The following is a 115,343-nucleotide window of genomic DNA, read 5'->3' as shown; positions in this document are numbered from 1 at the left end:
TCAGGGTGCTGGTCGTCGGGCAGGACCCGTACCCGACGCCGGGCCACCCGATCGGTCTGTCGTTCGCGGTCGACCCCGCCGTCCGTCCGGTGCCGCGCAGCCTGGCGAACATCTACCGCGAGCTCGCCGACGACCTCGGGGTGACCCCGCCGCAGCACGGTGACCTGCGGGCCTGGTCCGACCAGGGCGTCCTGCTGCTCAACCGGGTGCTCACCGTGCAGGCGGGCGAGGCCGGCAGCCACCGCGGCAAGGGCTGGGAGGCGGTGACCGACCAGGCCGTCCGCGCGCTGGTCGCCCGTGGCACCCCGCTCGTCGCCGTGCTCTGGGGCGCACAGGCCGGGTCGGTGCGACCGCTCCTCGGTGACACCCCGGTCGTCGCCTCGGCCCACCCGAGCCCGCTCAGTGCGTCGCGCGGGTTCTTCGGCAGCCGCCCGTTCTCGCAGGTGAACGCGCTGCTCGAGTCGCAGGGCGCACCGCCCGTCGACTGGACGCTGCCCGCTCAGTAGGCTCGGCACGTGCTCGAGGAGGAATACCAGCGACGGCGGGTCCTGCCGCGACACCTGCGTGCCCCGGCGGCGACCGAGACCGCCTTCGAGTACCGCATCCGTGCGGCCGAGGTGGGGGACCTGCCCCACGTGCGCGAGATCCACACGCACTACGTCCGCAACTCGTCGGTGACGTTCGACCCGGCGGCGTTCACGTACGCCGCGTGGAAGAAGCGCTACGACGACATCCGGAAGCGCCGCCTGCCGTTCCTGGTGGCGGAGAACCCCGCCGGGCAGATCCTCGGGTACGCCCTGGTCGACGCGTGGAACCCCCGGGACCGCTCGAACCACGTCGTCGAGGACTCGATCTACCTCGGTGCCGCGTCCGGCGGCAAGGGGCTCGGCCGCGCGCTGATGGAGGCGCTGCTCGACGAGTGCCGGTCGGCCGGCGTGCGCGAGGTCGTCGCCGTCATCGCGGACCGCCAGGCCGAGGCGTCGATCCGGCTGCACGAACGGCTCGGCTTCGAGGAGGTCGGCCGGATGGGCAAGGTCGGCTACAAGTACGACCGCTGGCTCGGCACCGTCACGATGCGGCTCCGCCTGCGCGGCCCGCGGCTGTTCGCGCGACGACGCTGACGGAGCCGACGCGGTCGACGCGCGTCACGCAGGCGAACACGGGCAGGGCGGACGGGAGGCCCGTGGCGGCCCCGACGCGCGCCTCCAGCCCGTCGCCCGGTTGCGTCAGCCTGCCGGCGCCTCGGTGATGAACTCGTCGCGCGTCACGCGGAGCAGCGCGGTGGCCGCCGCCGCCGCGGCGTCCGCGTCACCGTCGACCGCTGCGCGCCCGACGGCCTGGTGCCGGAGCGCCGCCTCGCGCGTCCAGCGCGTGATGGGATCGCGCGACTCCGAGGTGCGGGTGCGGAGCAGGGCCTCGACCGTGCCGGCGAAGTGCGCGAACACGGCGTTCCCCGACCCGGTGAGCAGTGCACGGTGGAAGCGGACGTCGGCCTCCAGGTAGGCGCGGCTGTCCTCGCGCCCGCAGGCGTCGAGCATCTCCTCGGCGGCGGCGAGCACGGCGCCCGCGCCCTCGGAGCCGGCGGTCAGGGACGCCGCGACCGGTTCGACGCCGAGCCGGAGCTCGACGAGCTCCCGCTGCTGCACGAAGTACGCCGGTGAGGTACCGCGCCACCGGATCACGGTGGGGGCGAGCAGCTCCCACGCGGTGATGTCGCGGACGAGCGTGCCGACGCGCTGCCGGGGCTCGACCAGACCGAGGGACTGCAGGACGCGCAGGGCCTCGCGGACGACCGAGCGGGACACCCCGAACTCGTCGGCCACCAGTTCGGGTCGGACGACGGCACCTGTGGCCAGGTCGCCGTCGACGATCCGCTGGCCCAGGGTGTCGAGCACGTGGGCGTGCAGTCCGCGTGCGGTGGGCATCGTTTCCTCCGTGCAGTACGGGTCACGCGGTCGCCGTGACGCCGGTCCCATCGAAGCGGCAGACTCCGGAGACGGGCGGTTGGCGCGCGGGACGACGTCGTATAGTCTGATTAATCAGATTATTGAGGGTCGGCGTTCGTCGCGCCAGTCCACCCTCGACACGAAGGCGACGGAGCCGCGCAGCAGCGACTCCAGGAAGGGGCGCTGATGCCTCACCCTCTCCCGGACCACCTGCTCGCCGCGGGTGGCACCACCGAGACGGTCGACCCGTCCGGTTCGATCCCGCAGCTGATCATCGCGGCGCTCGTCGGCATCGTGGTGATCATCGCGCTCATCACCTGGCTCAAGGTGCACCCGTTCATCGCGCTCACGATCGGCGCGCTCGGCGTCGGCATCGGCGCGGGGCTCGCTCCCGACAAGGCAGTCACCAGCTTCGGTGACGGCTTCGGCGCGACCATGACGAGCGTCGGCATCCTCGTCGGGCTCGGGGCGATGTTCGGCAAGATGCTCGTCGACTCCGGCGCAGCGGACCGCGTCGTGGACACCCTGGTGCGGAAGTCGTCGAAGGCGGCGCTGCCGTGGACGATGGCCCTGATCGGGGCGCTCATCGGGCTGCCGATGTTCTTCGAGGTCGGGCTCGTCCTGCTCATCCCGATCATCGTGCTGGTCGCCAAGCGGAGCGAGGTGCCGATCATGAAGATCGCCGTCCCCGCCCTGGTCGGCCTGTCGACGATGCACGCGTTCGTCCCGCCGCACCCCGGCCCGCTCGTCGCGATCTCCACCGTCGGCGCGAACCTCGGCACCACGCTCGCCTTCGGCATCGTGCTGGCGATCCCGGTGATCATCCTGGCCGGGCCGCTCTTCGCGCGCTTCGCGGCCCGCTGGGTCGACATCCCCGTCCCCGACATGTTCGGGTCGCGCGGGGCGGTCGCCACCGCCGGCCCGGGTTCGGGGTCGGGATCCGGGTCCGCCGCCTTCGCCGACGACCCGGCACACCCCGGACGGGAGGCCCGGCGCGGCCCCGCCACGCAGGACACCGCGTCCCTGCCCAACGGCAAGAGCGACTTCACGCGCGTCATCAGCGAGCCGCGCAGCCCGTCGTTCACCGTCGCCCTGATCGGCATCCTGCTGCCGGTCGTGCTCATGCTCGCCCAGGCGATCCGAGAGGCCACCGCCCCCGACGCCGCCGGCTCGTGGGTGAGCCTGCTCGACTTCCTCGGTTCGCCGATGATCGCCATCGGCATCGCGGCCGTCTACGCGATGGTCTTCTTCGCGATCGGCGGTGGCATGGACCGATCGGCGGTGTCGAAGTCGCTCGAGAGCGCGCTGCCCCCGATCGCCGGGGTGCTGCTCATCGTCGGTGCCGGCGGTGGCTTCAAGCAGGTGCTCATCGACACCGGGATCGGCGGCGTGATCGCCGACGCCGTCAAGGACTCCGGCGTCTCGGTGCTGCTCGTCGCCTGGGTCGTTTCGGCACTGGTCCGCGTGGCGACCGGGTCGGCCACGGTCGCCACCGTGACCGCCGCCGGCATCATGGCGCCGATCGCTGCCGACCTGTCGACGCCGATGACGTCGCTGCTCGTGCTCGCGATCGGTGCCGGCTCGGTGTTCCTGTCGCACGTCAACGACGCCGGGTTCTGGCTGGTGAAGGGGTACCTCGGCACCACGGTGGGGCAGACCTTCAAGACGTGGACGGTGCTCGAGTGCCTCATCTCGGTGTTCGGTCTGCTCGGGGTCCTGCTGGCCGGGGTGTTCATCCGATGAGCGGCGCAGGAGGAGTTGCTGCTGCCGGTGCGTCCGACGCCGGGCTGGACGCCCGCGTCCTGGTGGTGATGGGGGTCTCCGGGTCTGGCAAGTCGACCGTCGCCGCCATGGTGGCGGAGCAGGTCGGGTGGGAGTTCGCCGAGGGTGACGCGATGCACCCGCCGGCGAACGTCGACAAGATGCACGCCGGCACCCCGCTCACCGACGAGGACCGCTGGCCGTGGCTCGACGTCGTCGCCGGCTGGATCCGCGGACACCTGGACGCCGGGACGAACGGCGTCGTGACCTGCTCGGCTCTGAAGCGCTCGTACCGCGACGTGCTGCGGGCTCCCGGGGTGGTGTTCGTGCACGTGGCCGGTGACGGTGCGCTCATCGAGGAGCGGATGTCGCAGCGCTCCGGGCACTTCATGCCGACGTCGCTGCTGCAGTCGCAGCTCGCCACGCTCGAGCCGCCGCAGTCCGACGAGGCCCACCTGACGATCGCCGCCGACCGCACCCCGGAAGAGGAGAGTGCCGAGGTCGTGGCGCGGCTCGGACTGGTCCGGATCCCGAGAGCCTGATCGGGCAGTGCTCGGCAGCATGGCCGCATGGCGATCGACGACTCCCTCTCGCTCCTGACCCGCGGCTACGGGTTCGGTGCCCACCTGTGGCGCCGGACCCGTCCGGGGGCGCGGGCCGTGGGCTTCCGACTGCTCGGACGTCCGGCGCTGCTCGTGCGTGGTGCCGAGGGCGTCGCGCTGTTCTACGACGGCGACCGCACGGCACGCCACGGCGCAATGCCGGCCATCGTGCAGCGGACGCTGTTCGGCGTCGGGTCGGTGCACAGCCTCGACGGGGCGGAGCACCACCACCGCAAGGCCACCTTCGTCGACGTGGCGTACGAGGACGAGCAGGTCCGGCGGCTCGCACCCCTGCTGACCCGGGCGTGGGCGACCGAACGCCACGCCTGGCTCGCCGGTGGCACGCGAACGGCGTACGACGCTGCCGTCGGTGCGATCGGCCGCGCGGTCATGCGGTGGGCCGGACTGCCGGGCACGCCGGCGGCGAAGACCCGGTGGGCGGCACGGCTCGCCCAGGTCGTCGACGGCTTCGGGGTGCCGTACTCACCGGAGTACCTGCAGGCCGTCCTGAACCGGCACTGGTCGGACCGGCACGCCCGGCGGCTGGTCGAGGCCGTGCGCGGTGGCCGGCTGACCCCCGAGCCGCACACCGCACTGCACGAGTGGGCGTGGCACCGGGACCACTCCGGGGCGCTGCTGCCGGCGCGGCTGGCCGGCATCGAACTGCAGAACAGCATCCGGCCGGCCATCGCGGTGGCCCGGTTCGTGGCGTTCGCGGCGAAGGAGCTGCACGACCGGCCGGACTGGCGGGCACGGATCGCCGCCGAGAGCGCGGCGGCCGACACCGCTGACGGGCCGAGCGTCGACGACCCGCTCGCCGTCGGTCCGCGCGTCGACGGCCCGCTCGCCGTCGCCTTCGCGCAGGAGATCCGCCGGACGGCGCCGTTCGTGCCGATGCTGCCCGCCTGGGCCACCACGGACGTCCAGCTGGACGGCCAGCACCTGCCCGCCGGCGGGCGCGTGGTGCTCGACATCACCGGGACCGACACCGACGAGCGCTCGTGGGACCGTGCGGGCGACTTCGACCCGTCGCGGTTCCTCGGCGTGGACGACTACGAATCGATCACGACGTTCGTCCCGCACGGCGGCGCCGACGTCGCCACGGGACACCGGTGCCCCGGCGAGAAGGTCGCCGTCGCCGCGCTCGCGGCCGCGGTCTCGGTGCTGAGCGACCCGCGGCTGACGATCCTCGACGACGGGCTGCAGGTGGACCGCCGCCGGCTGCCGACGAAGCCGGCCTCGGGTGGCGAGGTCCGGGGCCGCTGCCCCTTCCACTGACCCGGTCTCGGTCGACCCGGTCTCAGTCGAACCGGATCGGGGTGCCGACGGGCAGCGCTGCCAGGGTGCGGGTCATCTCCGCCGAGATGCGGACGCAGCCGTGCGAGCTGCCGGTCGGGTCCGGGTAGTAGTGCAACGCGGTCAGCGCAGCGTTGCCGCCGTACGACGGGATCCGGGACGAGTGCGCCCCGGTCAGGATGATCGGGTTGCCCTGCGTGTACGCGACGCGGGTGTCGACGTACGCCGCCTCGACGTAGGTGGCGGTGTCGGTCGGTGTGGGGTCCTCCGGCGTCCCGAGCCGGGCGGCCTCGGTCGCGGTGACCTTGCCCGACCGGGTGACGACGGACACCGTGCTGGCGGCGACGTCGACCCGGATCATCCGGTCGGTCCCCGTCACGGTGAAGTCGGCCGCCCGGGCCCAGGCGAACGTCGCGCTCGGCGCGTCCGGGTCACCGCCGTCACCGGGGGTGCGGTTGCGGGACGGCGTCGACACCAGGAGCATCCCGCCGTCCCGGCCGGGGGAGCGACCCCACACCGCGGTCGCCGCGGGCCGGTTGATCGTCGACACCAGGTGGGACAGGGTCGCCACCGGTCGGGCGCCGCCGGACGGGCTCGCGTACAGGGCGACGAGCGGCGTGCGCGGGGTCGCGATCTGCCAGGTGTCCTCGGGCTCCACGTCCCCGCCGTCGAGCAACTGCGGCACGACGGCGTCGTGGAACGCCAACGGCAGCGCGGCCAGGGTCGCGTCGGATGGTGCAGCGGGGACGGCCGCGAGCGTCGGTGTCGGCGTGGCGCTCGGGGTCGGAGTCGTCGTCGCCCGCGCCGCCCGGGTCGGCTCCGGTGCCGGCGACCCGACGGTCACCCCCACCACGACGGCGGCGACGGCGAGCACCACCACCCCCGCGGTCGTCGCGATCCAGGTGCTGCGTCGCATGGTGCGTCCCCCTCGGTCGATCCGTCAGCGTTCGGTGACGGTGCCGCCCTCGACCCGCCACTGCCGGTCGAGTCGGACGGTCTCCAGCATGCGCCGGTCGTGTGTGACGAGCAGCAGGGTCCCGTCGTAGGACTCCAGCGCCTGCTCGAGCTGCTCGATCGCGGTCAGGTCGAGGTGGTTGGTCGGCTCGTCGAGCACGAGCACGTTCACCCCGCGGGCCTGCAGCAGTGCGAGCCCGGCCCGGGTGCGCTCGCCGGGGGAGAGCGCCGAGGCCGGTCGGCCGACGTGGTCCGCCTTCAGCCCGAACTTCGCGAGCAGCGTCCGGACGTCGGCGGTGGTGTACTCGGGCACGATCGCCTCGAACGCCGCTGCCAGGGGCTGCTCGCCGGTGAACGCCGCACGCGCCTGGTCGACCTCGCCGACCGCCACGCTCGAGCCGAGTGAGGCCGTTCCCGTCGTCGGCGCCTGCTTGCCGAGCAGCGCCCGCAGCAGGGTCGACTTGCCGGCGCCGTTCGGACCGGTGATGCCGATCCGGTCACCGCCGTCGACCTGCAGCGAGACCGGGCCGAGGGTGAAGTCGCCCTGGGTGAACGTGGCGTCCGACAGCGTCGCGACGACGGCCGACGACCGGGGTGCACTGCCGATCGTGAACTCGAGCTGCCACTCCTTGCGCGGCTCCTCGACCTCGTCGAGCCGGGCGATGCGGGACTCCATCTGCCGGACCTTCTGCGCCTGCTTCTCACTCGACTCCGAGGCGGCACGGCGGCGGATCTTGTCGTTGTCCGGGCTCTTCTTCATGGCGTTCCGGACACCCTGGCTCGACCACTCGCGCTGCGTCCGTGCCCGCGAGACCAGGTCGGCCTTCGTCGACGCGAACTCGTCGTACGCGTCACGCTTGTGCTGCCGGGCGATCTCGCGCTCCTCGAGGAACGAGTCGTACCCGCCGCCGAACAGCCGGTTCGACGACTGCGCCAGGTCGAGCTCGAGCACCGAGGTCACCGAGCGCGCCAGGAACTCACGGTCGTGGCTGACGAGCACCACCCCGCCGCGCAGCCCGCGCACGAACGCCTCGAGCCGGTCGAGGCCGTCCAGGTCGAGGTCGTTGGTCGGTTCGTCGAGCAGGACGATGTCGAACCGCGAGAGCAGCAGCGCGGCGAGCCCGACGCGGGCGACCTGCCCACCCGACAGCGCGGTCATAAGGGAGTCCGGGCCGACGCCGTCCGCACCGGAGTCGCCGGTGCCGGGTTCGAGGCCGAGGTCGGCGAGCACCGCCGGGATCCGGTCCTCCAGGTCCGCGGCACCTGCGGCGAGCCAGCGGTCGAGCGCCGCCGAGTACCGGTCGGCCGCTGCGTCGCCGGCATCGGGGTCCCCGAGCGCCGCCGCCGCTGCGTCCATCGCCACGGTCGCTTCGGTGCAGCCGGTCCGCCGCCCGAGGTACGCCGCGACGGTCTCGCCAGCGATGCGCTCGTGCTCCTGGGGGAGCCACCCCACGAACGCATCCGTCGGCGCCAGGGACACCGTGCCGGCCAGCGGCTCGTCGACCCCGGCCAGCAGCCGGAGCAGCGTGGACTTGCCGGCACCGTTCACGCCGACGACCCCGATCACGTCGCCCGGCGCCACCGTCAGGTCGAGGGAGTCGAACAGCGTGCGAGCGGCGTACCCGCCGGACAGGCCCTTGGCGACGAGCGTGGCGGTCATGCGCCCATCGTCCCACGCGGAGCGCGCACCCCACGTGCAGCAGACTGGGTCGATGGACTCCTGCGTCTTCTGTGCCGTGATCGCCGGTGACGAACCCGCCGTGTGGGTCGAACGCGAGGAGCACGCCGTCGCCTTCGCACCCCTGCCCGACTCGGCGCTGGCTCCCGGCCACACCCTGGTCGTGCCGGTCGAGCACACCGCCGACCTGCTCACGGCCGGGCCCACGGCACTCGCCGCCACCACGGCCCTGGCGCAGCGCGTCGCCCGTGCGATGAAGGGGGCCCTCGGCGCGACCGGGACCGTCGTGCTGCAGGTATCGGGTGCAGACGCCGGCCAGAGCGTGCCGCATCTGCACCTCCACGTCGTGCCGTGCTGGCCGGACGACGCCACGACGCACTGGCCGGAGCGACGATCGGCGCACGTGGTCGACGGTGACCCGCACGCGCTCCTCGCCGAGATGTTCGAGTAGTCGCCCGAGCAGACCCGGCCCGGCGCGACCCTCAGCCCCGCGGCGTCAGCCGACCCGCACCCACCGGTAGCAGCCCGCCCCGGTAGTCCAGCGCCGTCGCGCCACCGACCGAAACCGAAGCCGCCCCGAACCGCCACGCTCGGTTGAACAGGTACACGCCGATCACCGTGTCGCCGTCGTCCGGCACCGCCCACGTGCCGGTGCCCCACTGGGCCGGGTGCCCCACCCCGTCGACGGTGACGGTCGGCCGGGCGAACCAGGCGAACAGGGGCCGGACGAGCCGGAGTTCGATCCGGCGCTTCGTCGTGCCGGAGGGGAGAGTGGTGTCCACCGTCGAAGGATACGGGCCACCGCCGCCTAGGCTCGGAGCCGTGTTCGAACTCCACCACCTCTCCGCACAGGAACTCTGGGACTGGATCCGCCGGGGCGAGGCGACCGCCATCGAGGTCACCGAGCACTACCTGTCCCGCGTGGAACGCCTGGACGCCGGACTCGGCGCCTTCGTGACGGTCACCGCGGACGCTGCCCGGGCCCGAGCCGATCGCCTCGGCCACCTGGTGCCGACGTCGAGACCGTTGTGGGGCCTCCCGTCCTCCGACAAGGACCTGTACGACCGCGCCGGCGTCCCCACGCGGAACGGCACCGCGAGCCTGCCGGAGCGTCCCGCGTCGGCCGACCACCCGCTCGTCGCCGCGCTCGACGCGGCCGGCACCGTCAGCCTCGGCAAGACCGCGTCACCGGAGTTCGGCATGTCCTCGTCGTCCGAGACCCGGCTCGGCGTGACGCGGAACCCCTACGACACCACGCGCGCGCCGGGCGGGTCGTCGAGCGGCGCGGCCGTCGCCGTCGCCGCCGGACTGTTGCCGGCCGCGGTCGGGTCGGACGGCGGCGGATCGGTGCGGATCCCCGCCGCGGCGACCGGACTCGTCGGGCTGAAGCCGAGCCGCGGCCGCGTGCCGTCGATGCCCGGCCGCTCCGGCGTCGGCGGCCTGTCCGTCGCCGGGCCGCTCACCCGGTCCGTCGCCGACGCGGGCATGCTCCTCGACGCGCTGGTCGCGCCGACCGGGCTGCCCGAGCCGTCGCCCTACGCGCTCGTCACCCCCGACGTCGGCGAGGGGCCGTTCACCGCGGCCGCCGTCCGCGGCGAGGGCCGGTTCGTCGTCGGGGTGCTCGAGGGTTCACCGTGGGACGACACCGTCGACGTGGTTGTCGACCCCGCGGCCCGGGCCGCCGTGGAGACCGCCGTGCGGGTGCTCGGCGAGGTCGGGCACGGCGTCGAGGACGTCCGGATGCCCCGTGTGCCGTACGCCGACGCGTTCCGGGTGGCGTGGGAGAGCTCGGCCGCCCGCCTGCCGCAGGTGCCCGGCATCGACCTGTCGTCGCTGACCCCGCTCGTGGCGTGGCTCGTGGCACGCGGACGGGCACTGTCCGGCACGCAGGTCCTCGACGCGATGACGACGCTCGACACCTTCTCGACGACGCTCATCGGCGCGTTCGACCGGTTCGACGCGGTGCTCACGCCGACCCTCGCGATGACGCCGCGCCCCCTCGGCTGGTACGGCGACGACCCGGACGAGGACTTCCGCCGCCAGTGCGCGTACTCACCGTGGACGTCGATGGCGAACGTGTCCGGGCTCCCCGCGATCACCCTGCCGGTCGGCGTGACCGACGATGACCACCCCGACGGTGGCGGGCTGCCGATGGGCGTGCAGCTGATCGGACGCCCCGGAGGTGAGCGCGTCCTGCTCGCGATCGGCGCGCAGCTCGAGCGCCGGTTGCCCTGGCAGCGGCGGCACCCGGCTGTCTGGACCGCCTGACGCGCGCTGCGTGCTCGTGCGTCGGGCGCGTCGAGGTGCGTCGGGCCGGTGCGACGAAGTCGTCGTCGTTCGACAGCGACCCTGTCGCACCAGCGCGTCCGCAACGGTTGCACGCGCGGGCGGGCGACGATGTCGGTGTCGTACGACGTCGACGGTGTCGTTCCACGTCTGCACCCGGCGCCGCACCCGTCCCCGCGCGACCCCCGCGCAGCCCGCCTACGGCAGCGTCGGCGCCGCCGCCACCAACGCCCGCGTCACCGGGTGCTGCGGCGCGTCGAGGAGCGACACCGGCCCGTGCTCGACGATCCGGCCGTCGGACATCACCGCGACCGTGTCGCACAGCCGCTGCACGACGCCGATGTCGTGCGACACCAGTACGAGCGTCAGCCCGAGGTCGTCGGCGAGCGACCGGAACAGGTCGATGACCCGAGCGCGGACCACCACGTCGAGGGCGCTCATCGGCTCGTCGCCGAACAGGATCCGCGGCGAGTGCACCACGGCCCGGGCGATCGCGATCCGCTGCCGCTGCCCGCCGGAGAACTCGTGCGGGTACCGGTCGACCGTGTCGGCGGGCAGGTCGACGCGCTCCAGCACGGCACGGACCAGGTCGTCGTGCGAGCCCGGGACCTGCAGGGCCCGCAGCGGCTCGGCGACGATCGCGCCGACGCGCATCCGCGGGTCGAGGGACGCGTACGGGTCCTGGAACACCACCCCGGTCTCGCGACGGAACCAGCGCAACGCACGCGCGGACCGGGACGCGACCACCGGACGACCGGAGGCGGCGACGGTGCCGGCGGAAGGGGCCTCCAGGCCGGCGAGCAACCGGACCAGCGTGGACTTGCCGGATCCCGATTCGCCGACGATGCCGAGCCGTGCGCCGGGGGCAACCGTCAGGTCGACACCGTCGACGGCGGTGCGGACCGGACCGGGCTCGAACGGGCCGCGGCGGGGGAGTCGGTAGGTGCGGTGGAGGCCGGTGGCCTCGAGGACGGGGAGGGTCACGGGGCGGTCCTCCTGGCGGTGGCACGTGCGGCGTCGACGAGCGCGGCGGTGGCGGGGTGCTGCGGTGCGGCGAGCAGGTCCGCGACGCGGCCCTGCTCGACCACTCGGCCGGCGTCGAGCACCACGGCGGTGTCGGCGATGCGCGCGAGCACGGCGAGGTCGTGGGTGACGAACACCATGCCCGCCGGCAGGTGCTCGAACAGGTCGAGGATGCGGGCCTCGGTGGTGACGTCGAGTGCCGTGGTCGGCTCGTCGGCCACCAGGTACGACGGCTCGCCCGCCATCGCCATCGCGATGCAGATCCGCTGCCGCTGCCCGCCGGACAGCTGGTGCGGGTACTGCCGCAGCAGCGACTCCGGGTCGGGCAGCCCCACGGACGCCGCCAGGTCGACGGCTGCCGCGCGGGCCGCACGCCGGTCGAGCCCGCGGTGCAGCCGGAGCGGCTCCGCGATCTGCGCGCCGACCCGGCGCAGCGGGTCGAGCGCCGTCCCCGGCTCCTGGAACACCATCGCGATGCCCGACCCACGGTGCCGCGCGCGCTCGCGGTCGGGCAGGCCGACGAGTTCGGTGCCGTCCAGGCGGACGCTGCCCGTCACGACGGCGCCGGTGGGCGCCAGGCCCATCAGGGCGAGCGAGGTCATCGACTTGCCGGATCCGCTCGCGCCGATCACGCCGACGCGCTGGCCGGGAGGCACGGTGAAGCTGACGTCGTCGAGGATCGTCCGCCCCGTGATGCGGACCGACAACCCGCGCACCTCGAGTCCGGAGGCTGCGGTGGCGTGGGCGGGGCCGGCGCCGGTACCGGTGCCGGTGCCGGTGGCGTCGGCGGGGCCGGCTGCGTGGTCGGTCATGCGGTCACCCCCGGCGTGGTCGTCGCCGGGTCGGCGCTCCGGTCGCTCGCGGTGACGTCGGCCGTCGTGGGGTCGCTCGTCGTCGTGCGGTCGCTCGTCGTCAGCCGCGGATCCGAGGCGTCACGCACCGCGTCGCCGAGCAACGACAGTGCCGCGACGACGAGGGCGATGGCGGCTCCCGGCCAGGTCGCACTCCAGGGGTGGACCCCGATGTAGGTCTGCAGGTCGGACAGCAGGCTGCCCCACGACGCGGTGTCCGACCCGGCGCCGTAGCCCAGGTAGGACAGCCCGGCCTCGGCGAGCACGGCCGTGGCCATCGCGAGCGACAGCTGCACGGTGAACAGCGGCGCCGCGTTCGGCACCAGGTGGCGGAAGAGCACCCCGGCACCGCCGACGCCGGACGCCCTCGCTGCGGTCACGTAGTCGCTGCGGGCGATCCGCCGGATCTCCCCGCGGGCCACGCGGGCGATCGTCACGCCGAAGGACAGCCCGACGCTGACGATCACCACGCCGAGCGACCCGCCGAACACCGCGGTCAGGAGCATCGCGGTGAGCAGGGTCGGGAACGCCACCAGGATGTCGAGCAGGACCGCGGTGCCCTCGCGCACCCAGCGGGCGGTGAGCGATCCGATCGCGGTGAGGACGATGCCGACGACGCTCGCGATCACCCCGGAGCCGACGGCGACGAGCACGGTGGTGCGGGTGCCGGCGAGCAGGTAGCTCGCGATGTCGCGGCCGGCGGCGTCGGTGCCGAACCAGTGCGCGGCGCTCGGCCCCACCCACTGGTGGAACGGGTCGGCGCGGAACGGGTTCTGCGGCGTCCAGACGAGCGACACGGCGGCGAGCACGAGCAGCAGGCCGAGCACGACGACGGCGAAGACACCGGTCGGTCGCGACACCAGGCGGCGGATCATCCCTGCACCTCGCGCTGTCGGGGGTCGAGGGTGCGGTGCACGACGTCGACGGCGAACCCGACGAGCAGCACGAGTCCGGTGAGCACGAGCAGTTCCGACTGCACCTTCGTGATGTCGCGGCGGCCGACGTCGGTCACGAGCATCCGGCCCACCCCGGGCAGGGAGAACAGCTGCTCGACGACGACGGCGCCGACGAGCAGCCCGGCGATCTGGACGCCGAGCACGGCGAGCACCGTGAGGGCGACGCTCGGCAGACCGTGGCGGAGCAGCGCCTGTGTGCGGGTGAGCCCGACGGCGGCGGCGGTGCGCAGGTGGTCGGCGTCGAGGACGGAGAGCGTGGCGGACCGGGTGAACCGGAGGATCACGGCGCCCTCGACGGCACCGATCGTCAGCGCGGGCAGCACGAGCGATGCGAGCGCCCGCCCGGGTTCCGACCAGCCGTCGAGCGGGAAGCCCTGCGTCGGCAGCCAGTGCAGCGTCACCGCGAACAGGGCGACGAGGAGCATGCCGGCCCACACGACGGGCACGGCGGCGACCGCCTGCGCCGCGAACCCGATCACCGCACCACCCGGGCGGCGACGGAGCACCGCGGCGATCACCCCGAGCGGGACGCCGATCACCAGTGCGGTCGCCAGCGACATCGCGGCGAGCGGCAGGGTGATCGCGAGCTTCTGCGCGATCTCCGGCGCGACGGCGCCGTTGGTCACCAGCGAGCGGCCGAGGTCGCCGCGGAACACCCCACCGATCCAGTCGAGGTACTGCACCACGACGGGTCGGTCGAGTCCGAGCTGCTGCCGGAGCTGTTCCACCTGTGCGGGGGTCGACTGCGTACCGGCGACGACCTGGGCGACGTCACCGGGCAGCACGCGGAGCGTGGCGAAGATGATGACGCTCGCCACGAGCAGGCCGACGACGAGCAGGAGCACCCGCCCGATGAGGAACCGGGTCACGACACCGATGCTACGGGGACGGACACCCCGCCGCGGCCGCTCCGGTTCACTTGACCGCGAGCTTCGCCAGGTCGAGGCGCGAGTTCCCGCCGTCGACCGGGAAGCCCGTCACGCCGGAGCGCACCGCGGTGATCTCGGTCGCCGTGTAGAGCCACTCGCCGGCCGCGTCCTCGCTGACGATGCGTGCCGCCTTGCGGAGTGCCTCGGTCTTCGTGGCCTCGTCGGTCGCCGCGATCGACTGGGCGTAGAGCGCCTGCACCTCCGCGTTGTCGTAGCCGAAGTAGTAGTCCGGGTTCGCCCAGTTGCCGAAGTCACGGGCCTCGACGTGGTCGACCATCGACAGGTCGAAGTCCCGCTCGCCGGACTTCGGTGCCTGGAACACCGAGGACAGCCAGGTGGCGAAGTCGACACGCTTGACCGTCAGGGTGATCCCGACGTCGGCGAGCTGCGACTTCAGCACGTCGCCGATCGTGGTCGGGTAGATGTTCGCGTAGGTGAGCGTCAGCTTCAGGTCCTGCTGGCCGGCGGCGGCCAGGAGCTTCTTGGCGTTCGCGGGGTCGTACGCGTCGATGTCGGTGAGGTCCTCGTAGCCGGGGTCGAGCTCCGGGATCGGGCCGCCCTGCTCCACGCCGGTGCCGCCGATCGCCTTGATGAGCGCCTTCGCGTCGATCGCCTGCCGGATGGCCCGGCGCACGCGCTCGTCCGTGAACGGTTCCTTGCGGTTGTTGAACGCCAGCGTGTACTTGTCGGTCGTCTTGCCGCTGTGCAGCGCGATGTCGGCGTTGCCCTGCAGCTGGCTCTTGAGCGTGCCGTCGACCGGGTTCAGGACGTCGAGGTCACCGTTCGCCATCGCGTTGACGGCGGTCGACGGGTCCGTGATGTACCGGAAGACGATCTTCGCGACCTTCGCCTTCGTGCCCCAGTAGTCCTCGTTGCGGTCGAAGGTGAGCGAGTCGCCCTGCTTCCAGTCGGCCACCTCGAACGGACCGGTGCCGTTCGCGCTGTCGGACAGGTCGTTGTCCGCGGCCTTCTCGAGCACCAGACCGGAGCGGCCGGTCAGGTTCCAGAGCAGGTCGGAGTCCGGCTTCGCGAGTTTCAGCACGACGGAGTCGGCCGACGGCGAGGTGATCGACGTGACCCCAGCGAGCTTGGCGGAGTCGACGTACGAGTCGTTCGACTTGACCTGCTCGAGCGACCACACGACGTCGGCCGCGGTGACCGGCTTGCCGTCCTGGAACGTCGTGCCGTCCCGCAGCGTGAACGTGTACGTCAGGCCGTCGTCCGAGACCTCGTGCGACGAGGCCAGCACGTCACGGATCTCGCCGTCGGCGGTCCGGCCGACGAGCCCCTGGTACACGTTGTCGATGAGCACCTGGTCGAGCGCCGCCCCGGACTGGGTGCGGATGTCGAGACTCGTCGGCTCGAGCACCAGCCCGACACGCACCGTGGCGTCCTTGCCCCCGGTTGAGTCGGACGAGCCGGAGCAGCCGGCCAGCGCCAGGGCGGAGACGACGGCGACCGCGGTGGCGGCGAGGGCAGCGCGCCCGATGCGCGAGGTGCGCGCGGTGCGACGGGGCAGGAGCGGACTCATGGGGTGGTGGGTTCCTTCCGGGCACGAGGGTCGGGATCGGGCCTCGCGCTCGCACGAGGGTACCGGCGGCTGGCGCCCTCCGGCGACGGTTCTTCGATCGGGTGCAACAATCCGTGCCGCTCGGCCCATGCCCGGATCGCCGAAGCCAGTTCGAGGGGCGCCTGGTTCTGCACCGCGTGCCGCGAGGTGACCGTCACGATCTCGGCGTCCGGCAGGCGTTCGGCGAACCCGGCGTGCAGCTTCGGGGAGACGTACCCGCGGTCACCCCGGACGAGCAGGATCGGCACGCGCAGTGCCTCGAGGTCCGGCCACGCATCGGCGAAGCGCCCCACCGACGACGTCCGCCCGGCGGGCAGGTGCGGGAAGTGGTGGCGGCGCACGAGCCGCCCGTCCGCACCGAGGGCCGTCGTGTGCCGGGCCTCGCGCAGCAGCACCTGCCGGTCGTCGCCGACCCGCGCCTCGATCGCCCGGTCGACGACCTGCTCCAGCGACTCGAACGGCTCCTCGGCCTCGAGCGCGCGGGCGATCCGGTCCACCGCACGCTGCGCGAAGTCCGGCGACATGTCGACGAGCACGAGCCCGGTCACCCGCTCCGGCGCGGTGGCCGCGAGTCGAGCGGACAGGATGGCGCCGAGCGAGTGGCCGACGACGATGCCCGGCGGCACCGCGAGCGCATCGAGCGCGGCGAGCACGCTCGGCGCCGTCGCGGTCGCCGCGTAGTCCGCGTCCTCCCGCCACGACGACCGGCCGTGGCCGGGCAGGTCGAGGGCGACCGCCGGCTCGCCCACGACGAGTGCCGTGGTGTCGAAGCTGTGGGCGTCGATGCCGAGCCCGTGCAGGTAGGTGATCCGGGCCTCCTGGCCGTCGTCGCCCCACCGGATCGCGGAGATCTCCTGTCCGTCCGCGGTGCGGACCACCTGCCTGGAGGCGCGGAGCGGCGCGTCCACGCCGCTCGCGCTGGCGAGGGCGGGCAGGTCGGCGAATTCGTCGTCGGGGGCTTCGGACACGGGGACGATCCTCGCACCGTTCCGGGGGCCTGGAGACGTTAGGTAAGGCATGCCATACTCGATTCCGTGGCAACCCGGTATCGCGTCTTCTCCGTCCGCGTGGCCGCCGTCACGTCGCTCACCCCGAACTTCGTCCGGGTGACACTGACGGGCGACGCGCTCGCTGACTTCTCCTCGGTCGGTCTCGACCAGCGGATCAAGATCGTGCTGCCCCTGCCCGGCATCGGCTTCTCCGAACTGCCGGAGGACGAGGACTGGTACGCCGCCTGGCGCGCGCTGCCGGACGAGACCCGCAACCCGCTCCGCACGTACACGGTCCGCTCGTTCCGGCCGGACGCCCGCGAACTCGACATCGACTTCGTCGCGCACGGCGACACCGGTCCGGCGTCGCGCTGGGTGTCGGCCTGCCGCGTCGGTGACGAGCTGCGCATCGTCGGGCCGCGGGTCCCCGAGTCGCCGGAGGACCTGCCGACCGGGGCCGCCGAGTTCGCTCCCGGGCACGCGAACCGGATCCTGCTCGCCGGGGACGAGACCGCCGCACCGGCCATCTGCGCCATCCTCGAAGCCCTCGACGTCTCGACCGTCGGCCACGTCTTCATCGAGGTGCCCACCGACGCCGACCGGTTGCCGGTCACCGCGCCCGCCGGGGTCGAGGTCCGCTGGATCGCCCGCAACGGCGCCACCCACGGGGTCCGGATGACCGACCAGGTGCACGCCTGGGCCTCCACCGTCGCGCCGTCGTCCGCCGCCGCGTGCGAGCCGGCCGCCGAGCTCACCGACGTCGACGTCGACGAGCAGGTGCTGTGGGACGTCCCCGCCCCGGTCGACGAGCGCCCCGTGTACGCCTGGATCGCTGGTGAGGCCGGCTGCGTCAAGGAACTCCGCCGCCACCTGGTGCGCGGCGTCGGCATCGACCGCAAGCAGGTCGCGTTCATGGGGTACTGGCGGCACGGCAAGGCCGAGCACTGATGTCGGCCGCGGGCACCGCGCTCGGTCCGGTCCCGACCACCGCGCTCGGGGCCCGCGGGCTGACCCTGGCCTACGACGACCGGGTCGTGGTGGACACGCTCGACGTCGACATCCCCGACGGCGAGCTGACGGTCATCGTCGGGCCGAACGCCTGCGGCAAGTCGACGCTGCTGAAGTCCTTCGCCCGCACCCTGAAGCCGCGAGCCGGCACGGTGTTCCTCGACGGGGCGCCGATCGACTCGTACCGTCCGAAGGCCGTCGCCCGGCGGGTCGGGATGCTCCCGCAGACCCCGATCGCCCCCGACGGCATCACCGTGCGTGACCTCGTGTCCCGAGGCCGGTTCCCGCACCAGGACCTGCTGCACCCATCGTCCGGATCCGACCGGCAGGCCGTCCAGGCCGCACTCGAGCAGACCGAGACGGTGGAACTGGCGGACCGGAGCGTCGACGAGCTCTCCGGCGGGCAGCGGCAGCGGGTGTGGATCGCGATGGTGCTCGCGCAGCAGACCGACATCGTGCTGCTCGACGAGCCGACGACGTTCCTCGACATCGCCCATCAGTACGACGTGCTCGAACTGGCCTCCACGCTGCACGCCGCCGGTCGCACGGTCGTCGCGGTGCTGCACGACCTGAACCAGGCTGCGCGCTACGCCACCCACGTCATCGCGATGCGCGACGGGGCGATCGTCTCGGCGGGGAAGCCGGCGTCGGTGCTCACCGCGGACCTCGTCGAGGACGTCTTCGGCCTGCCGTGCGTCGTCGTCCCCGACCCCGAGACCGGCACGCCCCTCGTGGTGCCGCGGCGGCGCGCGGCCTGAGGCGCTGGGCTGGGCTGGGCCCGCCGCCGTTTGGAGGGCCTGCCGCGAGTGGTCACGACACGTCGTGGGCAGGGCGTCGTGTGGTCACGAACTGTCGGTTGGCGGCGCCGCAGGCGACGGTCTGCGACCGCTCGCCGCGCTCCCGGCGGGGTGTTGTGACCGGCGGGGACCCTGTTCCGGCGCCGCCACGAGCCTCCAGGCCGTCGACTGGTCGCGTTTCGTCGCCTGGCGGGCCTGCCGCCGAGTAGTCACGACACGTCGTGGGCAGGGCGTGGTGTGGTCAGGAACTGTCGGTTGGCGGCGCCGCAGGCGACGGTCTGCGACCGCTCGCCGCGCTCCCGGCGGGGTGTTGTGACCGACGGGCGGGTGCAGTGGGGTGGGGCGTGGCGGCCGGGAGGCTCGGGGCGGGCCCGCCACGCGCCTCCAGTCCGTCGACTGGTCGCGTTTCGTCGCCTGGAGGGCCTGCCGCCGAGTGGTCACGACACGTCGTGCCCCGGGCGCGGGGTGGTCAGGAACTGTCGGCTGGCGGCGCCGCAGGCGACGGTCTGCGACCGCTCGCCGCGCGCCCGGCGGGGTGTTGTGACCGACCGAGCCGCCGGCCGACACGTCCGCCGAGGTCGCACCCGCACCCGCACCCGCACCCGCACCCGCACCCGCACCCGCCCCGCACCCGCCCCGCACCCGCACCCGTCAGCGGTAGCCGCCGTCCTCCAGGCCGGCCTCGACCTCGAACCGGTTCCGCAGGGGATCCCGCCCGGCGACGGCGTAGAGCAGCGGCATGAGCATCCCGTACCGGCGCCACTGCTCGACGTGCACCCGCTCGTGCCGGAGCACCCGCGGGCCGTCGTTGTCGCGGGTCAGGTACACCGAACCGACGCAGGTGCCGCCGCGCCGGAAGACCCAGCGCGGCAGCCCCGTGCAGACCACGAGCCCGTCCTCCACCCGGACCCGCCCGGTCGACAGGGGGACGCCCACGGCGAGCCCGACGGCGGTCGCGAACACCCACCCCGCACGGGACACGGGGGAGTCGAGCAGCGGGTTGCGCACGCTCAGGCCGGGCGGCCGTACGTCTCGAGCAGGCGGAGCCAGATCTCGTTCATCGTCGGGTAGGCCGGCACCGCGTGCCACAGGCGGTCGATCGGGACCTCGCCCACGACGGCGACGGTCGCGCCGTGCAGCATCTCGGCGACGTCCTGGCCGACGAACGTGACGCCCACGACGACCCCGCGGTCCTCGTCGACGACCATCTTCGCGCGGCCCGTGTAACCGTCGGCCTGCAGGGAGGACCCGGCGATCGCACCGAGGTCGTACTCGACCGCGCGGACGTTCAGCCCCTGCTCGCGGGCCTTCGCCTCGGTCAGGCCGACGCTCGCGACCTCGGGGTCGGTGAAGGTGACCTGCGGCGAGGCGGCGTGGTCGGCGGTGGCGACGTGTGCACCCCACGGCTCGGTGTGCAGCGGCGTGCCCTGGTACCGGGCGGCGATCGCCTCGCCGGCGGCGCGCGCCTGGTACTTGCCCTGGTGGGTGAGCAGGACACGGTGGTTGACGTCACCCACGGCGTACAGCCAGTCGGTGCCGTGCACGAGCATGGTGTCGTCGACGTCGAGCCAGTCGCCCGCGGTCAGGCCGACGGTCTCGAGCCCGAGGTCACGCGTGTGGGCGGCGCGGCCGGTGGCGGCGAGCACCTCACTCGTGATGACCGTGGTGCCGTCGTCGAGCTCCGTGGTGACGAGACCGTGCTCGTCGCGGTCGACCCGGACCGGGTTGACGCCGGTGCGGACGTCGACGCCGAGCTCGCGCAGGGAGTCGGCGACGAGTTCCCCGGCGAAGGGCTCCATGCCGCCGAGCAGACCGTGCCGGGCGACGAGGGTGACCTTCGCGCCGAGGGACGCCCACGCGGTCGCGAGTTCCGAGCCGGAGACGCCGCCGCCGATGACGAGCAGGCTCTCGGGGACCTGCTGGGCGCTGGTGCCCTCGCGGGTGCCCCACGGCTTCGCCTCGGCGAGACCGGGCACCGGGGGCAGCGTGTGCAGGGAACCGGTGACGACCGCGACGGCGGCGCGCGCGGTGTGCGTCTCGCCGTCGACGTCGATGGTCTTCGGGCCGGTGATGCGGGCGTGCCCGCGGATCAGGTCGATGCCGGCGGACTCGAGCCACGAGACCTGGCTGTCGTCCTTCCAGTCGGAGGTGAACGAGTTGCGGCGGGCGAGCACGTGGGCGGCGTCGAGCGTGCCGGTCACGGCCTGCTTCGCACCGTCGAGCCGCTTGGCGGCGGCGAGGGCGTGTCCGCTGCGCAGGAGCGCCTTCGAGGGCATGCACGCCCAGTAGGAGCACTCGCCGCCGACGAGCTCGGCCTCCACGATCGCGACCGACAGGTCGCGCTTCCTGGCGTAGTCCGCCACGTTCTCGCCGACAGCGCCGGCTCCGATCACGATGAGGTCGTAGTCCGTCATGCTGCCGAGCGTACGCGGGCCGGCAGGGGGTCCGCCGGTCGCGTCGTGCCCGTGCTCAGCCCACCCGGGAGGCGCTGGTCACCGCTCCGACGACGCGCAGGATCACGCCGAGGTCGTCCACCGCCCGGTCCGGGTCGACGGGCGCGAATCCGGTGAGCGCGGCGCCGACGAGGCGGCGGCCGCGCGTCGCGGCCTGGATGCGCTCGACGAGCGCTGCGCCGTCGAGGCCGAACGGGACGGGTTCGAGGAGTCCGTCGACCTCGGACGGGTCGAGGACGTCGAGGTCGACGTGCACGAAGACCGATGCGGCACCGGTCCGCTCGACCGCTGCGGCGAGGGCGTCGGGGGTGGCGGCGTCGACGTCGAGGTGCACGATCCCGGCCTTGTCGAGGGCGGCCCGTTCGGCGTCCTCGACCCCGCGGACCCCGGCGACGACGACCGAGGACGCCGGCACCACGGGCAGGCCGGGGAACAGGTCGTCGGGGCGGTCGACCAGCAGGCGCAGGGCGGCGGTCTCGGCGGCGACGGGCTGGGCTCTGTTGAGCGCGCGGTACCCGCTCGACCCGGAGATGCGGACGAACGCGGTGTCCGGTGCGAGGGCGGCGGTCGCGCCGAGGACACTGGCGCCGTCGCCGCCGACGACGAGCACCGGTTCGGTGGCGACGGCGGTTTCCTCGGCGACGCGTTCGGCGACGGCGAGCACCGAGGTGTAGCGGGCGACGGCGGTCTCGAGGCGGTCACCCGCTCCGGCCGGGACGTCGACCACGGTGGTGGACGCCCGGGGGAGGTCGGCCGCGATCGCCGACGCGCCGTCCCCGAGCCGCATCGCGCGCGACGACGCCGAACCCTGCCACTGACCGACCACGAGGAAGTGCATCGTCTCAGTCTGTCAGCTGGGGTCCGGCGTCGTCAGGGCGTTCGTCAGATGCTCGAGGATCCGCCGGACTTCAGCGCGGCGAGCCGTGCCTCGACCTCGGCGTCCTTGCCGACGTCCTCGAGGCTCTCGAACTGGGCGTCGAGGCTGGACGACTGCAGCTCCTGCTGGCCGAGCACCTTCGCCTCTTCGCGGCGGACCTTCTCCTCGAAGCGGCCGAGGTCGCTCGTCGGGTCGAGCACGTCGATGTTGCCGAGGGCGTCGTTGACGCGGGACTGCGCCTCGGCGGTCTTCGAGCGGGCGACGAGGTTGTCCCGCTTCGCGCGGAGCTGCTCGAGCTTCTGCTCCATGCCGGCGAGACCGGTCTTGAGCTTCTCGACGGCCTCGTTCTGCGACGCCAGGTTCGGCTCCGCGTCCTTGACCTCCTGCTCGGCGGCGATCTGCTTGCCGATCGCGATCTTGGCGAGGTTGTCGAACTTGTCCGCCTCGGCCGACTTGCCCTCGGAGCGGTACTTGTCGGCGGCGGCGGAGGCGTTGGCGGCCTTCTGGCCCCACTCGAGGGCGGCCTTCTTGTCCTCTTCGTGGTCCTGCTCGAGCAGGCGCACGTTGCCGATGGTCTGCGCGATCGCGGTCTTCGCGTCGGCGATGTTGTTCGTGTAGTCGCGGACGAGCTGGTCCAGCATCTTCTGCGGGTCCTCGGCGTCGTCGATGATCTGGTTGATGTTCGCGCGCACGAGGGTGGAGATGCGTCCGAAGATGGTCTGCTTGGCCATTGCTGTTCCCTTTCGTGGAAGTCCTGTGGACGGTGTTGTCGGGTCGGGTCGTGTCTGGTTCTGGGTGCCGGAGGCCGGGTCAGGTCCGGTCGGGTCCGGTCGTGTCGGGAGCGGGGGAGCGTGCCCGTCAGAAGCGGCCGCCGCCGGAGAAGCCGCCGCCGCCGCCCCCGCCGCCGCCTCCGCCGAAGCCGCCACCGCCGCCGAAGCCGCCACCGCCGCCGAAGCCGCCACCGCCGCCGAAGCCACCGCCGCCGCCGAAGCCACCGCCCCCGAAGGAGCCTCCGCCGTAACTGCCGCCGCGACCGCCGAGCAGGCCGCCGAGGACGAGTCCGGTGACCAGGCCACCGAGCTGGGCACCACCACCGCCACCGCCCTGGCCGCCACCCCAGCCGCCGAGGTCGTCGTTGGCGGCGTCCATCGCTGCGGCGGCGTACTGCTCGGCCGCGCGGGCGGCGTTGAGTGCCTGGCCGGGGTTGCTCGGGGCGAGCTCGACGGCGTCGTCGTAGGCGCGCTGGGCCTCGGACAGCCGGGTCCGGGCGGTCGGGCCGATGCCGCCGCGGTGCAGGGAGACGTAGTCGCGGGCCTGGCTGATCCGGTTCCGGGCGTCGCGCAGGGCCGCGTCGAGCGCCTGGGTGGCGCGCTGGTGCTGTTCCTCGGCACCCCGTGCCGCGGCGATGGCCTGGTCGATCTCGGTGTTCGCCCGGGTCAGCGCGTCGACGGCCGCCACGGGGTCCTTCGGGTCCAGCCCCTGGCGGAGCACGGCCTCGGCGCGGGTGACCGCGGCGGCGAGGTCCGGGCCGCCCGAGCGCAGGCTGCGGGCGGCGGCGACGTCGCCCTGGATGTCGATGCGCATCGCCTCGGCGCGGGCGGTGGCCTCGTCGAAGGACTGCTCGGCGGCGAGTGCGCCGTCGGTGAGCTGCTGCACCTGGGCGAGCGCGTGCTGGGCGTCGCGCACGGCGACGACCGCCTCGCCCTTGTCGCCGGCGGCGATGGAGGCGGTGGCGGCGTTCGAGCGTTCGGTGGCGAAGGCGAGCACCTGGTGGGCCTGGTCGACGTTGTTCGCCACGGTGGCGAGGGTGCGGCCGGTGTAGCGGGCGCGGACGCGGTCGAGTGCAGCGGCGGCGGCCCCGACCGATGCCGGTGCGGCGGCCACGGCCTGGGCGAGCGACGCGGCTGCGTCCTCGACGCCGTCCTCGAGCGACCGGAGCTGGTCGAACGCCTCGGTCTGCTCCTCGATCGCGGCGTGCGCCCGTTCGCAGATCACGATGATCTGGTTCGCCCACTCGGCGCGCTGCTGGGGGGTGTCGGGGATCTCGTCGTCGAGCTGCTGCCGGATCGTGAAGGCCTTGCGGACCTCGCGCTGGGCGGCCTGCACGGCGTCGGCGAACGGCTTGGCGGCGTCCGGGCCGAACTGCGCGCTCGCGAACCCGACCTCTTGCTCGGCGGTGCGGAGTTCGTCGTCGATGGTGACGAGGGCGCCGCCGGCGGTGCGTTCGAGGTCGGCGAGCGAGGCTTCCTGCGCCTCGGTCGCTGCGGCGGTGCGGCGCTTGTTCCGGGTCCGGATGACCAGGACCACGACGATGAGCCCGACGACCACGACGAGCAGCAGGATCCACAGCCAGGTGAGGTCCGCCGGGGCCTGCGACTGGGTCAGCCCGTCGGCGAAGGCCACGGCGGCGCCGGACCAGTCGCCCTGCTTGAGCTCGGGGAGCAGCGCGTCGTTGACGGCGTTCTCCACGTCGGACGAGGAGATCGCGGTCTCGTTCGTCTGCTGGACGTCGTAGTTGCGCTCGTCGACCGCGACCGAGAGCAGGATGCCGTCGGTGTCGATCTGGTTCTGCTCCATCACGGCCCGGCCCCACTCGGTGTGGTCCGTGGGGTCGGTGAAGGACGGCACGAACACGACGAACAGCTGCGTCTGGGTCTCGGAGTACAGGTCCTGCACGGCCTGCTCGACCTTCGACTGCTGGGATGCGGTGAGCGCGTCGGCCTCGTCGAGGACATACGCGCCGCCCAGGTCGACGGGCGCCGTGGCGTGTGCGGTCGCTGCCGGAGCCAGGACGATGAGCATCGCGACCAGGGCCGCCGTCACACGGCTCCACAGCCGCGTTGTCCCCCTTCGCCCGCTCGATCCGTCCGTGCCCGATCCGTGCTGGACCGCTCGCATCCGTCCTCCGTCCGTCGCCGGTCGGTACCCCGTGGCACCGCACCGGACCGCGCCACGAGGCGCTGTCGCCCGGAGTCTATCCAGGCCACGCAGGGGCACCGCCAGACTCTGGGGGAACGCTCCGGACCGTGCTTCCTGTGGACGTCTTGTCCCCCGTACCGGGGTATGCTGGCGCCACTGTTCGAGGATGAACGGAAGGGGAAGAACGATGGAACGCACCACGAGTACCGAGGTCGTCCCGCTCGAGGACGGCTACCACCGGGTGTCGACTCCGGCGACGGGTGTGATCGGTTTCGTGCGCGAGCACGACGGCCGCTACGAGGTCCTGCGCGGACGAGTTCGCCAGGCGACCCGCTCCGAGGGGCAGTACAGCACCATGAACGTCGCGCTCATCGCGCTGACGCACGCCTGATCCGCTCTGGGCGCGACCACACGACCGACGGGCGCTGCCCCGGCCGGTGGGTCGCGCCTCCAGACCGTCACGGTGACGCTCCGGACGCCGGCTGCTGACCGCGCGGACGACCGGGAGGCCCTGGTCGCCGCCGTCGCGTCGGCGACCGGCGTCGAGCCGGTTGCGGTGCGCGCGGGGCGCGTCTGCCCGCACTGCGCGGGGACCGACCACGGTCGTCCGTGGGCGACCGTCGCGGGCACCGCGGTGGGCGTGAGCCTGGCGCGCGCACCGGGGGTCGTCGCCCTCGCGGTCGGACCGTCGGCGCTCGGCGTCGATGTCGAACGGGTGTCGCGGGTCGCCGCCGCGCCGCTCGACGTCTTCACCCCGGACGAACTCCGTCGCGCCGACGGAGACCCGGCGCTCCTCGCCGCCGCGTGGGCGGCCAAGGAGGCCGTGCTGAAACGCGACGGTCGCGGGCTGCGGGTCGACCCGCTCGCGGTCGAGGTCGACGTGGCCGCCGGCACCGCCCGCTTCGAGGGTGTCGGACAACCGCTCACCCTGCTGTCCCCCGCGCCGGACGTGGTGCTCGTCGTCGCGGCGGGTGGCCTGTCCGTCGAGGTGGTCGGGACGGTCAGCGGGGGAGCGTGAGCACCTCGGCGCCGTCCTCGGTGATCGCGATGGTGTGCTCGGTGTGGGCGGTCCGCGCTCCGGTGGCACTCCGCAGCGTCCACCCGTCGGCGTCGGTGACCAGGACGTCGGTGTCCGCCATCACCCACGGTTCGAGTGCGAGCAGGAGTCCTGGTCGGAGCGTGTAACCGCGGCCGGGGCGCCCGGTGTTCGACACGTGCGGGTCCTGGTGCATGGTCGAGCCGATGCCGTGTCCGCCGAACTCCACGTTCACCGGGTAGCCCGCGGCTTCGAGGACGGTGCCGATCGCGTGGGACAGGTCACCGATTCGGGCGCCCGGTCCGGCGGCGGCGATGCCCGCGGCCAGCGCGCGTTCGGTGGCGTCGATGAGGGCGAGGTCCTCGGGGCGCGGGGTGCCGACGACGAAGCTGATCGCGGCGTCGGCGGCGATGCCGTCCAGGGACACCGCGAGGTCGAGGGTGAGCAGGTCCCCGTCGTGCAGCACCCGGTCGTGCGGCAGCCCGTGCAGCACGGCGTCGTTCACGGCCGTGCAGATGTGGTGGCCGAACGGACCACGGCCGAACGAGGGCGCGTAGTCGACGTAGCAGGAGTCGGCACCGGCGGCCTCGATCATCTGCTTCGCCCACCGGTCGATCTCGAGCAGGTTCGTGCCGACGCGGGTGCGTTCGCGCAGGGTCTGCAGGATCGTGCCGACGAGGGCTCCGGTGGCGCGGCCCTTGTCGACCTCGGCGGGGGTCAGGATCTCGATCACGCGGATGATCATACCGGTATTACTATGTGGTCATGGTCCGTCTCCCACTCCGCCCCGACGAGGTCGCGCGCGGTCGTCGCCTCGGTGCACTGCTCCGTCGTGCCCGTGGTCCGCGATCGATCGTGGACACCGCCCTGGCCGCGGGGATCTCGCCGGAGACGCTCCGGAAGATCGAGACCGGCCGCATCGCGACGCCGGCGTTCTCGACGATCGCGTCGGTCGCGGGCGTGGTCGGACTGTCGCTCGACGCGGTGTGGTCCGAGGTCAGCTGCGACCCGGCCGACGGCGAGCTGGCCGGCTAGTCGACGCGGCGGCGGAGCCCGCTAGCCAGCGGGCAGCGTCGGCACCGACGCCTCGTCGATCCAGGGTCCGGTCACCGCCCGGACGTCCGCGGCGGAGCGGCCGGTGGCGTCCGCGAACGCACGGAGCACGTCGGGCACGGTGACGGATCCGTGCCGGTGCCGCTCGGTGATGCTCCGCAGCCCGGTGAAGAAGGCGTCGTCGCCGATCGTGCGGCGGACGGCGTGCAGGGCGAGGGCGCCGCGCTTGTAGACGCGGTCGTCGAACATGTCCTTCGCGCCCGGGTCACCGACCACCAGGTCCTCCGGCTGCTCGAGCAGTCCCTGCCGGTACCGCTCGGCCAGCTGGTCGGCGGTGTCGTCGCCGCGGTCCTCGGACCACAGCCACTCGGCGTAGCAGGCGAACCCCTCGTGCAGCCAGATGTCCTGCCACCGGGTGACCGTGACGGAGTTGCCGAACCACTGGTGGGCGAGCTCGTGGGCGATGAGGCGGTCGGTGCCGTGTTCGCCGTCGACGTGGTTCCGGCCGAACACCGCCAGACCGTGGGCCTCGAGCGGGATCTCCAGGTCGTCGTCGGTCACCACGACGCCGTACGCCGCGAACGGGTACGGGCCGAACCGGTCACCGAACAGCGCGAGCATCTCCGGCACCTGGCCGAAGTCGGTCTTCGCGGCGGTGGCGAGGTCGGCGGGGTGGTGCAGCGTGACGGGGACCCCGCTCGTGCGCAGCTTCGCGGTGCGGTACCGGCCGATCTGGACGGTCGCCAGGTAGGTCGCCATCGGCTCGGTGGTGGCGTAGGTCCAGCGGGTACCGACGCGGTCGCGCTCCTTGGCGAGCAGCTCCCCGTTCGCCAGGACGTCGTACGCCGCCTCGGCCGCGATCTCGATCCGGTACGTGGCCTTGTCGTCGGGGCGGTCGTTGCACGGGAACCACGACGGCGCTCCCGTGGGCTGCGCGGCGACGATGACGCCGTCGGACAGTTCTTCCCAGCCGAGCTGTCCCCACGCGCTCCGGACGGGGTGCGGGGTGCCGCGGTACCGCAGGTGCACGCTGAACACGGTGTCGGCGGCGATGGGGTCGGCCGGGGTGACCGTCACCTTGTGCGTCGCGGTCGAGACCTTCTTCGCCCGGCGTCCGTCGACGTCGACCCGGTCGACCGTGAGCCCGTGCAGGTCGATCACGACCTTCTCGAGCGGCTCGAGGGCACGCGCGGTGATCGTGGCGGTGCCGTCCAGGCGGTTCGTGGCGACGCGGTAGTCGAGACGGAGCTCGTAGTGCTCGGCGCTCCACCGTCGGTCGCCGCTGTGCGGGGTGTACGGGTCTGCAGCGGGATCGGAGGGCACGGGGACAGTCAACCTCATGGCGCCGGTGGGGCGGTCACCGACGGTGCTGCCGATGTCCACGGAGCGATCGGGTTGCCGGACCAGCGGGAGCCCGTCGGTACCTGCTCGCCCCGCATCACGAGCGAGGACGGCCCGACGGTCGCCCCGGCACCGATGCCCGCCGCCGGCAGGACCACGCTGTGCGGCCCGAGCGTCGCACCCGCGTCGATCCGGACGGTGTCGAGCTGCATCACGCGGTCGTGGAACAGGTGCGTCTGCACGACCGTGCCCCGCGCCACCGACGCCCCGGAGCCGATGGTGACCAGGTCGGCCTCGGGCAGCCAGTACGTCTCGAGCCAGGTGCCGCGGCCGATCGTCGCACCGAGGCTCCGCAGCCAGACGGCCAGCGCGGGGGTGCCGGTGGCCTGCTCGGCGAACCAGGGGCGCGCGACGGTCTCGACGAAGGTGTCCTGCACCTCGTTGCGCCACACGAACGACGACCACAGCGGGTGCTCCCGGGCGGTGATCCGGCCGACGAACGCCCACTTCGCGATCGTCGACACCACGGCGGCGACGGCACCGGCGGCGATGAGCACCGGCCCGGCGAGCAGCACCGTCCACCCGATCCCGACGGCCGACCACAGCGCCAGCAGGGCTCCGGCCACGCCGAGGGCGATGGCGGCGGAGACCATCGGGGCCACCAGGCGCAGCAGTTCCCAGCAGCCTCGGGCGACCTTGAGCCGCCTGGACGGGCGGAACGTTCGCGCCTCGTCGAACTCCGTCGCCGCACGCCGCAGCCGCACCGGGGGCGACCCGAGCCACGACGACCCGCGCTTGGCCTTCTTCGGCACCGCGGACAGCACCGCCACCAGGGCCTCGCGCGGCACCGAGCGTCCGGCGCCCGTCATCCCGCTGTTGCCGAGGAACGCCCGACGGCCGACCTTCGAGCGACCGATCCGCACCCGACCGCCGCCGAGCTCGTACGTCGCCACCATGGTGTCGTCGGCCAGGAACGCCCCCGACGCGATCTGCGTCAACGCCGGGATGAGCAGCACCGTCGAGATCTCGGTGTCCCGACCGACCCGGGCACCGAGCAGCCGCAGCCACACCGGCGTCACGAGCGAGGCGTACAGCGGGAACAGCAGGGTGCGCGCCGCGTCGAGCACCCGCTCGGTCGACCACACCTGCCAGCCGATCCGGGAGCGCACCGGGTGCCGCCCCTCGTGCAGCCCGATGCCGAGCAGCCGAACCGCGACCACCACCAGCACCGCGTACACCGCACCGGCGACCACCGTCGCCAGGGGGACCGTCACCAGCGCACGGAGCAGCGCGTCGCCCAGGGTCGACGCCCGCCCGACCAGGGCGAGGGCGACCAGCAGTCCGACCGCGACACCGACCACCGGCAACCCGGCCACGGCCAGGGACCCGGCCCCGTACGCGAGCAGCCAGCGTCGACGGGTCGCGGGACGGGCCTCCCGGTCGTCACAAGCCGACCCGGTGCGCTCCGCCGGCGCCCCCGCCCAGCGTTCGCCCGCGGGCACCGGGCCGCCGACGGCGGAACCCGCCGTGATCTCGGCACCCGCACCGACGTGCGCCCCCGGCAGCAGCGTCGTCCGGCTGCGCACCACGGCGTCCTCGTCGACACGGACGTGCCCCAGGTGGAACACGTCGCCGTCGAGCCAGTGCCCGGCCAGGTCGACCTCGGGCTCGATCGACGCACGCTTGCCGATCGTGAGCATCCCCGTCACCGGCGGCAACGTGTGCAGGTCGACATCCCGGCCGATCCGCGCACCGAGCGCCCGGGCGTAGTAGCTGATCCACGGGGCACCCGCCGTCGACGGGCCGTCGACCGCCTCGGCGATGCGCTCGGCCAACCACACCCGCAGGTGCACGGAACCACCGCGGGGGAACGACCCCGGCCGGACCCCGGCGAGCAGCAGCCGCGCCAGCACCACCGTCAGCGCCATCTTGCCGATCGGCGTCACGAACACCAGGAGCGCCAGCACCAGCACCGGCCAGGGCAGCACCGGCAGGAACGGCAGCGTCGTCGCGTGCAGCACCGCAGCCACCAGGGCCGTCCACGTCAGCACCCGCAACCCCCGGAGCACCTGCACCGGCAGCCCGAGCAGCGTCATCAGCAACCCCGTCGCCGGAGGCACCGGCGTGACGTCACGCGACGACGCCTCGACCGGGCCGGACTCGTCCAGCGCCGCCGCCAACGCCCCGATCCGCGGGTGGTCGTACACGTCCGCCACCGTCGTCGTCGGGAACCGCTCGCGGATGGCCGACACCAGCTGCGCCGCCGTCAACGACCCACCGCCGTGCGCGAAGAAGTCGTCGTCGACGCTCGCCACCGGCACCCCCAGGATCGCCGACCACCGCTCGGCGATCCACGCCACCGTGTCCGGCAGCATCGCCGCGTCCGAGGCCCCCGGCAACGGCCACGGCAGCGCCGCACGGTCGACCTTGCCCGACGTCCGCGTCGGCAGCGACTCCACCACGGCCACCAACGGCACCAGCGCCGCCGGCAGCTCCTGCCGCAACCGGGCGTTCGCCGCGGCCACGTCCACCGTCGCCCCGGCCACCGGGGCCACGTACCCGACCAGCACCTGGTTGCCCGCCGGGGTCCGCTGCACCACCGCGGCACCACCCGCCACGTCGTCCAGGGCCTGCAGCGCCGCATCGATCTCCCCGAGCTCGATCCGCCGGCCACCGAGCTTCACCTGGTCGTCCGCACGCCCCTGGAACACCAGCCCCTCGGGCTCGTACCGCACCAGGTCCCCGCTCCGGTACGCCCGCTCCCACCCGAGCTCCGGGAACGGCGCGTACTTCTCCGCGTCCTTCGCCGGGTCGAGGTAGCGCCCCAGCCCGACCCCGCCGATCACGAGCTCACCGACGCCGCCCGGCTCCACCCGTCGTCCGGCGCCGTCCACCACGGCGAGGTCCCACCCGTCCAGCGGCAACCCGATCCGGATCGGCTGGCTCCCGTCGAGCAGGGACCCGCACGCCACCACCGTCGCCTCGGTCGGACCGTACGTGTTCCACACCTCACGGTCACGACTCGCGATGCGCGCCGCCAGCTCCGGCGGGCACGCCTCACCACCGAAGATCACCAGCCGCACCTGCTCCAGCGCATCGTCCGGCCACAACGCCGCCAGCGTCGGCACCGTCGACACCACCGTGATCGTGTGCGCGATGAGCCACGGCCCCAGGTCCACCCCCGTCCGCACCAACGACCGGGGCGTCGGCACCAACGCGGCACCGTGCCCCCATGCCAACCACATCTCCTCGCACGACGCGTCGAACGCCACGCTCAGCCCCGCCAGCACCCGGTCACCCGGACCGATCGGCGCCGCCTGCAGGAACATCCGCGCCTCGGCGTCCACGAACGCCGCAGCACTGCGGTGCGTGACCGCCACACCCTTCGGCACACCCGTCGAACCCGACGTGAAGATGATCCACGCGTCGTCGGTCTCGCGCGGGAGCTCGGCGCTCGCCGCAGGGTCCGTCACCGGCAGCTCCGTGCCGTCGCGGTCGCGCAGGACGCCGCCCGCGCCGATCACCCCGACGACACCGGCTTCGCCGAACACCAGGGTGGCGCGCTCCTCGGGGTCGTCGGCGTCGACCGGCACGTACGCGGCTCCGGCGGCGAGGACGGCGAGGATCGACAGGTACAGGTCGCGCCCGCCGGAGGGGATCCGCACCCCGACCCGGTCACCCCGTCGGACACCGCGGCGGGCCAGGTCGTCGGCCTGCGCGCGCACGAGGTCGAGCAGGGCGGCGTAGTCGACGCTGCCGGCGGGGTCCTCGAGGGCGGTCGCGTCCGGGTGGGTCGCCGCGGTCGCTGCCAGGACGTCGAACAGGGTCCGTGGGGCGGGTGCGTCGCCGCCGCGGGCGAGTTCGAGCTGCGCGTTCCCGGTGCCGATGGTCATCGAGGCCTCTTCCCGGTCGCTTGCGGGACGACCGGCCCGTGATCCTAGAGGGTCGAGGTGTCCTGCTCGGGAACGGACGGTGCCGCACCGGTCGGGCCGAGCGCCGCACGTGCCGCGTCGAGCGCCGCCGCGACCCCGATCGAGTCGTCCAGCGAGTGCACCGGGGACTCCGTCCGGCCATCAGCCACGTACTGCGCGAGCGCCGCCGCCTGCCACACGAGTCCCTGACGACCCCGCAGCCCCGTCGGCTCCTCCCAGTGGTCCTCCCCACCCGGGTGGTGCACCGCGAACGACGCGGGGAAGACGAAGTGGTCGGTGTACCGGACCGTGGCCCGGCTCCCGGCGATCACCGCCAGCCCCGGCGTCCACGCCGTCATCGACGTGGTCACCACCGACTGCGCGCCACCCTCCGCCGTCGACACCGTGACGGACTGGAGGTCCACCCCGCGATCCGAGACCGCCCCCGTCGTGCTGCTGGTCACCGGGGCGCCGGTGGCGAAGCGTGCGAACCAGTGCCCGTACACACCGGCGTCGAGGAGGGCACCCCCTCCGGCGGCGGGGTCGAACATCCGGTCGGCCGGGTCCGGGTCGTGCGGCCACCCGACGTCGACCGTCGCGAGCCGGACGTCACCGAGGACCCCGTCCGCGAGCAGACGGGCGACGACGGTGGTGCCCGGCAGGTACCGGGTCCACATCGCCTCCATCGCGAGGACACCCGCGGCCCGCGCGGCGTCGGCGAGGGTGCGGGTGTCCGCCGCCGAGGTCGTCATCGGCTTCTCGACGAGCACGTGCTTGCCGGCGGCGATCGCGAGCAGTGCGTGCCCGAGGTGCTGCGGGTGCGGCGAGGCGACGTAGACCACGTCGACGGCGGGGTCCGCCACGAGGGCCTCGTACGAGCCGTGCACCCCGGGGACGCCGTGGCGGGCGGCGAAGGCCGCGGCACGCTCGGGGGAGCGAGAGCCCACGGCGACGACGCGCTGGTCGGAGTTCGCGTGCAGCGTCGTCGTGAAGTCGTTCGCGATCTCCCCGGGACCGATCACACCCCACCGGAGCACGGGTCCGCCCCGCAGTGCGTGGACTCCGGGCGCCGGGAACGTCATCGTCATGCCCGAACGCTACCGGGCGGGCCCGTTGCTCGCCGCGCGGTCCGTCCTGCTGCTCACCCTCGAGGAGCACGGGGTCGGTCCTGCTGCTCACCCTCGAAGCACCCAGCCACGAGACCGGCGAAGAACCCGGAGGAGTCTCAACGGGGAAAGGTCGCCGCAGGCGACATCGGCCGGTGCCGACTCCGCGAAGCGGAGACGTCACCTTGGCCGGCGATTTCCAGTGCCCCCAGGAGGATTCGAACCTCCGCCCCTGCCTCCGGAGGGCAGTGCTCTATCCCCTGAGCTATGGGGGCCAAGGGGTGTCAACAACCGTAGCAGGTCCGGCGGGTGGTCCTGGACAGCGCGTGTCGCGCCGTGGACGTCACGACGGGCGGCCTGGAGGCGCGGTGCGGGCCCGCCACGGGCCTCCCGTCCGCACCGTGCGTCCGTCGCGTTCCCGTGCGAGGTTCCGTGTCCCGTGCAGCGTTGCGAGCCGCGCACCACGTGCGCAACCTCGCACCGGACGGCGGCCTCGCACCGTGCGCGGCCGCACCACGGGTCAGCCCGCGGGCGTGGCCGTGGCCGACGCGGACGGCTGCAGCGCTGCCCGCACCGCGTCGACGACGGGCTGCGCCCCGCCCGGTTCGGTGAACAGCGTCGACTGCGCGGTGATCCAGTACGGGTCAGCGAAGGCGTCCGCGCGGCCGACGTCGCCGCTCAGGGCGAAGTACCCCTCCACGCGGTAGGTGGGGACGGACCCGCCCCGCTCGTACAGGGCGTCCTTCAGGTTGGTGAGCGACTTCTCAGGCAGGTCGGCGACCGCGAGCGTGATCGCCGTGGCGTCCGCGTCGGTGCTGACGAACCGGCACACGCGACCCTGCTGCTTCGCGATGGTCGCAGCGGGGGAGCCCTTCGCCGGGGTGAAGGAGTCGTCGAGCTCGAAGGTCTGCCCGTACACGGACAGCGCGCTGGTCGGCAGGAGCTCCGCGCAGGTCTCGGACACCGGCTTGCCCGCCGGGGTCGCGGTGGCCGACGGGGTGCTGTCCCCGCCGCCCGAGCACCCGGCGAGCACGACGGCTGCGGCGGTGGTGAGGGTGGCGACGGTGAGCGCCCGGGCACGGCTGCGGGGGGTCATCCCGACATGATGCTGCATCGACCGGTGCGGACCTGGGCGTCCCGGTAGGATCGGTCCTCGTGACTCCTGCCGAACTCTCCGCCGCGTACCTGTCGATCCTGACCGGGATCGTCGAGCGCCGAGGCGCGTCCGAGACCGTGACGATCGAGGAGTCCCACGTGGTGCTCGAGCGTCCGAAGAACCGCGCCCACGGCGACTGGGCCTCGAACGCCGCCATGCAGCTCGCGAAGCGGCTCGGCACGAACCCGCGCGAGCTCGCGACCGAGATCGCCGGCGAGCTGACCGAGCTCGACGGCGTGGACTCGGTCGACGTCGCCGGTCCCGGCTTCATCAACATCACGCTCGAGGCCGCCGCCGCGGGTGAGATCGCGCGCACCATCGTGGACGGCGGCGAGTCCTTCGGTACCGGCGACCTGTACGACGGCGTCCGGATCAACCTGGAGTTCGTCTCCGCCAACCCCACCGGTCCGATCCACATGGGCGGCGTGCGGTGGGCCGCAGTCGGCGACAGCCTGGCCCGCGTGTTCCAGGCGCAGGGCGGGCTCGTCACCCGCGAGTACTACTTCAACGACCACGGCGCGCAGATCGACCGGTTCGCCCGCTCCCTCGTCGCCAGCGCACTCGGTGAGCCCACGCCCGAGGACGGCTACGGCGGCGCCTACATCGCCGAGATCGCCGCACGGGTCATCGCGACCCTCGAGCCGGGCATCGACGTCCGCGACCTGCCGCGCGACGAGGCGCAGGAGCTCTTCCGTCGCGAGGGCGTCGACTTCATGTTCGCGGACATCAAGTCGTCGCTGCACGACTTCGGCGTCGACTTCGACGTCTACTTCCACGAGAACGCCCTGCACGAGTCGAAGGCCGTCGAGCGTGCCATCGCCCGACTGCGGTCGTCCGGCGTGATGTACGAGGCCGAGGGTGCCGAGTGGCTGCGCACGACCGACTTCGGCGACGACCGCGACCGCGTCGTCATCAAGTCGGACGGCGAGCCCGCGTACATCGCCGGCGACCTGGCGTACTACCTCGACAAGCGCGAGCGCGGGTTCGAGCGGAACCTGATCATGCTCGGCGCCGACCACCACGGCTACGTCGGCCGGATGATGGCGATGTGCGCCGCGTTCGGGGACGAGCCCGGCAAGAACCTCGAGATCCTGATCGGGCAGATGGTCAACCTGCTCAAGGACGGCGAGCCGATGCGCATGTCGAAGCGCAACGGCACCATCGTCACGATGGAGGACCTCGTCGACGCCGTCGGTGTCGACGCCGGCCGGTACGCCCTGGTCCGGTTCGCCAGCGACACCGCGATCGACATCGACCTCGACCTGCTCACCAAGCGCACGAACGACAACCCCGTCTTCTACGTGCAGTACGCACACGCCCGCACGCAGTCGGTGGCCCGGAACGCCGCGGCGGCCGGGGTCGACCGGTCCGTGTTCGACGCGTCGCTGCTGACCCACGAGTCCGAGAGCGCGCTCCTCGGAGCCCTCGCCGAGTACCCGCGGGTGGTCCGGCACGCCGCCGAGCTGCGCGAGCCGCACCGCATCGCGCGGTACATCGAGCAGCTGGCCGGCCTGTACCACCGCTGGTACGACTCCTGCCGTGTCACGCCCCTCGGCGACGAGCCCGTGACCGACCTGCACCGCACGCGCCTGTGGCTGAACGACGCCACCGGGCAGGTGGTCCGGAACGGTCTCGGCCTGCTCGGCGTGTCTGCGCCGTCCCGCATGTAGCGGCGTGACGCCGGCAGCGGCGCCGCCGCTGTCCGCACAACCAAAGTGAGCCCGAACCACGCAGTCGCGCAGTTCGGGCTCACTTTGGTTGTGCACGGCGACCGCCCATCCGCCGGTCGTGCACGGCGACCGCCCATCCGCCGGAGCCGCTGCGCCGGACGCGCACCGGGCCTCCAGGCAGGCTGCCGGGACCGACTGGCAGGGTAGGACGCATGCCCGCAGCCACCGAACGCCCCACCACGCGCCGCCGCTGGCCCGTCGTCCTGCTCGTGGTCGTCGTCGTGCTCGCCGCCCTCGTCGTGATCGCCGAGTTCGTGCTGCGCGGCGTCGTCGACCGGATCATCGCCCAGCAGGTCGAGCAGTCGCTGCCGGACGGCACGACCGGCGAGGTCGACGCCCACGCCGAGGGCATCGTCATCCCGCAGCTCATCAGCGGCACCCTCGACCGCGTCGAGATCTCCTCGGCGAAGCTCACGGTCGACGGCATCCCGCTCGCCGCCGACGTCACCGCGCAGGACGTCCCGGTGGACGGCAAGGGCGACGTCCGCGACGTCGACGGCACGGTCACCCTGGCGTCGTCGAGCGTCAAGGACCTGGCGAAGTACAGCCCGCTGTTCGACCGGCTGAACCTGGTCGACGGCGGCGTCGAACTGACGGGGTCGTCGTCGGTGCTCGGCTACGACATCACCTACGCGGCGAAGGGCGCCGTCGTCGCGCAGGACGACGGCCGCGGCATCACCATCACCCCGGAGAGCGTCCGGATCACGAACTCCGACCTCGGCCTCAAGGTCGACTCGATCCCGGGCGTCACCGGTGTCCCGGTGCAGGTCTGCACCGCGCAGTTCCTGCCCGAGGCGCTGCGGGTGCGCTCGCTCGACGTGTCGAAGTCGGACGCGACGGTCCGGATCACCGCGGACGCGCTGCCGCTCAACGAGGACGGCCTGCGGACCGTCGGCAGCTGCGGCTGAGCCGACGGGTGCGTAACGCGGCCTGGAGGAACGGCTCGCGTCGGTAGGATCGGGTCCCGTGAGCGAGAACCCCCTTGCACCGCCGCGGCTGCGGTTCCCGACGGACGCCTCCGAACTGGTGGACCGCATCTGGCCCGCGTCCGCGACGCGGACCGACGACGGCACCCTGGCGATCGGCGGCATCAGCGCGACGGACCTGGTCGCGCAGTTCGGCACGCCCCTGTACGTCGTCGACGAGCGTGACGTCCAGTCCCGCGCAGTCCGCGTGCGGAACGCGTTCGCCGAGGCGTTCGAGCGCATCGGCAGCCACGCGCACGTCTACTACGCCGGCAAGGCCTTCCTGACGACGCAGGTCGTCGCGTGGATGGCCGAGGCCGACCTGCGCGTGGACGTCTGCACCGCAGGTGAGCTCGCGGTCGCCCTGGCCGGCGGCATCGACCCCGGCCGGCTCGGCTTCCACGGCAACGACAAGTCCGACGCCGAGATCACCCGCGCGGTCGAGGTCGGCATCGGCACGATCGTGCTCGACAGCCACGAAGAGGTGCAGCGAGTCGCCCGTGCCGCCGCCGACGCCGGGGTCGTGCAGCGCGTCCGCATCCGGATCAACACCGGCGTGCACGCGTCCACCCACGAGTACCTGGCGACCGCTCGCGAGGACCAGAAGTTCGGCATCCCGCTGTCCGAGGCCGTCGAGGCCGCGGCAGCCGTCCGCGCCGAGCCCTCGCTCGCCTTCGTCGGGCTGCACTCGCACATCGGTTCGCAGATCTTCGACGACGCCGGCTTCCGCGAGGCCGCACGCCGACTGATGGACGTGCACGCGACGCTCGTGGCCTCCGGTCCCGTGCCCGAGCTGAACCTCGGCGGCGGCTGGGGGATCGACTACACGGAGGCCGACTCGGCCTTCGCCCCCGAGGACGTCGCCGACGCACTGGCCACGATCATCGGCGAGGCCTGCGCCGAGCGCGGCATCCCGGTGCCGGACATCGCCGTCGAGCCGGGCCGCTACATCATCGGCCCGCCCGGGGTGACGCTCTACCGCGTCGGCACGATCAAGCCGGTCACGCTCGAGACCGACGACGGCGGCAGCGCGACCCGCACGTACGTCTCGGTCGACGGCGGGATGAGCGACAACATCCGTCCCGCCCTGTACGGCGCCGACTACACGGCCCGGCTCGCCCGCACCTCCGACGCCCCGGCGGTGCTGAGCCGCGTCGTCGGCAAGCACTGCGAGAGCGGCGACGTCGTGGTGGACGACGAGTACCTGCCCGGCGACGTGCAGCGCGGCGACCTGCTGGCAGTCGCGGCCACCGGTGCCTACTGCTGGGCGCTGTCGAGCAACTACAACCACGTGGGCCGCCCGCCGGTCGTCGCCGTCGCGGACGGCGCAGCCCGTATCCTCGTGCGGGGCGAGACGATCGACGACCTCCTCGCCCGTGACACCGGGGTCGCCGCCGCGCCCGCCGACGGCACCGGCCGCTGACCCCCGACCCGACCGGGTCCGCCCACCCCGCAGGGCGCACCCCCACCGACAGGAACCGCTACCAGATGATCGAATACCGCAACGTCCGTGTCGCGCTGCTCGGGGCCGGCTCGGTCGGTTCCCAGGTCGCGCGACTGCTCCTCGAGCACGGCGACGAGCTGGCCTCGCGCGCCGGTGCCGGGCTGGAGCTGGTCGGGATCGCCGTGCGCGACGTGGACGCGCAGCGCGACGTCGACCTGCCGGCGGAGCTCTTCACCACGGACGCTGCATCGCTCATCCTCGGCGCGGACATCGTCGTCGAGCTCATCGGCGGCATCGAGCCGGCGCGCACCCTCGTGCTCCAGGCCCTGCAGTCGGGCGCGGACGTCGTCACCGGCAACAAGGCGCTGCTCGCGACCCACGGCCCGGAGCTCTTCGCCGCGGCCGAGCAGGTCGGCGCGCAGCTCTACTACGAGGCCGCCGTGGCCGGGGCGATCCCGATCATCCGTCCGCTGCACGACTCGCTCGCCGGTGACCGCATCGTCCGGATCATGGGCATCGTCAACGGCACCACGAACTTCATCCTCGACCTGATGGACCGCAAGGGCTCCACGTTCGAGGACGCACTGGCCACCGCGACGGAACTCGGGTACGCCGAGGCCGACCCGACCGCCGACGTCGAAGGCTACGACGCCGCGCAGAAGGCCGCGATCCTGGCCTCGCTGGCGTTCCACACCTCGGTGCCGCTCGCCGCCGTGCACCGCGAGGGCATCACCCACGTCACGATCGACCAGGTCCGCGCCGCCCGCAAGGCCGGCTACGTCGTGAAGATCCTGGCGACCGCCGAGCGTCTGACCGACGAGGACGGCCGCGAGGGCGTCAGCGCCCGCGTCTACCCGGCCCTCGTGCCCGAGTCGCACCCGCTCGCGAGCGTGCACGGAGCGAAGAACGCCGTGTTCGTCGAGGCCGAGGCCGCCGGCGACCTGATGTTCTACGGCGCGGGTGCCGGTGGCGTCGAGACGGCCTCGGCGGTCCTCGGCGACCTGGTCTCCGCGGCCCGTCGGCACGTCATCGGCGGCCCGGGGGTCGCCGAGTCGACGCAGTCCGAGCTGCCGGTGTTCCCGATCGGGACCGTCCGCACGAGCTACCAGATCACCCTGCACGTCACGGACGCCCCCGGCGTGCTGTCGACGGTCGCCGGCGTGCTCGCGAAGCACGGCGTCAGCGTCGAGACGGTCGAGCAGACCACCACCGGCGCAGCCGAGGGGACCGCGACGCTCGTCATCGGCACCCACCTGGCGCGTGAGGCCGACCTGGCGGACACCGTCGTCGCCCTCCGCGGCGAGGACGTCGTCCTGGACGTCACCAGCGTCCTGCGCGTCGTCGGTCGCTGACGCGACCACGGGCCTCCCGGCCGACCAGCAGGCTCACCGAGCCGAACCACCACCAGATCCACCCCACCGGACAGAGAGAGAAGCCTGATGGCCCACCAGTGGCAGGGAGTCCTGCGCGAGTACGCCGACCGACTCGACGTGACCGAGGCGACGCCCATCGTCACGCTCGGAGAGGGCGGCACGCCGCTCATCCCGGCTCGTCGGCTCTCCGAGCGCACCGGCGCCGAGGTCTACGTGAAGTTCGAGGGCATGAACCCGACGGGTTCGTTCAAGGACCGCGGCATGACGATGGCGATCTCGAAGGCCGTCGAGCACGGCGCGAAGGCCGTCATCTGCGCCTCGACCGGCAACACCAGCGCCTCGGCCGCCGCGTACGCCACGCACGCCGGCATCACCGCTGCGGTGCTCGTGCCCGAGGGCAAGATCGCCATGGGCAAGCTCAGCCAGGCCGTCGCCCACGACGCCCAGCTGCTGCAGGTGCAGGGCAACTTCGACGACTGCCTCGACATCGCCCGCGACCTGGCGGCGAACTACCCGGTGCACCTCGTCAACTCCGTCAACAACGACCGCATCGAGGGGCAGAAGACCGCCGCGTTCGAGGTCGTCGACGTCCTCGGTGACGCACCGGACTTCCACTTCCTGCCCGTCGGCAACGCGGGCAACTACACCGCGTACTCGCGCGGCTACCGCGAGGACGTCGCCGCCGGCCGCAGCACGAAGCTGCCCCGCATGTTCGGGTTCCAGGCCGCCGGTTCCGCCCCGATCGTGCACGGCGAGGTCGTCCGGCACCCCGACACCATCGCGTCGGCGATCCGCATCGGCAACCCGGCCTCGTGGCAGTTCGCGCTCGAGGCGCAGCAGGAGACCGACGGCTACTTCGGTGCCATCACCGACGAGGCAATCCTCGCGGCGCACCGCATCCTGTCGGCCGAGGTCGGCGTGTTCGTCGAGCCCGCATCGGCCATCGGTGTCGCCGGGCTGCTCGAGCGTGCCGACGCCGGTGTCGTGCCGAAGGGCGCGAAGGTCGTCATCACGGTCACGGGCCACGGCCTGAAGGACCCGCAGTGGGCCCTCCGCACGCCGGACGGCGGCGAGGTCACCCCGACGAGCGTGCCGGTCGACACGAAGTCGATCGCCGACGTGCTCGGTCTGGTCAGCGAGCAGTGATCTCCGACCGCTCGTCCGGACCGGGTGAGGGCATGACCGCCCGCAGTGCTGTACCGGCCGGACGGGCGGTCCGTGCGCTGCCGACCGGATCGGCGGTGCGCGTCCGGGTGCCGGCCACGTCGGCGAACCTCGGCCCCGGCTTCGACTCGCTCGGCCTCGCGCTCTCGCTCTACGACGAGGTCGTGGTGCGCGTCCGCCGCGAACCCGGCGCGACCGTCACCGTCGAGGGCGTCGGTGCCGGCGAGGTCGCCACGGACGACACGAACCTCGTCGTCCGTGCGGTCCGCCGGGGCCTGGAGCACGCCGGTGTCGACCAGCCCGGACTCGAGCTGCACGCCACGAACGCGATCCCGCACGGCCGCGGTCTCGGTTCCTCCGCCGCGGCGATCGTCGCCGGGCTGATGGCTGCCCGTGGTCTGCTCGAGGGCATCGTCGACCTGGACGCCTCGACGCTCCTGACCCTGGCCACCGAGATGGAGGGCCACCCGGACAACGTCGCGCCGGCGCTCTTCGGCGGCCTGACGATCGCGTGGATGACCGCCGAGGGCCCGGCCTACAAGCGGCTCCTGGTGCACCGCGGTGTCGCCCCGGTGGTGTTCGTGCCGACCTCGACGCTCTCGACCAAGCTCGCGCGCTCCCTGCAGCCCGAGCAGGTCCCGCACGCCGACGCCGCGTTCAACGTCTCCCGCTCGGCGCTGCTCGTCGCCGCGCTCATCCAGAGCCCCGAGCTGCTGCTCGCCGCGACCGAGGACCGTCTGCACCAGGCGTACCGTGCCAGCGCCATGCCCGAGACCGACGCCCTGATCCGGTTGCTCCGGCAGCACGGCCTCGCCGCGGTGGTCTCCGGTGCCGGGCCGAGCCTGCTCGTCCTCGGCAGCGACCCGGCACAGCGCCTGACCGCCGCCGAACTGGTGCAGCGACACGCCGAATCCGACTGGCGGCCGCTCATGCTGGCCGTCGATCTCGGTGGTGCTACAGTGGCAGCGCACTCGGCGCTCGAAGCCGAACCCGCGTAACCGTACGGATCGCTCGTCCTCAGGACAGCTCCTGCGACGTCGCAGGGTCCGGTGCGCGAGTGTGCATCTCTTTCTGATCACCGAATCCCGATCCGTCGTCTGAACGGCGGTCGATGCTCACCCTGCATCCGGGACGGTGGAAACTCTCCGCGTTCTGCGGTTCGAAAGGAAACACCGACCTTGACCGACAACAACTCCGCCCAGGTGGAGATCCCCAGCGACCTGCGTGCCCTCCGTCTCCCGGAGCTCCAGCGCATCGCCTCCTCGCTCGGCATCACCGGGCTCTCCAAGCTCCGCAAGGGCGACCTGATCGCCTCCATCGAGGACAAGCGTCCCGTCGACGAGACGCCGGCTGCCCCGGCCACCGCCGTCGTCGCCGAGACCCCCGCCGAGCCGGCCGCCACCGAGCAGCCGACCCTGCCGGAGCCCGCCGAGACCCCCGCGCAGCCCGCTGCCGAGGCGCCCGTCGCCGACTCCGAGGCACCCGCCGAGTCGGCAGCCCCGAGCCGTGCCCGTCGTTCGCGCCGCGCGTCGTCCGGTGGCACCGTGAACGCTGCGCCGACCTCGGCCGCCGAGCACACCAACCACGGCCAGACCGGCACCGAGGACCTCCTCGCCGGGCTCGACCAGGTCCGCGCCGAGAAGGACGCCCAGGAAGCCGCGCAGTCCGGCTCGCAGCGCCGTGGCCGAGGCCAGCGGAACGCCGAGCAGCGTGGCACCGACCAGCGTGGCACCGAGCAGGGCCAGCAGGCGTCGACACCCGCCGAGGCCGAGCAGCCGAGCCAGGCGGCCCAGCAGGGCCAGCAGGGCCAGCAGGCCCCGACGTCCGCCGTCCAGGCCGACCAGGACCAGAACGAGCCCGGCGACCAGAACGACCAGGGCGACCAGAACTCCGAGCAGGGCGAGGGCGGCTCGCGTCGCGGTCGTCGCAGCCGTGGTCGCGGTCGTGGCCGTGGGCAGAACGCCGAGAACGGCGAGCAGCAGAACGGCGCCGACCAGCAGAACGGCGGCCAGAACGGCGGCCAGAACGGCGGCCAGCAGAAGCAGAACGGCGCCGACCAGCAGAACCAGCCGAAGCAGAACGGCGGCGAGCAGCAGAACGGCCAGCAGAACGGCGGCCAGAAGCAGAACGAGCAGCCGAAGCAGGCCGAGGCCAAGCAGGACGACAAGGCCGACCAGAAGCAGCAGCAGAACGCCGGTCAGCAGAAGCAGCAGACCAGCGGCCAGCAGAAGCAGCAGCAGCAACAGCACGCCGACGAGGCCGAGAGCGGCCGCAGCCGTCGCCAGCGCGACCGCAAGCGCGGCCGTGGCGGCCAGAACGACGACTTCGAGCCCGAGGTCACCGAGGACGACGTCCTGATCCCGATCGCGGGCATCCTCGACGTCCTCGACAACTACGCGTTCGTCCGCACCACCGGGTACCTGCCGGGCCCGAGCGACGTCTACGTCTCCCTCGGCCAGGTGAAGAAGTACCACCTGCGCAAGGGCGACGCCGTCGTCGGTTCGATCAAGCAGCCGCGTGACGGCGAGCAGCAGAGCCGCCAGAAGTACAACGCGCTCGTCGCCGTCGAGTCGATCAACGGCCAGTCCGCCGACGAGGCCGCGGCCCGCGTCGACTTCAACGACCTCACCCCGCTGTACCCGAACGAGCGCCTGCGCCTCGAGACGGAGCCGGGCAAGCTGTCGACCCGCATCATCGACCTCGTGTCGCCGATCGGCAAGGGCCAGCGCGGTCTCATCGTGTCCCCGCCGAAGGCCGGCAAGACCGTCGTGCTGCAGGCCATCGCGAACGCCGTCGCCAAGAACAACCCCGAGGCGCACCTGATGGTCGTCCTCGTCGACGAGCGGCCCGAAGAGGTCACCGACATGCAGCGCACGGTGAAGGGCGAGGTCATCGCCTCGACCTTCGACCGTCCCGCCGAGGACCACACCACCGTCGCCGAGCTCGCCATCGAGCGTGCGAAGCGCCTGGTGGAGCTGGGCCACGACGTCGTGCTCCTGCTCGACTCGATCACCCGCCTGGGCCGTGCGTACAACCTGTCGACCCCGCCGTCGGGCCGCGTGCTCTCCGGTGGCGTCGACTCGGCGGCGCTGTACCCGCCGAAGCGCTTCTTCGGTGCCGCGCGCAACATCGAGGACGGCGGCTCGCTGACCATCCTCGCGACCGCACTCGTCGAGACCGGCTCCAAGATGGACGAGGTCATCTTCGAGGAGTTCAAGGGCACCGGCAACATGGAGCTCCGCCTGAACCGCCACCTCGCCGACAAGCGGATCTTCCCCGCCGTCGACGTGAACGCCTCTGGTACCCGTCGCGAGGAGCAGCTGCTCTCCGCCGACGAGGTCAAGATCACCTGGCGTCTGCGCCGGGCCCTCGCCGGGCTCGACCCGCAGCAGGCCCTCGAGATCGTGCTGCGGAACCTCAAGGAGACGCAGTCGAACGTCGAGTTCCTGGTGCAGGTGCAGAAGTCGGTCCCCACGACCGGCGCCCACCACAACGGTCACCAGGAGTAACGCGTGTTCGAGTCGGTAGCGGGGCTGCTGGCGGAACACGAGGACCTGACGCAGCAGCTGTCGGACCCCGCGCTCCACGCCGATGCGGCCCGGGCGAAGAAGGTGAACCGGCGGTACGCCGAGCTCAACCAGATCAAGTCCGCGTACGAGGCCTGGCAGGCGGCGGGGGACGACCTCGCCGCCGCCCAGGAACTCGCGCGTGAAGACGCGGCGTTCGCGGACGAGGTCCCCGGGCTCGAGGAGCAGCTGTCGGAGCGCCAGGAGCGTCTCCGTCGGCTGCTCATCCCGCGCGACCCCGACGACGGCCGTGACGTCATCATGGAGATCAAGGGCGGCGAGGGCGGCGAGGAATCGGCGCTGTTCGCGGCCGATCTGCTGCGCATGTACTCGCACTACGCCGAGACCAAGGGCTGGAAGGTCGAGCTCCTCGAGCGCACCGAGTCCGACCTGGGTGGCTACAAGGACGTCCAGGTCGCGATCAAGTCGAACACGACCGATCCGTCCCAGGGCGTCTGGGCCCACCTGAAGTACGAGGGCGGTGTGCACCGCGTCCAGCGGGTGCCGCAGACCGAGTCGCAGGGGCGCATCCACACCTCGACCACCGGCGTGCTGGTGTTCCCCGAGGTGGACGAGCCCGAAGAGGTCCAGATCAACCAGAACGACCTCAAGATCGACGTCTACCGGTCCTCCGGCCCGGGCGGGCAGTCCGTCAACACGACGGACTCCGCGGTCCGCATCACCCACCTGCCCACGGGCATCACGGTGGCGATGCAGAACGAGAAGTCGCAGCTGCAGAACCGCGAGGCCGGCATGCGCGTGCTCCGCGCACGCATCCTCGCGCGCCAGCAGGAGGAGCTCGACGCGATCGCCTCGGACGCGCGCAAGTCGCAGATCCGCGGGATGGACCGTTCGGAGCGCATCCGCACGTACAACTTCCCGGAGAACCGGATCGCGGACCACCGCACCGGCTACAAGGCGTACGACCTCGACCGCGTGATGAACGGTGCCCTCGAGCCCGTCATCCAGTCCGCCATCCAGGCGGACGAAGAGGCACGTCTGGCCGCCATCGGCGACCAGGACGCGTAACCGCACACCCAGCCTGGAGGCCCGGATCACCGCCGACACGCCCCTCACGTACGCCGCGGATCGCCTGCTCGAGCAGGCGACCGCGGCGCTCGTCGCCGTCGGCGTCCCGACGCCCCGGGTCGACGCCGAGCTGCTGCTCGCGTGGGCGACCGACACCTCGCGCGGTGCCGTCCAGGCCCGTGCACTCATCGGTGGCGGCATCGCGCCGGAGCACGTCGACCGCTTCCGGCACGCCGTCGCGCGCCGAGCCACCCGTGAGCCGCTGCAGCACATCACCGGGCAGGCGTACTTCCGCGCGCTCACCCTGGCCGTCGGACCGGGCGTGTTCGTGCCCCGTCCGGAGACCGAGGGCGTCGTGCAGTTCGGCATCGACGCGCTGCGGGCGACCGCGGTCCCCGAGCCGATCGCCGTGGACCTGGGATCTGGCAGCGGTGCGATCGCGATCGCGATGGACACCGAGGTGCCGAACGCCGTGGTCTACGCCGTCGAGCGGTCGGCCGAGGCCCTGCCGTGGACCCGGCGGAACGTCGACGCCCACGGTGGAACCGTCCGGCTCGTCGAGGGCGATCTCGCCGACGCACTGCCGGAACTCGACGGCACCGTGTCCGTGGTCGTGTCGAACCCGCCGTACGTGCCGGACGACGCGATCCCGATCGACCCCGAGGTCCGCGACCACGACCCGGCGATGGCCCTCTACGGCGGTCCCGACGGCCTCGACGCCGTCCGGGCTCTCGCCGAGACGGCCTGGCGGTTGCTGGTGCCCGGGGGAGTCCTGGTCGTCGAGCACGCCGAGCCGCAGGGCGCCGGCGTGCGGCAGGTCCTGGCGCGCCGGGGGTTCCGCACGCCGGAGACGCACGTCGACCTGACGGGGCGCGACCGCACGACCACCGCGACGCGCTAGCCGGAGCCGAGCCGCGCCTCCCGTCGCTCGGACGTGCGTGCGTGTGCCGGGTGGATCCGGGCGTACCTGGTGGGATCGGGCGTACCGGGTCGGTCGGAATGACCAGGTGTGCCCGTTCCTGCTTTCCAGCGCGACCGCGATGGGAAGGAACGGGCGTGGCGGGCGCGGGGCGGGCCTCCCGTCCCTCACTCGTGCGTGCGTGCGTGTGGCGGATCCGGGCGTACCTGGTGGGATCGGGCGTACCGGGGCGTCCGGAATGACCAGGTGTGCCCGTTCCTGCTTTCCAGCGCGACCGCGATGGGAAGGAACGGGCGTGGCGGGCTACGCGACGGGGGAGGCCTCGCGCTGCTGTGCCGCGACGAAGGCGCGGACGTGCTCGCGCAGGTCGGTGTCGTGCTCGACCAGGACCGCGTGGATGCCGATGCTCCGCGCTCCCGCGACGTTCTCGGGCATGTCGTCGGCGAAGAACGTGCGCTCCGCGGAGACTCCGTGGTGCGCGACCGCGCGCCGGAAGACCTCGGGCTCGGGCTTCCGGGCACCGAAGTTGCTCGACGTGTCCAGGTGTTCGCCGAAGACCTCGGGCAGGGACGGCGCCCACTCGTGGATCCAGCGGCCGGCCAGCGGACCGTTGTTCGTGAGCAGTCCGACACGCCCGTGCTCGCTCGCGATCCGGACCGCCTCGATGCGTTCCGGCAGCTCGGTCATGGCGGATCCGCGGATCCGGGCCCAGTCGGCCTCGGGGACGTCGCACTCCATCGCGCGCTCGAACGCGGCCAGGTACTCGTCGCCGTCGGCGAACCCACCGGCCTCGGCACGCATCTCGTGTCCGCAGTCCCACCAGCGGCGACGGAGCTCCTGGAACTCGTGTCCGGTGAACTCGGAGAGTGCGGCCATGCGCACCTGCCAGTCGTACCGGACCAGGACGTCGTCCATGTCGAAGAGGAACAGGAGCGGGGGTGCGGGCGTCTCGTTCACGATGTCCACCATTGTGTCGCACTATCATCGTCGAGTCATGGCATCCCGATACGACTGCACCGACTCCGACGGGCTCCTGACCGGGATGCGGCTCGCACGTGCCGCCCTCGGACGCGGAGAGCTCGTCGTGGTCCCCACCGACACCGTCTACGGCCTCGCCGCGGACGCCTTCAGCGCGACGGCCGTGCAGCGGCTGCTCGACGCGAAGGGCCGAACGCGGCAGTCGCCGCCGCCCGTGCTCATCCCCGGTCCGCCCACGCTCGACGCCCTCGCCAGCGAGGTCCCGCAGCCGGTGCGCGACCTGGTGGCCGAGTTCTGGCCGGGCGGGCTGACCGTCATCCTGCACGCACAGCCGTCGCTCGACTGGGACCTCGGCGAGACGCGCGGCACGGTCGCGCTGCGGATGCCGGACTCGCGGATCGCCCTCGAGCTGCTGCAGGAGGTCGGGCCGCTCGCGGTCTCGTCCGCGAACTCCACGGGCGACCCGGCCGCGATGGACGTCGACGCCGCCGAGCGCATGCTCGGCGACAGCGTCGCGATCTACCTGGACGGCGGACCCGTCGAGGTGCACGACGGCTTCGAAGCCAGCACCGGCTCGACGATCGTCGATGCCACCGGGCTGTCGGACGGCGGGAAGCTCCGCATCGTCCGGCACGGGGTGATCCCCGACGAGGAGATCATCCGGGTCGTCGGAGCCGACCTCGTCACATGAAGTACTACCTGCTCGCCGGGGCCATCGCCGCGGTCGTGAGCTTCGTGATGAGCCTGATCGTCTGGAAGCTCGGGCTGAAGTACAAGTGGTACCCGCAGGTCCGCGAGCGGGACGTGCACCGCACCCCGACGCCGCGGCTCGGCGGCATCGCGATGTACATCGGCGTCATCGTCTCGTTGCTCGCGGCCTGGTTCCTGTTCCCGTCGATAGCGGGGACCGACTACTTCCGGCTCGTGTTCTCCGAACCGGGTCGCGTGCTCGCGGTGCTCGGGGGAGCGACCATCATCGTGGTCCTCGGTGTCGCGGACGACATCTGGGACCTCGACTGGATGACGAAGCTCGCCGGGCAGATCATCGCGGCGGGCATCCTCGCCTGGCAGGGCGTCGCGATCGTCTCGCTGCCCATCGGCAACACGCTGGGCGTCGGCTCGTCGTACATGAGCCTGATCTTCACCGTGCTGGCGGTGGTGCTCGTGATGAACGCGGTGAACTTCATCGACGGGCTCGACGGCCTGGTGGCCGGCGTCGCGATCATCGCCGGTGGGGTCTTCTTCCTCTACACGTTCTTCATCAACCGCGTGGTCGTGCAGACCGAGTTCTTCTTCAACCTGCCGTCGCTGCTCACCGCGGTGCTCGTCGGGGCCTGCTTCGGCTTCCTCATCCTGAACTGGCACCCCGCCAAGCTCTTCATGGGCGACGCCGGCGCGCTGCTCGTCGGGTTCCTGATGGCCACGAGCGCGGTGTCGGTCACGGGCAACATCGACCCGGCGGCGGTGCAGACACGCCAGGCGCTGCTGCCGGCGTTCATCCCGATCCTGCTGCCGTTCGCGATCCTGATCGTGCCGATCCTGGACTTCGGGCTCGCGGTCACCCGACGGCTCAGCGCGGGCAAGTCGCCGTTCTCGGCCGACCGGAAGCACCTGCACCACCGCCTGCTCGACATGGGGCACTCGCACTTCCACGCGGTGCTGATCTTCTACGCGTGGACCGCGACCGTCGCCTTCGGGTGCCTGCTGTTCCTCTTCGTGGACTGGTACTGGGTCGTCGTCTTCGTGTCCGTCGGATTCACCGTCTGCGCCGTCGCGACGTTCGCGCCGCTCGGCCGCAAACGCACCGAGATCGCCGCCCAGACCGCCAACCGTTCCGCCGCCGTGGTGGATGCCAGCCTCGACCCGCTCGACCGGGCCGCCAACGACCGCACGATCCCTGGAGACATCACGTGACCGCACCGAACGCGCTCGACCACGTCCGGCCGGTGTTCCGCCGCATCATCACCTGGGGCGCGGTCCTCGCCGTCGCCCTGGCGGTGGTCGGCGGGCTCATCGGGTTCCTCGTCGCGGACGGCCCGGGGCTGGTCGGGGGACTGCTCGGCGCCGTGCTGAGCGTCGTGTTCCTCGGGCTCACCGCCGTCAGTGTCCTCGTCGCGCTGCGCGTCTCCAAGGGGCAGATGATCTCCGGTGCCTTCTTCGGCATCGTGATGGGCACCTGGCTGCTCAAGTTCATCGTCTTCATCGTGCTGCTGGTCCTGCTCAAGGACCGCGACTGGGTCGACTTCCCGGTGCTGGCGATCGTGATCATCGCGGGGGTCGTCGGCTCCCTGGTGATCGACGTCGTCGCCGTCGCGAAGGCCCGCATCCCGATCGGCGTCCGGCTGCCGGGCGACGGCCTCGACGACTCCGCGGACGCTGGGAACCCGACCCCCCGCGTCTGAGAAGCCGGGAAGCCTCTCGCACCTGATAGGCTTCTCGAAGTCCGCTACCGGAGCCTTTCGCTCGGGGCGGACGAGCCTCCACAACGTCCACCATCGCGTGCCATGATGTGCGCGCGCCGACACAGGAGACAGCGCTGCTATCCCACGCTCTTCCCCTGTCCCTCTCCGCTGCGGTTGACACCGTCGCGGCGGGGAGCAGCAAGGCCGCCGAGTTCCATGGTCCGTCGATCAACGAGTTCTTCCCGGATGCGATCTTCTTCGCCGGGACGCCGTTCGAGATCGATCGGGTCGTCCTCATCCGCTTCTTCGCCGTCGCCGTTCTGCTGGTGTTCGCGTTCGTGGGTACCCGTGCACTGAAGCTCGTGCCGAACCGCGGTCAGGCGTTCATCGAGTACGCGTTCGACGTCGTCCGTCGCAACACCTTCGACAACCTCGGAGAGAAGGACGGCAAGCGCTTCCTGCCGCTCCTGGCGACGATCTTCTTCGGCGTGCTGTTCATGAACCTGACCGGTCTGATCCCGGGCATGAACCTCGCCGGCACCAGCCGCATCGCGATGCCGATGATCCTGGCGATCGTCGCGTACCTCGCCTTCATCTACGCCGGTCTCCGCAAGCACCCGGGCACGTTCCTCAAGAACTCGCTCTTCCCGCCCGGGGTGCCGTGGCCGCTGTACATCATCGTGACGCCGATCGAGCTCGTCTCCACCTTCGTGCTCCGTCCCGTCACCCTGACGCTGCGACTCCTGATGAACATGGTCGTGGGGCACCTGCTCCTCGTGCTGTTCTTCTCGGCCACGCAGTTCTTCTTCTTCGACGCTTCGCTCGGCTTCAAGGCCTTCGGCGTCGGGACCATCGCGTTCGGCATCGCGTTCAGCTTCTTCGAGGTCCTCGTCGCGCTGCTGCAGGCCTACGTCTTCATGCTCCTCACCGCCGTCTACATCCAGCTGGCGCTGGCCGACGAGCACTGATTCCTCACTGACCCCCTACGGGACCGGCGACCGTCGGACCCGCACCTCGAAAGGAAAACACGTGGACGCAACGACCGTTCTCGCGGAGATCAACGGCAACATCGCGACGGTTGGCTACGGCCTCGCAGCGATCGGCCCGGCCATCGGTGTCGGCATCGTCGTCGGTAAGACGATCGAGTCCGTCGCTCGCCAGCCCGAGCTCCAGGGCCGCCTGACGACCCTCATGTACATCGGTATCGCCTTCACCGAGGCCCTGGCCTTCATCGGTATCGCCACGTACTTCATCTTCACCAACTAAGGTTCCTCGATGCAGAACGCACTCATCATCGCGGCGGAGGAAGCGCACAATCCGCTGATCCCGCCGGTGTACGACATCGTGTGGTCGGCGCTCGCCTTCGTCATCATCTTCGTGGTGATGTGGCGTGTCGTCACACCGCGCATCACGAAGATGCTCGATGAGCGCACCGAGGCCATCGAGGGCGGCATCAAGAAGGCCGAGGCCGCTCAGGAGCAGGCCGCCGCTGCGCTCGACGAGTACAACAAGCAGCTCGCCGACGCACGTGCCGAGGCATCGCGCATCCGTGAGCAGGCCCGCGCCGACGCCACGGCGATCGGCAACGAGGTCCGCGAGCAGGCGGCCGCCGATGCAGCACGCATCACGGCCAACGCCCAGGCGCAGATCGAGGCCGAGCGCCAGAGCGCCGTCCAGGCACTCCGGTCCGAAGTGGGCACCCTCGCGCTGGACCTCGCGTCCGGTGTGATCGGTGAATCCCTCAAGGACGACGCCAAGTCGACCGCAGTGGTCGACCGCTTCCTCGCCGACCTCGAGGCCTCGCAGGCCACGAAGACGGGGGAGCACTGAGCATGCGCAGCGCTACCAGAGAAGCACTCGCGTCCACCAGGGCGGTGCTGTCGGACCTCGGTCCGAGCGCCGGCCTGGCCGCGGGTGCCGAGATCCTCGCCTCCGGGCGTGCGATCGCCGGTGCGCCGCAGCTGCTCGGACTGCTGTCCGACCCCACGGCCGACGCGGCCGGCAAGAAGGTCCTCATCGACCGTGTCTTCGCCGGGCAGTCGGACGCGACGCGTGCGGTCCTGACCGCGGTGGCCGGCTCGCGCTGGTCCTCGCAGCAGGACCTGCTCGCGGGCATCGAAGACGCGGGCATCCGCGCCGTCGCCGCCACCGCGGGGCCGGACTCGTCGATCGAGTCGGAGCTGTTCGCCTTCGAGACCGCCGTCCGCTCGGACGCCGGCCTCGAGCTGGCGCTCGGCACCAAGCTCGGCAGCCCGGAGCAGAAGGGCGCGCTCGTCGAGCGGCTCCTCGGTGCCAAGGCCTCGGAGCAGACGATCACGATCGTGTCAGCCCTGGTGCAGCAGCCCCGCGGCCGCCGCATCGGTGAGATCGTCCGCGACGCCTCGCGCATCGTGGCCGAGCAGGCCGGCAAGCTCGTCGCGACCGTCGTCACGGCGACGCCACTGACCCCCGCCCAGTCGGCCCGCGTCACGCGCGGTCTGTCCGAGCGGTACGGCAAGGACATCAGCATCAACCAGGTCGTCGACCCCACGGTCGTCGGCGGGGTCCGGGTGCAGATCGGCGGCGACGTCATCGACGGCACCGTGTCCACGCGACTCTCGGAGCTCCGGCTCCAGCTCGCCGGCTAGGCGTACGGTCGAAGCCGCTCCTCCCCAAGTCCACAACGGGAACTGCCGAGTCCGGCAGCGTCACCCTCTCGGAGCCGAAGGGCCCCGGAAAACCACAAGGAAAATCCCATGGCAGACATCACCATCAGCCCCGATGAGATCCGTGATGCCCTGAAGGACTTCGTCTCGAACTACGAGCCGACGAAGGCCTCCACGGCCGAGGTCGGGCACGTCACCGACGCCGGTGACGGCATCGCCCACGTCGAGGGTCTCCCCGGCGTCATGGCGAACGAGCTCATCCGCTTCGCGGACGGCACGCTCGGCCTGGCGCAGAACCTCGACGAAGACGAGATCGGCGCCATCGTGCTCGGCGAGTTCGGCGGCATCGAGGAGGGCATGGAGGTCACCCGCACGGGTGAGGTCCTCTCCGCCCCCGTCGGCGACGCCTTCCTCGGTCGCGTCGTCGACCCGCTCGGCGCCCCGATCGACGGTCTCGGCGAGATCGCCGCAGAGGGCCGTCGCGCCCTCGAGCTCCAGGCTCCCGGCGTCATGGCCCGCAAGTCGGTCCACCAGCCGCTGCAGACCGGCATCAAGGCCATCGACGCGATGATCCCCGTCGGCCGTGGTCAGCGTCAGCTGATCATCGGCGACCGCCAGACCGGCAAGACGGCCATCGCGATCGACACGATCATCAACCAGAAGGCCAACTGGGAGTCCGGCGACGAGGAGAAGCAGGTTCGCTGCATCTACGTCGCCATCGGTCAGAAGGGCTCCACGATCGCCTCCGTCAAGGGTGCGCTCGAGGACGCCGGTGCGATGGAGTACACCACCATCGTCGCCGCTCCGGCCTCCGACCCGGCCGGCTTCAAGTACCTCGCCCCGTACACCGGTTCGGCCATCGGCCAGCACTGGATGTACCAGGGCAAGCACGTCCTCATCATCTTCGATGACCTGTCGAAGCAGGCCGAGGCCTACCGTGCGGTGTCGCTCCTCCTGCGTCGTCCGCCGGGCCGCGAGGCATACCCGGGTGACGTCTTCTACCTGCACTCCCGTCTGCTGGAGCGTTGCGCGAAGCTGTCCGACGAGCTCGGCGCCGGTTCGATGACGGGTCTCCCGATCATCGAGACCAAGGCGAACGACGTCTCGGCGTACATCCCGACGAACGTCATCTCCATCACCGACGGCCAGATCTTCCTGCAGTCGGACCTCTTCAACGCGAACCAGCGTCCGGCCGTCGACGTGGGCATCTCGGTGTCCCGCGTCGGTGGTGACGCGCAGGTGAAGTCGATCAAGAAGGTCTCCGGCACGCTGAAGCTCGAGCTGGCGCAGTACCGCTCGCTCGAGGCGTTCGCGATGTTCGCGTCCGACCTCGACCAGGCGTCGCGTCGTCAGCTGGAGCGCGGTGCCCGTCTGACCGAGCTCCTCAAGCAGCCGCAGTACTCGCCGTACCCGGTCGAGGAGCAGGTCGTCTCGATCTGGGCCGGCACGAACGGCAAGCTCGACACCGTCCCGGTGCCGGACGTGCTCCGCTTCGAGTCCGAACTGCTCGACCACCTGCGTCGCAACTCCGACGTCCTCACGACCCTGCGCGAGACGAACCAGCTCAGCGACGAGACCGTCGCCGAGATGGACAAGCAGATCGACGAGTTCACGAAGAGCTTCCAGACGAGCGACGGCAAGACCCTCGGCTCCGAGCAGTTCGACGCGGCTGACGCCGAGGACGTCGACCAGGAGCAGATCGTCAAGGGTCGTCGCTAGATGGCAGCGCAGGTCCGGGTCTACCGCCAGCGGATCAAGTCGGCGAAGACCACGAAGAAGGTCACCCGCGCCATGGAGCTGATCTCGGCGTCGCGGATCCAGAAGGCGCAGGCCCGCATGGCTGCGTCCGGTCCGTACTCGCGGGCCGTCACGCGTGCGGTGTCGGCCGTGGCGACGTTCTCGAACGTCGATCACGTGCTGACCACCGAGCCGGAGTCGTCGACCCGTGCAGCCGTCGTTCTCTTCACCTCGGACCGCGGCCTGAACGGTGCGTTCAGCACGAACGTCCTCAAGCAGGGCGAGGAGCTCGCCTCCCTGCTCCGCAGCGAGGGCAAGGACGTCGTCTACTACCTGGTCGGCCGCAAGTCCGTCGGGTACTTCGCGTTCCGTGAGCGTCCGTCCGAGCAGCAGTGGGTCGGCAACACCGACCAGCCGGAGTTCTCGACGGCCAAGGAGATCGGCGACGCCGTCGTGGCGAAGTTCCTCCAGGACACCGCCGACGGCGGCGTGGACGAAATCCACATCGTGTTCAACCGGTTCATCAGCCTGGCGACCCAGGAGCCGCAGGTCGTTCGCCTGCTGCCCCTCGAGGTCGTCGAGGGCATCGACGAGCCCGAGGGCAACGAGCCCCTGCCGCTCTACGAGTTCGAGCCGGACGCCGATGCGGTGCTCGACTCGCTGCTCCCGGTCTACATCGAGAGCCGCATCTTCAACGCCATGCTGCAGTCGGCTGCTTCCGAGCACGCCGCGCGTCAGAAGGCGATGAAGGCGGCCAGCGACAACGCCGACTCGCTGATCCGTGACTTCACCCGACTCGCGAACAACGCGCGTCAGGCGGAGATCACCCAGCAGATCTCCGAGATCGTCGGCGGCGCCGACGCCCTCTCGTCGAAGAAGAAGTAGTCCGCGTCGTTCGCGGACAGATACCCACCCTCAGGAAGGCACCAGCCATGACCGACACCGCAACCACCGCGGTCGAGACGTCGTCGGCGCCCGGTGTCGGCCGGATCGCCCGTGTCACGGGCCCCGTCGTCGACATCGAGTTCCCCCACGACGCAATCCCGGAGATGTACAACCTCCTGTTCACGACCATCACCATCGGTGACTCGTCGCAGGAGATCGGCCTCGAGGTCGCGCAGCACCTCGGCGACGACCTCGTCCGTGCCATCTCCCTGAAGCCGACCGACGGCCTGGTCCGTGGCCAGGAGGTCCGTGACTCGGGCGCTCCGATCTCGGTCCCCGTCGGCGACGTCACCAAGGGCAAGGTCTTCGACGTCCTCGGCAACGTGCTCAACACGGACGAGAAGCTCGAGATCACCGAGCGCTGGCCGATCCACCGCAAGGCCCCGGCCTTCGACCAGCTCGAGTCCAAGACCTCGATGTTCGAGACCGGCATCAAGTCCATCGACCTCCTCACCCCGTACGTGCAGGGTGGCAAGATCGGCCTCTTCGGTGGTGCGGGCGTCGGCAAGACCGTCCTCATCCAGGAGATGATCCAGCGCGTTGCGCAGGACCACGGCGGTGTGTCGGTGTTCGCCGGTGTCGGTGAGCGCACCCGTGAGGGCAACGACCTCATCGGTGAGATGGAAGAGGCGGGTGTCTTCGACAAGACGGCCCTCGTGTTCGGCCAGATGGACGAGCCGCCGGGAACGCGTCTCCGCGTGGCCCTGTCGGCGCTGACGATGGCGGAGTACTTCCGCGATGTCCAGAAGCAGGACGTGCTCCTCTTCATCGACAACATCTTCCGCTTCACCCAGGCCGGCTCCGAGGTCTCGACGCTGCTCGGCCGCATGCCGTCCGCCGTGGGCTACCAGCCCAACCTCGCCGACGAGATGGGTGTGCTCCAGGAGCGCATCACCTCGACGCGTGGTCACTCGATCACCTCGCTGCAGGCGATCTACGTGCCGGCTGACGACTACACCGACCCGGCTCCGGCCACCACGTTCGCGCACCTCGACGCGACGACCGAGCTCTCCCGTGAGATCGCGTCGCAGGGTCTGTACCCCGCGATCGACCCGCTGGCGTCGACGTCGCGCATCATGGACCCGCGCTACCTGGGTGCCGACCACTACGAGACGGCCACGCGCGTCAAGCAGATCCTCCAGAAGAACAAGGAACTGCAGGAGATCATCGCCATCCTCGGTGTCGACGAGCTCTCCGAAGAGGACAAGATCACGGTCGAGCGCGCTCGTCGTATCCAGCAGTTCCTCTCGCAGAACACCTACATGGCGAAGAAGTTCACGGGCGTCGAGGGCTCCACGGTGCCGCTCAAGGACACCATCGAGTCCTTCCGCGCCATCGCCGACGGCGAGTTCGACCACGTTGCGACCCAGGCGTTCTTCAACGTCGGTGGCATCAACGACGTGGAAGAGAAGTGGGCTCAGATCCAGAAGGAGAACCGCTGACATGGCGGGTCTCAGCGTGAGCGTCGTCTCGGCTGACCGCGAGGTCTGGTCGGGCGACACCACCATGGTCGTCGCACGGACGACAGAGGGCCAGATCGGCATCCTCGCCGGACACGAGCCGATGCTCGCGATCCTGGCGCAGGGTCAGGTCCGCATCACGCGGGCCGATGGGTCGACCGTCGCGGTCGACGCCGAGGACGGCTTCCTGTCGGTCGAGCACGACACGGTGACGATCGTCGCGCGGCAGGCCGCGCTGGCGTCCTGACCGGACTGACCGTCCTGCTCCCGCCTTCGGAGACGAAGCGGGAGGGCGGGGACACGAGCCGCACGCTCGATCTGCGTGCACTCTCGTTCCCGGAACTGGCCGATGAGCGGGCCGCGGTGATCACCGCGGCCCGCTTCGTCAGTTCCGAGGAGTCCTCGGCCAGGACGGCACTCAAGCTCGGTCCGAAGTCCATCGCCGAGCGCCTCCGGAACCTCGAGCTCGACACCTCGGGCACCATGCCCGCGATCGAGCGGTACACGGGGGTCCTCTACGACCCGTTGGGCGTGCAGGACGCGGACGCGGCGACCCGTGCGTGGTGGGCGGAGCACGTGATCGTGCAGTCCGCGATGTTCGGCCCGATCGGCGCCGGTGACCCGATCCCGGCGTACCGGCTGTCGCACGACTCGCGGCTCGGTTCGATCCGGTTGGCCGCGCACTGGCCCACGGTGTCGACCCGTTCGCTGCTGACCCGTGCGGACGGCCTGGTGCTCGACCTGCGGTCCGAGGGGTACCGGCAGCTCGGCCCCTTGTCCGGAGCGGTCACACCACGGGTGGTGAGCGTTGACGGCTCCGGTCGTCGTCGTGCACTGAACCACTGGAACAAGACCGCGAAGGGCCGCCTGGTGGCGTTGCTCGCCCGCACCGGCGCGAGCATCGGCAGCATGGACGACCTGGTCGTCTGGGCGGCGGCGAACGGCGTGGTGGTCGAACGCAACGAGGGCGGCTGGGACCTGGTCGCCGAGAGCCTGGAGCCCGTCGCCGCCTGAGCGGGTTCCGCCGGCTCGTCCTCCACAGGCGTGGGTGGGGCAGCTCCGGTCCACAGATGGCCGGGGCGCCCCTGCCTGGAGGCCCGCAGCACGCTTCGATGGCGTGCATGATCCCTCTCACGGCACAGTCCGGCCCCGGCTCCGCAGTCCGTTTTCCTCGCGAGATCGCCGCGGCGGTCACCCTCCCCGCCGCAGCGGCCGCGCTGGTCGCGCCCGGCCGTGCGGACCTGTCGACGGCGGCTGCGACGGCCGTGGTGACCGCGTGCGGCGCACTCGCGCCCCGGATGGCCCTGGTGCCGTTCATCGCGGCGCAGGGCACGCCGGACCCGCGGTCGATCCGGGTGTTCGACCCCTTCGCCGACCCGACACCACCGGCGCTCCACGGTTTCGGCCCGGCTCCCGATCGTGCCCGCGTGCGGCTCGCCGGTGACCGGTGCGCCGACGCGTGGCGAGTGTGGCGGGCGCAGGACGGCCCCTTCGACGGATCGTCGGGTGCCGCCGGTGCCCTGTCGCTCGGTGCCTGGTGTGCGTGGGCGCTGGGGTCCTGGGCCCGGGCGGAGACGCGTGCCCGGTACGCCCTCGAGACGCGCGCCGACGACCCGCTCGCGGGGCTCGTCCTGCGCTCGGTCGTCGCGGGCAGCGGGCCGTCGTGGGAGCGTCGATGACGTGGGGTCGACCGGATCGTCTACGGTGGGGGAGACCACACTGGGAGGGCTCCGGTTGTACGACGACGACATCGAGGACACCGTGATCCGGCGACCCCGACGATCGCCGGCGGGAGACCGGACGGCGGACGCCGTCGGTGACACCGTCATCCGCGGCGCAGGTCCCGTCCTCCCCGGAGCGGGTCCGGACTCCGACCCCGACTCCGCCCCCGGGGCCGACGACGGGGTCCTCGGTGACACGGTCATCCGGCCCCCGGTCGGTGCACCCGCCGAGGCACCGGCAGCGGTGGACGACGTCGATCCGGAGGACACCGTCGTCCGGGTGCCGGCGCGACCCGGCGCCGGAGCGGGCCCGTTCGTGGGTGCTGCCCCGGGCCTCCCGGCCGTCCCGTCGGTACCCGCCGCACCCGCGGCACGCGTGCCCTCGATCCGCATCGGCGACCGCACCTTCCGGCTCGACCACCCGGTGGTCATCGGCCGCCGGCCGTCGCTGCCCCGGGTCACACGTGATCCGCAACCCGAACTCGTGACCGTGCGGTCGGCGTACGGGCAGGTGTCGTCGTCCCACGTCCGGATGCACGCCGAGGGCGAAGCCGTCGTCGTGCAGGACCTCCGGTCCACGAACGGCACCGTCGTCCGCCCGGCCGGTGCGCCCGCCTACCGCATGGCGTCGGGTGCGTCGATCGTGGCGCTGACGGGTACGGTAGTCGAGATCGGTGACGGCAACGCCATCGAGGTCCTCTCGCCGTACCTCCGGGTCGCACCGACGGCAGAGGGGCTGCCTCCGGTTCCCCCGTGGCCCTCCGATCAGACAGCACACGGCACGCCCCGACCCACCAGAGAGCGATCCTGACACGTGACCGAACTCGGCCGAGCAGCCACTGCGCACGCCATCGACGTCCCCGGTGCCGACGGCGCCACCCTGACGCTCTCGTGGGGAGCCGCGACCGACGTCGGTCGACGGCGTGACCACAACGAGGACAGCTACATCGTGGGCGCGCCGTTCTTCGTCGTCGCCGACGGCATGGGCGGGCACCTCGCGGGCGACCGCGCCAGTGACGCGGTCGTGCGTCGGCTCGAACAGGTGACGGCCGAACCGTTCACCACGCGCCAGGGCATCCAGCGTGCGCTGCTCCTCGCGACCGCCGACATCGAGCGCGCAGCCGGCGGCAACGCCATCGGCGCGGGCACCACCGTCACCGGGATCGCGCTCGTGGCCTCGCTCGGGCAGCCCGCAGCGCTCGTGTTCAACGTCGGTGACTCCCGCACCTACCGCATCGAGGACGGCGTGCTCCGCCGCGTCACCGTCGACCACTCGGTGGTGCAAGAGATGGTGGACGCCGGTCTGTTGCGTGCCGAGGACGCCGAGCAGCACCCGGACAGCAACGTCATCACGCGTGCGGTCGGCTTCGGCGAACCGCCGGCACCGGACTGGTGGACCCTGCCCCTGCGAGCCGGTGACCGCTACATCGTCTGCTCCGACGGGCTGACCAAGGAGCTCGGCGACGCCGGCATCGCGCGCATCGCGGCACGCGAGCCGGGCGCGCAGGACCTGGCGGAGCGTCTGGTGGGCGACGCCGTCGTGGCCGGCGGTCGTGACAACGTCACCGTGGTGGTGCTGCAGGTCGATGCCGCACCGGACGACGGCGACCTCGAGGACACGCTGCCGAGGCACTGACTGGCCCCCGAACTGGGGGAACGCGTCGAGCTGTGGGGGATCGGCGTGCGGAATGTCCGTCACCCACGCTTCGTACAATGACATGGCCACGTCGAGAGAGCTGGCCGCTCGGCCGGGGGAGGAGAGGACCATGGCGAGACGCCTGCCGTCCAACCCGCCCGTGATCGGCGGTTTCAGTCCCGTCCACGTCCTCGGGTCCGGTGGCTTCGCCGACGTCTTCCTCTACGAACAGGACATGCCCCGACGACAGGTCGCGGTGAAGGTGCTGCTGGACGAGGTCGTCGACGACCGCGTCCGGCAGATGTTCCAGGCCGAGGCCAACCTGATGGCCCGGCTCAGCACGCACCCGTCGATCCTCACCGTCTTCCAGGCCAGCGTCGCCGCTGACGGCCGTCCCTACCTGGTCATGGAGCTCTGCTCGTCGTCCCTCAGCGAGCGCTACCGTCGCGAACCGATCCCGGTGTCCGAGGTGCTGTCGATCGGCATCCGCATCGGTTCGGCGCTCGAGACCGCACACCGTGAGGGCGTGCTGCACCGCGACATCAAGCCCTCGAACATCCTGCTGACGGCCTACGGCAACCCCGTGCTCTCCGACTTCGGCATCGCCGCGACGATCGGGGGCACCGACCCCGACGAGCCGATCGGCATGTCGATCCCGTGGTCCGCGCCCGAGGTCCTGATCGACGAGTCGCGCGGCACGATCCAGTCCGAGGTGTACTCACTCGCGGCGACGGTGTACTCGCTCCTCGCCGGGCGCAGCCCGTTCGAGGTCCGCGGTGGCAAGAACGGTGCGAACGACCTGATGCACCGGATCGACAAGGGCGGCGTGAAGCCGACCGGTCGCACCGACGTGCCGCCCTCGCTGGAGCGCCTGCTCGCCTCGGCGCTCTCCCGCAAGCCGCAGGGACGCCCCGCGACGGTGATGGAACTCGTGCGTGGGTTCCAACAGGTCGAGGCCGAGCTCGGCATCCCGCAGACGTCCGCCGACGTCGCGGTGGAGGCCTGGGCTATCTCGACGCCCACCCCGCACGGCGACCGCACCGTGATCCGTGAGCTGCAGCCACCCACCCGGGTCGGTGCGCGTCGTCGGACCCGCCGCGCGGTGCAGGGCGGGGTCGTGGCAGGCGGTTCGCACAGCGTCGGCACCGTGCACCGCACCGGGTCCGTGACCCGTGCCCGTCGCCGGACCCGTTCGACCCTGGTCTGGGCGACGTCCCTCGCCGTCGTCGTGGTCGCGGCCCTCGCGATCGCCACGGTCGTCGTCGTCGGTCGGCTCGGCGCCGGGGCGATCCCGGTCGTGGCCGAGGTCCGTGCCGAGCCGTCGCCGCAGTCCGTGTCCTTCAGCTGGACCGACCCGGGGCTGCGCAGCGGCGACACGTACGTCATCTCGTCCAACGGGTCCTCGAGCCAGCAGACCGGCACGACGTTCGTCGTCTCCGGTGAACGCGGCGACGAGGAGTGCATCGCCGTCGCGGTGAACCGCGACGGCAAGACGGGTGCTGCGAGCTCGCAGAAGTGCGCGACGATCGGGAGCGCCGGGTGATCCGCGCCCTCCTCGCGAAGCACCGCTCCGCAGCCGTGACCACCGGTGCCTCGGTGCTCGTCGCCGCCGTCGTCGCGACCACGGCCATCGTCTCCACCGGGTACCACACGCAACGCGTCGACCTCGGTGACGGCACCGTCTGGGTGCCCTCGGCCGAGTACGGCGCGGTCGGCCGGGCGAACACCGGCATCCTGCAGCTCAACACCGCGGTCGAGACGGCCAGCGACGACCTGTCCGTGCTGCAGCGCGGTTCAACCGTCTACAGCGTCGACGAGACCAAGGGCACGGTCGCCCGGGTCGACGTCGCCGACGCCACGGTGGGTGATGCGATCACGCTGCCTGCCGGGACGCCACAGGTCTTCTTCGCGGGCGACACCGCGGTCATCGGCAACGCGGACACGGGTGAGCTCTGGTCGACCCCCGCGAGCGACCTCGCCGAGTTCGACGCGTCGGCCAAGGCCGACCTGACCCTGGGCGCCGACACCGTCTTCGACGCCTCCGACGGCCACGTCGCGGTCTACTCCGCGAAGACCGGGACGGCGTCGCTGGTCGACGTCGGCACGACACTCACCGTCGCCGAACGGTGGAAGGTCGACATGGACCGGGGCGACGACTTCCAGGTCGCCACGTTCGACGGGCACCTCGCCGTGCTCGACCGCACGAGCGGTGCCCTGTCGGTCGACGGCCGCACCGTCGAGCTCGGCGACCGGGTGGGGTCGTCGCCGGCCCTCCAGCGGTCGTCGGACACCACGGCCCAGGTCACGGTCGCGGGCACGGCGGGCCTGGTCCGCGTCAGTGCCTCCGGCACCGTGGACGCCACCGCGCTCCAGGTGTCCGGACGAGCCGCGCGGCCCTACGTCGACGGCTCCTGCACGTACGCCGCGTGGGCGGGCGGACAGGCGATCGACACGTGTGACGGCAGCGCGTTGCAGCGCCTGGCGAGCACCGGCGGCACGAGCGAACTGCAGATCCTGCACAACGGCGACACCGTGGTCGCCAACGACCCGACGAGCGGCCGATCCTGGGCGATCGACCGGAGTGGTCAGCTCATCGACAACTGGGCCGACCTGATCAAGCAGGACGACGAGCAGCAGCAGGAGCAGGTCTCCGACGACGACCCCGAGGTCGACAAGGACCAGAAGCCGCCGGTGGCGGTGGACGACGAACTTGGCGCTCGTCCGGGACGCACCACGAGCCTCCCGGTCCTGCTGAACGACTACGACCCGAACGGTGACCCGATCATCGTGAGCGAGGTCGGCACCATCTCGAAGTCCGTCGGCCGCGTCGCGATCGTCGGCGACGGACAACGTCTGCAGGTCACGCTGTCGCCGCGCGCCACCGGGACCGTGACGTTCCCGTACACGATCACCGACGGCAACGGCGGTTCGGACACCGCGACGGTCCGGATCCGCGTGCGCCCCGACAGCGAGAACGAGGCGCCGCGGCAGGTCCGTGACACCTCGGCCGACGTCGTCCAGAACGGGCACGTGGTCTCGAACGTGCTCGGTGACTGGATCGACCCGGACGGCGACCCGGTGTACCTGGAGTCGGCCACCGCGTCGAACGGCGACCGGGTGTCCACCACACCGGACGGCCTGCTCGACTTCCGGAACGACAGCGGCCGCACCGGTGAGCGGTCGGTGCAGCTGGTCGTGAGCGACGGACGCGCTGACGGCCGGGGCGCCGTGACGGTGCGGGTGGCCAAGCAGGGCACCGTCCCGTTGCGCGCCGACCCGTTCCCCGTGTCCGGGTACGCCGGCAAGGCCTTCACGGTCGAGCCACTCGACCACGTGCGTGGCGGCAACGGCACCGTGACACTGACCAGCGTGTCGTCGGCATCCGGGCTCACCGTCACCCCGAGCTACGACGCCGGGACCTTCCGGGTGCAGGGGGAGCGGGCGGGCGACCACCAGCTCGAGTACACGGTGACCGACGGCGTGAAGACGTCGAGCGGCATCGTCCGGGTGACCGTCCTCGCGCCACCGGACGCCTCGACGGCGCCGATCACCACGCCGAAGACGGTGTTCGTCAACACCCTGTCCACCAAGGACACGGACGTCACCGCGACCGACATCGACCCGGCGGGCGGGGTGCTGCTCGTGACGGCGCTCGACGGACCCGGACGGGGCAGCGGGGTGCAGGCGAGCATCCTCGACCAGCACAAGGTCCGCGTCACGCTCACGGCGCCGCTCGACGGTCCGGTCTCGTTCGGGTACACGGAGACGAACGGGTTGGCGTCGTCCCCCGGCACGATCACCGTCGTCGAGATCCCCAAGCCCGACCGCATCCAGCCTCCTGTCGCCCAGCCCGACACCGCCACCGTGCGCGTCGGAGACGTCGCGAACATCGACGTGCTCGGCAACGACACCCAGCCCGAGGGCGAACCGTTGACGCTCCAGCCCGAACTGGTGCAGAACGTGCCGGGCAACGGCGGCCTGCTGTTCGTCTCTGGTGACCACCTGCGCTACCTCGCCCCGAAGACGCCGGGCAACTACACCGCCGTCTACCGGGTGGCCGGCCCCGACGGCCAGTACGCCGATGCCGCCGTGTCGATCTCGGTGCGCGAGCGTGACGCCGCGACCAACAACCCGCCGGTCCCGCAGACCGTCCTCGCGCGCGTGGTCGCCGGGTCGTCGGTGCGGATCAGCGTGCCGTTGAACGGGATCGACCCGGACGGCGACTCCGTCCAGCTCGTCGGCGTGGGCTCCAACCCCGACAAGGGATCGGTCGCCGACGTCGCCTCGGACGCCCTGACCTACGAGGCCGGCGACTACTCGGCGGGTACCGACGAGTTCACCTACACGGTCGTGGACGCTCTCGGGGCCCGTGCGTCCGGCACCGTGCGGGTGGGCATCGCACCCCGCGCCGAGCAGGCCTCGAACCCCGTGGCCGAGGCCGACCACGTCACGATCCGTCCCGGTGGTTCGGTGACGGTTCGTGTCCTGCAGAACGACTCCGACCCCGAGGGCGGGCAGCTCACCGTCGCGCAGGCCGAGCCGACGGCCGAGGACGTCACCGCGAAGATCCTCCGGAAGCAGCAGATCCGCGTCACGCCCCCGAAGTCGGCGAAGCGCGGTGACTACGCCGTGCTCTACACCGTCGCGAACAGCAGCGGGGGATCGAGCACGACCTTCCTCACGGTGACCGTCGACCCGGACGCCCAGCCGCTCCGGCCAGAGGTCGACGACACGACCCTCGACCTGCAGGACATCCTCCGCCGGAAGAGCGTGACCGTCGACGTGCTCGACAACGTCTTCTCCGCCGAGGGCACCGCGGCCGACCTCCGGGTCGGGGTCGTCCCCGGCTACGGCGACACGGCGACGCCCACCGGCGACGGCCGCATCACGGTCCGGTTGACCGACGAATCGCAGGTGATCCCGTTCTCGGTCGCCCGGCTCGACCACCCGGACATCGTCTCCTACGGCTTCATCAACGTGCCGGGCTTCGACGACGCCCTGCCCCAGATCAACCGCAGCGCCGGCGCGGTCACGGTGAAGAGCGAGGCCACGGTCCGCATCCCGCTGCAGGACTTCGTCGTGACGGCGAACGGCCAGACCGCGAAGATCACCGACCGTGGCACGGTCAAGGCCACCCACGCGAACGGGCAGAGCCTGGTGGTGGACTCGTCGACGCTGCAGTTCACATCGTCGAAGCTCTACTACGGCAAGGCGTCGATCTCCTTCGAGGTCACCGACGGCTCGTCGGCGAACGGCGGCAAGGGCCGCGTCGCCACCCTCGTGCTCCCGATCTCGGTCACGCCCCGGTCGAACCAGCCGCCGGCGTTCGCGGGTTCCTCGATCGAGATGCAGCCGGGCGAGACGCGGAAGATCGACCTGACGAAGCTCACCGACTACCCGTACCCGAAGGACCTGCCGGAGCTCCGGTACTCGATCGTCGGCCGGCCCGCCGCTGGGACGACCGCGTCGATCGCGAAGCAGCAGCTCACCATCGCGGTCGCCGACACCGCGAAGAAGAACACCACCGCGTCCATCGGGATCGGTGTCGCGGACGACGCCAACGCCGGTCGTGCCGGCACGGTCGCCGTGGGCGTCGTCGGCTCCACCCGGCCGGTGGTCCAGCCGGGCGCCGACCGCGCGGTCACGAAGCGCGGGGCGACCACCACCCTCGACGTGCTGACGAACGACCAGCCGACCAACCCGTTCCCCGGCGAGCGGCTGCGCGTCGTGAACATCCGAGGTCTGTCCGGCGGACTCCCGAAGGGTGTCACCGTCACACCGAGCGGTGATCGCTCGCGTCTGCAGGTCGCGGTCGCCGGAACCGCGAAGCCCGGCGACGCGCACCTGCAGTACCAGGTGGCGGACGCCACGAACGACCCCGACCGGTACGTCTGGGGCGACGTCACGATCTCGGTGCAGGACGTCCCGGACGCGCCGGGGGCGCCCACCCGCACCGGCTCCTACGACGGTGGTCAGGCCACGCTGACCTGGGCGACCCCGCAGAGCAACAACTCGCCCATCACGGGCTACCGCGTGGTCGGGACCAACGGCGTCTCGAAGAACTGCGGGACCGCGACGGTGTGCACTGTCACCGGCCTCGACCCGAAGGAGTCCTACCGGTTCCAGGTCGTGGCGACCAACGCGATCGGTGACTCGAAGCCTTCGGCCCGCTCGGGTCCGATGAGTGCGGACTTCGTGCCGGCACCGCCGAAGGGCATCACGGTCACGCCCAGCAGGTCGACGCCGAACCAGCTCGACGTCAAGTGGGGCAAGGTGTCCGCGCCGAACAACGGCAGCGCGGTCGACAACTACGTCGTGACGATCGAGGGTCCGGGGTTGTCCGACACCCGCAACACCGGCACCGCCACGAGCACCTCGTTCACCGGTGCCCAGAGTGCCGCCCAGTACACGGTCACCGTGTCGGCCCGGAACGCCGCCGACCGCAACGGCACGGTCGTGCAGTGGAACTCCGCGTCCGCCACCGGGAGCGCAGTCGGTGTACCGACAGCCGTCTCCGTGGGGGATCCGAACGTCGACGCGTCCTCCGGTCGCACGGTCATCAGCGTCGACTACTCCAAGTCCGACGGTCAAGGTGCGCCGATCCAGTCGTACGCGCTCGTCCGGGTCGGGGGGCAGGTCACCTGCGGCCCGATCGGCGGCGGTCAGCAGGTCGACAGCACGGGCCCCGGAGGAGGGACACTGCGCGACGGCAACGCTGCGGACGGCAGCACGACCAGTTACGTCGTCGTGGCGTCCAACACCTACGGCTTCTGCAGCGTCAGCCGAGCGACGACGTCCGTGACGAGCTACGAGCGTCCTGGCCAGGCCACCACACCCTCGATCCGTGTCGTGAAGACCGACCAGGACAACGGCGTCTACCAGCTGGTCGCAGAGGGGTACGGCGTGAAGTCCGGACGCGCCGATCACTACCGTGTTCGCTACAACGGTGGTGGATGGCAGGACGCACCCTCCGGGCCCACGGCAGCACTGGGCTACGGGACGGCGGTCTCGATCGAGGTGCAGGGCTGCCGCGGACCGAGCAACAACTACGACTACTGCGGTCCCGCGTCTTCGGAATCCAACTCCGCAACCCCGATCATCACCAAGCCGATCGTGCAGCAACCCGTCGAGGGCACGGCCCTCAACGTTCAGGATCCGTCGAACGGTCGCGCCGCCCCCACGTACACCGTGCGCTTCGACGGTCGTGGGAGCGACGATCAGAACGTGGCCTACACGACGAACTCGGTCGTGCCGACATCTGCCCTGTCACCGCTCCGGACCACCACCGTGACCATCGAGGTGCAGATCGCCGGGCAGACGGACACCTGGACGTACGAGTCGGACGCGGCCCCCGCTCCCGAGCAGCCTGCCCCGGAACCAGCCCCCGGCGGCTGACACCCGCCGCCCGACCCGCCAACGCCGCCCTCCCGCCACGACCGAAGGACCATCCCGCATGAGCATGACCCCGGAGCAGGCCACCTGGTTCGCCGACGTCGCAGGCCGCATCGTGACCAACGTCGAGCAGGTGCTCCTCGGGAAGACGTTCGTGATCCGCCTCGCGGTCACGGCGATGCTCAGCGAGGGGCACCTGCTCCTCGAGGACGTTCCCGGAACGGGCAAGACGAGCCTCGCCCGAGCGATGGCGCAGAGCGTGCAGGGCACCACGAACCGCATCCAGTTCACCCCCGACCTGCTGCCGGGCGACATCACCGGCATCAGTGTCTACGACCAGCGGACGCAGGAGTTCGACTTCCACCGCGGGCCGGTCTTCGCGAACATCGTGCTCGCCGACGAGATCAACCGTGCGAGCCCGAAGACTCAGTCCGCGCTGCTCGAGGCGATGGAGGAGTCCGCGATCACGGTCGACGGCGTCAACCACCGTCTCGCCGCGCCCTTCATGGTCATCGCGACCCAGAACCCGATCGAGCAGGCCGGCACCTACCGCCTGCCCGAGGCACAGCTCGACCGCTTCCTGATGAAGACCTCCATCGGCTACCCCGACCACGCGGCGACGGTGAAGATCCTCGAGACCTCGTCGGCTCCGTCGGCGTCGGTCCCGCTGGCGAGCGTCGTGCCCGCCGCGACCATCACCGAGATGGCCGCCCTGGCGCGCACCGTGCACGTCGACGCCGTGATCGCCGACTACGTCGCCCGCCTGGTGGACGCGACCCGCTCCGCGAGCGAGGTCCGGCTGGGCGTCAGCGTTCGAGGGGCGATGGGCCTGATACGCGCTTCACGTGTCCTCGCGGCGCTGAGCGGTCGCCACTACGTCACACCGGACGACGTGAAGGCGCTGGCCGTCCCGGTTCTCGCGCACCGCCTGGTGCTCGACGCCGAGGCCGAGTTCGACGGCGTCAGCGCACCGAGCGTCATCGCGCAGCTCCTGGTGGAGACCCCGCCGCCCGCCGACCGAGTCACGACGTGACGGACCGCCGGCCCGTCTCCACGCGCTCGCGCCGTCCGTCCTCGACGCGGTCGCGTCGTGGCACGACGGTGTACGAGCGCACGGGGACGGTCACCGGCATGACCAACGTCCGGACGCGGATCGTCGGTGACCGCGAGGGCGTCGCAGCGGATGCGGTCATCGGGATCGTCCGGCTCTGGGCAACGGCCTGGAGGCTCGTCCTGCGTCTCTGGGGCGAGGTCTCGTCGGTCGTCACCGGGCTCGGGTGGACGGTCGCGGCGCTGACGCTCGTCGCGTTCGTGGCCGGCTACCGCTTCGGTCTGCGGGAGATCGTCGTCGTCGGGTTCGCCGGCGCGGTGCTCGCGGTGGTCGCTGCGGTGGCGTTGATCGGCCGGTCACGGCTGGTGATCCGGATGCGGCTCCCGCAGCACCGTGTGGCGGTCGGCGACGACGCCGGTGTGATCATCACGGCGGAGAACCCCACGCGCCTGCCGTCGGTGCCGACCACCGTCGAGGTGCCGGTCGGGTCCGGTCTGGTCGACGTCGCCATCCCGGCCATCGGGCCGCACGGCACCTTCGAGCGGCAGGTCCCCGTCCCGACGCTCCGCCGCGGGGTGCTCGACGTCGGGCCCGTGACGGGGGTCCGCGCCGACCCCGTGGGACTCGTCCGCCGCGAACTCGTCTGGACCGCCCGCGAGCAGGTCATCGTGCACCCGCGCACCATCGCGATCCCGTCGACGAGCACCGGCCTGGTGCGTGACCTCGAGGGGCAGGCGACGACGGACCTGTCGCCCGCGGACATCGCCTTCCACGCCATCCGCGAGTACATGCCCGGCGACGACCCGCGCACCATTCACTGGAAGTCGACTGCGAAGTCCGGCGCGCTCATGGTCCGGCAGTTCGAGGACACCCGTCGCTCGCACCTCGTCGTCGCGCTCGGCATCGCCCGCGGTGAGTTCGCCGACGACGAGGAGTTCGAGCTCGCGGTGAGCGCGGCCGCCTCCCTCGGCGCGCGGGCGATCCGTGACGGCCGTGAGGTCTCGGTCGTGGTGTCCCAGCGCACGCCGGAGTTCGCGAAGCGTGCGGTGTACGCCGTCCGGACGCTCCCCACCGTCACGCCGACGCGCCTGCTCGACGACTTCGCCTCGGTCGGCCTGGCCGACGCGTGCCTGCCGATCGCCGAGGTCTCCCGGATCGTGGGGAGCGACACCGACGGCATCTCCGTCGCGTTCCTCGTCGTGGGTTCGACCGTCGGCCTGCCCGCGCTCCGACTCGCCGCCACGCGGTTCCCCGTCGGGGTGGAGGTCGTCGCGGTGATCTGCGAGCCCGAGGCCCAGCCGCGGTTCCTGCGTGTCGCGGGTCTGACGGTGATGACCATCGGCTACCTGGACGACCTCCGGCACGCCCTGCACCGATCGGCGTCGGCAGCATGAGCGCCGCACCCGTGACGACCCCGGCCCCGGACCGGGCGAGACGCTCGACTCGACGGTCCGACCGTCGCGATGCCCGCCGGCTCGTCCCGTTCCGCCTCGCCGGCGGCACGCTCGCGGTCTGGCTGTTGCTGGCCGTCGCGAGCACGTCCTGGTGGCCGGTGTACCGGGACGGCGCGATGATCACCGCCGCGGTCACGGCGATCGTGATCGGGACGGTCGTCGCGCTCCTCGGCACCCTGCTCCGGCTCCCGATGGCCGTCGTGGCGATCGCGACCGTCGCCGCGTTCACGCTGACCGGCGTCCCAGCCGCCGTGCCGAGCCAGGCGAACGGCCTGCTGCCCACCGGACACGGACTCCTCGACCTCTTCGCCGGCGTCGCCCTCGGCTGGAAGCAGCTGGTGACCATCAGCCTTCCGGTGGGTTCCTACGAAGCGCTCCTCGTGCCCTACTTCGTGACGCTGCTCGTGGCGACGGTGACCGCCGTGAGCGTGGCGACCCGCGCCTCCAGGCAGGAACTCGCGAGCATCCCGGCACTGGTGCTCTTCGCGGTTGGCGTGGTCGTCGGGCCGAGCCGGCTCGACACGTCGATCGTGACGGCGGTCGTCCTGGTCGGCCTCGCCCTCGTCTGGGCGCTGACGGTCCGGCACGCGCGTCGCGCGGTCGCCGTGGCGACCACCATCGGTTCCCGTGTGCCGGTCGCACGGTCCATCGTCCGACCCGCGCTCGTGGGCACCGGCACCATCGTGGCCGCGGCGGTCGTCGCGACCGGGCTCGGCCTGGTCGCACCGCCCTCCGGCGACCGCACCGTCGCTCGCACCGACGTCGTGAAGCCGTTCGATCCCCGCGACTACGTCAGTCCGCTCAGCGGGTTCCGCGCCTACGAGGAATCCACCGCCTCGGACGCGACCCAGCTCCGGGTGACCGGCCTGCCCGAGGGTGGGTTCGTCCGCATCGCGACGCTGGACACCTACGACGGCGTGGTCTACCGGGTCGGCGGCGCCGACGGCTCGGCGGGCTCGGGCACCTTCGAACGCGTGCCGACCTCGGTCGACGTCCGTGGCGTCCGGGGCACCACGGTCGACGTCGGTGTGACGGTCGACGGGTACCGCGGTGTGTGGTTGCCGACGGTCGGCGACCTGGAGCGCGTGGAGTTCACCGGGCAGGACGCCGACGACGAGCGCGGCGCGTTCTTCTACAACGGATCGACCGGCACCGGCGCCGTGGTCGGCGGAGTGGGGGACGGCACGTCCTACGACCTGACGGCGGTGCTGCCCGACCAGCCGACGGAACGGCAGCTGGCCACCGCGCGGCCGGGGAGCGCAGCGGTCCCCACCGCACGGGACGTCCCCGACGCCGTGCGCGACACCGTGGAGTCGACGACGAAGGACGTGTCGGCACCCGGCGCGAAGCTCCTCGCCGCGGTGCAGGCACTGCAGCGGAAGGGGTACGTCAGTCACGGTGTCGGTGACGACCGGATGAGCCGGTCTGGCCACGGTGCCGACCGTGTCCAGGAGCTCCTCACCGCGCCCCTGATGATCGGGGACCAGGAACAGTACGCCGCGGCGGCCGCGCTGATGGCCGACCAGATCGGGTTCCCCGCGCGGGTCGTGATGGGCTTCACGGCCGGGGGCGACTCGGGCAGCGACGGCACCGCAGCGCGTGGCGGGACGACGACCTTCCGCGGGTCGGACGTCACGGCTCGCATCGAGGTGGACACCGCGCAGTGGGGGTGGGTGATGCTGAACCCCAACCCCGAGGTGCGCGAGATCCCGGACGAGCAGCAGCAGACCCCGCAGCCGGTGACGCGTCCGGAAACGGTCGTGCCGCCGCCCCCGGTGGACCAGCAGGACCAGGACCAGCAGACGCCTCCGGAGAGTGACCGGAACACGCCGCCGGTGCAGCCGCTCTGGCTCCGGATCCTGCTCGCGGTGCTGCCCTGGGCCTTCGGGGCCCTCGGCGTGGTCGCACTCGTCCTGCTGCCGTTCGCCGTGATCGTGCTGCTGAAGCGACTACGACGGCGACGACGGCGGACCGCCACCACGCACCGGGGTCGCATCGTCGGCGCCTGGGACGAGTACCGCGACGCGCTGCTCGACCGTGGGCACGACGTGCGGCGTTCCGCCACCCGGCGTGAAGCCGTCGTCGGTGCACCGGGCGACGGCGGGACCGGACTCGCGGCGCTGGCCGACCGTGCGGTGTTCGGTCCGAGCGACACCGACCAGACCACCGCCGATCGCATGTGGGCGGCGACGGACGACGCGATCGGTTCGCTCCGGACCGGGCTGACCCGGCGGGAGCGGTTCCGCGCCGCCGTGTCGCTCCGGTCCCTGCGGGGAACCGGGCGTCGTCCGACGGCACGGTCGCGTCGTAGAACCGACGGCCAGACTGCGTCGGGGCACGGCGACTACGATGTCCAGAGGCCGGACGAGCGTCGTGGACGGCCGAGTGAGGACAGAGGCACCACGTGATCAGATGCGAACACTGCGGATCGATGCTCCCGGACGGAGCGATCTTCTGCGGTGAGTGCGGACGCGCGGTCACCGCCGCGGCGAGCCGTCGCCCGGTCGCGCCGACCCCCGTCGAACAGGCGCCGCCGCCACCGTTGCAGCAGCCCGACGCGCACGGCCGACGGTCCGACCCGGCCTCCGACGCCTGGTTGCCCGAATCCACGCTCGACCCCGCCACCCGCGCCTGGCTCACCGGTGCCGACCGCCGTGGAACCGAACCGCCGGCACCCGTGCCGGTGCAGCGTCCCGACGACTTCGCGCCGCGCCAGGCGCCCTCCCACGTGCACGGCGCCGGATCCGGACTCGGGGACTGGTCGGGCGCGCCGGGCCAGTCGGATGCGGAGCCGGCTCTCGACCCCGACGCCTACCCGTCCGAGCCCCTCGACGCCGACGACCCCGAGCGCACCCGCATCGCCCCGGCTCCGGGTCGCGCGGCGACGCCCGCCGCCCCGGTGCGCGATGCCCCAACGCCGGGTCCCGAGCAGACGGCGCAGCAGCCCGTCGCGCCCCCGCACACCGCGGAGCCCGCTCTGCCCGTGTGGGCACCGCCGGCCGCCACCGCACCTCCAGCGGCACCCGCCGCTCCGTCCTGGTGGGTGGGCCGTGGTACCCCGGCTGCCGAGACGCCGTCCGAGCCGGTCGTTCCGCCGGTGCCAGGAGCACCTGCCGACCCGGCCGCCGAGCAGGGCACCGCGGCTCCTGCGTCGGACCCACAGGACGGACAGGACCCACAGGACGGACCGGACCCACAGGGCGCACAGGATGCCCAGGTCGGCTCCGAGCCGGAGCGCGACGAGGTGATCGTGGCGGCGTCGGAGACGAGTGCCGCCGACGACCAGCCCGCCGTCGTGTCGCCCCCGCAGCCCGGGGACACCGCCGTGGTCGAGCCGCTCATCGACCGACGGCCGCCGCGTCCGGCCCCGCTCGTCACCCCCGGAATGCACGAGACGACCATCTGCCACGTCTGCGGCAACCGGCTCGAGCCCGACGACATCTTCTGCGGCGAGTGCGGAGCCGTCCGCCCGGCGGTCACCGCGGCCTTCACCGGCCCGGTCATGCCCTTGCCGATGACCCGACCCGACTGGGCAGCAGAGGGCTCTGACGAGACCCTGGGGTCTGACGGCACCAATGGGTCTGACGGCACCGACACGTCCGGAACGACCGACGATGCGGACGAGCCGGCCGGGGGTTCGTCCGACCCCACGGGCTCGGACGAGTCCGACGAGAACAGCGCCGACGAACTCGCTGCGCACGACGAGCAGGGCGATGAGCTGCACGACGAGGTCCCGGTGGACGACGAGCCGGTCCGCGCCGAGGTCGAGCAGTCCGGTTCGGGCCGTCGCGCCCGGAGGGCGCACGCTGCCCCGGTCAGCGAGCCCGAGGCGTCCGCCGTACCGCGCGCCCCGCTCCCGCCGGTGCCCGGTTCCGCGACCGTCCCGTCCTCCGCGCCGTCCGCCGCCACCACCGGTGTGCCCCTGGCTGCGCCGCTGCCCCCGATCCCGGGAGCGACCGGACCCGCGCTGCCGCTCCCGCCGGCGAGCCCGTCGGAGTCGAACGCCGGAGCCGATGAGTCCGACGACCCCGACGACGACGTCGACGAGACCCGCATCGTCGCGAAGACCCCGACCCGGGCGCCGTTCGTCCTGCACTTCAGCACGGGTGAACGGCTCGGGGTGCACGGCACCGGTCTGCTCGGCCGCCTGCCGCGACCGCAGCCGGGGGAGCGGTACGACGACCTGCTGACCGTGCACGATCCGGGCAAGTCCGTGTCGAAGACCCACCTCGAGCTCGGCCGCGACGGCGACGACCTGTGGGTCTCCGACCGGTTCTCCGGCAACGGCACGGTGGTCCGGCACATCGACGGATCGATCCGCCGCTGCGAGCCCGGTCGGCGGTACCGCGTCGAGCGTGGTGCGCGCGTCGACATCGGTGAGCAGTTCTTCCTCGTGCAGTAGGCGACTTCTCCACAGATCCCGTCGCGGACCAGCGCTGGGCCGTTCGCACCTGGTGCGATGGGGACATGTCCCGCTTCACCGCCCGCTGTGTGATCGTGGGGGCAGCGGTCGCGCTGGTCGTGGCCGGTGTCCTCGCGCCGATCAGTGGTGCCGGGCAGAGCGTCCTGCTCGGCGCGGGAGCGTGCTGCGCCCTGGTCGACGTCGTGCTGCACCGATCGGCGCCGCCGGATCCCGGAACCCGTCCGGCCCCGGTCGTTGCGCCGCGTGCGCCGGACCAGCCCGCCGCGGCCGATCCCCTCGGCTCGACGGCGCAGCCGACGGGCACGACCTCTGCGGACGGTGACGGCACCCCGGCACTCGTCCTCGGGTACGGGTCGGGCGGCAACCTGCTCCGCGTCGACGCCGGCTCCCACATCGTGGTCGTCGGGGCCGGAGCACTCGCCGTCGCGGTGTTCCGCGGGCTCGCCGAGCAGCTCCGCGCCGCTGCCGTCCACGCCGACGACGACCTGCGGTGGGCCGTCGCGCCAGGACTCATCGACGCCGCGGGCTCCCGCAGCGACGATCCGGCCTCGACCACCTCGAGCGCACCGTCAGTGGAGACCCTCCCGCCGGGGACATCGGTCGCGGTGTGGATGGGCACCGACGGCCGACCGCTCGGCACGGTGGTGCTCGTGCCCGGACTCGGAGCAGCGCCCCGACACCGGGACGTCACCGTCGAGGTCTCGCGGTACGGCTGCTCCGTCCGTCGACTCGACGGCGACGGGGTCGTCCGTGTGTCCCCGGCGCTGCCGGTCCTCGCCCCCGACCCCGACAGCGCGGACCGATGACCAGCGCCGAGGAGCAGCGCGGACCGAGGATCAGCGCCGACCGAGGATCAGCACCCGCGACGGATCAGCGCAGCCCGGCACCGACGCGCACCGTACCGACGGGGACGCCACCGCCGAGCACCCGCTCACCGGTCGCCTCGAGCACCTCGGCCACGCCGTCGGACGCGACGAGCCCGTTCCGCTCGAGCAGGGCAAGGGCCGCCAGGGTGCCGGCCCGCTGCGAGCCGTCGAGCACCTTCACCGCCACCGCCGCGCCGCCGGGCAACCCCATGACCATGACGCCCTCGGCACCGAGCTTCGCCAGCACCTGCAGCCGCTCGATGGTGACCGTGTTCGCACGCCCGACACCGTCGATCGCCCACGGGTGCGCCAGGACCGCGTCGGTCAGCGCGGCGGAGTCGTCGTCGGCCCGTGCCACGACACCGGCGAACCCGCGTGCCACCCCCGTCAGGGTCAGCGGGAACACGGGGGCGCCGCAGCCGTCCGTGCCGACCAGGTCGACGGTCTCGTGCGTGTACTCCTCGACCACGGAACGCACCCGCTGCTGCAGCGGGTGCTCGATGTCGAGGTACGTGGCCTCGTCCCACCCGTTCACCCGGCAGGCCGCGAGCATGCCGGCGTGCTTGCCGGAGCAGTTCATCGCCAGTCGGCGGGGTCCGTCCATCGTGCGGGCGGTGCCGCGGTCGAACGGCATGTCCGGCGGGCACCCGAGGTCGGCCTCGACGTGGTCGAAGGACTCGAGCATGTGCAGGGCGAGCGCCTGGTGCGCCGCGGTCCCGGCATGGCTCGCGGTGGTGAGGACGAGCTCCTCGTCGGAGAACAGCGCGCCGGCGCGTCGGACCGCCAGGGCCTGGAACGGCTTCATGGTGGAACGCGGGTAGATGCTCGCCGTCACGTCACCCACGGAGTCGATCACCGTGCCGGTCGCGTCGACGACGACGCCGGCACCGACGTGTCGGCTCTCGTCGAACCCTGAGCGTTCGAGCACCGCCAGCTCGACGGAACCGTCGGCGGTGAGAGGATGGCGATCACTGCGGACTTCGGGGCTCACCGTCATGCCGCCATGCTAGCCAAGGCGAAGGGGCACACCCGTGCACGACCACTCCTACGAGGTCTCCGTCAGCTGGACCGGCGACCGCGGGACCGGCACGTCCGGGTACCGCGACTACGGCCGCGAACACGTGGTCTCGGCGACGGGCAAGCCGGACGTCCCCGGCTCTGCCGACCCGACGTTCCGCGGGGACCGTGACCGCTGGAACCCCGAGGAGATGGTGGTCGCGGCGCTGGCCCAGTGCCACATGCTCAGCTACCTGCACGTCGCGGTCACGAAGGGCTTCACCGTCGTGGACTACCAGGACACCGCGACCGCGTCGCTCCGCCTGAACCGTGACGGCTCGGGTGAACTGACCGAGGCGACCCTGCACCCGGTCGTCACGATCCTCGAGGCCGACCGCGTCGCGGACGCCGAAGCCGCACACGTCACCGCCAACCAGCTCTGCTTCATCGCACGCTCCGTGGCGTTCCCGGTGCACCACGAGCCGCAGCTGGTCGTCCGACCTGCGTCATTGGCAGGGGACTCTTCGACTGGTGGGGCAGACTAGGTCCTCGTGAAGCGTCTCCGCCTGCTCCCGATCGCCATCGTCCCCGCCGTCGTGCTGGGACTCGCCGCCTGCTCCGGCTCCGGTTCGAACGGGTCCTCGGCCTCGCCGACCCCGTCGGCCAGCGCCACGGCCTCGGCGATCACCTCCTGCCCCGACCCGGGCAAGGCCTCCGACGCCGTCCAGGCGACCGGGTCGTTCGGTGGGACGAAGGCCCCGACCGTCAAGTTCGCCTCGGGCCTGTCCGCGAAGACGCCGCAGGCCACCCGGCTCGTGAAGGGCAAGGGCGCGGCGCTCGACGAGGGCGACTACGCGCAGGTGTCCTACAGCGTGTACAAGACGTCGGACGCCAAGAAGCTCGGCACCGTGGGCTTCGACGAGGGCAACCCGCAGGTCCTGTCCGTCGGCGGGTCGGGCTTCGGCGCACTCCTCGCCTGCTCGAAGGTGGGCGACCGGATCGCCGCGGTCGGACAGTCCTCGGCACTCGGGTTCAACACCGGCGGCGAGATCGTGGTCGTCGCCGACGTCGTCGCGCAGACCCCCACCAAGGCGAACGGCACCCCGAAGGACCAAGACCCGGCCCTGCCCACGGTCACGGACAAGTCGAGCGGCGAGCCGGAGATCACGATCCCCGACGGCGTGAAGGCGCCCACGAAGACCACGGTCGAGGTGCTCAAGCAGGGCGACGGCTCCGCGATCGCCGACGGCGACACCGCACTCGTGCAGTACAAGGGCGTCGTCTACGACACGGGCAAGGAGTTCGACTCCTCGTGGTCGAAGGGCGTCCCCACCACCTTCACCGTGTCGGAGAGCGCGCTCATCAAGGGCTTCGTCACCGGGCTCGTCGGGCAGAAGGTCGGCTCGCAGGTCCTGATCGTCGCCACGCCGGAGGACGCCTACGGCGCCAACCCGCAGGAGGGCTCGGGCATCCCGAAGAACGCCACGCTCGTCTTCGTGGTCGACATCCTCGCCAAGGGCTGATCGTGACGGACGGCGGCCTCGGCAGCACCGGTCCGGCCCGCAGACGCATCGTCGTCCTCGGCAGCACCGGTTCGATCGGCACCCAGGCGCTCGACGTCGTCGCCCGCAACCCCGACCGGTTCGAGGTCGTCGGCCTCACCGCGGGCAGCAACCGCGATCTCGTCGCCGAGCAGGCCGCCCGTTTCGGCGTGCGCGACACCGCGTTCGGCGCGGCCGACTCGGAACGGCTCGTTCGGAGCGTCGAGGCCGACGTCGTCCTCAACGGCATCACCGGTTCGGTCGGGCTCGGTCCGACGCTGGCCGCACTCGAGAGCGGTGCCACCCTCGCCCTGGCGAACAAGGAGAGCCTGATCGTCGGCGGCTCCCTCGTGCAGCAGGCCGCGGCACCCGGGCAGATCGTGCCCGTCGACAGCGAGCACTCCGCGATCGCGCAGGCGCTCCGCTCCGGCGTCGACACCGAGGTGCAGCGGCTCGTCCTCACCGCGAGCGGGGGTCCGTTCCGCGGGCGCACCCGCGAGCAGCTCCGCGACGTCACCCCTGCCCAGGCACTGGCGCACCCCACCTGGGACATGGGGCTCGTCGTCACGACGAACTCCGCCACCCTGGTGAACAAGGGGCTCGAGGTCATCGAGGCCCACCTGCTCTTCGACGTGCCGTACGACCGCATCGACGTCACCGTGCACGCGCAGTCGATCGTGCACTCGATGGTCGAGTTCGTCGACGGTTCCACCATCGCCCAGGCGTCGCCGCCGGACATGCGCCTGCCGATCGCACTCGGCCTGGCCTGGCCGGACCGGGTGCCCGGCGTCGGCGTGCCGCTCGACTGGACGACCGCGAGCACGTGGACGTTCGAGCCCCTCGACCAGGACGCCTTCGGCGCCGTCGCCCTCGCGAAGCGCGTGGGTGAGCTGGGTGGGACGTTCCCGGCCGTGTTCAACGCCGCGAACGAGCAGGCCGTCGCCGCGTTCCACGCCGGTGCGATCGGTTTCCTGGACATCGTCGACACGGTCGAGCGCATCGTCGAGGAGCACACCGCGGGGGAGCCGTCACTCGACGGCGTGCTCGCGGCGGAGCAGTGGGCGCGCACCGCTGCGGACCGCGCGCTGACCCGCTGACGCGAGACGCGCCTCCCGTCCGACGCGGAGGCGGCAGACCGCGGACGGCGACGGACGGGAGGCCCAGATCACCTCTCAGACGGCGCTCGGCTCCGTCATGGAATCAGTCCCGTACTCTTTCCCGGTGACCGTCGAATCCGTCCTGCTCTTCGTCCTCGGCGTGGTCGTCTTCATCATCGGACTGCTGGTCTCGATCGGACTCCACGAGCTGGGGCACCTGTCCTTCGCGAAGCTCTTCAACGTCAAGGTGACGCAGTACTCGCTGGGCTTCGGCAAGGCGATGTGGTCGTTCAAGCGGGGTGAGACCGAGTACGGGATCCGTCCGATCCTGCTCGGTGGGTACATCTCGATGGTCGGCATGCTCAAGCCGCGCGCCTCGGGCCGGGCGAACGCCATCACGAACACCGGGATGTACGGCGCGTTCGTGCAGGACGCCCACCAGGCCAGCGCCGAGCAGATCGCGGACTCCGGTGGCGACGACTCCCGTGCCTTCTACCGCCTGACGCCGTGGAAGCGGATCATCGTGATGGTCGCGGGCCCGGCCATGAACCTGGTGATCGGCATCGTGCTGTTCGGCGTGCTGCTGTGCGGGTTCGGGGCGCCGACCACGACCTTCACGTCGAGCGTCGGGTGCGTGCTGCCGAACAGCCAGACGACCGAGTGCTCGCCCGGCGACGCGGTGTCCCCGGCGAAGCAGGCCGGCATCGAGTCCGGTGACGTCGTGCTCTCGGTGAACGGCGAGCAGGACCCCACGATCACCCGCGTCTCCGAGGTCTTCCAGGAGTCCGCCGGTGAGCAGGTCACCGTGGTGGTCGAGCGCGACGGTGCCCGGAAGACCCTCGAGATCACCCCGACGACCGCCACTCGCGACGTCTACGACGCCGAGGGCAAGGTCGTCAAGAACGACGACGGCACCACGAAGACCCAGCGCGTCGGCGTGGTCGGCGTCAGCATCGGGCAGTCCCTGGTGCGGCAGTCCCCGGCCGAGGTGCTGCCCGCGACCGGCGCCCAGATCGCGGCGTCGGCGCACCTGATCATCGACCTGCCGCAGCGCCTGGTCGCGGTGTGGAACGCCGCGTTCGGCGCCCAGGAGCGGTCGCAGGACAGCCCCGTGTCGGTGGTGGGCGTCGGCCGTGCGATCGGCGAGGTCTCGTCGATGAGCGGTGTCCCCGTGGTCGACAAGGCGTACACGATCCTCGGGCTGCTGGCCTCGCTCAACATCGGCCTGTTCGTGCTGAACATGGTGCCGCTGCTGCCGCTCGACGGCGGACACATCGCGGGTGCGCTCTGGGAGACGGTCAAGCGACGGTCGTTCAAGCTCGTCGGCAAGGCGGACCCGGGGCCCATCGACCTGGCGAAGACGATGCCGCTGACGATGGTGGTCGTGGTGCTGCTGGCGGGCATGAGCGCCCTGCTCATCTACGCCGACATCGTTCGTCCGGTGAACCTCTTCGGGTAGGGCTGCCGAGCCACTACGCTCAGCGCATGAGCACAGCCGCCACGAACCCGCCCGAGGTTCGCGCCGTCGAACGCCAGGGGCTCGACGTCATCGCCGAGTCCGACCGGAAGGGCACCCCGAGGGGGCTGTTCTGGCCGTGGTTCGCCGCCAACATCTCCGTCCTCGGCCTGAGCTACGGCTCCTTCGTCCTCGGCTTCGGCATCTCGCTGGCCCAGGCGACGATCGTCTCGGTGATCGGGGTGGTGTTCTCGTTCCTGCTGTGCGGCGTCGTCGCGATCGCCGGCAAACGCGGCTCCGCGCCGACGATGGTGCTGAGCCGTGCGGCCTTCGGGGTCCGCGGCAACCGGGTGCCGTCGTTCCTCAGCTGGGTCCTCACCGTCGGGTGGGAGACGTCGCTCGCCGCCCTGGCGGTCCTGGCGACCTCGACGGTGTTCACCGAGCTCGGCTGGGACGGCGGGGTCCTGACGAAGGTCGTCGCGCTCGTCGTGGTCGCCGCACTGATCGTCGGAGCCGGCATCGCCGGGTTCGACGTCATCATGCGCCTGCAGACCGTGATCACCGTCGTCACCGCCGTGTTGACCGTCGTCTACATCGTGCTCGCCGCGCCGACCATCGACTTCGCAGCGCTCGGTGCCCTGCCGTCCGGCAGCGGGCAGAACGTCATCGGGGCGCTCGTCCTCGTGATGACCGGGTTCGGACTCGGCTGGGTGAACGCCGCCGCCGACTACTCGCGGTACCTGCCACGGAACGCCTCGACGGGCGGGGTCGTCGGCTGGACGACGTTCGGCGGTGCCCTCGCACCGGCGGTCCTCGTGGTGATCGGCGTGATGCTGGCGGGGTCGTCACCGGACCTGAACGACGCGATCGGAGCCGACCCGATCGGCGCGCTCACGACGGTGCTCCCGGTCTGGTTCCTCATCCCGTTCGCGATCGTGGCGATCCTCGGGCTCGTCGGGGGAGCCGTCCTCGACATCTACTCGTCGGGCCTCGCACTGCTGAGCGTCGGCGTGAAGATCTCGCGTCCGGCCGCCGCGGGCGTCGACGGCGTGATCATGGTCGCAGGTGCCGTCTACGTCGCCTTCTTCGCGCAGGACTTCATCTCGCCGTTCCAGGCCTTCCTCGTGACCCTCGGCGTCCCGATCGCCGCGTGGGCCGGGATCTTCGTCGCCGACGTCCTGCTCCGTCGACGCGCCTACGCCGAAGCCGAGCTCGACGACCGCCGCGGGCGCTACGGCGACGTCCGGTGGCTGCCCATCGCGCTCGTCGTGCTCGGGACCGTGCTCGGGTGGGGCCTGGTGACGAACACCTACGGCGTCCCGGCCTGGCTCAACTGGCAGGGCTACCTGCTCGGCCCGTTCGGCCTCGGCGGCCGCGAGGGGCCCTGGGCGTACGCGAACCTCGGCGTCCTCGTCGCCCTGGTCGTCGGGTTCCTCGGCACGCTGCTGTTCGCGCGCGGCTCGATCCGCCGTCAGGAAGCACTCGCCACCCCGGACGACCTGCGATGAGCGCGGAGATCCCCGACGACGCCTGGCTCGTCGTGATCGACATGCAGCAGGTCTTCACCGGCGAGAACCCGTGGGCCGCACCGCGGTACGACCACGCCGGCGCCGGCATCGAGCGGCTCCTGCCGCGGTTCACGGGCCGCACGGTCTTCACCCGCTTCGTGGCTCCGGCGCAGCCCGAGGGCGCGTGGGTGCCGTACTACCGCGACTGGCCCTTCGCACTGGTCCCGGACGCCGACCCGCTATACGCGCTCACCGAGCCGTTCGCGTCGGCGGCGGCGGACCGGAACGACCCCGTCGTGACGGAACCGACCTTCGGCAAGTGGGGGACGAGCCTCCAGGCCGTCGTCGGCGACCACCCGCACCTGGTGCTCACGGGGGTCTCGACCGACTGCTGCGTGCTGTCGACCGCGCTGGCGGCGGCCGACGCCGGTGCGACGGTGACCGTCGTGGCGGATGCCTGCGCCGGCGCTACCGACGAGGACCACGACCGTGCGCTCGCGGTGATGCGGCTCTACGCCCCGCTCATCACGGTCGTGGACTCGGTCAGGGAGCTCTGAACGGACGCACGGGGACCGGACCCGGCACGGTCAGACCGAGCGCGTAGAGTGCTCACGTGCCCGCAGTCAACCTCGGTATGCCCAAGTCCCCCGAAACCCTCGCTCCGCGTCGCAAGTCGCGGCAGATCCGGGTCGGCAAGGTGCTCGTGGGCGGCGACGCCCCGGTGTCCGTGCAGTCGATGACCACGACGCAGACCACCAACATCAACGCGACGCTGCAGCAGATCGCCGAACTCACGGCCTCGGGCTGTGACATCGTCCGGGTCGCCGTGCCCACGCAGGACGACGCCGACGCGCTGGCGATCATCGCGAAGAAGTCGCAGATCCCCGTGATCGCCGACATCCACTTCCAGCCGAAGTACGTCTTCCAGGCGATCGACGCCGGCTGTGCGGCCGTCCGCGTCAACCCGGGCAACATCCGCAAGTTCGACGACCAGGTCGGCGCGATCGCCAAGGCCGCCAAGGACGCCGGCGTCTCGCTCCGCATCGGCGTGAACGCGGGATCGCTCGAGCCGAGCCTGCTGCAGAAGTACGGCAAGGCCACCCCCGAGGCGCTCGTCGAGTCCGCCGTGTGGGAAGCCTCCCTGTTCGAGGAGCACGACTTCCACGACTTCAAGATCTCAGTCAAGCACAACGACCCGATCGTGATGGTCAAGGCCTACCGGCAGCTCGCCGCCGCCGGTGACTGGCCGCTGCACCTCGGCGTGACCGAGGCCGGCCCGGAGTTCCAGGGCACCATCAAGAGCGCCACCGCGTTCGGCATCCTGCTGGCCGAGGGCATCGGCGACACCATCCGTGTGTCGCTCTCCGCCCCGCCCGCGCAAGAGGTCAAGGTCGGCCTGCAGATCCTGCAGTCGCTCAACCTGCGCGAGCGCAAGCTCGAGATCGTCTCCTGCCCGAGCTGCGGTCGCGCGCAGGTCGACGTCTACCAGCTCGCGAACGACGTCACGAAGGGGCTCGAGGGCATGACCGTCCCGCTCCGCGTCGCCGTCATGGGCTGCGTCGTGAACGGCCCGGGCGAGGCGCGCGAGGCCGACCTCGGTGTCGCCTCGGGCAACGGCAAGGGGCAGATCTTCGTCAAGGGCCAGGTCGTCAAGACCGTGCCGGAGGCCGAGATCGTCCAGACGCTCATCGACGAGGCGAACCGCATCGCGGACGAGATGGGGCCGGCCGCCGCCACGGGCACGCCCCAGGTGATCATGGCGCCGTAGGCGCGGCCACCCTCCGGACCGGAGGCCCGGTGCCAGCTGGCACCGGGCCTCCGGTCCGTCGTCGTGCGGTACCGGCGCCGGCGCCGGTCTGCACGGTGCGTGCTTCGCGCTTCCGCGCGGGGTTGATCGCTCCGTGCGAGCGTGCAGGCGCGCACGGAGCGGCTGCCGCCGCACCGGCCGCCGAACCTCGCACCGTGCGGCTCCGCTCCGCGTGGCCCGCGACGCGCGTGCCGCAATGGGGCCCGGCTCGGAGGCCCGTTGCGGCTGCTCGATGCGCGACCCCTCCGCACGGTGCGGACTTCGCGAGCGGCCGCCGGGTTGATCGCCCGGTGCGAGCCTGCAGGCGTGCACGGAGCGGCTGCCGCCGCACGGGCCAGCGAACCTCGCACCGTGCCGAACGGCGCCGCTCGCGCCCAGCGGCGGGCACACCGTAGCGAACCCGCGCCGTCGGCCCGTCGCCACTAGGCTTGCCCCGTGGTCACACGGCTTTCGCATCTGTTCCTCCGTACGCTCCGCGACGACCCCTCCGACGCCGAGGTGACGAGCCACAAGCTGCTCGTCCGCGCCGGGTACGTCCGTCGCCAGTCCCCGGGGATCTTCGCCTGGCTGCCGCTCGGACTCCGGGTGCGCGCCAAGATCGAGGCGATCATCCGCGACGAGATGGTCGCCGCCGGTGCGCAGGAGGTCCTGCTGCCGGCGCTGCTGCCGCGTGAGCCGTACGAGGCGACGAACCGCTGGACCGAGTACGGCGACGGCATGTTCCGCCTGCAGGACCGCAAGGGCTCCGACTACCTGCTCGCGCCCACGCACGAGGAGATGTTCGCGCTCCTGGTGAAGGACCTGTACTCGTCGTACAAGGACCTGCCGGTGACGCTGTTCCAGATCCAGGACAAGTACCGCGACGAGGCCCGGCCCCGCGCCGGACTCCTGCGCGGCCGCGAGTTCACCATGAAGGACGCGTACTCGTTCGACCTCACCGACGAGGGCCTCGAGCGCAGCTACCAGGTCATGCGCGACGCCTACGAGAAGATCTTCGCCCGCCTCGGCCTCGACTACGTCATCGTCAAGGCCGACGCCGGCGCGATGGGCGGCTCCAAGTCCGAGGAGTTCCTGCACCCGATCGGCGTCGGCGAGGACACCTTCGTCCGCAGCGCCGGCGGCTACGCGGCCAACGTCGAGGCCTACGTCACCCCCGTCCCCGAGTCGCTGCCGATCGAGGGTCAGCCCGAGCCCGTGCTGCTGCCGGCGTCGGACACCCCGACGATCGACACGCTCGTCGCCCACGCGAACCAGGTCGCGCCGCGCGAGGGTGCCCCGTGGACCGCGGCCGACACGCTGAAGAACGTCGTCCTCGCGCTCACCCACCTCGACGGCACGCGTGAGGTCGTGGTCGTCGGCCTGCCCGGTGACCGCGACGTCGACCTGAAGCGAGCCGAGGTGTCGTTCGCCCCGGCCGAGGTCGAGGCCGCCGGCGACGACGACTTCAAGAAGCACCGGGGCCTGGTGAAGGGCTACATCGGCCCGCAGGTCCTCGGCGCCGACAGCGCCACCGGCCTCCGCTACTTCGTCGACCCCCGTGTGGTTGACGGCACGAGCTGGATCACCGGCGCCAACGAGCGCGGCGTGCACGTCTCCGGCCTCGTCGCCGGCCGTGACTTCGTGGCCGACGGTGTCGTCGAGGTCTCCGACGTCCGCGCCGGTGACCCGTCCCCGGACGGCTCCGGCCCGCTCGAGACCGCGCGCGGCATGGAGATCGGGCACGTGTTCCAGCTCGGTCGGAAGTACGCCGAGGCGCTCGGTCTCAAGGTGCAGGACGAGAACGGCAAGCTCGCCACGGTCACGATGGGCTCGTACGGCATCGGCGTGACCCGCATCCTCGCGATCCTGGCCGAGTCCCACAACGACGAGAAGGGCCTGGTCTGGCCGAAGAACGTCGCGCCGTTCGACGTGCACATCGTCGCCACCGGCCGTGACCAGGTCGCCTACGAGCTCGCGGCCTCCGTCGTCGCCGAGCTCGAGGGCGAGCGGTTCGACGTGCTGTACGACGACCGCCCGAAGGTGTCGCCCGGCGTGAAGCTCCGCGATGCCGAGCTGCTCGGCATGCCGATCGTCGTCGTCGCCGGCCGCGGCGCGGCCGAGGGCGTCGTCGAGCTGTGGGACCGGGCGACGGGCGACCGCCGCGACGTGCCGGTGGCGGACCTGCTCGACGCGGTCCGCGCGATCTAGACGCGACACCTGACGGACAGGAGGCCCGTGGCGACGCCGCCACGGGCCTCCTGTCCGTCTCCTGGTTCTGGGGTACGCTTGTGGCCGACTTCTGCGCAGTTCCACCCCGCAGGAGCGACTCATCTGAATACGGAGGCACCTCGGTGAAGATCGATCTCGCAGTCCTGCGACTCATGGAGCGCGAGCGGGAGATCCCGTTCGACGAGCTCGTCCAGATCATCGAATCTGCCATCCTGACCGCCTACCAGAAGCACGCCGACGAGAACGGCGAGCCGGCCCACGCGCAGTCGCGTGTGGAGCTCGACCGCAAGTCCGGCGAGGTCAGCGTCTACGTCCCCGAGCTCGACGACGAGGGCACCGTCATCGGTGAAGCCGTCGACCAGCCGAGCGACTTCGGTCGCATCGCGGCCTTCGCGGCGAAGCAGGTCATCAACCAGCGCCTGCGCGACATCGGCGACGACAAGATCCTCGGCGAGTTCCGCGGCAAGGAAGGCGACATCGTCGCGGGCGTGGTCCAGCAGGGCCCGAACCCGAAGATGGTGCACGTCGACCTCGGCACGATCGAGGCGATCCTGCCGCCCGAAGAGCAGGTGCCGGGGGAGTCCTACACGCACGGCTCCCGCATCCGCGTCTACGTGACGAGCGTGGCCCGTGGCAACAAGGGCCCGCAGATCATCGTGTCGCGCACACACCCGGGCCTGGTCCGGAAGCTCTTCGCGCTCGAGGTCCCGGAGATCGCGTCCGGTGTCGTCGAGATCACCTCGCTCGCCCGCGAGGCCGGACACCGCACGAAGATCGCCGTCAAGGCGAACGAGCCCGGTGTGAACGCGAAGGGTGCCTGCATCGGTGAGCTCGGCGCACGTGTCCGGGCCGTCACGAACGAGCTCGGTGCCGAGAAGATCGACATCGTCGACTACTCGTCCGACCTGGCGTCGTTCGTCGCGAGCGCCCTGTCGCCGGCCAAGGTGACGAGCGCGTTCGTGCTCGACGCCTCGACGAAGGCCGTCCGCGCGCTCGTGCCGGACTACCAGCTGTCGCTCGCGATCGGCAAGGAAGGGCAGAACGCCCGCCTCGCCGCGAAGCTCACCGGTGCCCGCATCGACATCCAGCCGGACTCCATCCTGGACGGCGAGGACTAGGACGATTTCGCTCCCGGCGCGCCCTGCGAGGGCGCGCCGGATCGCGCACGTCCGAGGCAAGGAGTAGAGTGGTTCCCGTCAGAACGTGCATCGGCAGTCGTCGTCGCGCTTCCCGATCCTCCCTCCTCCGAGTCGTCGCCCTGAGCGACGGTCGTGTCGTGGCGGATCCGAAGGCAGTCATGCCGGGGCGGGGAGCATGGCTCACACCGACCGTCGATGCCTACGATCTGGCCGTCAAGCGCAGGGCTTTCCGCCGTGCGCTCCGGTTGGATCGCGATCCCGACACGTCCGCGGTGCTCGACCACATCGTCGGTCTCCCACAGGAACCGGCCGAGCGCCCGGACATGACAGAACAGGCTGAACGGCTTATGGACAACTGATGAGCGGCTCGAAATGAGACCCGTCATCCATTGAGTCCTGCCCCTTCACGGGGTGGGACCCGTGAAGGAGAACAGTGGCTAAACCACGCGTACACGAGATCGCAAGCGAACTCGGCGTCGACAGCAAGACCGCACTCGAGAAGCTCAAGGAGCTCGGCGAGTTCGTCCGGGGTGCCAGCTCGAGCATCGAGCCCCCCGTGGCACGGAAGCTCCGTGCCGCCCTCCAGGCAGACGGCGCCCCCGCGGCGAAGCCCGCCGCCTCGGCCTCCGCGCCGAGCGCACCCGCCAAGGCCAGCGCGCCGAAGTCGAGTGCACCCAAGCCCGGCGGCCCCCGTCCGGGTCCGGCTCGTCCGGCACCGGCTCCCGAGCCCGAGGCCCCGGCAGCACCCGCTGCCGACGTGCCCGCGCCGGCCGCACCGAAGTCCGTCGCCCAGCGACAGGCCGAGGCCGAGGCAGCGCAGAAGGCCCGCGCCGAGAAGCAGGCCGCTGAGCAGCAGGCCGCCGAGGCTGGCGGGACGACCGACGCGGCGCCGAAGTCCGACGCCGTGAAGCCGGGCACCAGCCCGAAGGCTCCCGCGGCCGCCGGTCCGAAGCCGGGTGGACCCAAGCCCGGTGCACGTCCGGGCAACAACCCGTACTCGTCGAACCAGGGCATGGGCTCGCGCCCGCCGCGCCCCGGCAACAACCCGTACTCGTCCAACCAGGGCATGGGCCAGCGCCCAGCCGCCGGCGCAGCCGGTGGCGGCGGCATCCCGCGTCCGCAGCCCCCGCGTCCGGGCACGCCCCGTCCGGGTGCTCCGCGTCCGGGTGGTCCCGGTCAGGGCAACCGTCCCAACGGCTTCGGGCAGCGCCCGGGCCAGGGTGGTGGCCGTGGCGGCCCCGGTGCCCGTCCGGGTGCCGGCGGCGGTGCCGGTGGCGGCTTCCCGCGTCCGGCCTTCAGCGGCCCGCGTCCCGCCGGTGGCGGTGGCCGTGGTCGTGGCCCCGGTGGTGGTACCGCCGGTGCGTTCGGTCGCGGTGGCGGCAAGAGCCGTGCCCGCAAGTCGAAGCGGACGAAGCGCGCCGAGTACGAGATGCGTCAGGCACCGTCGCTCGGCGGTGTGCAGGTCCCTCGCGGCGACGGCAACACGGTCGTCCGACTCCGTCGTGGTGCGAGCATCTCGGACTTCGCGGACAAGATCGACGCCATGCCCGGCAACCTCGTGACGGTGCTGTTCCACCTCGGTGAGATGGCGACCGCGACCGAGTCGCTGGACGAGGCCACGTTCGAGGTCCTCGGTGACGAGCTGGGCTACAAGATCCAGATCGTCTCGCCCGAGGACGAGGACAAGGAGCTCCTCGAGGGCTTCGACATCGACCTCGACGCAGAACTCGAGGACGAAGACGACGACGTGCTGCAGCAGCGGCCGCCGGTGGTCACCGTCATGGGTCACGTCGACCACGGCAAGACCCGCCTCCTCGACGCGATCCGCAACTCGAAGGTCGTCGAGGGCGAGGCCGGTGGCATCACCCAGCACATCGGTGCGTACCAGATCGTCGCGCAGCACGAGGGCATCGACCGCCCGATCACCTTCATCGACACCCCGGGTCACGAGGCCTTCACGGCCATGCGTGCTCGTGGTGCCCAGGTGACGGACATCGCGATCCTCGTGGTCGCGGCGGACGACGGCATCATGCCCCAGACCATCGAGGCGTTGAACCACGCGCAGTCGGCCGGTGTGCCGATCGTCGTCGCGGTCAACAAGATCGACAAGGAAGGCGCGAACCCCGCCAAGGTCCGCCAGCAGCTCACCGAGTACAACCTGGTGGCCGAGGAGTACGGCGGCGACGTCATGTTCGTCGATGTGTCGGCGCGGCAGAACATCGGTATCCAGGAGCTCCTGGACGCCGTGCTGCTCACCGCGGACGCCGGTCTCGACCTGCGTGCGAACCCCGACAAGGACGCCCGTGGTGTCGCGATCGAGGCCCGGCTCGACAAGGGTCGCGGTGCAGTCGCCACGGTCCTCATCCAGTCCGGCACGCTCCACGTCGGTGACGCCATCGTGGCGGGCACGGCCTACGGCCGAGTCCGTGCGATGACGGACGAGAACGGGGTCGCGGTCAAGGCCGCGACGCCGAGCCGCCCGGTCCAGGTGCAGGGTCTGTCGTCGGTGCCCCGCGCCGGTGACACCTTCCTCGTCACCGAAGAGGACCGCACGGCTCGTCAGATCGCCGAGAAGCGTGAAGCCGCCGAGCGCAACGCCCTGCTGGCGAAGTCGCGCAAGCGCATCTCGCTCGAGGACTTCACCCGTGCGCTCGAAGAGGGCAAGGTCGAGTCGCTCAACCTCATCATCAAGGGTGACGTCTCCGGTGCCGTCGAGGCACTCGAGCAGTCGCTCCTGGACATCGAGGTCGACGACAGCGTCCAGCTCCGCATCCTGCACCGCGGTGTCGGTGCGATCACGGAGTCGGACATCGACCTGGCCACGATCGACAACGCCATCGTCATCGGCTTCAACGTCCGTCCGGACGTCAAGGCCCGTGAACGTGCGGCGCGTGAAGGCATCGACGTGCGCTTCTACTCGGTCATCTACAACGCACTCGACGACATCGAGCAGTCCCTCAAGGGCATGCTCAAGCCCGAGTACGAAGAGGTCCAGTCGGGCGTCGCCGAGATCCGCGAGGTGTTCCGTTCCTCGAAGTTCGGCAACATCGCGGGTGTCATCGTCCGCTCCGGCACGATCACGCGCAACGCCAAGGCGCGCGTCATCCGCGAGGGTGTGGTGATCGCCGATGGCCTGGCCATCGAGTCGCTGCGTCGCTTCAAGGACGACGTGACCGAGGTCCGCACGGACTTCGAAGCCGGTATCGGTCTGGGCAAGTTCAACGACATCCAGATCGGCGACGAGGTCGAGACGACCGAACTCGTCGAGAAGCCGCGCGACTGATCGCGTGACTCCTCTGGGCCCCGGCCTCCCCGTGTGGGAGGCCGGGGCCCGACCCCTTTCCCACGCAGGACCACCGGCGGGAAGCGTCCCGCCACTGCCTCAGGAGGCACCCAATGGCCGATCCGCAGCGCGCACGCAAGATGGCGGACCGCATCAAGGAAGTCGTCGCACGTCGACTCGACAAGGGTCTGCGGGACCCGCGACTCGGGTTCGTCACGATCACCGACGTCCGTGTGACCGGTGACCTGCAGCACGCGTCGATCTTCTACACCGTGTACGGCACCGACGAGGAGCGTGCGGACTCCGCCGCGGCGCTCAAGGCCGCGACCGGCATGCTCCGGTCCGAGGTCGGCAAGAACATCACCGCCCGGCTCACGCCGTCGCTCGAGTTCATCGCCGATGCCCTGCCCGAGACCTCGGCGCACATGGAGGACCTGCTCGTGCAGGCCCAGGTGCGTGACGAGCAGGTGCGGGCAGCCTCGGTCGGCGCGACGTACGCCGGCGACGCCGACCCGTACAAGCGCGACGAGGACGACGACACCGACGACGCCGCCGAGCCCGACGGCTCCGCCGAGCCGCGTTCCTAGATCCCGGGCAGCTGGTAGCCGCTCGCGTCGTCCCCGACGGCCAGTCCGTCACGCAGGAGCGACGCGAGCGCCCGGTCGCGCTGGTCGGCGTCCGGCCACACCGGTTCGATCTCGGACCGGGTGACCGGCACGTCGCTGGCGCGCAGCTCGGCCATGATCAGGCCACGCACCTGGCGGTCACTGCCGGCGAACCTCGCCTGCCGCGGAGCCCGCGGCCCGTCGTGCTCCGGGTACCCGGCCGCACGCCACGCGCAGCGGTCCGCGATCGGGCACGCATCGCACGCGGGGGAGCGGGACACGCACACGAGCGCGCCGAGCTCCATCACGGCCGCGTTCGTGGCAGCTGCGTCGTCGCGGTCCGCCGGCAGTACGGACTCCATCAGCGGGAGGTCCTGCTTCGCCTTCGCCGGCCCGGGTTCGCCCTGGCCGAGGACCGCACGAGCGAGCACACGGCGCACGTTGACGTCCACGACCGGGTGCCGGTCGCCGTACGCGAAGACCGCGACGGCCCGCGCGGTGTAGTCGCCGATGCCCGGCAGTGCGAGCAGCGCGTCGACGTCTCGCGGCACGACGTTGCCGTGGTGGGTCGCGATCGCGGTCGCCGCCGCGTGGAGCGCGAGCGCGCGTCTCGGGTAGCCGAGCCGGTCCCAGGCGCGCACCGCCTCGGACGGCGGCGAGTCCGCGAGGTCGCGAGGCGTCGGCCACCGGGTGAGCCACGCCTCCAGACGGGGGATCACGCGCGCGACCTGCGTCTGCTGCAGCATGATCTCGCTGACGAGCGTCCCCCACGCGGGGAAGCCGGGGCGGCGCCACGGCAGGTCCCGCGCCTGCTGCCGGAACCACGCGATCAGCGGGGTCGCGATGTCGGGCCGTTCCGGCGTGGCCGGCTCCTGCACACCGCGTCGCGCGGTCGGTTTGTCCACATCCGGTCTGGAGGCCCGACTCGCGTTCACCTCGACAGCCTACGGTGGACGCATGGCACGCTGGGCACCCGAAGAGACCGACACGATGGCTGCGATCGCCGCAGAGGCGATTGCGCAGGTCGGCACGAACCGCACCGTCATCGGCGTCGACGGGCAGGACGGCACCGACCTCGAACGGGTCGCGGCCGCGCTCGTCACCGGTTTCGAGCAGCACGGGGTCTCCGCGATGGCGGCCGCCGCGCCGTCCGCCGACCAGGACACGCTGCGGTCCGACCTGGTGACGCCCTTCCGCACGACCGGAGCCGGTGACGGTGTCCTGATCGTGCACGGACGGGGCGTCCTGGCCCCCGGGGTGCGCACCCTGTGGCGCTGGTCGCTGTGGGTGGAGCAGGAGTCCGGTCGGCTCGAGCGCCGCGCCGACGTGAAGATCGCAGCCTCCGCCGTGCTCGACGTCACCGATCCCGAGCACCCCCGCCGCGAGTGGAACGACGCCTGCTGACCGGCGCTGGTAATCTCGCCTGGTGCTCGAAACCGCGCCGGACGGCATCCTCCTCGTCGACAAACCGCAGGGGATCTCCAGCCACCGGGTGGTCTCCATCGCCCGACGGCGCCTCGGCCTGAAGAAGGTCGGCCACGCCGGGACCCTCGACCCCATGGCCACCGGGCTGCTGCTGCTCGGCATCGGGCCGTCCACCCGGTTGCTGACGCACCTGGTGGGCCTCGACAAGACCTACACCGCGACCATCCGGCTCGGCGTCTCGACGGACTCCGACGACGCCGACGGCACGCCGACCGCTGCTGTCGGTGTGGCCGCTGCCGACGTCTCGGACGACGCCGTCGAGACCGCCGTCGCAGCACAGCGGGGCGTGATCGACCAGGTCCCGTCCACGGTCAGTGCGATCAAGGTCGACGGGCGCCGCGCCTACGACCTGGCGCGCAAGGGCGAGGCGGTGGAGCTCAAGTCCCGCACGGTGACCGTCTCCCAGTTCGACGTGACGACCCGGAACGAGCGGACCGTCGCCGTCGACGGCACCGACGTCGCCGTGGTGGACCTCGACGTCGTCGTGACCTGCTCGTCGGGCACCTACGTCCGCGCGCTCGCCCGTGACGTCGGCGCTGCCCTCGGCACCGGGGCGCACCTGGTCGCGCTCCGGCGGACCCGCGTCGGACCGTTCGACGTGCAGGACGCCATCGACCTCGAGGACGACGCCGTCGACGTCCGCGCCGCGCTCGCACGTCCGGCGGACATCGCCCGGCGACTCTTCTCGACCGTGACCCTCGACGCAGCCTCGGCGAAGGACCTCACCGACGGCAAGCGCGTCGCAGCCGAGCACCCCGACTCGGACGGTCCGGTGGCAGCGGTCACCGCGTCCGACGACCGGCTGGTCGGCCTCGTCTCCGTCCGCCGTGGGCTGCTCCGGGTCATCACGAACTTCCCGACGCCCGGTGCGTCGTCCTCCTCGCAGACCGGAGCCCGCGCGTGATCGAGTGGTACATGTGGGTGCAGCTGGTGCTCGCCGTGGTCGTGGGGCTCTTCGCGGTCGTCGTGGGGTTCATCGGCTGGAAGCCGAACGACTACACCGTCGGCGCCCTCGTGCTCATCGAACTGCTGCTCCTGGTGCAGGGCGTCATCTCGATCGTGCTGCCGGCGACGGGCAGCCCGCCCGACGGCAACGCGCTCGAGTTCGGGGTGTACGCCGTGTCGGTGCTGCTCGTCCCACCGGCGGCGGTCGTGTGGGCCCTGATCGACCGCACGAAGTGGAGCACCGTGGTGCTCGGTGCCGGTGCCTTCACCGCCGCGGTGATGGTCTACCGGATGTACCAGATCTGGTTCGCGCTGAACTGACGCCGGAGGTCATGCGCGGAGCCGCGCGTCGGTAGAATCGGTGCAATGGCGACCAGATCCTCACTCGCGACCGGCATCGGCCGCGTCCTCATCGCCGTGTACGGCATCCTCGCGCTGGCGGCGACCGGACGCAGCGTCGTGCAGATCATCGAGAAGTTCTCGTTCGCACCGTTCGCCTACACGCTCAGTGCCATCGCTGCCGTCGTCTACATCGTCGCGATGATCGCCCTCATCGTGCCCGGCCGGTTCTGGTACCGGGTCGCCTGCGTCACGATCGTGTTCGAGATGACCGGCGTGCTCGTCATCGGCACCCTGTCGCTGTTCGACCGCCAGCTGTTCCCCGACGACACCATCTGGTCGTACTACGGCATGGGCTACGCCTTCGCGCCGCTCGTCCTGCCGATCGCCGGGCTCTGGTGGCTCCGCAAGCACCACCGCACCGCCGTCACCGAGTCGACGGCACCGGCTGCGTCCTCGTCCACCGCCCCGGCGAGCGAGTAGGAGCCACCGTGCAGTTCTACGAGGACACCGCTGACGTGGCGGACGGGTTCGGGCCGAGTGCGGTCACCATCGGCAAGTTCGACGGCGTGCACGTCGGGCACCGTGCCGTCATCGCACACCTCGAGCGTGCCGCCCGCGAGCACGACCTCGTGGCCACGGTGGTCACGTTCGACCGCCACCCGCTCAACGTCATCGACCCGCCGCACGTCCCACCGGCCCTGACGAGCACCGCGCAGCGCCGCGAACTGCTCGAGGACGCCGGGGTCGACGCCACCCTGCTGCTCCGCTTCGACCAGGAACTGCAGTCGAAGTCGCCCGAGGCGTTCGTGTCCGAGATCCTCGTCGACACCCTGCACGCCCGGCTCGTCTTCGTCGGCAGCGACTTCCGCTTCGGCGCGAAGGGCGCCGGCGACGTCGCGCTGCTGCGTGCCCTGGGGGAGCAGCACGGGTTCACGGTCGAGCTCATCGACGACGTGGACCTGATCGACGACGTCCGACCCGACGGTGAGCGCCGGGTGTCCTCCACCTGGATCCGGGAGCTCCTGGGCCAGGGTCGCGTGGCCGAGGGCGCACGACTCCTCGGGCGGGAGCACGCCGTGCGGAGCGTCGTGGTGCACGGCAACCAGCGCGGCCGGGCGATGGGGTACCCCACCGCGAACCTCGACCCGGCGTGCGAGGGCTTCGTCCCCGCCGACGGCGTCTACGCCGCCCGGGTGCTGCACGACGGCACCGTCTACCCGGCAGCGGTGTCGGTCGGCAACAACCCGACGTTCGAGGGCGTGCCGGCGAAGCAGATCGAGGCGCACCTGCTCGATGTCGACATCGACCTGTACGGCGATCGGATCTCGGTGCTGTTCGTGTCGTACGTGCGCGGCATGGTGAAGTTCTCGTCGATGGACGAGCTCGCCGCGCAGATGCGGCAGGACGACCTCGACATCCGACTGCTGCTCGGACTGCCCGCTCCGGTCTGACCTGCCGGCACGCTGGCCTGGTTCGCCCGCTGGTGCCCCTGGTACGACGACGCCCCCGTGACCGATCGGTCACGGGGGCGTCGTTCGTGGTTCAGAGGCTCAGCCGCCCAGGGCGTCGAGCCAGATCTTGCGGGCGTCGAGGGCTTCCTGCGCGTCCTTGATCTTCCGGGCGTCGCCGGTGGCCTGCGCCGCGGCGAGCTCGGACTGGAGCTTGCCGATCGCGTCTTCCAGCTGGCTCGCGAGGCCGTTCTGACGGGCCTTGCGCTCCGGGTTCGATTCCTTCCAGTGCGCGTCCTCGAGCCCACGGACGTGGTCCTCGACGGCGCGCAGGCGGTCCTCCACCCGACGGACGTCGCCGCGGGGGACCTTGCCGATCTCGTCCCACCGGCGCTGGATGCCGGTGAGGGTCTTGCGCGCGGCGACCCGGTCGGTCGCCTGCAGGAGCGGCTCGGCCTCGGTCAGCAGGGCCTGCTTCGCCTCGAGGTTGGCGGAGAACTCTTCGTTCTCGGCTGCGCTCTCGGCGTGGCGCTGCTCGAACAGGACGTCTCCGGCGGCCTTGAAGCGCGCCCAGAGTGCGTCGTCGTGCCGCTTGCCGGCACGCCCGGCGTTCTTCCAGTCGTCGAGCAGCTGGCGGTAGTCCGGGATCGCATCGGAGCCGCGGGGTGCGAGGGCCTCGGCCTGCGCCACGAGCTCCTGCTTGCGGGTCCGGGCGTCACGGTGCTGTGCGTCCAGCTCGGAGTAGAAGGCACGACGGTGCTGGTCGACGGTGGACCGCGCTGCGCGGAACCGCTTCCAGAGGTCGTTGGCCTCGTTCTTGGGGATCCGCGGCCCGTCGTGCTGGTGCTGCTGCCAGCGCGCGAACACGTCGTCGAGCTGGGCCGTGATCTGCTTCCACTGCGCGCGTGCGGGGTCCACCGCGGCGAGTGCCTCGGCTTCCTCGACCAGGGCGGTGCGGTGCGCCAGGGCGTCCTGCAGCGCCTGCTGCGCCTGTTCCGCCTGCTCCTTGGTGAGCGAGCCGAGCTGCTCGGTGAGAGCACCCACGCGGGTCTCGAGCGACTTGATGTCACCCACCACGCGCGCGTCGGCGACCAGGGCGGTCAGGTGCTCGACCGTCCGGGCGACGTCGTTCGCCGACGCACCGCGCTGGACGCGCTGCTCGGCGATCTTCACCTGCCCCTCGAGGTCGGCGTACTTCCGCGCGAAGTAGGCGAGGGCTTCTTCGGGGGTGGCGTCCGGGTACTCACCGACAGCACGTTCGGTCTCTTCGTACCGGACGTACACGGTCCCGTTCTCGTCGACCCGCCCCCAGGTCGTTGCTTCGTCAGATCCCACAGGTCTCGCCTCGATCGTGGTCGTGCATCGCCGACGTCACCGTCGGCACGGTCAGGTCGTCAGCCTATTGCACGGACGGGCTCCGCCGCCCGACCGGTGCGACGGGTTGTGGACTACTTCTGCTCCGCGATGGTCGCGTCGGTGATCTTCGTCGCCACCTTCGGCTCGCCGGTGCCGTCGCTGCCGGGAGACGCGATGCCCTTCGCGGCGATCTTCGACTCGAGCTCGGACAGCCCGCTCGTGACCTTGCCGACGACCGTGTAGCCGCCCGTCGAGCCGTCGAGCGTGGTGTCCCCGTAGACGATGAAGAACTGCGTCGACTGCGAGTACGGGGAGTCCGACCGTGCGATCGCGATCGTGCCCTTCCCGTAGACGCCGTCTTCCGGCACGTTCTCGAGCGGGCCGTACTCGAAGCCGGCGTCGCCGGTGCCGTCGCCGTTCGCGGAGCCGCACTGCAGGAACTTCAGTCCGTCGCTGTCGGCGAGCCGGTGGCAGGTGGTGCCGTTGTAGAACTGCTCACGGATCAACGAGATCTCGGCACTCGTGGCCTGCGGCGCCTTCGCGCCGTCCAGCTCGATGCCGAGGTCGATGTCCTTGTTGAGCGTGAGGGTGCCGGTCCAGGTCGCGCCCTTGGCGATCGACTTGCTCGGCACGTCGCCGGTGTTGCCGGCCGTGGCACTGGCCGACGGCGTGGCCGTCGACGACGCGGAGGCGCTCGGGGCCGGGGCGTCCGACCCCCGCGATCCGGCGAAGGCGAGCTGCGACCCGGTGGCGAGGGCCGCGACGAGGACGAGGGCACCGGCGCCGATCAGGTTGTCCCGCACGCGGCGGCGTCGCTGCCGCTCGTGGAGGCCCTGGCGGGCCTGGTAGAGGCGGAGGCGCTCGCGCGCCTCACGGTTGTCACGCGCTGGGTTCTTCGGTGCCACGGTGCTGGTCTGCCCTCTCGTCGCAGTGTGCAACGAGCGTAGCCGAACGGTCGCCGTCACCAGCCGGGAGGCGCGGCCTGCGTCGGTGGACCGGCCTACGATTGCAGGATGGCAGCGGATCGTTCGGGAATGCACGCGCCCACCACGGGTGGTCGCGCCGGTCTCGCGCAGGGTTCCGTCCCGCTCGCCGTCCGGATGCGCCCCACCAGCCTCGACGAGGTCGCCGGTCAGCAGCACCTGCTCGGCCGGGGTTCGCCCCTGGTGCAGCTCGCCACCGGCACGCGTGAGAACCCCGGCGGGGTCTCCGTGATCCTGTGGGGACCGCCCGGCACCGGCAAGACCACGCTGGCGCAGGCCATCGCACGGCAGTCGGGTCGCGAGTTCGTCGAGCTCTCCGCCGTGACCGCCGGCGTGAAGGACGTGCGCGAGGTCATGGAGAAGGCGCTGACCCACCGCGACCTGTACGGGTCGACCACGGTGCTGTTCCTCGACGAGATCCACCGGTTCAGCAAGGCCCAGCAGGACGCCCTGCTGCCCGGAGTCGAGAACGGGTGGGTCATCCTGATCGCCGCCACCACCGAGAACCCGTCGTTCTCGGTCATCTCGCCCCTGCTGTCCCGCTCGCTGCTCCTGACGCTCAAACCGCTCACCGATCCCGACCTCGGCATGCTCGTCGACCGCGCGGTGGAGGACCCCCGCGGGCTCGGCGGTGCCGTCGTCCTCGGCGACGAAGCCCGCAGCGCGATCATCCGCCTCGCGTCCGGTGACGCTCGACGTGCCCTCACGGCGCTGGAGGCCGCGGCGGCGTCGGCCACCGCCGCGCAGGACGAGGACGAGGACACCGTGCCCGTCGTCGACGCCGACACCGTCGCGGCTGCGGTCGACCGGGCCCTGCTGCGCTACGACCGACAGGGTGACGAGCACTACGACGTCATCAGCGCGTTCATCAAGTCGGTGCGGGGGAGCGACGTCGACGCCGCCCTGCACTACCTCGCCCGGATGATCGAGGCCGGCGAGGACTCCCGGTTCATCGCGCGGCGGATCATCATCTCCGCGTCCGAGGACATCGGCATGGCCGATCCCCAGGCGCTGCCCATCGCGGTCGCGGCGGCCCAGGCCGTCCAGCTCATCGGGATGCCCGAGGGGCGGATCCCGCTGGCCGAGGCGGTCGTCTACCTGGCGACGGCGCCGAAGTCGAACGCCGCCTACAACGGGGTCAACCAGGCGATGGCCGACGTCAAGGCGGGGCGCATGGGCACGGTCCCGATGCACCTGCGCGACGCGCACTACGCCGGGGCGAAGCGCCTCGGGCACGGCAAGGGGTACGTCTACTCCCACGACGCCGAGCACGGGGTCGCCGAGCAGCAGTACCTGCCGGACGCACTCGAGGGCACCGAGTACTACACGCCGACGGCCAACGGCTACGAGCGCGAGGTCGGGCCGCGGCTCGAACGACTCCGGAAGATCACACGCGGCCACTAGCGTCGGTGCTTCTGCGCCCGCCCCGATGCTGCTAGCATTGCCGGGCCTACGTCCTGGTCCTCGAGCACGGCTGCGTCGAGGACAGAGTGCCACTCCGGTGGTACGGGGGCAGAGGTTCGGACTGTAGCCGTCCGATCCCACAGGCTCATCCCTCTGGATCCCGTCGTCGGGGCCACCGGCACTCGCGTGCCCGGCCTCCGGTGAGTATTCAGTTCGAACAGAGAAAAGGACCCTGTGTCTACCAAGTCACGTACCCGCAGCAAGACCCGCCTGTCGCGCGCACTCGGCATCCCGCTGACGCCGAAGGCTGCCCGTTACCTCGAGAAGCGCCCCTACGGGCCCGGTGAGCACGGCCGTACGCGCCGTCGTGCGGACAGCGACTACGCCGTCCGCCTCCGTGAGAAGCAGCGTCTGCGCGCCCAGTACGGCATCCGCGAGAAGCAGCTCCGCATCGTCTTCGAAGAGGCCCGCAAGACGAAGGGCCTGACCGGTGAGAACCTGGTCGAGCTCCTCGAGCAGCGCCTCGACGCCCTCGTGGTCCGTGCCGGCTTCGCCCGCACCACCGCGCAGGCCCGTCAGCTGATCGTGCACCGCCACATCCTGGTCGACGGCAAGCTCGTCGACCGCCCCTCCTTCCGCGTCAAGGAGGGCCAGCTGATCCACGTCAAGGCGAAGTCCGAGTCGATGGAGCCCTTCCAGGTCGCCGCTGCCGGTGGCCACCAGGAAGTCCTCCCGAAGGTCCCGGGCTACCTCGAGGTCGAGATCGAGAAGCTCCAGGCCCGCCTCGTGCGTCGCCCGAAGCGCGCCGAGGTCCCCGTGACCTGTGAAGTGCAGCTCGTCGTCGAGTACTACGCAGCTCGCTGATCCACTGATCACACCCGAACGGCGGGTCGTCCTCTCGAGGGCGACCCGCCGTTCGGCGTTCCGGCACCGGCGGCTAAGCTTGTCCGGGCATGCACCGCCCGGGTGCACAGAGGGAGAGGCACCGTGAAGCAGCTGTTCTTCGTCGCCGTCGGCATCGTCATCGGCTTCGCCGTCGCACACCGGGTCGCCCAGACCTCCGGTGGCGCCCGGCTCTTCGCCGAGGTGAACGCCAAGACGAAGGCCTTCACGGGAGCCGTCGCGGACGGCTACCGGTCGCGCGAGGCCGAGCTCCGTACCGACGTCTGAGCGCTCCGACCGAGCAGCCACGACCCTCCTCCACCCACGACCTGAACCCAGGAAGCACCATGCAGACCGCAGAGATCCGCCGCCGTTGGCTCCAGTACTTCGGTGACCGCGGCCACACCGTCGTCCCGTCCGCGTCCCTCGTCTCCGACGACCCGTCGCTCCTCTTCACGGTCGCCGGCATGGTGCCGTTCATCCCGTACCTGACCGGTCTCATCCCGGCGCCGTTCCCGCGGGCGACGAGCGTGCAGAAGTGCATCCGCACGAACGACATCGAAGAGGTCGGCAAGACCCCTCGCCACGGCACGTTCTTCCAGATGAACGGGAACTTCTCGTTCGGCGACTACTTCAAGGAGCAGGCGATCCAGTTCGCCTGGGAGTTCCTGACCAAGCCGGAGACCGACGGCGGGCTCGGCTTCTCGCCGGACGACCTCTGGGTCACCGTCTACGAAGAGGACGACGAGGCGATCGGCTTCTGGAAGCAGCACTCCTCGCTGCCCGACGAGCGGATCCAGCGCCTCGGCAAGGACACCAACTACTGGTCGACCGGACAGCCCGGACCGGCGGGTCCCTGCTCGGAGATCTTCTTCGACCGTGGCCCCGAGTACGGCATCGACGGCGGCCCGGCGACGGACGACGACCGGTACGTCGAGATCTGGAACCTCGTCTTCATGCAGTACCAGATCGCCGACGTGCGGTCGAAGTACGACTTCGAGATCACCGGCGAGCTGCCGAACAAGAACATCGACACCGGCATGGGGCTCGAGCGCGTCGCCTTCATCAAGCAGGGCGTCGACAACATGTACGAGATCGACCAGGTGCGCCCGGTGCTCGACCGTGCGGCCGAGATCTCCGGCCGGCGCTACGGTGCCGTGCACGAGGACGACGTGCGGATGCGCGTCATCGCCGACCACGTCCGTTCCTCGCTGATGCTCATCGCCGACGGCGTGAGCCCGTCGAACGAGGGCCGCGGGTACATCCTCCGTCGGCTGCTCCGTCGCACCGTCCGCGCGATGCGCCTGCTCGGTGTCGAGGCCCCCACGTTCCCCGAGCTCTTCCCGGCGTCCCGCGACGCCATGCGCGACGCCTACCCCGAGGTGGCGTCCGACTACGACCGGATCTCCCGCATCGCCTACGCGGAAGAGGAGACCTTCCTCCGCACCCTGGCACAGGGCACGACCATCCTCGACGTCGCCGTCGAGCGCGCGAAGCAGGACGGCGCCCCGTCGATCGGCGGCGACACGGCGTTCCTGCTGCACGACACCTTCGGGTTCCCCATCGACCTGACGATGGAGATGGCCGAGGAAGCCGGCGTCCACGTCGACCGCACGGCGTTCGAGACCCTGATGTCCGAGCAGCGTGCCCGGGCGAAGGCCGACGCGAAGAGCAAGAAGACCGCGATCGCCGACCTGAGCGTGTACAGCGCGTTCCGGGCGAAGGGCGAGACGACGTTCCTCGGCTACGACGCGCTCGAGGCCGAGACGCGCGTGCTCGGCATCATCGTCGGCGGCGTGAGCGTCGACCGTGCGGTCGCCGGTGACATCGCCGAGGTCATCCTCGGCGAGACCTCCCTGTACGCGGAGTCGGGCGGCCAGGACGCCGACCAGGGCTCGATCGTCGGCAACGGGTTCGACCTCGAGGTCCTCGACGTCCAGCGACCGGTCTCCGGACTGTGGAGCCACACCGTGCAGGTCCGCTCCGGCGAGGTCGGCGTCGGCGACGCCGCGAGCACCGTCGTCGACGCGGAGTACCGCCGCGGTGCGACCCAGGCGCACTCCGCGACGCACCTGGTCAACGCGGCCCTCCGCGACATCCTCGGGCCGGAGGCGCTGCAGGCCGGTTCGTACAACAAGTCCGGCTACATGCGCCTCGACTTCTCGTGGTCGCAGCCGGTCTCGCTCGAGACGCGCTCCGAGATCGAGGAGGTCGTGAACACCGCGATCCGCACCGACCTCGAGGTCTCCACGCGCATCCTGCCCATCGACGAGGCGAAGGCCCTCGGGGCACAGGCCCTGTTCGGTGAGAAGTACGGCGCCGAGGTCCGCATGGTCGACATCGGCGGCCCGTGGTCCCGCGAGCTCTGCGGTGGCACGCACGTCGCCTCGAGCGCGCAGATCGGGCTCGTCAACCTGGTGGGGGAGTCGAGCGTCGGTTCGACGAACCGCCGCGTCGAGGCACTGGTCGGGCTCGAGGGGTTCCGCGACCTCGCCGTCGAGCGCACGATCGTGTCGCAGCTCTCCAGCGCGCTCAAGGCACCCCGTGCCGACCTGCCAGCCCGCGTCCAGAACCTGATGGAGGACCTCCGGTCCGCCCAGAAGAAGCTCGCCGAGTACGAGTCGGCCAACCTGCAGCAGCGCGTGCCCGCCATCGCCCGCAACGCCACGACCGTCGGTGCCACCACCGTGGTCGCCGAGACGGTCGACGGCCTGCCGTCCGGCGACGACCTGCGCTCGCTCGCCACCGGCGTGCGGGGCCAGCTCGGTGACGGCGCGGCCGTGGTCGTGCTCGGGGCAGTCGTCGGTGGCAAGCCGATCGTGATCGTCGCGACCAACGACGCCGCTCGTGCTGCGGGCGTGCAGGCGGGCCCCCTCGCGAAGGAGGCCGCCGGCGTGCTCGGTGGCGGTGGCGGCGGCAAGCCGGACCTGGCGCAGGGCGGCGGGACCGACGCGGCCGCGCTCCCCGCGGCGCTGCGTGCCGTGACTGCACGGCTCGCGGGCTGACCGTGGGCATCCGGTCCGGGCGTCGCCTCGGCGTGGACGTCGGACGCGCCCGGATCGGGGTCGCCGTGTGCGACCGCGACGGGCTGCTGGCGACGCCGGTCGAGACCGTCCGTCGTGACGACTCGACGGACCTCCGGCGGATCCTCGAGCTCGCGGACGAGTACGACGTGCTCGAGGTCGTCGTCGGGCTGCCCCTGTCGATGTCGGGTGGGGACACGGCCTCCACCGAGGACGCCCGTGTCTTCGCCGCCCGGATCGCGACGCGTCGGCCGGTGCGCCTGGTCGACGAACGACTGTCGACCGTGACGGCCCAGCGGGGGCTGCACCAGGCCGGCAAGAACACGAAGAAGTCCCGGGCCGTGATCGACCAAGCAGCCGCTGTTATCATTCTGCAACACGCGCTCGACCACGAGCGCAGTGCCGGTGCCCCTCCGGGCGCCACGCTTCCCTGACAGGGCTGCCCGGTACCGCACATGGGTGCTCTCGTCGTCAGCTGCGAGGACGACGGTGCCCAGGTGGAGTTCCCGACCGAGAGACCGAGGACGTTGGCAGACGATCTGGACTGGAACGCGATCATCGCGCCCGGCAACGACGCCGAGCGGCGGAAGGCGACTTCCGACCGCACGACAGGCACCGATGACCGCGACGACGCTGGTCAGGTGACCCCACCGCCGGCGCCTCCGATGTCCCGACGCGAAGCCCGAGCCCTCGAGGCCGAACGAGCCCGAGTTGCAGCGACCGACGAGTCGCCGGTCCCCGAGCGGACCACCGATTCCCTGCCAGCCGCACGCGACGAACGCCCCGCGTCACCCGCCGACGCGCCGATCGCCACCCGCCCCGAAGACCTGCACCCCGAGGTCGCCGCACTGCTGACCGGCGAGCTGCCGACCGAGCCCGCGGCGACCGCTGCGGGCGGGGGATCCGGGGCCGACGGGACGGACGACGGTGACGTGACCGGCGGCGGTGGCGCCGCGGGAGGCGGTGGCCGCGGGGGACGAGGCGGGGGAGGCCGCGCCTCCAGGCCGCCCCGGGAGCCACGGCCGAAGCGCCGACGCGGACCGCTCGTCGCCGGACTCGTCATCGTCGCGGTGGTGCTCGCCGCCGGCGTCGGCGCCTACACCTTCGCCGCACCCAAGTTCCAGCAGCTCATCGCGGCGATCAGCGGCGCGCAGGAGCCCGACGACTACACCGGCGACGGCACCTCGAAGGTGACCATCACCATCAAGCAGGGCGACATCGGCGAGAACGTCGCCGCGACGCTGCAGCGCAGCGGCGTCGTCAAGGACTCGAAGGTGTTCTACAAGCTCCTGCTGGCCTCGCCGGACGTGCAGTTCCAGCCCGGTTCGTACGCGCTGAAGAAGCAGATGAGCTCGAAGTCCGCGCTCGCGGCACTGCAGGACACGAAGAACCGCGTGCAGGCGTCGATCATCATCCCGGAGGGCACCGCCCTCGCCGACATCGAGGCCGGGATGGTCTCGAAGGCCGGCCTGACCAAGCAGGAGGTCGACGCGGCCGCGAAGGACCTGTCGGCCTACGACCTGCCGTCCGGCGTCACGACGCTCGAGGGCTGGCTCTTCCCCGCGACCTACCCGATCAACCCGGGCTGGACCGCCGAGCAGTACTTCAAGTCGATGGTCGACACCATGAAGGAGCGCCTGTCCGCCGCCGGCGTCAAGGAGGCCGACCAGGAGCGCACCATCGTCTTCGCGTCGCTGGTGCAGAAGGAAGCCGGCCTCGCAGCCGACTACCCGAAGGTCGCCCGGGTGTTCCAGAACCGCCTCGACCAGGGCATGCGCCTGCAGTCCGACGCCACCGTCGCCTACGGCACGGGCAACACGCACACCGTGACGACGACCGACGCCGAACGGGCCGACGAGTCGAACGCGTACAACACGTACGTGCACGAGGGGCTGCCGCCGGCACCGATCTCGAACCCCGGTGACATCGCGATCAAGGCCGTGACGAACGAGGCCCCGGGCAAGTGGCTGTACTTCGTGACGGTGAACCTGGAAACCGGCGAGACGGTGTTCTCGAACACCTACGACGAGCACCTCGTCGCGGTGAAGCAGTTCCAGGCGTGGCTCCGGGCGCACCCCGACTACCAGTAGGACGGCGACGTCGCACGGCGGTGCGCTGTGGGAGGATTGCCGCATGCTTCGTTGGTTGACTGCTGGTGAGTCCCACGGACCCGAACTGATCGCCATGCTCGAGGGCCTGCCCGCGGGTGTCCCGGTGTCGTTCGAGTCCATCCGTGCCGATCTCGCGCGCCGAAAGCTCGGCTACGGCCGTGGCTCGCGGATGAAGTTCGAGCAGGACGAGCTGCACGTGTCCGGCGGCGTCCGGCACGGCTACTCGCTCGGCAGCCCCATCGCGATCCGCATCGGCAACACCGAGTGGCCGAAGTGGGTCGAGGTCATGAACCCCGAGCCGATCGAGTCGACCGAGATGTCCCGCGGGCGGAGTGCCCCGCTCACCCGACCGCGTCCGGGTCACGCCGACCTGGTCGGCATGCAGAAGTACGGCTTCGACGAGGCCCGCCCGATCCTGGAGCGTGCGAGCGCCCGCGAGACCGCTGCCCGTGTGGCGCTCGGCGCCGTCGCGAAGTCGTTCCTGGCCGAACTCGGCATCCGCTCGGTGGCGCACACGCTGCAGGTCGGGACCGTCCGGGTCCCGGACGGCACGGAGCTGCCGCTGCCCGACGACGTGGACCGCCTCGACGAGGACCAGCTGCGCTGCTTCGACCCCGAGACCTCGGCACGGATGGTCACCGAGGTCGAGGCGGCGAAGAAGGACGGCGACACCCTCGGCGGCGTCGTCGAGGTGCTGTTCTACGGCGTCCCGCCGGGCCTCGGCTCGCACGTGCACTGGGACCGCCGGCTCGATGCCCGCCTGGCCGCGGCGATCATGGGGATCCAGGCCATCAAGGGCGTCGAGGTCGGCGACGGCTTCGCGACCGCCGGGCGCCGGGGCTCCGCCGCCCACGACGAGCTGTACCGCGAGGACGGCGAGATCTACCGCACGAGCGACCGCGCCGGTGGGACCGAGGGCGGGATGTCCACGGGCACCGTGCTGCGGGTCCGCGCCGGCATGAAGCCGATCGCGACCATCCCGCACGCCCTGCACACCGTGGACGTCGTCTCCGGTGAGGACGCTTCGGCGCACCACCAGCGCTCGGACGTCTGTGCCGTGCCCGCGGCGGGCGTGGTCGCCGAGGCGATGGTGGCCCTGGTGCTCGCCGACGCGGTGCTCGAGAAGTTCGGCGGCGACAACGTCGTCGAGACGAAGCGCAACCTCGACGCCTACCTCGCGGCGATCCCGGAGACCCTGCGGACGCGCCGGACCGAACCGTCGGCGACCTCGACCGACCTGTGAGCACCGACGTGCGACGCGCCGACGCGCCCGTGGTCGTCATCGGCCCGATGGGTGCCGGCAAGTCGAGCGTCGGCAAGCGGGTGGCGAAGGCCCTCGGCGTCCCGTTCACGGACACCGACCGGGTCATCGTGCGCGAGCACGGACCGATCCCCGGGATCTTCGCCGACCGCGGTGAGCCGGCGTTCCGCGCCCTCGAAGCCGAGGCCGTCCGGGCAGCGCTCGCCACCGGCGGCGTGATCGCCGTGGGCGGGGGAGCCGTCACCCACGCGGACACCCGGCAGGCCCTGGGCGGGGCGCGCATCGTCCTGCTCACCGTGTCGCCCGAGGCCGTCGCCGACCGCATCGCCGGGTCCGACCGGCCCCTGCTGGCGAACGGCGGGATCGACGCCTGGCAGACGATCATGGACGAGCGGGCCGCCACCTACGCCGAGCTCGCGCACGTCGTGGTCGACACGTCCCGCCGGCCGATGTCCCGCGTGGTCGACGAGGTCGTCACATGGCTGCGCAGCGACGCCGGCACCACCGAGCGCAGCGACGCAGGCACCACCGAGCGCAGCGGCACCACCGTCGCGCCCGGCAGCACGACCAGCAGCGCCACCAGCACCACCAGCACCGAAGGAGCACCGTGACCGAGTCGACCCTGCCCGCCGGGACCACCGAGATCCGGGTCGGCGGTGACGACGGCTACACGGTGGCCGTCGGCACGGACCTGCTCGGCGCCCTGCCCGCGATCCTGGGCCCGCGTGTCGCCAAGGTCCTCATCGTGCACTCGCCGACGCTCGGTGCCCGGGCGAACGAGCTCCGGGCGCTGCTGGTCGAGGCCGGGCTCGAAGCCCTGATCGCCGAGGTGCCCGACGCCGAGGGCGCCAAGCGCGTCGAGGTCGCGGCGTTCTGCTGGCAGATCATGGGGCAGGCCGACTTCACCCGCACCGACGCGGTCATCGGCCTCGGTGGCGGTGCCGTCACCGACCTGGCCGGCTTCGTCGCCGCGACCTGGCTGCGCGGTGTGCCGTACGTGGCCGTCCCGACCAGCGTGCTCGGCATGGTGGACGCCAGCGTCGGCGGGAAGACGGGCATCAACACGAACGAGGGCAAGAACCTGGTCGGCGCCTTCTACGCCCCCCGCGCCGTCGTCGTGGACCTCGACCTCGCCCGCACGCTGCCGCGCAACGAGATCCTGACCGGCTTCGCGGAGATCGTGAAGGCCGGGTTCATCGCCGTGCCCGAGATCCTGGACATCGTCGAGGCCGACGTCGACCGGGTGACCGACCCGACGACGCCGGAGTTCCGGCGGGTCGTCGAGCTCGCCATCGCGCTCAAGGCCGAGGTCGTCTCGGACGACTTCACCGAGCAGGGCCGACGCGAGATCCTGAACTACGGGCACACCCTCGGGCACGCGATCGAGCACGCCGAGCGGTACCAGTGGCGCCACGGGGCGGCGGTGTCGGTCGGCATGGTGTTCGCCGCCGAACTCGCCCGACTCACCGGCCACCTGGACGACGCCACGGTCGACCGGCACCGGGCGATCCTCGAGTCGCTCGACCTGCCGACCTCGTACGGTGTCGGTCGGTGGCAGGGGCTGCTCGCCACGATGCGCCGCGACAAGAAGGCCCGTGCCGGCATGCTGCGGTTCATCATCCTGGACGGCGTCGGCAAGCCCGTCGTGCTCGAGGGCCCCGAGGACCACCTGCTCTTCACCGCCTACCAGGAGGTCGGCGTCTAGCCACGCCGGTCAGCGCAGGACCCGTCGCGTCCTGCGCCACCACCAGGTGACACTCGTCGAGACGGTGACCCAGGTGAACCGATGCCAGGCCACGCCCCGGACCAGGTGACGACGGCCGCGACGATCGCCGCTCCGGCGGCGATGCACGCCGCGATCAGTGCTGTCTCACAGCACGAGTGTCCGCTCCTATGCCGAGCCCCGCGCCGGGCCCGCGCCGACCTGTGGAAGCCGCGCCGGGCCTCCAGGCTGTGGAGGAGGATGGAGCGACGCGACGGACCGGGCCACCCGCACGCTGCGGACCCAGCACCGGGGAGCAGACTGGCGGGCGTGCCCACCCCACCCCGACTGAGCGACCTCTCCGGCCCGCGCGATGCCGACACCGGCACCCTGCGCTCCCGTGGTCGGCGCTTCACCGAACTCCTCTCGATCGCCCGCCGCCACCACCTGGTGCCGTTCCGTCGTCTCGACTTCTCGCACGACCCGGCCACCTCGGACCTGCGTCGCGACCAGGCCGAGCACCTGCGCCGGGCGCTCGAGGAAGCCGGTGGCGGGTTCGTGAAGATGGGCCAGCTGCTCTCCACCCGCGACGACCTGTTGCCCGAGGAGTGGACCGAGGGACTCGCACACCTGCAGCGGAACGTCACGGCGGCGCCGGCGGACGAGGTCCGTGCGCTCCTCGAGCAGGAGCTCGGTGCCCCGGTCGACCAGGTCTTCGCGACCTTCGACCCGGTGCCCGTCGCAGCGGCGTCCATCGCGCAGGTGCACCGCGCCCGGCTGCCCGACGGCACCGCGGTCGCCGTGAAGGTGCAGCGGCCGGGGATCGACGCCGCGGTGCGCCGCGACGTCGACATCGCGCTGCGGGTCGTCCGGTTCATGGCCCGGTGGTCGACCGAGGCGCGGCAGGTCGGGGTGCAGGACATCGCCGGCCAGTACGCGGACGACCTGATCCGGCAGGTCGACTTCGTCTCCGAGCTCCGGAACCTCACGGCGCTGCGTGCGGCCCAGGCCCGCAGCGCGCGTCCGGACGACGTCCGGTTCCCGGACCCCTACCCGGACCTGTCCGGCCGGCGTGTGCTCGTGATGGAGTTCCTGGAGGGCGACACCCTCAGCGCGATCCGCGCCGAGCGTTCCGAGCGCGACCTCGACGCGCCGATGCGCGCGATCCTCCGCGCCTTCCTGCGCCAGGTCGTCTTCGACGGCCTGTACCACGCGGACCTGCACCCGGGGAACGTCCTGGTGCTGCCCGACGGGCGGCCCGCGTTGATCGACTTCGGATCGGTCGGGAGGCTCGACCCGGGTCTCCGGGACACGGTCCAGGACCTGTTGGCCGCCTACCTGCAGGACGACACGTCGCGGATCGCCGATGCGGTCCTGAGGATGGCCCCCGTGCGCGATGCGCACGACGAGCCCGACTTCCGTCGGGACATCGCCCGCTTCGTCGCGGACGAGCTCGGCCCGGGTGCACGCATCGGTGTCGACACCGTGGACGACGCGGTCGAGGTCTTCGGGCGGTACCGGTTGAAGCCGCCGCCGGACTTCGTCGCCGCGGCCCGTGCCCTGGCCATCTTCGAGGGCACCCTCCGCACGCTCGCACCGTCGTTCGACCTGCTCGAGGAGTCCCGCGGACTCGCCCGGGAGCAGATCACCGACCAGCTCCGGCCCGGCAAGCTCCGCGACCTCGCGGCGAAGGAACTGCTCGGCGTCGTGTCGGCCGCCCGTCGCCTGCCCCGCCGGGTGGACCGCATCGGCGAGGCGATCGAGACCGGACGGTTCACGGTGAACATCCGGCTCTTCGCGGACAGCCGCGACCGGCAGCTCGTGTCCGGCATGATCCGGCGCATCCTGCTCGTGCTGCTCGGCGCGGGGGCGGGGATCCTGGCGATCGTCTACCTGGCGCTGCCGGCGCGACCGACGTCGGCCCTGTCCACCGGGGTCGCGGGCGGGTTGCTCGGGGGAGCGGCGGTGGTGCTGCTCGGCTGGGCGGCGATCGACGCCTGGCTCGCCCGACGGCGACGCTGACCGCGGCGCGCACCGCTCCGGCCGCCGGGCGGGCGTCCGCTACACTCGTCCGGGGCCGTCCGCGGCCCGAGGACACTTCACAACACGACCGAACGGGACACCGACGACTCATGGCCAGTACCACAGACATCAAGAACGGCGCCGTTCTCATCATCGACGGCCAGCTGTGGTCGGTCGTCGAGTTCCAGCACGTCAAGCCGGGCAAGGGTGGCGCGTTCGTCCGCACGAAGCTCAAGAACGTCGTCTCCGGCAAGGTCGTCGACCGCACGTTCAACGCCGGCGCGAAGATCGACACCGCGACCGTCGACCGTCGTGACTACCAGTTCCTCTACGAGGACGGCGACTCCTACGTGTTCATGGACACCGACACGTACGACCAGATCCCGGTCTCCGCGACCGTGGTCGGCGACGCCAAGAACTACCTGCTCGAGTCCGCGATGGTCACCATCGCGATGAACGAGGGCAACCCGCTGTACGTCGAGCTCCCGACGTCGATCGTCACCGAGGTCGAGACCGAGCCCGGCCTGCAGGGCGACCGTTCCTCCGGTGGCACCAAGGACGCGACCATCATCGCGACCGGCCACCGCATCCAGGTCCCGCTGTACCTGGAGAGCGGCACCCTGGTGAAGATCGACACGCGCGACGGCAGCTTCCTCGGCCGCGTCAACTCCTAGGCGCTGACCGTATGAGTGCTCGTTCGAAGGCCCGCAAGCGCGCCCTCGACATGCTGTACGTGGCCGAGGTGCGCGAGCTGCCGATCGCGGACGTGCTCGCCACCGAGACGGTCCGGCACCTGGACCAGCCGGAGCGTGCCTCCAGCTGGGACTACGCGCGCCAGATCGTCACGGGTGTCGACGACGCCCGTCACGAGATCGACTCCGTCATCGTCGACCACGCCCAGGGCTGGTCGATCGCCCGGATGCCGGTCCTCGACCGCTGCATCCTGCGGATGGCCGTCTGGGAGCTCCGGTTCAACCCGGAGGTCCCCGACGCCGTCGCCATCGCCGAGGCGGTCGAGCTCGCGCAGTCGCTGTCCACCGAGGACTCGGCGGGCTTCGTCAACGGCGTGCTCGGGGCCGTCGCCGGCGGTCGCGCACCGTCCGGTCGGACGGTCGCAGGAGACCAGGAGTCCCGGTAGGGTTGACCACGTCAGCATCCTTTAATGCCGTCCAGTGAGGCGGGGAAGGGGGTCGACGTGGGAACCAGAACGGTCCTGCAACAGCCCGACATCACGCGTGCCCTGACACGCATCGCGCACGAGATCCTCGAAGCCAACCACGGGGGCTCGGACCTCGTGCTCCTCGGCATCCCGACCCGCGGCGCCGTCCTGGCGGAGCGCCTCGGCCGGATCCTGGCCGGCATCGAGCCGGAGTGGTCCTCGGCCGCCGGCGGCATCGGGACGGAGCGTGTCGGCACGCTCGACGTCACCATGCACCGGGACGACCTCGGCCACGGCATCGGTCGCGCGCCGCACCGGACGGTCATCCCCGCCGGCGGCATCGACGGCAAGGTCGTCGTGCTCGTCGACGACGTGCTCTACTCCGGCCGCACCGTCCGCGCCGCGCTCGACGCGCTGCAGGGCATCGGACGGCCGCGTGCCGTCCGGCTCGCCGTGCTCGTCGACCGCGGCCACCGCGAGCTGCCGATCCGTGCGGACCACGTGGGCAAGAACCTGCCGACCGCGTCCGACGAGCGGGTCACGCTGCACCTGGCGGAGACGGACGGCGACGACACCGTGTTCATCGAGCAGGGGGTGGCGTGATGCGGCACCTGCTCTCCACCGCCGACCTGTCCCGCGACCAGGCCGTCCACATCCTCGACGTCGCCGAGGAGATGGCCGAGGTCAACACGCGCGAGGTCCGGAAGCTCCCGGCCCTGCGCGGCAAGACCGTGGTGAACCTGTTCTTCGAGGACTCCACGCGCACGCGCATCTCGTTCGAGGCCGCCGCGAAGCGCCTGTCCGCCGACGTCCTGAACTTCGCCGCGAAGGGCTCGAGCGTCTCGAAGGGCGAATCCCTGAAGGACACCGTGCAGACCCTCGGCGCGATGGGCATCGACGGCATCGTCATGCGCCACGGTGCCTCGGGCGCCCCGCGGGTGCTCGCCGACGCCGACTGGATCGACGTGCCGGTGGTCAACGCCGGTGACGGGACCCACGAGCACCCGACGCAGGCGCTGCTCGACGCCTTCACCATGCGCCGCCGCCTGCACGGCGCCGGCTCACGCGGCCAGGGCCTCGACGGCGTGCGCGTCCTGATCATCGGCGACGTGCTGCACAGCCGGGTCGCCCGGTCGAACGCGTGGCTGCTCCGCACCCTCGGGGCGAGCGTGACCTTCGCCGCGCCGCCGACACTGCTGCCCGCCACGCCGACCCCGTTCGGCGCCGCGGTGCACCACGACCTCGACACCGCCCTGGCCGAGGACCCGGACGTCGTCATGACGCTCCGCATCCAGCAGGAACGCATGAACGACGCCTTCTTCCCGAACCCGCGCGAGTACACGCGGCACTGGGGCCTGACCGCGGCGCGCTTCGGGCGGCTGTCCGAGCGAACGCTGATCATGCACCCCGGTCCGATGAACCGCGGGCTCGAGATCGCCGGCGTCGCCGCCGACGACCCCCGCTCGACCGTCGTCGAGCAGGTCGAGAACGGCGTCTCGGTCCGGATGGCCGTCCTCTACCTCGCCCTGACGGGCAGCGCCGGCAACGGCACCGACGCGAAGGAGTCCGCCGCATGACCGCTCACCTGATCCGTGGCGCGCAGCTGGTCGACGGCTCGCGTGCCGACATCCGTCTGGAGGGCGGTCGCATCACTGCGGTCGGGACCGGTCTCGACACGGCCGGCGCCACCACCGTGGACGCGGACGGCCTCATCGCCCTGCCCGGTCTCGTGGACCTCCACACGCACCTGCGCGAGCCCGGTCACGAGGAGTCCGAGACGGTCCTCACCGGCTCGCGTGCCGCGGCTGCCGGCGGGTTCACCGCCGTCAACGCCATGGCGAACTCGAGCCCCGTCGCGGACACCGCCGGGGTCGTCGAGCAGGTCCAGGCGCTCGGTGACGACGCCGGCTACGTGACGGTCCGCCCGATCGGTGCCGTGTCACAGGGGCTGCAGGGCACCCACCTGTCCGAGATCGGCGCGATGGCGACCTCCCGGGCGAAGGTCCGGGTCTTCTCGGACGACGGCTCCTGCGTGGCCGACCCGCTGCTCATGCGCCGCGCACTCGAGTACATCAAGGGCTTCGGCGGGGTGCTCGCGCAGCACGCCCAGGAGCCCCGGCTGACCATCGGCGCGCAGATGAACGAGGGGCGACTGTCCTCGGAGCTCGGCCTCGCCGGCTGGCCCGCCGTCGCGGAAGAGGCGATCATCGCCCGCGACGTCCTGCTCGCCGACCACGTCGGAGCACGCCTGCACGTCTGCCACGTCTCGACGGCCGGCAGCGTCGAGGTGATCCGGTGGGCGAAGTCCCGTGGCATCGACGTCACGGCCGAGGTCACGCCGCACCACCTGGTGCTCACCGAGGACCTCATCGCCGGCCACGACGGTGCCCCCGGGTACGACGCCCGCTACAAGGTGAACCCGCCGCTCCGCGCCCGCGAGGACGTCGAGGCACTCCGCGCGGCCCTGGCCGACGGCACCATCGACATCGTCGCGACCGACCACGCACCGCACACCGCCGAGGCGAAGTGCTGCGAGTGGCCCGCCGCCGCGAACGGCATGGTCGGGCTCGAGTCCGCGCTGAGCGTGGTGCAGGCCGCGGTGGTCGACGACGGCCGGCTCGACTGGGCCGACGTCGCACGGGTGCTGTCCGAGGCACCGGCGCGGATCGGCCAGGTCGAGGGACACGGGCAGCGGATCGCCGCGGGCGCTCCCGCCGAGATCACGCTCTACGACCCGTCGGCCAGTCGCGAGTTCGCGGTCACCGACCTCGCAGGGCAGTCGCAGAACTCGCCGTACCTCGGCATGACGCTGCCGGGCCGGGTCGTCGCCACCTTCCACCAGGGGTACGCGACGGTGCTCGACGGCAAGGTCGTCGACGCGGAGACGATCGCGGCGCACGCCGCGGCGTTCCGGACGGGGGCGCGCGCATGAGCGGCGACGCCCAGCGCTGGCTCCTCGGCGCGGTGATCCTGCTCGCGGTCGCCGCCCTGTTCGTGGCGATGGCGCGCACCTGGCGGACGCGGACCAGGAAGCAGGCGGAAGCCGTGCCTCCGGTCCGGGTGCCGGCCGACCTGGCGCCGGCGGTCGGGTCGTGGGACGGGTTCACCGTCGCGACGACCCGTGCCGACCAGCCGCTGGAACGCATCACCGCAGGCGGCCTCGGGTTCCGCGGCCGCGGCGGGGTGACGGTCCACGCGACCGGCGTGGTGATGCGCCTCGCCGGCACCGACGACCGCTGGATCGCGCGTGACGCGGTCCGCGGCGCCGACCGCTCCACGTGGGCGATCGACCGAGTGGTCGAACCCGGGGGACTGGTCCGTCTGCGATGGACGGCGACCGGCGCCGCAGGTGCGACGGACCTGGACACCTACTTCCGGTTCCCGGAGGGCGACGCAGCCGCGCTGCACGCCCTGCAGGGACTGACCGAGACCGGGCCGCAGGCGACTGCGGCCGATGCTCCGCGAACCGCGGGCGAAGGGAAGAAAGCATGACACGCGAACGGGCCGTCCTGGTCCTCGAAGACGGCACCCGGTACGACGGCTGGGCCTACGGCGCCCGTGGGCGCACGCTCGGTGAGGTGGTCTTCGCGACCGGCATGACCGGCTACCAGGAGACGCTGACCGATCCCTCCTACGCCGGGCAGATCGTGGTGCAGACCGCGCCGCACATCGGCAACACGGGCGTGAACGACGAGGACCCCGAGTCCCGTCGCATCTGGGTGGCCGGGTACGTGGTGCGCGACCCCAGCCGCGTGGTGTCGAACCACCGCGCGAACGCCACGCTCGACGACCACCTGGTGCGCGACGGCATCGTCGGTATCTCCGGCATCGACACCCGCGCGCTCACGCGCCGCATCCGTGACGCCGGCGCCATGAAGGGCGGCGTCTTCAGCGGTGCGGACGCCGCACTGCCCGCCGAGTCGCAGCTGGACGCGGTCGTGTCGCAGGCGACGATGGCCGGCGCGAGCTTCTCGGCGGTCGTGTCCACCCCGGAGCCCTACGTCGTCCCCGCAGTCGGCGAGCAGATCGGCACCCTGGCCGTGCTCGACCTCGGCGTGAAGGCCTCGACCACCCGGTACCTCGCCGCCCGCGGCTTCGAGGTGCACGTGGTGCCGCAGGACATCTCCGCCCCGGAGCTGGAAGCCCTCGCACCGGACGCCCTGTTCTACTCGAACGGCCCCG

Annotated in this window: 102 protein-coding genes and 1 tRNA gene (2 of these 103 cut by a window edge); 77 read left to right on the top strand and 26 right to left on the bottom strand. The window is 71.8% G+C overall.

The features are described 5' to 3' along the window. Positions 1–506 carry the 3' portion of a uracil-DNA glycosylase gene (locus BR70_RS0109100; RefSeq protein ID WP_027465816.1) on the top strand. It extends 178 nt beyond the left edge of the window, so the window shows 506 of its 684 coding nt (coding positions 179–684); its start codon lies beyond the left edge, outside the window; it ends in the stop codon at positions 504–506. Between the two features lie 9 nt (positions 507–515). After that, positions 516–1,121, top strand: coding sequence for a GNAT family N-acetyltransferase (locus BR70_RS0109095; protein ID WP_027465815.1), 606 nt, complete (start codon positions 516–518; stop codon positions 1,119–1,121). A 105-nt stretch (positions 1,122–1,226) separates the two neighbouring features. Here BR70_RS0109095 and BR70_RS0109090 read toward each other — a convergent pair whose 3' ends face one another. Beyond that, complete coding sequence (locus BR70_RS0109090) at positions 1,227–1,925, bottom strand: FadR/GntR family transcriptional regulator (protein WP_027465814.1); 699 nt, start codon at positions 1,923–1,925, stop codon at positions 1,227–1,229. A gap of 207 nt (positions 1,926–2,132) precedes the next feature. Between BR70_RS0109090 and BR70_RS0109085 the strand changes: the two genes are divergently transcribed. From BR70_RS0109085 to BR70_RS20255, 3 genes are read left to right on the top strand one after another with little or no spacing between them, the layout of a single operon-like run. Further along, the gene (locus BR70_RS0109085; RefSeq protein WP_051596752.1) at positions 2,133–3,689 is read left to right on the top strand and encodes a GntP family permease; all 1,557 of its coding nucleotides are present in this window, start codon (positions 2,133–2,135) and stop codon (positions 3,687–3,689) included. Beyond that, positions 3,686–4,249: a gluconokinase gene (locus tag BR70_RS0109080; RefSeq protein WP_027465812.1), complete on the top strand. Its 564-nt coding sequence runs from the start codon at positions 3,686–3,688 to the stop codon at positions 4,247–4,249. Before BR70_RS0109085 ends, BR70_RS0109080 begins: the two co-directional genes overlap by 4 nt. Before the next feature lie 27 nt (positions 4,250–4,276). Next, positions 4,277–5,587 carry a cytochrome P450 gene (locus BR70_RS20255; RefSeq protein WP_035808343.1) on the top strand — a complete coding sequence of 437 codons (1,311 nt, stop codon included), beginning with the start codon at positions 4,277–4,279 and terminating at the stop codon, positions 5,585–5,587. Between the two features lie 22 nt (positions 5,588–5,609). Here BR70_RS20255 and BR70_RS22280 read toward each other — a convergent pair whose 3' ends face one another. Further along, positions 5,610–6,521 (bottom strand): L,D-transpeptidase, encoded by a 912-nt coding sequence (locus BR70_RS22280; protein ID WP_027465811.1) that lies wholly within the window; start codon positions 6,519–6,521, stop codon positions 5,610–5,612. Positions 6,522–6,545: 24 nt separating this feature from the next. After that, positions 6,546–8,219 carry an ABC-F family ATP-binding cassette domain-containing protein gene (locus tag BR70_RS0109065; protein ID WP_027465810.1) on the bottom strand — a complete coding sequence of 558 codons (1,674 nt, stop codon included), beginning with the start codon at positions 8,217–8,219 and terminating at the stop codon, positions 6,546–6,548. A 52-nt stretch (positions 8,220–8,271) separates the two neighbouring features. Between BR70_RS0109065 and BR70_RS0109060 the strand changes: the two genes are divergently transcribed. Then, the gene (locus BR70_RS0109060) at positions 8,272–8,688 is read left to right on the top strand and encodes an HIT family protein (protein ID WP_027465809.1); all 417 of its coding nucleotides are present in this window, start codon (positions 8,272–8,274) and stop codon (positions 8,686–8,688) included. A 31-nt stretch (positions 8,689–8,719) separates the two neighbouring features. Here BR70_RS0109060 and BR70_RS0109055 read toward each other — a convergent pair whose 3' ends face one another. Then, entirely contained in the window at positions 8,720–9,019 is a 300-nt protein-coding gene (locus BR70_RS0109055; protein WP_027465808.1) for a hypothetical protein, read from the bottom strand. 40 nt (positions 9,020–9,059) lie between these two features. Between BR70_RS0109055 and BR70_RS0109050 the strand changes: the two genes are divergently transcribed. Beyond that, a complete protein-coding gene (locus BR70_RS0109050; RefSeq protein WP_027465807.1) occupies positions 9,060–10,505 on the top strand; it encodes an amidase in 1,446 nt (481 codons plus the stop codon). Positions 10,506–10,721: 216 nt separating this feature from the next. Here the strand turns inward: BR70_RS0109050 and BR70_RS0109045 are convergent, their stop codons facing one another. Genes BR70_RS0109045 through BR70_RS20240 form a run of 6 tightly spaced genes read right to left on the bottom strand, consistent with a single transcriptional unit; the run spans position 10,722 to position 16,820 of the window. Beyond that, positions 10,722–11,507 carry an ABC transporter ATP-binding protein gene (locus BR70_RS0109045; protein WP_027465806.1) on the bottom strand — a complete coding sequence of 262 codons (786 nt, stop codon included), beginning with the start codon at positions 11,505–11,507 and terminating at the stop codon, positions 10,722–10,724. Beyond that, positions 11,504–12,358, bottom strand: a complete 855-nt coding sequence (locus tag BR70_RS0109040; RefSeq protein ID WP_197019628.1) for an ABC transporter ATP-binding protein — start codon at positions 12,356–12,358, stop codon at positions 11,504–11,506. Before BR70_RS0109040 ends, BR70_RS0109045 begins: the two co-directional genes overlap by 4 nt. Next, positions 12,355–13,272: an ABC transporter permease gene (locus tag BR70_RS20245; RefSeq protein WP_035808341.1), complete on the bottom strand. Its 918-nt coding sequence runs from the start codon at positions 13,270–13,272 to the stop codon at positions 12,355–12,357. The genes BR70_RS0109040 and BR70_RS20245 overlap by 4 nt, the downstream gene beginning before the upstream one ends. Beyond that, positions 13,269–14,222, bottom strand: a complete 954-nt coding sequence (locus BR70_RS0109030) for an ABC transporter permease (RefSeq protein ID WP_027465804.1) — start codon at positions 14,220–14,222, stop codon at positions 13,269–13,271. Before BR70_RS0109030 ends, BR70_RS20245 begins: the two co-directional genes overlap by 4 nt. Before the next feature lie 46 nt (positions 14,223–14,268). Further along, positions 14,269–15,813: an ABC transporter substrate-binding protein gene (locus BR70_RS0109025; protein WP_051596751.1), complete on the bottom strand. Its 1,545-nt coding sequence runs from the start codon at positions 15,811–15,813 to the stop codon at positions 14,269–14,271. Then, positions 15,810–16,820 (bottom strand): alpha/beta fold hydrolase, encoded by a 1,011-nt coding sequence (locus tag BR70_RS20240; RefSeq protein WP_051596750.1) that lies wholly within the window; start codon positions 16,818–16,820, stop codon positions 15,810–15,812. The genes BR70_RS0109025 and BR70_RS20240 overlap by 4 nt, the downstream gene beginning before the upstream one ends. A 66-nt stretch (positions 16,821–16,886) precedes the next feature. Here BR70_RS20240 and BR70_RS0109015 point away from each other — a divergent pair, with 66 nt between their 5' ends. Further along, a complete protein-coding gene (locus BR70_RS0109015) occupies positions 16,887–17,789 on the top strand; it encodes a siderophore-interacting protein (RefSeq protein ID WP_231495675.1) in 903 nt (300 codons plus the stop codon). Next, positions 17,789–18,607, top strand: a complete 819-nt coding sequence (locus tag BR70_RS0109010) for an ABC transporter ATP-binding protein (protein ID WP_027465801.1) — start codon at positions 17,789–17,791, stop codon at positions 18,605–18,607. The genes BR70_RS0109015 and BR70_RS0109010 overlap by 1 nt, the downstream gene beginning before the upstream one ends. A gap of 690 nt (positions 18,608–19,297) precedes the next feature. Here BR70_RS0109010 and BR70_RS0109005 read toward each other — a convergent pair. From BR70_RS0109005 to BR70_RS22275, 5 genes are all read right to left on the bottom strand, one after another. Continuing rightward, positions 19,298–19,654, bottom strand: coding sequence for a Fe-S oxidoreductase (locus BR70_RS0109005; protein ID WP_185974184.1), 357 nt, complete (start codon positions 19,652–19,654; stop codon positions 19,298–19,300). 2 nt (positions 19,655–19,656) lie between these two features. Then, complete coding sequence (locus BR70_RS0109000) at positions 19,657–21,060, bottom strand: dihydrolipoyl dehydrogenase family protein (protein ID WP_027465800.1); 1,404 nt, start codon at positions 21,058–21,060, stop codon at positions 19,657–19,659. Positions 21,061–21,115: 55 nt separating this feature from the next. Then, complete coding sequence (locus BR70_RS0108995; protein ID WP_027465799.1) at positions 21,116–21,937, bottom strand: arginase family protein; 822 nt, start codon at positions 21,935–21,937, stop codon at positions 21,116–21,118. A gap of 44 nt (positions 21,938–21,981) precedes the next feature. Then, entirely contained in the window at positions 21,982–22,707 is a 726-nt protein-coding gene (locus BR70_RS0108990) for a PspA/IM30 family protein (protein ID WP_027465798.1), read from the bottom strand. 127 nt (positions 22,708–22,834) lie between these two features. After that, the gene (locus tag BR70_RS22275) at positions 22,835–24,799 is read right to left on the bottom strand and encodes a TPM domain-containing protein (RefSeq protein ID WP_051596749.1); all 1,965 of its coding nucleotides are present in this window, start codon (positions 24,797–24,799) and stop codon (positions 22,835–22,837) included. A 283-nt stretch (positions 24,800–25,082) separates the two neighbouring features. On the opposite strand from BR70_RS22275, the gene BR70_RS0108980 reads away from it, so the two are divergent. Next, on the top strand, positions 25,083–25,286 hold the full coding sequence (locus tag BR70_RS0108980) for a hypothetical protein (protein ID WP_017885770.1): 204 nt from the start codon (positions 25,083–25,085) through the stop codon (positions 25,284–25,286). A gap of 72 nt (positions 25,287–25,358) precedes the next feature. After that, positions 25,359–25,913, top strand: coding sequence for a 4'-phosphopantetheinyl transferase family protein (locus tag BR70_RS22270; protein ID WP_051596748.1), 555 nt, complete (start codon positions 25,359–25,361; stop codon positions 25,911–25,913). On the opposite strand, the gene map is transcribed toward BR70_RS22270, so the two are convergent. Then, a complete protein-coding gene (map, locus tag BR70_RS0108970) occupies positions 25,897–26,664 on the bottom strand; it encodes a type I methionyl aminopeptidase (RefSeq protein WP_027465797.1) in 768 nt (255 codons plus the stop codon). The genes BR70_RS22270 and map overlap by 17 nt on opposite strands. Before the next feature lie 32 nt (positions 26,665–26,696). Between map and BR70_RS0108965 the strand changes: the two genes are divergently transcribed. Continuing rightward, entirely contained in the window at positions 26,697–26,966 is a 270-nt protein-coding gene (locus tag BR70_RS0108965; RefSeq protein ID WP_027465796.1) for a helix-turn-helix domain-containing protein, read from the top strand. Between the two features lie 21 nt (positions 26,967–26,987). Here BR70_RS0108965 and BR70_RS0108960 read toward each other — a convergent pair whose 3' ends face one another. The 5 genes from BR70_RS0108960 to BR70_RS22265 form a co-directional block, all read right to left on the bottom strand. Next, entirely contained in the window at positions 26,988–28,307 is a 1,320-nt protein-coding gene (locus tag BR70_RS0108960; RefSeq protein WP_231495674.1) for a M1 family metallopeptidase, read from the bottom strand. 14 nt (positions 28,308–28,321) lie between these two features. Beyond that, positions 28,322–32,218 carry a Pls/PosA family non-ribosomal peptide synthetase gene (locus BR70_RS20225; RefSeq protein ID WP_035808339.1) on the bottom strand — a complete coding sequence of 1,299 codons (3,897 nt, stop codon included), beginning with the start codon at positions 32,216–32,218 and terminating at the stop codon, positions 28,322–28,324. A 44-nt stretch (positions 32,219–32,262) separates the two neighbouring features. After that, a complete protein-coding gene (locus BR70_RS20220) occupies positions 32,263–33,324 on the bottom strand; it encodes a Gfo/Idh/MocA family protein (RefSeq protein ID WP_231495673.1) in 1,062 nt (353 codons plus the stop codon). Between the two features lie 221 nt (positions 33,325–33,545). After that, positions 33,546–33,617 (bottom strand) — tRNA-Arg (locus BR70_RS0108945). Positions 33,618–33,862: 245 nt separating this feature from the next. After that, a complete protein-coding gene (locus tag BR70_RS22265) occupies positions 33,863–34,438 on the bottom strand; it encodes a hypothetical protein (protein ID WP_027465794.1) in 576 nt (191 codons plus the stop codon). Positions 34,439–34,497: 59 nt separating this feature from the next. Between BR70_RS22265 and argS the strand changes: the two genes are divergently transcribed. The 9 genes from argS (at position 34,498) to prmC (ending at position 46,670) form a co-directional block, all read left to right on the top strand. Then, positions 34,498–36,168, top strand: coding sequence for an arginine--tRNA ligase (gene argS, locus BR70_RS0108935; RefSeq protein ID WP_027465793.1), 1,671 nt, complete (start codon positions 34,498–34,500; stop codon positions 36,166–36,168). Between the two features lie 212 nt (positions 36,169–36,380). Further along, a complete protein-coding gene (locus tag BR70_RS0108930) occupies positions 36,381–37,136 on the top strand; it encodes an LmeA family phospholipid-binding protein (protein ID WP_027465792.1) in 756 nt (251 codons plus the stop codon). Positions 37,137–37,194: 58 nt separating this feature from the next. Beyond that, complete coding sequence (lysA, locus tag BR70_RS0108925) at positions 37,195–38,616, top strand: diaminopimelate decarboxylase (RefSeq protein WP_027465791.1); 1,422 nt, start codon at positions 37,195–37,197, stop codon at positions 38,614–38,616. A gap of 65 nt (positions 38,617–38,681) precedes the next feature. Continuing rightward, positions 38,682–39,989: a homoserine dehydrogenase gene (locus tag BR70_RS0108920; RefSeq protein WP_027465790.1), complete on the top strand. Its 1,308-nt coding sequence runs from the start codon at positions 38,682–38,684 to the stop codon at positions 39,987–39,989. Positions 39,990–40,076: 87 nt separating this feature from the next. Then, positions 40,077–41,156, top strand: coding sequence for a threonine synthase (gene thrC / locus BR70_RS0108915; protein ID WP_027465789.1), 1,080 nt, complete (start codon positions 40,077–40,079; stop codon positions 41,154–41,156). 32 nt (positions 41,157–41,188) lie between these two features. Continuing rightward, positions 41,189–42,172, top strand: a complete 984-nt coding sequence (gene thrB, locus BR70_RS0108910) for a homoserine kinase (protein WP_051596800.1) — start codon at positions 41,189–41,191, stop codon at positions 42,170–42,172. Between the two features lie 180 nt (positions 42,173–42,352). After that, a complete protein-coding gene (gene rho / locus BR70_RS0108905; RefSeq protein WP_027465787.1) occupies positions 42,353–44,683 on the top strand; it encodes a transcription termination factor Rho in 2,331 nt (776 codons plus the stop codon). Positions 44,684–44,686: 3 nt separating this feature from the next. Next, the gene (prfA, locus tag BR70_RS0108900) at positions 44,687–45,769 is read left to right on the top strand and encodes a peptide chain release factor 1 (RefSeq protein WP_017885756.1); all 1,083 of its coding nucleotides are present in this window, start codon (positions 44,687–44,689) and stop codon (positions 45,767–45,769) included. Between the two features lie 25 nt (positions 45,770–45,794). Further along, a complete protein-coding gene (gene prmC / locus BR70_RS0108895) occupies positions 45,795–46,670 on the top strand; it encodes a peptide chain release factor N(5)-glutamine methyltransferase (RefSeq protein WP_051596799.1) in 876 nt (291 codons plus the stop codon). 321 nt (positions 46,671–46,991) lie between these two features. On the opposite strand, the gene BR70_RS0108890 is transcribed toward prmC, so the two are convergent. Continuing rightward, positions 46,992–47,645 (bottom strand): HAD family hydrolase, encoded by a 654-nt coding sequence (locus tag BR70_RS0108890; RefSeq protein ID WP_027465785.1) that lies wholly within the window; start codon positions 47,643–47,645, stop codon positions 46,992–46,994. Positions 47,646–47,682: 37 nt separating this feature from the next. Here BR70_RS0108890 and BR70_RS0108885 point away from each other — a divergent pair, with 37 nt between their 5' ends. From BR70_RS0108885 to BR70_RS0108780, 22 genes are all read left to right on the top strand, one after another. Beyond that, positions 47,683–48,357, top strand: coding sequence for an L-threonylcarbamoyladenylate synthase (locus tag BR70_RS0108885; protein ID WP_027465784.1), 675 nt, complete (start codon positions 47,683–47,685; stop codon positions 48,355–48,357). After that, complete coding sequence (locus BR70_RS0108880; RefSeq protein WP_027465783.1) at positions 48,354–49,580, top strand: MraY family glycosyltransferase; 1,227 nt, start codon at positions 48,354–48,356, stop codon at positions 49,578–49,580. The genes BR70_RS0108885 and BR70_RS0108880 overlap by 4 nt, the downstream gene beginning before the upstream one ends. Next, positions 49,577–50,068 carry a Cg1360 family ATP-synthase-associated protein gene (locus BR70_RS20210; protein WP_035808335.1) on the top strand — a complete coding sequence of 164 codons (492 nt, stop codon included), beginning with the start codon at positions 49,577–49,579 and terminating at the stop codon, positions 50,066–50,068. Before BR70_RS0108880 ends, BR70_RS20210 begins: the two co-directional genes overlap by 4 nt. A 107-nt stretch (positions 50,069–50,175) precedes the next feature. After that, positions 50,176–51,036, top strand: coding sequence for a F0F1 ATP synthase subunit A (gene atpB, locus BR70_RS0108870; RefSeq protein WP_027465782.1), 861 nt, complete (start codon positions 50,176–50,178; stop codon positions 51,034–51,036). Positions 51,037–51,097: 61 nt separating this feature from the next. Next, entirely contained in the window at positions 51,098–51,334 is a 237-nt protein-coding gene (gene atpE / locus BR70_RS0108865) for an ATP synthase F0 subunit C (protein ID WP_027465781.1), read from the top strand. Positions 51,335–51,343: 9 nt separating this feature from the next. Then, the gene (locus tag BR70_RS0108860) at positions 51,344–51,898 is read left to right on the top strand and encodes a F0F1 ATP synthase subunit B (protein WP_027465780.1); all 555 of its coding nucleotides are present in this window, start codon (positions 51,344–51,346) and stop codon (positions 51,896–51,898) included. A gap of 2 nt (positions 51,899–51,900) precedes the next feature. Further along, positions 51,901–52,695 carry a F0F1 ATP synthase subunit delta gene (locus BR70_RS0108855; RefSeq protein ID WP_027465779.1) on the top strand — a complete coding sequence of 265 codons (795 nt, stop codon included), beginning with the start codon at positions 51,901–51,903 and terminating at the stop codon, positions 52,693–52,695. Between the two features lie 108 nt (positions 52,696–52,803). Next, positions 52,804–54,432 (top strand): F0F1 ATP synthase subunit alpha, encoded by a 1,629-nt coding sequence (gene atpA / locus BR70_RS0108850; protein ID WP_027465778.1) that lies wholly within the window; start codon positions 52,804–52,806, stop codon positions 54,430–54,432. Beyond that, entirely contained in the window at positions 54,433–55,335 is a 903-nt protein-coding gene (locus BR70_RS0108845) for a F0F1 ATP synthase subunit gamma (RefSeq protein ID WP_027465777.1), read from the top strand. Positions 55,336–55,382: 47 nt separating this feature from the next. Next, positions 55,383–56,837: a F0F1 ATP synthase subunit beta gene (gene atpD / locus BR70_RS0108840; protein ID WP_017885744.1), complete on the top strand. Its 1,455-nt coding sequence runs from the start codon at positions 55,383–55,385 to the stop codon at positions 56,835–56,837. A 1-nt stretch (position 56,838) separates the two neighbouring features. Next, the gene (locus BR70_RS0108835) at positions 56,839–57,102 is read left to right on the top strand and encodes a F0F1 ATP synthase subunit epsilon (RefSeq protein ID WP_027465776.1); all 264 of its coding nucleotides are present in this window, start codon (positions 56,839–56,841) and stop codon (positions 57,100–57,102) included. After that, positions 57,099–57,869 (top strand): YaaA family protein, encoded by a 771-nt coding sequence (locus BR70_RS20205; RefSeq protein ID WP_331279969.1) that lies wholly within the window; start codon positions 57,099–57,101, stop codon positions 57,867–57,869. The genes BR70_RS0108835 and BR70_RS20205 overlap by 4 nt, the downstream gene beginning before the upstream one ends. Positions 57,870–57,976: 107 nt before the next feature. Next, positions 57,977–58,534 (top strand): hypothetical protein, encoded by a 558-nt coding sequence (locus BR70_RS0108825; RefSeq protein ID WP_027465775.1) that lies wholly within the window; start codon positions 57,977–57,979, stop codon positions 58,532–58,534. Positions 58,535–58,559: 25 nt separating this feature from the next. Beyond that, positions 58,560–59,387 (top strand): FHA domain-containing protein, encoded by an 828-nt coding sequence (locus BR70_RS22260; RefSeq protein WP_155896834.1) that lies wholly within the window; start codon positions 58,560–58,562, stop codon positions 59,385–59,387. A 3-nt stretch (positions 59,388–59,390) separates the two neighbouring features. Next, on the top strand, positions 59,391–60,212 hold the full coding sequence (locus BR70_RS0108815; RefSeq protein ID WP_017885739.1) for a PP2C family protein-serine/threonine phosphatase: 822 nt from the start codon (positions 59,391–59,393) through the stop codon (positions 60,210–60,212). Between the two features lie 130 nt (positions 60,213–60,342). Further along, positions 60,343–61,755, top strand: coding sequence for a serine/threonine-protein kinase (locus tag BR70_RS0108810; protein WP_027465774.1), 1,413 nt, complete (start codon positions 60,343–60,345; stop codon positions 61,753–61,755). Further along, positions 61,752–67,607: an Ig-like domain-containing protein gene (locus BR70_RS20195; protein ID WP_155896833.1), complete on the top strand. Its 5,856-nt coding sequence runs from the start codon at positions 61,752–61,754 to the stop codon at positions 67,605–67,607. The genes BR70_RS0108810 and BR70_RS20195 overlap by 4 nt, the downstream gene beginning before the upstream one ends. 58 nt (positions 67,608–67,665) lie before the next feature. Then, positions 67,666–68,637, top strand: a complete 972-nt coding sequence (locus BR70_RS0108800; protein ID WP_027465773.1) for an AAA family ATPase — start codon at positions 67,666–67,668, stop codon at positions 68,635–68,637. Positions 68,638–68,735: 98 nt separating this feature from the next. Next, positions 68,736–70,049, top strand: coding sequence for a DUF58 domain-containing protein (locus tag BR70_RS0108795; protein ID WP_051596797.1), 1,314 nt, complete (start codon positions 68,736–68,738; stop codon positions 70,047–70,049). Next, a complete protein-coding gene (locus BR70_RS20190; protein WP_051596745.1) occupies positions 70,046–72,517 on the top strand; it encodes a TgpA N-terminal domain-containing protein in 2,472 nt (823 codons plus the stop codon). Before BR70_RS0108795 ends, BR70_RS20190 begins: the two co-directional genes overlap by 4 nt. Beyond that, complete coding sequence (locus tag BR70_RS22255; RefSeq protein ID WP_155896832.1) at positions 72,514–74,511, top strand: zinc-ribbon domain-containing protein; 1,998 nt, start codon at positions 72,514–72,516, stop codon at positions 74,509–74,511. Before BR70_RS20190 ends, BR70_RS22255 begins: the two co-directional genes overlap by 4 nt. A gap of 65 nt (positions 74,512–74,576) precedes the next feature. Continuing rightward, on the top strand, positions 74,577–75,338 hold the full coding sequence (locus BR70_RS0108780) for a hypothetical protein (RefSeq protein ID WP_027465771.1): 762 nt from the start codon (positions 74,577–74,579) through the stop codon (positions 75,336–75,338). A gap of 64 nt (positions 75,339–75,402) precedes the next feature. Here BR70_RS0108780 and BR70_RS20180 read toward each other — a convergent pair whose 3' ends face one another. Next, positions 75,403–76,395 (bottom strand): asparaginase, encoded by a 993-nt coding sequence (locus BR70_RS20180; RefSeq protein ID WP_051596743.1) that lies wholly within the window; start codon positions 76,393–76,395, stop codon positions 75,403–75,405. Between the two features lie 34 nt (positions 76,396–76,429). Here BR70_RS20180 and BR70_RS0108770 point away from each other — a divergent pair, with 34 nt between their 5' ends. The 12 genes from BR70_RS0108770 to rbfA all read left to right on the top strand — a co-directional run bounded on the left by BR70_RS0108770 (position 76,430) and on the right by rbfA (position 91,020). Further along, positions 76,430–76,939 (top strand): OsmC family protein, encoded by a 510-nt coding sequence (locus BR70_RS0108770; protein ID WP_027465770.1) that lies wholly within the window; start codon positions 76,430–76,432, stop codon positions 76,937–76,939. 6 nt (positions 76,940–76,945) lie between these two features. Further along, a complete protein-coding gene (locus tag BR70_RS0108765) occupies positions 76,946–77,917 on the top strand; it encodes an FKBP-type peptidyl-prolyl cis-trans isomerase (protein WP_027465769.1) in 972 nt (323 codons plus the stop codon). Between the two features lie 2 nt (positions 77,918–77,919). After that, positions 77,920–79,032 carry a 1-deoxy-D-xylulose-5-phosphate reductoisomerase gene (gene dxr, locus BR70_RS0108760; protein WP_051596742.1) on the top strand — a complete coding sequence of 371 codons (1,113 nt, stop codon included), beginning with the start codon at positions 77,920–77,922 and terminating at the stop codon, positions 79,030–79,032. Between the two features lie 124 nt (positions 79,033–79,156). Further along, complete coding sequence (locus tag BR70_RS0108755) at positions 79,157–80,491, top strand: M50 family metallopeptidase (protein WP_027465767.1); 1,335 nt, start codon at positions 79,157–79,159, stop codon at positions 80,489–80,491. A gap of 26 nt (positions 80,492–80,517) precedes the next feature. Beyond that, complete coding sequence (locus BR70_RS0108750) at positions 80,518–81,996, top strand: purine-cytosine permease family protein (RefSeq protein ID WP_027465766.1); 1,479 nt, start codon at positions 80,518–80,520, stop codon at positions 81,994–81,996. Next, positions 81,993–82,553 (top strand): cysteine hydrolase family protein, encoded by a 561-nt coding sequence (locus BR70_RS0108745; RefSeq protein WP_027465765.1) that lies wholly within the window; start codon positions 81,993–81,995, stop codon positions 82,551–82,553. The genes BR70_RS0108750 and BR70_RS0108745 overlap by 4 nt, the downstream gene beginning before the upstream one ends. A 56-nt stretch (positions 82,554–82,609) precedes the next feature. Then, the gene (gene ispG, locus BR70_RS0108740; protein WP_173034028.1) at positions 82,610–83,764 is read left to right on the top strand and encodes a flavodoxin-dependent (E)-4-hydroxy-3-methylbut-2-enyl-diphosphate synthase; all 1,155 of its coding nucleotides are present in this window, start codon (positions 82,610–82,612) and stop codon (positions 83,762–83,764) included. Positions 83,765–84,238: 474 nt separating this feature from the next. Continuing rightward, positions 84,239–85,990, top strand: coding sequence for a proline--tRNA ligase (locus BR70_RS0108735; RefSeq protein ID WP_027465763.1), 1,752 nt, complete (start codon positions 84,239–84,241; stop codon positions 85,988–85,990). A 143-nt stretch (positions 85,991–86,133) separates the two neighbouring features. After that, complete coding sequence (nusA, locus tag BR70_RS0108730) at positions 86,134–87,129, top strand: transcription termination factor NusA (RefSeq protein ID WP_027465762.1); 996 nt, start codon at positions 86,134–86,136, stop codon at positions 87,127–87,129. 68 nt (positions 87,130–87,197) lie between these two features. Beyond that, positions 87,198–87,509 (top strand): YlxR family protein, encoded by a 312-nt coding sequence (locus BR70_RS22820; RefSeq protein WP_031259737.1) that lies wholly within the window; start codon positions 87,198–87,200, stop codon positions 87,507–87,509. Positions 87,510–87,583: 74 nt separating this feature from the next. Beyond that, positions 87,584–90,433 carry a translation initiation factor IF-2 gene (gene infB / locus BR70_RS0108725; RefSeq protein ID WP_027465761.1) on the top strand — a complete coding sequence of 950 codons (2,850 nt, stop codon included), beginning with the start codon at positions 87,584–87,586 and terminating at the stop codon, positions 90,431–90,433. Positions 90,434–90,546: 113 nt separating this feature from the next. Then, positions 90,547–91,020, top strand: a complete 474-nt coding sequence (rbfA, locus tag BR70_RS0108720; protein ID WP_027465760.1) for a 30S ribosome-binding factor RbfA — start codon at positions 90,547–90,549, stop codon at positions 91,018–91,020. Here the strand turns inward: rbfA and BR70_RS0108715 are convergent. Further along, the gene (locus BR70_RS0108715) at positions 91,017–91,943 is read right to left on the bottom strand and encodes an HhH-GPD family protein (protein ID WP_371836749.1); all 927 of its coding nucleotides are present in this window, start codon (positions 91,941–91,943) and stop codon (positions 91,017–91,019) included. The two genes, rbfA and BR70_RS0108715, sit on opposite strands and share 4 nt — an antisense overlap. A 52-nt stretch (positions 91,944–91,995) precedes the next feature. Between BR70_RS0108715 and BR70_RS22245 the strand changes: the two genes are divergently transcribed. Genes BR70_RS22245 through BR70_RS0108690 form a run of 5 tightly spaced genes read left to right on the top strand, consistent with a single transcriptional unit; the run spans position 91,996 to position 95,261 of the window. Next, positions 91,996–92,442, top strand: coding sequence for a hypothetical protein (locus BR70_RS22245; RefSeq protein WP_051596740.1), 447 nt, complete (start codon positions 91,996–91,998; stop codon positions 92,440–92,442). 22 nt (positions 92,443–92,464) lie between these two features. Continuing rightward, on the top strand, positions 92,465–93,427 hold the full coding sequence (gene truB / locus BR70_RS0108705) for a tRNA pseudouridine(55) synthase TruB (protein WP_027465758.1): 963 nt from the start codon (positions 92,465–92,467) through the stop codon (positions 93,425–93,427). Next, entirely contained in the window at positions 93,424–93,789 is a 366-nt protein-coding gene (locus BR70_RS0108700) for a hypothetical protein (protein ID WP_027465757.1), read from the top strand. The genes truB and BR70_RS0108700 overlap by 4 nt, the downstream gene beginning before the upstream one ends. 45 nt (positions 93,790–93,834) lie before the next feature. Then, positions 93,835–94,290 carry a hypothetical protein gene (locus tag BR70_RS0108695; protein WP_027465756.1) on the top strand — a complete coding sequence of 152 codons (456 nt, stop codon included), beginning with the start codon at positions 93,835–93,837 and terminating at the stop codon, positions 94,288–94,290. 8 nt (positions 94,291–94,298) lie between these two features. Further along, positions 94,299–95,261, top strand: coding sequence for a bifunctional riboflavin kinase/FAD synthetase (locus tag BR70_RS0108690; RefSeq protein ID WP_027465755.1), 963 nt, complete (start codon positions 94,299–94,301; stop codon positions 95,259–95,261). Positions 95,262–95,360: 99 nt separating this feature from the next. Here the strand turns inward: BR70_RS0108690 and BR70_RS0108685 are convergent, their stop codons facing one another. Together BR70_RS0108685 and BR70_RS0108680 are read right to left on the bottom strand one after the other, a co-directional pair. Continuing rightward, entirely contained in the window at positions 95,361–96,593 is a 1,233-nt protein-coding gene (locus BR70_RS0108685) for a DUF349 domain-containing protein (RefSeq protein ID WP_027465754.1), read from the bottom strand. Positions 96,594–96,706: 113 nt separating this feature from the next. Beyond that, a complete protein-coding gene (locus BR70_RS0108680; protein ID WP_027465753.1) occupies positions 96,707–97,519 on the bottom strand; it encodes a peptidylprolyl isomerase in 813 nt (270 codons plus the stop codon). 129 nt (positions 97,520–97,648) lie between these two features. Between BR70_RS0108680 and BR70_RS0108675 the strand changes: the two genes are divergently transcribed. From BR70_RS0108675 to carA, 17 genes are all read left to right on the top strand, one after another. After that, positions 97,649–99,001, top strand: a complete 1,353-nt coding sequence (locus tag BR70_RS0108675; RefSeq protein WP_027465752.1) for a replication-associated recombination protein A — start codon at positions 97,649–97,651, stop codon at positions 98,999–99,001. 234 nt (positions 99,002–99,235) lie between these two features. After that, on the top strand, positions 99,236–99,865 hold the full coding sequence (gene rpsD / locus BR70_RS0108670) for a 30S ribosomal protein S4 (protein WP_017887166.1): 630 nt from the start codon (positions 99,236–99,238) through the stop codon (positions 99,863–99,865). A gap of 123 nt (positions 99,866–99,988) precedes the next feature. Next, a complete protein-coding gene (locus BR70_RS0108665) occupies positions 99,989–100,171 on the top strand; it encodes a hypothetical protein (RefSeq protein ID WP_027465751.1) in 183 nt (60 codons plus the stop codon). Positions 100,172–100,230: 59 nt separating this feature from the next. Next, positions 100,231–102,888 (top strand): alanine--tRNA ligase, encoded by a 2,658-nt coding sequence (gene alaS, locus BR70_RS0108660; RefSeq protein ID WP_027465750.1) that lies wholly within the window; start codon positions 100,231–100,233, stop codon positions 102,886–102,888. Positions 102,889–102,896: 8 nt separating this feature from the next. Then, on the top strand, positions 102,897–103,340 hold the full coding sequence (gene ruvX, locus BR70_RS0108655) for a Holliday junction resolvase RuvX (protein ID WP_027465749.1): 444 nt from the start codon (positions 102,897–102,899) through the stop codon (positions 103,338–103,340). Between the two features lie 93 nt (positions 103,341–103,433). Further along, the gene (gene mltG, locus BR70_RS20165) at positions 103,434–104,996 is read left to right on the top strand and encodes an endolytic transglycosylase MltG (protein ID WP_231495672.1); all 1,563 of its coding nucleotides are present in this window, start codon (positions 103,434–103,436) and stop codon (positions 104,994–104,996) included. 43 nt (positions 104,997–105,039) lie between these two features. Beyond that, a complete protein-coding gene (gene aroC / locus BR70_RS0108645; protein ID WP_027465748.1) occupies positions 105,040–106,260 on the top strand; it encodes a chorismate synthase in 1,221 nt (406 codons plus the stop codon). Continuing rightward, complete coding sequence (locus BR70_RS0108640; RefSeq protein WP_027465747.1) at positions 106,257–106,889, top strand: shikimate kinase; 633 nt, start codon at positions 106,257–106,259, stop codon at positions 106,887–106,889. Before aroC ends, BR70_RS0108640 begins: the two co-directional genes overlap by 4 nt. Next, positions 106,886–107,983: a 3-dehydroquinate synthase gene (gene aroB / locus BR70_RS0108635; protein WP_027465746.1), complete on the top strand. Its 1,098-nt coding sequence runs from the start codon at positions 106,886–106,888 to the stop codon at positions 107,981–107,983. The genes BR70_RS0108640 and aroB overlap by 4 nt, the downstream gene beginning before the upstream one ends. A gap of 327 nt (positions 107,984–108,310) precedes the next feature. Beyond that, a complete protein-coding gene (locus BR70_RS20160) occupies positions 108,311–110,002 on the top strand; it encodes an ABC1 kinase family protein (RefSeq protein ID WP_051596739.1) in 1,692 nt (563 codons plus the stop codon). Positions 110,003–110,112: 110 nt separating this feature from the next. After that, on the top strand, positions 110,113–110,676 hold the full coding sequence (gene efp / locus BR70_RS0108625) for an elongation factor P (RefSeq protein ID WP_027465745.1): 564 nt from the start codon (positions 110,113–110,115) through the stop codon (positions 110,674–110,676). Positions 110,677–110,687: 11 nt separating this feature from the next. After that, positions 110,688–111,140, top strand: coding sequence for a transcription antitermination factor NusB (gene nusB, locus BR70_RS0108620; protein ID WP_027465744.1), 453 nt, complete (start codon positions 110,688–110,690; stop codon positions 111,138–111,140). A gap of 24 nt (positions 111,141–111,164) precedes the next feature. Next, the gene (gene pyrR, locus BR70_RS0108615) at positions 111,165–111,764 is read left to right on the top strand and encodes a bifunctional pyr operon transcriptional regulator/uracil phosphoribosyltransferase PyrR (protein ID WP_017887177.1); all 600 of its coding nucleotides are present in this window, start codon (positions 111,165–111,167) and stop codon (positions 111,762–111,764) included. Then, positions 111,764–112,738 (top strand): aspartate carbamoyltransferase catalytic subunit, encoded by a 975-nt coding sequence (locus BR70_RS0108610; RefSeq protein WP_027465742.1) that lies wholly within the window; start codon positions 111,764–111,766, stop codon positions 112,736–112,738. The genes pyrR and BR70_RS0108610 overlap by 1 nt, the downstream gene beginning before the upstream one ends. Continuing rightward, on the top strand, positions 112,735–114,093 hold the full coding sequence (locus tag BR70_RS0108605) for a dihydroorotase (protein WP_027465741.1): 1,359 nt from the start codon (positions 112,735–112,737) through the stop codon (positions 114,091–114,093). Before BR70_RS0108610 ends, BR70_RS0108605 begins: the two co-directional genes overlap by 4 nt. Continuing rightward, entirely contained in the window at positions 114,090–114,653 is a 564-nt protein-coding gene (locus tag BR70_RS20155) for a PH-like domain-containing protein (protein ID WP_051596738.1), read from the top strand. Before BR70_RS0108605 ends, BR70_RS20155 begins: the two co-directional genes overlap by 4 nt. Continuing rightward, positions 114,650–115,343, top strand: the 5' portion of a protein-coding gene (gene carA / locus BR70_RS0108595) for a glutamine-hydrolyzing carbamoyl-phosphate synthase small subunit (RefSeq protein ID WP_027465740.1). It continues 506 nt past the right edge of the window; only the first 694 of its 1,200 coding nucleotides appear in the window; the start codon lies at positions 114,650–114,652; its stop codon lies off the right edge, out of view. Before BR70_RS20155 ends, carA begins: the two co-directional genes overlap by 4 nt.

It is taken from the genome of Curtobacterium sp. UNCCL17 (genome assembly GCF_000686685.1).
GTDB classification, from domain to species: domain Bacteria; phylum Actinomycetota; class Actinomycetes; order Actinomycetales; family Microbacteriaceae; genus Curtobacterium; species Curtobacterium flaccumfaciens.
This window is presented reverse-complemented; position numbering and strand designations above follow the sequence as displayed.

Coding starts and splice junctions, on each gene's coding strand:
- BR70_RS0108610 (WP_027465742.1), top strand. CDS start 111,764: ATGCGGCACCTGCTCTCCACCGCCGACCTGTCCCGCGACCAGGCCGTC.
- BR70_RS0108605 (WP_027465741.1), top strand. CDS start 112,735: ATGACCGCTCACCTGATCCGTGGCGCGCAGCTGGTCGACGGCTCGCGT.
- BR70_RS0108810 (WP_027465774.1), top strand. CDS start 60,343: ATGGCGAGACGCCTGCCGTCCAACCCGCCCGTGATCGGCGGTTTCAGT.
- BR70_RS0108965 (WP_027465796.1), top strand. CDS start 26,697: ATGGTCCGTCTCCCACTCCGCCCCGACGAGGTCGCGCGCGGTCGTCGC.
- BR70_RS0108885 (WP_027465784.1), top strand. CDS start 47,683: ATGGCATCCCGATACGACTGCACCGACTCCGACGGGCTCCTGACCGGG.
- BR70_RS0108860 (WP_027465780.1), top strand. CDS start 51,344: ATGCAGAACGCACTCATCATCGCGGCGGAGGAAGCGCACAATCCGCTG.
- BR70_RS0109080 (WP_027465812.1), top strand. CDS start 3,686: ATGAGCGGCGCAGGAGGAGTTGCTGCTGCCGGTGCGTCCGACGCCGGG.
- BR70_RS20220 (WP_231495673.1), bottom strand. CDS start 33,324: ATGACGATGACGTTCCCGGCGCCCGGAGTCCACGCACTGCGGGGCGGA.
- BR70_RS20225 (WP_035808339.1), bottom strand. CDS start 32,218: ATGACCATCGGCACCGGGAACGCGCAGCTCGAACTCGCCCGCGGCGGC.
- BR70_RS20155 (WP_051596738.1), top strand. CDS start 114,090: ATGAGCGGCGACGCCCAGCGCTGGCTCCTCGGCGCGGTGATCCTGCTC.
- BR70_RS0108780 (WP_027465771.1), top strand. CDS start 74,577: ATGTCCCGCTTCACCGCCCGCTGTGTGATCGTGGGGGCAGCGGTCGCG.
- atpD (WP_017885744.1), top strand. CDS start 55,383: ATGACCGACACCGCAACCACCGCGGTCGAGACGTCGTCGGCGCCCGGT.
- BR70_RS0108825 (WP_027465775.1), top strand. CDS start 57,977: ATGATCCCTCTCACGGCACAGTCCGGCCCCGGCTCCGCAGTCCGTTTT.
- BR70_RS0108990 (WP_027465798.1), bottom strand. CDS start 22,707: ATGGCCAAGCAGACCATCTTCGGACGCATCTCCACCCTCGTGCGCGCG.
- thrB (WP_051596800.1), top strand. CDS start 41,189: ATGACCGCCCGCAGTGCTGTACCGGCCGGACGGGCGGTCCGTGCGCTG.
- BR70_RS0108855 (WP_027465779.1), top strand. CDS start 51,901: ATGCGCAGCGCTACCAGAGAAGCACTCGCGTCCACCAGGGCGGTGCTG.
- BR70_RS0109010 (WP_027465801.1), top strand. CDS start 17,789: ATGTCGGCCGCGGGCACCGCGCTCGGTCCGGTCCCGACCACCGCGCTC.
- BR70_RS0108745 (WP_027465765.1), top strand. CDS start 81,993: ATGAGCGCGGAGATCCCCGACGACGCCTGGCTCGTCGTGATCGACATG.
- BR70_RS0109065 (WP_027465810.1), bottom strand. CDS start 8,219: ATGACCGCCACGCTCGTCGCCAAGGGCCTGTCCGGCGGGTACGCCGCT.
- BR70_RS0109090 (WP_027465814.1), bottom strand. CDS start 1,925: ATGCCCACCGCACGCGGACTGCACGCCCACGTGCTCGACACCCTGGGC.
- BR70_RS0108995 (WP_027465799.1), bottom strand. CDS start 21,937: ATGCACTTCCTCGTGGTCGGTCAGTGGCAGGGTTCGGCGTCGTCGCGC.
- BR70_RS0109085 (WP_051596752.1), top strand. CDS start 2,133: ATGCCTCACCCTCTCCCGGACCACCTGCTCGCCGCGGGTGGCACCACC.
- BR70_RS0108880 (WP_027465783.1), top strand. CDS start 48,354: ATGAAGTACTACCTGCTCGCCGGGGCCATCGCCGCGGTCGTGAGCTTC.
- pyrR (WP_017887177.1), top strand. CDS start 111,165: ATGCCGTCCAGTGAGGCGGGGAAGGGGGTCGACGTGGGAACCAGAACG.
- BR70_RS0108930 (WP_027465792.1), top strand. CDS start 36,381: ATGCCCGCAGCCACCGAACGCCCCACCACGCGCCGCCGCTGGCCCGTC.
- BR70_RS20180 (WP_051596743.1), bottom strand. CDS start 76,395: ATGACGGTGAGCCCCGAAGTCCGCAGTGATCGCCATCCTCTCACCGCC.
- BR70_RS0108675 (WP_027465752.1), top strand. CDS start 97,649: ATGCACGCGCCCACCACGGGTGGTCGCGCCGGTCTCGCGCAGGGTTCC.
- BR70_RS0109025 (WP_051596751.1), bottom strand. CDS start 15,813: ATGAGTCCGCTCCTGCCCCGTCGCACCGCGCGCACCTCGCGCATCGGG.
- rbfA (WP_027465760.1), top strand. CDS start 90,547: ATGGCCGATCCGCAGCGCGCACGCAAGATGGCGGACCGCATCAAGGAA.
- BR70_RS0108845 (WP_027465777.1), top strand. CDS start 54,433: ATGGCAGCGCAGGTCCGGGTCTACCGCCAGCGGATCAAGTCGGCGAAG.
- BR70_RS0108800 (WP_027465773.1), top strand. CDS start 67,666: ATGAGCATGACCCCGGAGCAGGCCACCTGGTTCGCCGACGTCGCAGGC.
- atpA (WP_027465778.1), top strand. CDS start 52,804: ATGGCAGACATCACCATCAGCCCCGATGAGATCCGTGATGCCCTGAAG.
- BR70_RS0108795 (WP_051596797.1), top strand. CDS start 68,736: ATGACCAACGTCCGGACGCGGATCGTCGGTGACCGCGAGGGCGTCGCA.
- nusB (WP_027465744.1), top strand. CDS start 110,688: ATGAGTGCTCGTTCGAAGGCCCGCAAGCGCGCCCTCGACATGCTGTAC.
- BR70_RS0109040 (WP_197019628.1), bottom strand. CDS start 12,358: ATGACCGACCACGCAGCCGGCCCCGCCGACGCCACCGGCACCGGCACC.
- BR70_RS22245 (WP_051596740.1), top strand. CDS start 91,996: ATGGCACGCTGGGCACCCGAAGAGACCGACACGATGGCTGCGATCGCC.
- BR70_RS0108835 (WP_027465776.1), top strand. CDS start 56,839: ATGGCGGGTCTCAGCGTGAGCGTCGTCTCGGCTGACCGCGAGGTCTGG.
- BR70_RS0108920 (WP_027465790.1), top strand. CDS start 38,682: ATGATCGAATACCGCAACGTCCGTGTCGCGCTGCTCGGGGCCGGCTCG.
- BR70_RS22265 (WP_027465794.1), bottom strand. CDS start 34,438: ATGACCCCCCGCAGCCGTGCCCGGGCGCTCACCGTCGCCACCCTCACC.
- BR70_RS20255 (WP_035808343.1), top strand. CDS start 4,277: ATGGCGATCGACGACTCCCTCTCGCTCCTGACCCGCGGCTACGGGTTC.
- thrC (WP_027465789.1), top strand. CDS start 40,077: ATGGCCCACCAGTGGCAGGGAGTCCTGCGCGAGTACGCCGACCGACTC.
- BR70_RS20245 (WP_035808341.1), bottom strand. CDS start 13,272: ATGATCCGCCGCCTGGTGTCGCGACCGACCGGTGTCTTCGCCGTCGTC.
- aroC (WP_027465748.1), top strand. CDS start 105,040: ATGCTTCGTTGGTTGACTGCTGGTGAGTCCCACGGACCCGAACTGATC.
- BR70_RS22280 (WP_027465811.1), bottom strand. CDS start 6,521: ATGCGACGCAGCACCTGGATCGCGACGACCGCGGGGGTGGTGGTGCTC.
- BR70_RS0109000 (WP_027465800.1), bottom strand. CDS start 21,060: ATGACGGACTACGACCTCATCGTGATCGGAGCCGGCGCTGTCGGCGAG.
- BR70_RS20190 (WP_051596745.1), top strand. CDS start 70,046: ATGAGCGCCGCACCCGTGACGACCCCGGCCCCGGACCGGGCGAGACGC.
- BR70_RS0109060 (WP_027465809.1), top strand. CDS start 8,272: ATGGACTCCTGCGTCTTCTGTGCCGTGATCGCCGGTGACGAACCCGCC.
- efp (WP_027465745.1), top strand. CDS start 110,113: ATGGCCAGTACCACAGACATCAAGAACGGCGCCGTTCTCATCATCGAC.
- BR70_RS0108695 (WP_027465756.1), top strand. CDS start 93,835: ATGGCGACCAGATCCTCACTCGCGACCGGCATCGGCCGCGTCCTCATC.
- alaS (WP_027465750.1), top strand. CDS start 100,231: ATGCAGACCGCAGAGATCCGCCGCCGTTGGCTCCAGTACTTCGGTGAC.
- BR70_RS0108980 (WP_017885770.1), top strand. CDS start 25,083: ATGGAACGCACCACGAGTACCGAGGTCGTCCCGCTCGAGGACGGCTAC.
- BR70_RS0108750 (WP_027465766.1), top strand. CDS start 80,518: ATGAGCACAGCCGCCACGAACCCGCCCGAGGTTCGCGCCGTCGAACGC.